General features: G+C 47.5%; 92 protein-coding genes and 4 tRNA genes. 49 read left to right on the forward strand and 47 right to left on the reverse strand.

What is annotated here, in order from left to right:
* Positions 1 to 119: 119 nt before the first annotated feature.
* The 3 genes from CUS_RS08555 to CUS_RS08560 are packed head-to-tail and all read right to left on the reverse strand — an operon-like array spanning position 120 to position 955.
* A complete protein-coding gene (locus CUS_RS08555) occupies positions 120 to 560 on the reverse strand; it encodes a hypothetical protein (protein ID WP_157769512.1) in 441 nt (146 codons plus the stop codon).
* 2 nt (positions 561 to 562) lie between these two features.
* Entirely contained in the window at positions 563 to 712 is a 150-nt protein-coding gene (locus tag CUS_RS19775; RefSeq protein WP_157769513.1) for a hypothetical protein, read from the reverse strand.
* 3 nt (positions 713 to 715) lie between these two features.
* Positions 716 to 955, reverse strand: coding sequence for a toprim domain-containing protein (locus tag CUS_RS08560; protein ID WP_002849614.1), 240 nt, complete (start codon positions 953 to 955; stop codon positions 716 to 718).
* Positions 956 to 1,192: 237 nt separating this feature from the next.
* Between CUS_RS08560 and CUS_RS08565 the strand changes: the two genes are divergently transcribed.
* From CUS_RS08565 to CUS_RS19785, 3 genes are read left to right on the forward strand one after another with little or no spacing between them, the layout of a single operon-like run.
* Entirely contained in the window at positions 1,193 to 2,014 is an 822-nt protein-coding gene (locus tag CUS_RS08565; protein ID WP_002849629.1) for a PD-(D/E)XK nuclease family transposase, read from the forward strand.
* A gap of 24 nt (positions 2,015 to 2,038) precedes the next feature.
* Complete coding sequence (locus tag CUS_RS19780; protein WP_002849684.1) at positions 2,039 to 2,191, forward strand: hypothetical protein; 153 nt, start codon at positions 2,039 to 2,041, stop codon at positions 2,189 to 2,191.
* A 15-nt stretch (positions 2,192 to 2,206) separates the two neighbouring features.
* Complete coding sequence (locus tag CUS_RS19785) at positions 2,207 to 2,404, forward strand: hypothetical protein (protein WP_002849703.1); 198 nt, start codon at positions 2,207 to 2,209, stop codon at positions 2,402 to 2,404.
* A gap of 50 nt (positions 2,405 to 2,454) precedes the next feature.
* On the opposite strand, the gene CUS_RS08570 is transcribed toward CUS_RS19785, so the two are convergent.
* The 4 genes from CUS_RS08570 to CUS_RS08580 form a co-directional block, all read right to left on the reverse strand.
* Positions 2,455 to 2,649 (reverse strand): hypothetical protein, encoded by a 195-nt coding sequence (locus CUS_RS08570; protein ID WP_002849622.1) that lies wholly within the window; start codon positions 2,647 to 2,649, stop codon positions 2,455 to 2,457.
* 329 nt (positions 2,650 to 2,978) lie between these two features.
* The gene (locus CUS_RS20640) at positions 2,979 to 3,101 is read right to left on the reverse strand and encodes a hypothetical protein (protein ID WP_002849645.1); all 123 of its coding nucleotides are present in this window, start codon (positions 3,099 to 3,101) and stop codon (positions 2,979 to 2,981) included.
* A gap of 39 nt (positions 3,102 to 3,140) precedes the next feature.
* Positions 3,141 to 4,571 (reverse strand): hypothetical protein, encoded by a 1,431-nt coding sequence (locus tag CUS_RS08575; protein ID WP_002849639.1) that lies wholly within the window; start codon positions 4,569 to 4,571, stop codon positions 3,141 to 3,143.
* Between the two features lie 17 nt (positions 4,572 to 4,588).
* The gene (locus tag CUS_RS08580) at positions 4,589 to 4,849 is read right to left on the reverse strand and encodes a hypothetical protein (RefSeq protein WP_227945454.1); all 261 of its coding nucleotides are present in this window, start codon (positions 4,847 to 4,849) and stop codon (positions 4,589 to 4,591) included.
* Positions 4,850 to 5,582: 733 nt separating this feature from the next.
* Here CUS_RS08580 and CUS_RS08585 point away from each other — a divergent pair.
* The 4 genes from CUS_RS08585 (at position 5,583) to CUS_RS08600 (ending at position 11,121) form a co-directional block, all read left to right on the forward strand.
* A complete protein-coding gene (locus CUS_RS08585; protein WP_002849741.1) occupies positions 5,583 to 6,272 on the forward strand; it encodes an ABC transporter ATP-binding protein in 690 nt (229 codons plus the stop codon).
* A gap of 17 nt (positions 6,273 to 6,289) precedes the next feature.
* The gene (locus tag CUS_RS08590; RefSeq protein WP_037276956.1) at positions 6,290 to 9,064 is read left to right on the forward strand and encodes an ABC transporter permease; all 2,775 of its coding nucleotides are present in this window, start codon (positions 6,290 to 6,292) and stop codon (positions 9,062 to 9,064) included.
* A gap of 414 nt (positions 9,065 to 9,478) precedes the next feature.
* Positions 9,479 to 10,141 carry a response regulator transcription factor gene (locus CUS_RS08595; protein WP_002849797.1) on the forward strand — a complete coding sequence of 221 codons (663 nt, stop codon included), beginning with the start codon at positions 9,479 to 9,481 and terminating at the stop codon, positions 10,139 to 10,141.
* Positions 10,138 to 11,121: a sensor histidine kinase gene (locus CUS_RS08600; RefSeq protein WP_002849804.1), complete on the forward strand. Its 984-nt coding sequence runs from the start codon at positions 10,138 to 10,140 to the stop codon at positions 11,119 to 11,121. The genes CUS_RS08595 and CUS_RS08600 overlap by 4 nt, the downstream gene beginning before the upstream one ends.
* Before the next feature lie 66 nt (positions 11,122 to 11,187).
* On the opposite strand, the gene CUS_RS08605 is transcribed toward CUS_RS08600, so the two are convergent.
* The 4 genes from CUS_RS08605 to CUS_RS08620 form a co-directional block, all read right to left on the reverse strand.
* Positions 11,188 to 12,630, reverse strand: coding sequence for a vWA domain-containing protein (locus tag CUS_RS08605; RefSeq protein WP_002849788.1), 1,443 nt, complete (start codon positions 12,628 to 12,630; stop codon positions 11,188 to 11,190).
* Positions 12,631 to 12,921: 291 nt separating this feature from the next.
* Complete coding sequence (locus CUS_RS08610) at positions 12,922 to 13,596, reverse strand: response regulator transcription factor (RefSeq protein WP_002849627.1); 675 nt, start codon at positions 13,594 to 13,596, stop codon at positions 12,922 to 12,924.
* 132 nt (positions 13,597 to 13,728) lie between these two features.
* On the reverse strand, positions 13,729 to 14,586 hold the full coding sequence (locus CUS_RS08615) for a hypothetical protein (protein ID WP_002849657.1): 858 nt from the start codon (positions 14,584 to 14,586) through the stop codon (positions 13,729 to 13,731).
* Positions 14,587 to 14,887: 301 nt separating this feature from the next.
* Complete coding sequence (locus CUS_RS08620) at positions 14,888 to 16,453, reverse strand: cellulase family glycosylhydrolase (protein ID WP_002849801.1); 1,566 nt, start codon at positions 16,451 to 16,453, stop codon at positions 14,888 to 14,890.
* Between the two features lie 756 nt (positions 16,454 to 17,209).
* Between CUS_RS08620 and CUS_RS08625 the strand changes: the two genes are divergently transcribed.
* The 4 genes from CUS_RS08625 to CUS_RS08640 are packed head-to-tail and all read left to right on the forward strand — an operon-like array spanning position 17,210 to position 20,073.
* The gene (locus CUS_RS08625) at positions 17,210 to 18,070 is read left to right on the forward strand and encodes a PSP1 domain-containing protein (RefSeq protein ID WP_002849792.1); all 861 of its coding nucleotides are present in this window, start codon (positions 17,210 to 17,212) and stop codon (positions 18,068 to 18,070) included.
* Complete coding sequence (locus tag CUS_RS08630) at positions 18,071 to 18,700, forward strand: hypothetical protein (protein WP_002849789.1); 630 nt, start codon at positions 18,071 to 18,073, stop codon at positions 18,698 to 18,700.
* Between the two features lie 50 nt (positions 18,701 to 18,750).
* Entirely contained in the window at positions 18,751 to 19,110 is a 360-nt protein-coding gene (locus CUS_RS08635) for a hypothetical protein (protein WP_002849742.1), read from the forward strand.
* 3 nt (positions 19,111 to 19,113) lie between these two features.
* Positions 19,114 to 20,073 (forward strand): D-2-hydroxyacid dehydrogenase, encoded by a 960-nt coding sequence (locus CUS_RS08640; protein WP_002849733.1) that lies wholly within the window; start codon positions 19,114 to 19,116, stop codon positions 20,071 to 20,073.
* Between the two features lie 42 nt (positions 20,074 to 20,115).
* On the opposite strand, the gene CUS_RS08645 is transcribed toward CUS_RS08640, so the two are convergent.
* The 4 genes from CUS_RS08645 to CUS_RS08660 form a co-directional block, all read right to left on the reverse strand.
* Positions 20,116 to 21,087 carry an ATP-binding protein gene (locus CUS_RS08645; protein ID WP_002849771.1) on the reverse strand — a complete coding sequence of 324 codons (972 nt, stop codon included), beginning with the start codon at positions 21,085 to 21,087 and terminating at the stop codon, positions 20,116 to 20,118.
* Positions 21,088 to 21,090: 3 nt separating this feature from the next.
* Positions 21,091 to 21,414 carry a cyclic-di-AMP receptor gene (locus tag CUS_RS08650; RefSeq protein WP_002849772.1) on the reverse strand — a complete coding sequence of 108 codons (324 nt, stop codon included), beginning with the start codon at positions 21,412 to 21,414 and terminating at the stop codon, positions 21,091 to 21,093.
* Positions 21,415 to 21,603: 189 nt separating this feature from the next.
* Positions 21,604 to 22,944, reverse strand: coding sequence for an aminotransferase class I/II-fold pyridoxal phosphate-dependent enzyme (locus CUS_RS08655; protein ID WP_002849770.1), 1,341 nt, complete (start codon positions 22,942 to 22,944; stop codon positions 21,604 to 21,606).
* A gap of 36 nt (positions 22,945 to 22,980) precedes the next feature.
* On the reverse strand, positions 22,981 to 23,316 hold the full coding sequence (locus tag CUS_RS08660; protein ID WP_002849667.1) for a sigma-70 family RNA polymerase sigma factor: 336 nt from the start codon (positions 23,314 to 23,316) through the stop codon (positions 22,981 to 22,983).
* 494 nt (positions 23,317 to 23,810) lie between these two features.
* Between CUS_RS08660 and CUS_RS08665 the strand changes: the two genes are divergently transcribed.
* From CUS_RS08665 to CUS_RS08675, 3 genes are all read left to right on the forward strand, one after another.
* Positions 23,811 to 24,032 (forward strand): DUF896 domain-containing protein, encoded by a 222-nt coding sequence (locus CUS_RS08665; protein WP_002849685.1) that lies wholly within the window; start codon positions 23,811 to 23,813, stop codon positions 24,030 to 24,032.
* 1 nt (position 24,033) lies between these two features.
* Complete coding sequence (locus CUS_RS08670; RefSeq protein WP_002849662.1) at positions 24,034 to 25,017, forward strand: helix-turn-helix transcriptional regulator; 984 nt, start codon at positions 24,034 to 24,036, stop codon at positions 25,015 to 25,017.
* 178 nt (positions 25,018 to 25,195) lie between these two features.
* Complete coding sequence (locus CUS_RS08675) at positions 25,196 to 25,627, forward strand: phage holin family protein (protein WP_002849791.1); 432 nt, start codon at positions 25,196 to 25,198, stop codon at positions 25,625 to 25,627.
* Between the two features lie 47 nt (positions 25,628 to 25,674).
* Here CUS_RS08675 and CUS_RS08680 read toward each other — a convergent pair whose 3' ends face one another.
* On the reverse strand, positions 25,675 to 26,397 hold the full coding sequence (locus CUS_RS08680; protein ID WP_002849794.1) for a hypothetical protein: 723 nt from the start codon (positions 26,395 to 26,397) through the stop codon (positions 25,675 to 25,677).
* Positions 26,398 to 27,094: 697 nt separating this feature from the next.
* On the opposite strand from CUS_RS08680, the gene CUS_RS08685 reads away from it, so the two are divergent.
* The 15 genes from CUS_RS08685 (at position 27,095) to CUS_RS08755 (ending at position 41,904) form a co-directional block, all read left to right on the forward strand.
* The gene (locus CUS_RS08685; protein ID WP_002849748.1) at positions 27,095 to 28,726 is read left to right on the forward strand and encodes an FTR1 family protein; all 1,632 of its coding nucleotides are present in this window, start codon (positions 27,095 to 27,097) and stop codon (positions 28,724 to 28,726) included.
* 69 nt (positions 28,727 to 28,795) lie between these two features.
* Positions 28,796 to 29,473 (forward strand): iron transporter, encoded by a 678-nt coding sequence (locus CUS_RS08690; RefSeq protein WP_002849616.1) that lies wholly within the window; start codon positions 28,796 to 28,798, stop codon positions 29,471 to 29,473.
* A 137-nt stretch (positions 29,474 to 29,610) separates the two neighbouring features.
* Positions 29,611 to 30,885: a Fe-S-containing protein gene (locus CUS_RS08695; RefSeq protein ID WP_002849712.1), complete on the forward strand. Its 1,275-nt coding sequence runs from the start codon at positions 29,611 to 29,613 to the stop codon at positions 30,883 to 30,885.
* 11 nt (positions 30,886 to 30,896) lie between these two features.
* Positions 30,897 to 32,189: an ABC transporter permease gene (locus tag CUS_RS08700; RefSeq protein WP_002849795.1), complete on the forward strand. Its 1,293-nt coding sequence runs from the start codon at positions 30,897 to 30,899 to the stop codon at positions 32,187 to 32,189.
* A gap of 18 nt (positions 32,190 to 32,207) precedes the next feature.
* A complete protein-coding gene (locus tag CUS_RS08705; RefSeq protein ID WP_002849746.1) occupies positions 32,208 to 33,377 on the forward strand; it encodes an ABC transporter permease in 1,170 nt (389 codons plus the stop codon).
* 394 nt (positions 33,378 to 33,771) lie between these two features.
* Positions 33,772 to 34,461: an ABC transporter ATP-binding protein gene (locus CUS_RS08710; protein WP_002849689.1), complete on the forward strand. Its 690-nt coding sequence runs from the start codon at positions 33,772 to 33,774 to the stop codon at positions 34,459 to 34,461.
* Positions 34,462 to 34,477: 16 nt separating this feature from the next.
* Positions 34,478 to 34,915: an FMN-binding protein gene (locus CUS_RS08715; RefSeq protein WP_002849724.1), complete on the forward strand. Its 438-nt coding sequence runs from the start codon at positions 34,478 to 34,480 to the stop codon at positions 34,913 to 34,915.
* Positions 34,915 to 35,433 (forward strand): hypothetical protein, encoded by a 519-nt coding sequence (locus CUS_RS08720; RefSeq protein WP_002849669.1) that lies wholly within the window; start codon positions 34,915 to 34,917, stop codon positions 35,431 to 35,433. The genes CUS_RS08715 and CUS_RS08720 overlap by 1 nt, the downstream gene beginning before the upstream one ends.
* Positions 35,430 to 35,978 (forward strand): hypothetical protein, encoded by a 549-nt coding sequence (locus tag CUS_RS08725; protein ID WP_002849728.1) that lies wholly within the window; start codon positions 35,430 to 35,432, stop codon positions 35,976 to 35,978. The genes CUS_RS08720 and CUS_RS08725 overlap by 4 nt, the downstream gene beginning before the upstream one ends.
* A gap of 203 nt (positions 35,979 to 36,181) precedes the next feature.
* Positions 36,182 to 37,729: an FAD-binding protein gene (locus CUS_RS08730; RefSeq protein ID WP_002849659.1), complete on the forward strand. Its 1,548-nt coding sequence runs from the start codon at positions 36,182 to 36,184 to the stop codon at positions 37,727 to 37,729.
* 152 nt (positions 37,730 to 37,881) lie between these two features.
* A complete protein-coding gene (locus CUS_RS08735; RefSeq protein WP_050792215.1) occupies positions 37,882 to 38,631 on the forward strand; it encodes a 2Fe-2S iron-sulfur cluster-binding protein in 750 nt (249 codons plus the stop codon).
* Complete coding sequence (locus tag CUS_RS18590; protein ID WP_002849735.1) at positions 38,616 to 39,527, forward strand: transglutaminase domain-containing protein; 912 nt, start codon at positions 38,616 to 38,618, stop codon at positions 39,525 to 39,527. The genes CUS_RS08735 and CUS_RS18590 overlap by 16 nt, the downstream gene beginning before the upstream one ends.
* A 6-nt stretch (positions 39,528 to 39,533) precedes the next feature.
* Entirely contained in the window at positions 39,534 to 39,938 is a 405-nt protein-coding gene (locus CUS_RS08745) for a DUF4418 family protein (RefSeq protein ID WP_002849716.1), read from the forward strand.
* A gap of 98 nt (positions 39,939 to 40,036) precedes the next feature.
* Entirely contained in the window at positions 40,037 to 41,233 is a 1,197-nt protein-coding gene (locus tag CUS_RS08750; protein ID WP_002849726.1) for an ABC transporter permease, read from the forward strand.
* Positions 41,233 to 41,904 (forward strand): ABC transporter ATP-binding protein, encoded by a 672-nt coding sequence (locus CUS_RS08755; RefSeq protein ID WP_002849672.1) that lies wholly within the window; start codon positions 41,233 to 41,235, stop codon positions 41,902 to 41,904. The genes CUS_RS08750 and CUS_RS08755 overlap by 1 nt, the downstream gene beginning before the upstream one ends.
* Positions 41,905 to 42,115: 211 nt before the next feature.
* Here the strand turns inward: CUS_RS08755 and CUS_RS08760 are convergent, their stop codons facing one another.
* From CUS_RS08760 to CUS_RS08780, 5 genes are all read right to left on the reverse strand, one after another.
* The gene (locus CUS_RS08760) at positions 42,116 to 43,129 is read right to left on the reverse strand and encodes an NAD-dependent epimerase/dehydratase family protein (protein ID WP_002849677.1); all 1,014 of its coding nucleotides are present in this window, start codon (positions 43,127 to 43,129) and stop codon (positions 42,116 to 42,118) included.
* 12 nt (positions 43,130 to 43,141) lie between these two features.
* Complete coding sequence (locus CUS_RS08765; protein ID WP_002849730.1) at positions 43,142 to 44,320, reverse strand: iron-containing alcohol dehydrogenase; 1,179 nt, start codon at positions 44,318 to 44,320, stop codon at positions 43,142 to 43,144.
* Between the two features lie 249 nt (positions 44,321 to 44,569).
* Positions 44,570 to 48,214, reverse strand: a complete 3,645-nt coding sequence (locus CUS_RS08770) for a clostripain-related cysteine peptidase (protein WP_002849744.1) — start codon at positions 48,212 to 48,214, stop codon at positions 44,570 to 44,572.
* Between the two features lie 211 nt (positions 48,215 to 48,425).
* A complete protein-coding gene (locus CUS_RS08775) occupies positions 48,426 to 49,427 on the reverse strand; it encodes a hypothetical protein (protein WP_100084565.1) in 1,002 nt (333 codons plus the stop codon).
* Complete coding sequence (locus tag CUS_RS08780) at positions 49,424 to 50,464, reverse strand: hypothetical protein (protein WP_037276957.1); 1,041 nt, start codon at positions 50,462 to 50,464, stop codon at positions 49,424 to 49,426. The genes CUS_RS08775 and CUS_RS08780 overlap by 4 nt, the downstream gene beginning before the upstream one ends.
* A gap of 302 nt (positions 50,465 to 50,766) precedes the next feature.
* Here CUS_RS08780 and CUS_RS08785 point away from each other — a divergent pair, with 302 nt between their 5' ends.
* Positions 50,767 to 51,054: a DUF4491 family protein gene (locus CUS_RS08785; RefSeq protein WP_002849775.1), complete on the forward strand. Its 288-nt coding sequence runs from the start codon at positions 50,767 to 50,769 to the stop codon at positions 51,052 to 51,054.
* 76 nt (positions 51,055 to 51,130) lie between these two features.
* Here the strand turns inward: CUS_RS08785 and CUS_RS08790 are convergent, their stop codons facing one another.
* From CUS_RS08790 to CUS_RS08800, 3 genes are all read right to left on the reverse strand, one after another.
* The gene (locus CUS_RS08790) at positions 51,131 to 52,102 is read right to left on the reverse strand and encodes a carbohydrate ABC transporter permease (protein ID WP_002849682.1); all 972 of its coding nucleotides are present in this window, start codon (positions 52,100 to 52,102) and stop codon (positions 51,131 to 51,133) included.
* A gap of 15 nt (positions 52,103 to 52,117) precedes the next feature.
* Positions 52,118 to 53,038, reverse strand: coding sequence for an ABC transporter permease (locus CUS_RS08795; RefSeq protein ID WP_002849654.1), 921 nt, complete (start codon positions 53,036 to 53,038; stop codon positions 52,118 to 52,120).
* Positions 53,039 to 53,300: 262 nt separating this feature from the next.
* Positions 53,301 to 54,992, reverse strand: a complete 1,692-nt coding sequence (locus CUS_RS08800; RefSeq protein ID WP_002849798.1) for an extracellular solute-binding protein — start codon at positions 54,990 to 54,992, stop codon at positions 53,301 to 53,303.
* A 442-nt stretch (positions 54,993 to 55,434) separates the two neighbouring features.
* Between CUS_RS08800 and CUS_RS08805 the strand changes: the two genes are divergently transcribed.
* Positions 55,435 to 56,136, forward strand: a complete 702-nt coding sequence (locus tag CUS_RS08805; protein WP_002849750.1) for a metallophosphoesterase — start codon at positions 55,435 to 55,437, stop codon at positions 56,134 to 56,136.
* A 33-nt stretch (positions 56,137 to 56,169) separates the two neighbouring features.
* Here CUS_RS08805 and CUS_RS08810 read toward each other — a convergent pair whose 3' ends face one another.
* From CUS_RS08810 to CUS_RS08830, 6 genes are all read right to left on the reverse strand, one after another.
* Positions 56,170 to 56,568, reverse strand: a complete 399-nt coding sequence (locus tag CUS_RS08810; RefSeq protein WP_002849660.1) for a hypothetical protein — start codon at positions 56,566 to 56,568, stop codon at positions 56,170 to 56,172.
* A 19-nt stretch (positions 56,569 to 56,587) separates the two neighbouring features.
* Positions 56,588 to 57,007 carry a hypothetical protein gene (locus CUS_RS08815; RefSeq protein ID WP_002849785.1) on the reverse strand — a complete coding sequence of 140 codons (420 nt, stop codon included), beginning with the start codon at positions 57,005 to 57,007 and terminating at the stop codon, positions 56,588 to 56,590.
* 24 nt (positions 57,008 to 57,031) lie between these two features.
* A complete protein-coding gene (locus tag CUS_RS08820; RefSeq protein ID WP_002849805.1) occupies positions 57,032 to 57,274 on the reverse strand; it encodes a hypothetical protein in 243 nt (80 codons plus the stop codon).
* Positions 57,275 to 57,321: 47 nt separating this feature from the next.
* Positions 57,322 to 58,956, reverse strand: a complete 1,635-nt coding sequence (locus CUS_RS08825; protein WP_037276958.1) for a recombinase family protein — start codon at positions 58,954 to 58,956, stop codon at positions 57,322 to 57,324.
* Positions 58,957 to 59,036: 80 nt separating this feature from the next.
* Positions 59,037 to 59,210, reverse strand: a complete 174-nt coding sequence (locus CUS_RS19180; RefSeq protein WP_002849687.1) for a transposon-encoded TnpW family protein — start codon at positions 59,208 to 59,210, stop codon at positions 59,037 to 59,039.
* Between the two features lie 205 nt (positions 59,211 to 59,415).
* Positions 59,416 to 59,802, reverse strand: a complete 387-nt coding sequence (locus tag CUS_RS08830; protein WP_002849664.1) for a hypothetical protein — start codon at positions 59,800 to 59,802, stop codon at positions 59,416 to 59,418.
* A 437-nt stretch (positions 59,803 to 60,239) separates the two neighbouring features.
* Here CUS_RS08830 and CUS_RS19790 point away from each other — a divergent pair, with 437 nt between their 5' ends.
* The 5 genes from CUS_RS19790 to CUS_RS08850 all read left to right on the forward strand — a co-directional run bounded on the left by CUS_RS19790 (position 60,240) and on the right by CUS_RS08850 (position 63,785).
* Positions 60,240 to 60,389, forward strand: coding sequence for a hypothetical protein (locus tag CUS_RS19790; protein ID WP_002849787.1), 150 nt, complete (start codon positions 60,240 to 60,242; stop codon positions 60,387 to 60,389).
* Between the two features lie 149 nt (positions 60,390 to 60,538).
* A complete protein-coding gene (locus CUS_RS20395) occupies positions 60,539 to 61,210 on the forward strand; it encodes a plasmid mobilization protein (RefSeq protein ID WP_002849806.1) in 672 nt (223 codons plus the stop codon).
* Complete coding sequence (locus CUS_RS08840; RefSeq protein WP_242831549.1) at positions 61,099 to 62,700, forward strand: relaxase/mobilization nuclease domain-containing protein; 1,602 nt, start codon at positions 61,099 to 61,101, stop codon at positions 62,698 to 62,700. Before CUS_RS20395 ends, CUS_RS08840 begins: the two co-directional genes overlap by 112 nt.
* 255 nt (positions 62,701 to 62,955) lie before the next feature.
* On the forward strand, positions 62,956 to 63,168 hold the full coding sequence (locus CUS_RS08845) for a hypothetical protein (RefSeq protein WP_002849681.1): 213 nt from the start codon (positions 62,956 to 62,958) through the stop codon (positions 63,166 to 63,168).
* Positions 63,169 to 63,470: 302 nt separating this feature from the next.
* Positions 63,471 to 63,785: a hypothetical protein gene (locus CUS_RS08850; RefSeq protein WP_002849658.1), complete on the forward strand. Its 315-nt coding sequence runs from the start codon at positions 63,471 to 63,473 to the stop codon at positions 63,783 to 63,785.
* 61 nt (positions 63,786 to 63,846) lie between these two features.
* On the opposite strand, the gene CUS_RS08855 is transcribed toward CUS_RS08850, so the two are convergent.
* From CUS_RS08855 to CUS_RS08900, 10 genes are all read right to left on the reverse strand, one after another.
* Positions 63,847 to 64,344, reverse strand: a complete 498-nt coding sequence (locus CUS_RS08855) for a hypothetical protein (protein WP_037276960.1) — start codon at positions 64,342 to 64,344, stop codon at positions 63,847 to 63,849.
* Positions 64,334 to 65,206: a hypothetical protein gene (locus tag CUS_RS08860; protein ID WP_002849686.1), complete on the reverse strand. Its 873-nt coding sequence runs from the start codon at positions 65,204 to 65,206 to the stop codon at positions 64,334 to 64,336. Before CUS_RS08860 ends, CUS_RS08855 begins: the two co-directional genes overlap by 11 nt.
* Positions 65,203 to 67,329 carry a DNA (cytosine-5-)-methyltransferase gene (gene dcm, locus CUS_RS08865; protein WP_002849803.1) on the reverse strand — a complete coding sequence of 709 codons (2,127 nt, stop codon included), beginning with the start codon at positions 67,327 to 67,329 and terminating at the stop codon, positions 65,203 to 65,205. The genes CUS_RS08860 and dcm overlap by 4 nt, the downstream gene beginning before the upstream one ends.
* A 35-nt stretch (positions 67,330 to 67,364) precedes the next feature.
* Positions 67,365 to 67,553, reverse strand: coding sequence for a helix-turn-helix domain-containing protein (locus tag CUS_RS08870; protein ID WP_002849718.1), 189 nt, complete (start codon positions 67,551 to 67,553; stop codon positions 67,365 to 67,367).
* 260 nt (positions 67,554 to 67,813) lie between these two features.
* Positions 67,814 to 68,497: a CPBP family intramembrane glutamic endopeptidase gene (locus CUS_RS08880; protein WP_002849679.1), complete on the reverse strand. Its 684-nt coding sequence runs from the start codon at positions 68,495 to 68,497 to the stop codon at positions 67,814 to 67,816.
* 4 nt (positions 68,498 to 68,501) lie between these two features.
* Positions 68,502 to 68,630 (reverse strand): hypothetical protein, encoded by a 129-nt coding sequence (locus tag CUS_RS20645; protein WP_002849705.1) that lies wholly within the window; start codon positions 68,628 to 68,630, stop codon positions 68,502 to 68,504.
* Entirely contained in the window at positions 68,620 to 69,366 is a 747-nt protein-coding gene (locus tag CUS_RS08885; RefSeq protein WP_002849753.1) for an ABC-2 transporter permease, read from the reverse strand. The genes CUS_RS20645 and CUS_RS08885 overlap by 11 nt, the downstream gene beginning before the upstream one ends.
* Before the next feature lies 1 nt (position 69,367).
* A complete protein-coding gene (locus tag CUS_RS08890) occupies positions 69,368 to 70,135 on the reverse strand; it encodes an ABC-2 transporter permease (protein WP_002849655.1) in 768 nt (255 codons plus the stop codon).
* Complete coding sequence (locus CUS_RS08895) at positions 70,135 to 71,013, reverse strand: ABC transporter ATP-binding protein (protein WP_002849624.1); 879 nt, start codon at positions 71,011 to 71,013, stop codon at positions 70,135 to 70,137. The genes CUS_RS08890 and CUS_RS08895 overlap by 1 nt, the downstream gene beginning before the upstream one ends.
* 1 nt (position 71,014) lies before the next feature.
* Complete coding sequence (locus CUS_RS08900; protein WP_002849732.1) at positions 71,015 to 71,389, reverse strand: GntR family transcriptional regulator; 375 nt, start codon at positions 71,387 to 71,389, stop codon at positions 71,015 to 71,017.
* A gap of 504 nt (positions 71,390 to 71,893) precedes the next feature.
* On the opposite strand from CUS_RS08900, the gene CUS_RS08905 reads away from it, so the two are divergent.
* Positions 71,894 to 71,982: transfer RNA gene (locus CUS_RS08905), tRNA-Ser, on the forward strand.
* A 54-nt stretch (positions 71,983 to 72,036) separates the two neighbouring features.
* Positions 72,037 to 72,123, forward strand: a tRNA-Ser gene (locus CUS_RS08910).
* Positions 72,124 to 72,421: 298 nt separating this feature from the next.
* Here the strand turns inward: CUS_RS08910 and CUS_RS08915 are convergent.
* Genes CUS_RS08915 through CUS_RS08925 form a run of 3 tightly spaced genes read right to left on the reverse strand, consistent with a single transcriptional unit; the run spans position 72,422 to position 73,507 of the window.
* Positions 72,422 to 73,012, reverse strand: coding sequence for a hypothetical protein (locus CUS_RS08915; protein ID WP_002849786.1), 591 nt, complete (start codon positions 73,010 to 73,012; stop codon positions 72,422 to 72,424).
* Positions 72,981 to 73,223, reverse strand: coding sequence for a hypothetical protein (locus CUS_RS08920; protein WP_002849790.1), 243 nt, complete (start codon positions 73,221 to 73,223; stop codon positions 72,981 to 72,983). The genes CUS_RS08915 and CUS_RS08920 overlap by 32 nt, the downstream gene beginning before the upstream one ends.
* Before the next feature lie 44 nt (positions 73,224 to 73,267).
* A complete protein-coding gene (locus CUS_RS08925; protein ID WP_227945458.1) occupies positions 73,268 to 73,507 on the reverse strand; it encodes a helix-turn-helix domain-containing protein in 240 nt (79 codons plus the stop codon).
* A 146-nt stretch (positions 73,508 to 73,653) separates the two neighbouring features.
* Here CUS_RS08925 and CUS_RS08930 point away from each other — a divergent pair, with 146 nt between their 5' ends.
* The 3 genes from CUS_RS08930 to CUS_RS08940 are packed head-to-tail and all read left to right on the forward strand — an operon-like array spanning position 73,654 to position 76,088.
* Complete coding sequence (locus tag CUS_RS08930; RefSeq protein ID WP_002849773.1) at positions 73,654 to 74,340, forward strand: helix-turn-helix domain-containing protein; 687 nt, start codon at positions 73,654 to 73,656, stop codon at positions 74,338 to 74,340.
* A 38-nt stretch (positions 74,341 to 74,378) separates the two neighbouring features.
* Positions 74,379 to 74,999, forward strand: a complete 621-nt coding sequence (locus tag CUS_RS08935; RefSeq protein WP_002849721.1) for an SH3 domain-containing protein — start codon at positions 74,379 to 74,381, stop codon at positions 74,997 to 74,999.
* 33 nt (positions 75,000 to 75,032) lie between these two features.
* Complete coding sequence (locus CUS_RS08940; RefSeq protein ID WP_002849710.1) at positions 75,033 to 76,088, forward strand: site-specific integrase; 1,056 nt, start codon at positions 75,033 to 75,035, stop codon at positions 76,086 to 76,088.
* Positions 76,089 to 76,440: 352 nt separating this feature from the next.
* Here CUS_RS08940 and CUS_RS08945 read toward each other — a convergent pair whose 3' ends face one another.
* The 4 genes from CUS_RS08945 to CUS_RS08960 form a co-directional block, all read right to left on the reverse strand.
* Positions 76,441 to 77,328 carry a glycoside hydrolase family 25 protein gene (locus CUS_RS08945; protein ID WP_002849706.1) on the reverse strand — a complete coding sequence of 296 codons (888 nt, stop codon included), beginning with the start codon at positions 77,326 to 77,328 and terminating at the stop codon, positions 76,441 to 76,443.
* A gap of 217 nt (positions 77,329 to 77,545) precedes the next feature.
* Positions 77,546 to 79,564: a class I tRNA ligase family protein gene (locus tag CUS_RS08950; RefSeq protein ID WP_002849796.1), complete on the reverse strand. Its 2,019-nt coding sequence runs from the start codon at positions 79,562 to 79,564 to the stop codon at positions 77,546 to 77,548.
* Between the two features lie 24 nt (positions 79,565 to 79,588).
* Positions 79,589 to 80,377, reverse strand: a complete 789-nt coding sequence (locus CUS_RS20195; protein ID WP_050792216.1) for a DUF308 domain-containing protein — start codon at positions 80,375 to 80,377, stop codon at positions 79,589 to 79,591.
* 56 nt (positions 80,378 to 80,433) lie between these two features.
* Entirely contained in the window at positions 80,434 to 82,104 is a 1,671-nt protein-coding gene (locus CUS_RS08960) for a glutamate--tRNA ligase (RefSeq protein ID WP_002849783.1), read from the reverse strand.
* A 243-nt stretch (positions 82,105 to 82,347) separates the two neighbouring features.
* On the opposite strand from CUS_RS08960, the gene trhA reads away from it, so the two are divergent.
* From trhA to CUS_RS19800, 8 genes are all read left to right on the forward strand, one after another.
* Positions 82,348 to 83,013, forward strand: a complete 666-nt coding sequence (gene trhA / locus CUS_RS08965; RefSeq protein ID WP_002849708.1) for a PAQR family membrane homeostasis protein TrhA — start codon at positions 82,348 to 82,350, stop codon at positions 83,011 to 83,013.
* A 284-nt stretch (positions 83,014 to 83,297) separates the two neighbouring features.
* Positions 83,298 to 83,954 (forward strand): HAD family hydrolase, encoded by a 657-nt coding sequence (locus tag CUS_RS08970; RefSeq protein WP_002849799.1) that lies wholly within the window; start codon positions 83,298 to 83,300, stop codon positions 83,952 to 83,954.
* 15 nt (positions 83,955 to 83,969) lie between these two features.
* Entirely contained in the window at positions 83,970 to 85,652 is a 1,683-nt protein-coding gene (locus tag CUS_RS08975; RefSeq protein WP_002849633.1) for an AMP-binding protein, read from the forward strand.
* A 284-nt stretch (positions 85,653 to 85,936) separates the two neighbouring features.
* Positions 85,937 to 86,009, forward strand: a tRNA-Ala gene (locus CUS_RS08980).
* 7 nt (positions 86,010 to 86,016) lie between these two features.
* Positions 86,017 to 86,089, forward strand: a tRNA-Ala gene (locus CUS_RS08985).
* Between the two features lie 483 nt (positions 86,090 to 86,572).
* A complete protein-coding gene (locus CUS_RS08990) occupies positions 86,573 to 87,331 on the forward strand; it encodes an AraC family transcriptional regulator (protein ID WP_002849793.1) in 759 nt (252 codons plus the stop codon).
* 396 nt (positions 87,332 to 87,727) lie between these two features.
* Positions 87,728 to 89,065 (forward strand): NADP-specific glutamate dehydrogenase, encoded by a 1,338-nt coding sequence (gdhA, locus tag CUS_RS08995; RefSeq protein WP_002849739.1) that lies wholly within the window; start codon positions 87,728 to 87,730, stop codon positions 89,063 to 89,065.
* Positions 89,066 to 89,080: 15 nt separating this feature from the next.
* Entirely contained in the window at positions 89,081 to 89,224 is a 144-nt protein-coding gene (locus CUS_RS19800) for a hypothetical protein (protein WP_002849714.1), read from the forward strand.
* Positions 89,225 to 89,356 lie beyond the last annotated feature (132 nt).

Consider the following 89,356-nt stretch of genomic DNA (forward strand, 5'->3'; position numbering starts at 1 on the left):
AAGTATGAAACTTTTGGACTTTTTTTATTATACAACCGTTGTTTTACCGAGCATAAACGGCAGACCTCTTGTCGAAATCTGCCGTATGCGGACTTTGATTCCGGTGGAGTCAAAGTTGTTTATTCGATTCCTTGCTTTTTGCTCCTACCCTTTGTCTGGTTCTTTGGCGTTCTCGGCTTCTTGGCGAGCCTTGCGGCATCTCGCTTCATCTTCGCCCTCTCAAAGTAGCAAGTTTTTTCACGCTTCGGAGCATTCTTCTTAGCTTCGATAGCCGCCTGATTCAGCTCATCAGTTACGACTTTTAGCCTTTGCTCCTTAGTATCAAGCTCATCCTGCTGGGGGAACGGCTCTGCAACGATCTTCTGTGCTTCTGCGTGATCAAGCCTGAGCTTTGCAAGGTTGTCCTGCGTTCTCTCAATTCTGCCGTCAATGTTGTAGAGGGCAGCTTCAAGACGGTTCAGGTTATGTGCAAAACTCTCGATCAGCTTGGTTGTATGCGAAGCGGCACCTTGCAGACAAGCCGACATACCGCCGCCCATCATGTTGCTGTTTACCGTCACACTCAGCTCAAAGCCCTGGAACGAGCCGATTTTAATGGGAGTATGATAGCCAGTACCGCTTCTTCAAAAGCCTTAGCCGCTTCTTTCTTGTCCGTGTACTCCACATCACCGACCTTCATTTTGAATACCATGTCATTGTAGTCTGTATCCACATTTTATTGTCTTTGAAAGTGTCTGATAGCCGATTCTTCCAGAGAAGAAACCCACAAACGCTTGACGGGCTTTCTGTACCGAGCCATTTGATAGACATAGCGGAAAATACATTCTCCCTCACGGTCAGCGTCCGTGGCACAGATGATCTCGGTCACGTCATCACGCCCCATAAGCTCCTTGACAATGCCGAACTGTTCCTTTGTGCTTTCCGTGACCTTGAACTGCCATGCTTCGGGTATCATGGGAAGCTGAGAAAAGCTCCATTTCTGTTCCCAGCCACAGCTGTATTCGTTGGGATTTTTAAGTTCGACCGAGGGTTTCTCGGCAAGAATAAGGATCTTTATTTATCACGACCTTTCTGCAAGATGTTCAAATATGCCGTAAATAACCGAATTTACCGCATTTGGCTATTGATTTTTTGGTTTTGATGTGGTATAATATAAGTGAAAAGAAACATAGTATATAAGAGGTGCATACCATTGGCTAAACTGAAACCGGATATTACACCCGAAGAAGAACGTAAACAAAACCTTGAACAGCTTGCAAATTACCGTCCTCTCGATGATGATTTCATGCGTGAGCTTTTCAGGAATGATCTGGAACTTGCTCAGTTCGTACTTCGTATCATAATTGACAAGCCAGATCTCACACTGATAAAAGAAGAATCACAGTATGATTTACAGCACCTTTTCGGTGAGCGCTCTATCTGTCTTGATGTGTTCGGTGTTGACAGCGAGGGTCAGCAGTATGACTTCGAGGTACAGCGACAGGATAAGGGTGCTACTCCTAAAAGGGCGAGATACCATTCAAGTGCTATGGACGTTGACAATCTCAAAGAGAAGCAGAAATTTGACGCTCTGCCCAACACTTATGTTATCTTCATTACTGAAAATGATTTCTTCGGAAAAGGAAAAGCAGTTTATCCGATAGAACGTATGAATCTTGCAACAGGTGAGCCGTTTGGTGACGGAGAGCATATTCTCTACATAAACGGCGCATACGAAAACAAGGACGATAACTCCGATCTCGCCAAGCTGATACACGATTTCAGATGCAGCAAGGCAGACGAAATGTTATTGCAGCCGTTAGCAGACCGTACCAGATATTTTAAGGAAACACCGGAAGGAGTGGAGTATATGTGCAAAGCTATGGAAGATAGGATAACTGATGAGAAAATCAGGATTGCTTATAATTTATTGCTTTTAGGTACTATTTCAAAGGAAGACATTGCTAAAGCCACTAAACTTCCTCTTGAAACTATAATTGAACTTGAAGCAGAGATTAAATCCGTATCAGTTTAAGTGGTGTAGCTTATGAGTAAAGCTATGGAAGATAGGATCAACGAAAGAGTTAAGATCATCGTGCTGAAAATGCTCGCAGACGGAAATCTTTCCAAAGAGCAGATCGCAGCATTTACTGATCTTACCGCCCAACAGGTTGAAAGCATTGAAACAGAATTCAAGTCTGTTTCTGCATAAGTCGAAGAATAAAATATGATGAATGATAATGTTCCACATTGTAAAATGATCGATGATATGCTTGAAGAAGTAAGGCAAGAGGTAAAGATACGATGTGCCTTACGAATGATCCGCAACAGCAAGCTGTCTGATGAAGAAATATCTAAAGTAACGGAACTGACACTTGAAGAAGTCAAGGAACTTAAAGCTCAGGCATCAGCCGTTACCGCATAAACCACATCAACCTAAGCACATTCCCCACATCGGGGAGTGTGCTTTTCTTTTTAGAACAGGTCTACAAGTGTCATATTCTTGATATAGACCTTTCTGCTGTATCTGTCACCTCTTGCAGAAACATAGCCTACTCCTTCAAAGATATTCAGCAGATTTTCTGCTTCTGAAAAAGAAATGCCAAGCTCCTCTCTCAGCTTCTTATTGGAAACAAGGTCATTCCCGATAATAGCAAAAACAGCCTTCATTACATCTTTAGTCGAGAAACTGCATGAGTCGATATTGCGAAGTCAGGTGAAAAAGTGATCACTGTTGTCACGGTTTTAATCATCTTCCTCAGTATCGAACTTATCAGCTTACCACAACATATAATCTTCATGAGGCGCAAGTAACAGCCATGTCCGAGGAATTATCGCCGCTGTTCACTCTGCCGTTGACTTTCTCAGCTGCCTGAGCCGCTTCTTCGAGAGTGTACTTCGGATTTCCGTCCTTATCCTCTTCGCCAGCATAGAGAAGTGAATAGAGATCATAATCGTCAACTTTTGCAAGCGGTCAAAGTCCGGCATATAGCGTAGTCTTATGCCAACATAGTGTCTATGATACGCTTATCCGTCTTTTCTGCGATCATATCCATGACAATAGCTTCAAACTCGCTGTGGAAAGAATAAAACAGCTCGTCTACTGCCTTGTATTCGGGCATAGTGTCACCTCACAATCATACGCACCACCTCCTTTGCGGTCAGTCATCGAAGTCTTCATGGAGAACATTCTTCCGAACATCGTAGTCAATGCTCATATCCTCATAGCTCTGAGTGAAGTCAATATTGTTCGCCAGATTGATAAGACAGCTCATCAAATAACTCATAGGGTTATGGATACCCATAGTTTTCTTCATCACGTCATAGCCCCTGTCCAGGCAAGCCCTGTTCACTCTCAGCAGAGAGTCCTGAACTTCCTGAGCAGAATAAACTATGTCATCAATGACTCGCCCTCGCCGTGATACAGCCGTCCTCACCATATTGCTGACGATCTGATCCAGCCCACTGACGGTCATAGTGTCACTTCCGAAAAGCTCTATCCACTCGACATACTCGTCGTATTCGATATTCTCCTTGATGATATTTTTTATCTTTTCTTTGTCTGTGATATATCCATCCATCAATCTTGGGGCAGAGTTTTCAACAAAACGCTCTGCTTTTGTGCCTGAAACAGCCGATTGATTGATAGATCCTTCATCACACAGTATTTTATTTTCTTTATTTTGTTCTTTAGTATTATATTGGGGGCGATTTTCTGTCGGTAGAACTTCAAGCGGTAGATCATCAAGATATAGGTTTTCTACCCCTTGTTTTTCACCCTCTTGCGGAGCTGAAAAATCAGCGGTTTTCAACATCTCTGTTGAAAGTTCCGCACCCGATACCTTTGCTTTTGCTTCTGCCTTGACCTTTTCTCTGTGCTTGTCTGCTTCGTCCTCGCTTATGGGGTTTTCAAAGAAGTCATAGACATACTCAATGCCCTTGCTTGCCGTCAAATTGGCATACAGCTTGGTGACTACCAGATAGCCTATGTTTTTCAGTTCTTTCAGTGCTGAGTCGATAGCTGTCTTGCCCTCTTTGCAGATGAACACAAGCCCTGCAACGGAGTAATCCCAATCATCGGGAAAGGAAAGAACTCTCAGGAGCAGACCGAGGGATTTTAGGCTGATCTCCTTAGAACGGAGAAGCAGACTGCTTACTATGGTAAAGTTGTCGGTCTTATTGACACGGCAGCGCTTGGACTTGTTGGAAGGCATATTGCCCTCAGCCATAACAGTGCAGGAAAGAGTCTTGTCCTTCTCCGAACTTTCATAGAAGTCATAGACATAATGTATCCTGCCGTCCTCAGTTTCGTTCGGGTAGAGCTTTGATATTTTAAGATAGCCCCACTCCTGCAAGTCTTTCAGGACGGTCTCAATAGCCGTTTCTCCTTCTTTGCAGATAGAAGAAAGACCCTTGATCGAGTAGTCCCATTCTTCGGGAAGTCCCATAACACGGCCCAGCAGACCGACAGAAGCCAGACTGAGGTTTGATGACCGCAGGAAGGAATTACTCAGCAGAGTAAAGTTTTTCGATTTATGTACACGGCAGACTGATGATGAAACGGTCTTGCTCTTTTTTATTTTCTTGCCCATTTGTATCACCCTGTCAGTTATCTCAGCTTCATATTCGGTATACGCAGCTTATTCACTGCATAGGTGTTGCCGTGAATGATGATAACGTACTTTTCGTCTTTAAGCTCTGTCAGAGCATTTCTGACCGTTGAAGGCTCGTCTTTCGGAAAGAAAGAACACAACTCCTCAAACGTGCGGTAGTCCCTCTCGGGAACATTGAGCATATTGTCGAGGATCGCATAAGCCGGCAGGGTGAGTACACCGTGGTCGTTCGGAACAATTCGCATAGGAATTGGCATGGATAGTTTCCCCCTCACAAGATAAAAAGTTTACAAAAAGTTCAAAATTCATCTTGACGAATCTGATATACTGTGATATAATAACTGAGTCAAGATATTTGACAAATAATTAAATATATTAAGGGCGAAGAATGTGCTGTTGGCAGGCCCTTTGAACATATTTTGAGTATGAAACAAAAAAGCTCCCCATTTCTGAGGAGCGATACAGTATTCGGTTTTTAGGCATAAAAATAGCGTATAGCGCTCCAGATTATTCATCATAGAGCGATATACGCTAATCCAATGTTTCCCATTTTTCAACCGTGGTAAACCTCTTTTGGCTTCTACCACGTTTCTACCAACTTTTTCTTTCTACCAGCCTTATTCTCATTACTTTCTACCACACGTCTACCAAATCACCTAATTTTTCGTTTTTTCGGTTTTCCCGATTTTCCGTATGTTTGCATTCTTGAGGCTTGAAAAGCCCTGAAAATAGGGGATAATCTGCCGTATACTGCTACGCTTTGCAACGATTTGCAAAGTTGCCTACAATTCTCAAAATCTGCCGGTAGCAATACCGTACCGGTTCAAGTCCGGTCAGCGGCATAAGGCGCAGTTTCTTTTAAAGAAGCTGCGTTTTTTCTTTTGCCGTATTTTCTGACACAAATATGACAGAATTGTCACTTTCAAATTCACTGTAAAGTCATTCTGGGAGTATATAATAAACTAAACAAAAGAAACGGAGGACAACAAAATGGAAATACTCAGAGTTGAAAATTTAGTCAAGGAATATGGTGACGGCGACACAAAGATAATGGCGCTGGACGGTGTTTCCTTTTCGGTGGAGAAAGGCGAGTTCGTATCGGTAATAGGACCTTCCGGCAGCGGCAAGTCAACACTGCTTCACATACTGGGAGGTGTTGACAAGCCAACTTCGGGCAAAGTCATCATTGACGGCACAGATATCTGTGAGTTGGGCGAAGACAAGCTGGCAGTGTTCAGAAGGCGTCAGATAGGGCTTGTTTACCAGTTTTACAACCTTATGCCTGTGTTGAATGTCGATGAGAACATAGCGCTTCCACACCTGCTTGACGGCAGGAAGCTGGACAAGGAGAGGCTTGACAACATAGTAAGTCATCTGGGACTTGAGGACAGGCGAGAAAATCTTCCCAGTCAGCTTTCGGGCGGACAGCAGCAGCGAGTTTCGATAGGGCGTGCGCTGTACAGCAGACCTGCTATACTGCTGGCAGACGAACCCACAGGCAACCTTGACAGAAAAACAGGCGAAGAGATAACAGCTTTGCTGAAAGAGTCTAACAGAATGCAGAAACAGACTCTTATACTCATAACCCACGATGAACGTCTTGCAATGCAGGCAGACAGGGTCTTCTACCTTGAAGACGGCAAACTGATAAAGAACGAAACAGTGAGAACAAGAAGATAATACATGGAGAAAAAATGATGAACAATATAGTATTCAGGGTGACAAGGAAGTATATGAGTCTGAATCGCCGCCGCACAGCCATCGCGTTTATGGGCATAGTGCTGATGGTGGTGATGATGACCTGCGTTTTTGTGGGCAAGCAGACTGTCATGGCTTATCTTGACAAGGTGGCTTCCCTTGACAAGGGCAGCTGGCATCTTATAGCTTATGACCTGACACCCGAAGAAGCCAAAAGTATAATGCAGATGGAAGATGTGAAAAAGACAGGCATATCCGAACAACTCTACAATATGGAGTTTCAGGCGACCGGCGACCCTGATGAAAGACCTTTTATAGATGTCAAGGCATACTCTGCCGAATGCTTTGAGATGAACAACATAACTCTTGCTGAGGGCAGATTTCCTGAAAACAGCCGCGAGTTGATAATAAGCAAAACAGCCATCGAAGACGGCAGCAGCATAAAGATAGGTGACAGGATAACAGGTGATTTTTTCAAACGCTCAATAACAAACATAAACGATAAAGGCACGCTGGAGTTTCCGTTCATGGGTATCGAGGTTGAACACGGCAAGACCGCAGAAGTGCCTGTGAACTTCATGTCTTACATCGAAAACGATGATTATGTTGAAAACCACACCCCTACAGGCGTTAAGGGTGATTTCACCGTAGTGGGCATAATGGAAAGACCAACGTTTGAAAAGATCAGCGGTGCAAGCATTTCTGCGCTTTGCGGGCTTGAAGAAGCAACAGGCGATAATGTCAACCTTATGATATATCTTGACACCGAAAAGGCTGTCGGCGCATACGACCTTGAGAGCAGGATAAACTCGATGACGGGCAGAGATAACCGCTTTGAAACCAATGAAATGCTGTTGGCTTTCTCGGCAATGTCGGGCGACAGCAACATAAACACCATAGTCATTTTTGTAGAGATATTCTTCACGGTGTTTATCATGGCGGCATCAGTCATACTGATCTATAATGTGTTCAACATGTCATTTGCGGAAAGAACAAAGTATTTGGGTATGCTTTCTTCAGTCGGTGCAACACGCAGGCAGAAAAGGCAGAGCATCTATTTCGAGAGTTTTGCGCTTCTTTTACCCGCACTTCCGTCAGGCATACTGCTGGGTATGGGGCTTGTGTACGGAGCATCACAGGTGTTAAAGCCGCGTTTTGATACTATGCTCTCCATCATAAAGAGCTCACTGCCTAAGGATATACCGCTGACGCTTTCATTCGGTGTTTCAGAGATACTGGTGATAATCGTCATGTGTGTCGTTACGGTGCTTGTATCGGCGCTGATACCTGCCATAAAGATAGGCAGGATAGCACCTGTCGAAAGTGCAAAGGGTGCGGCTGAAACTGTCAGCAAAAAGCACTACCGCACAAGCGTGAAAGCGCTTGAAAAAGGCAGACCCGAACTGCTGCTTGCTGTCAATTCCACTTCGCGTTCGGGTCACCTGACAAAGAGCATAATCCGCAGCATCGCAGTATTCACCACACTTATAATGGTCACTCTTTACGGCGCACAGTCGCTTATAAAGATAGTTGAAACAAAGACCGAAGAAGACGGCTGGATGCCCGATTTTGATGATTACGAATATGTGATAGTTGATGAACATGCAAAAAACTCCTACAGCAACGTTAAAGAGATACTGGAAAAAGATGAAAATGTAGGTGAGATAAAAGAGATAGTCACAACATCGTTTGATGTCACAGTGCCGATAAATAAACTGACAGATGAAGTATTTGACGCTCGTAAGGCTGTATACATGCAGTTTGACGGCAACACCGAAGAAGACTGGGAGAAAAATAGAGAAATTTTCATGGACAGCATGTTTGTCAACACCATAGAGGTAGATGATGAGGAGTTTGCTCTGCTGGCATCAAAGGGCAATGCTGACATGGATATCGCAGAAGATACTTCAAAGCCCGCAGTACTGCTTTACAATGAGAGTGCGTTCTCGACTGACTTCTACATTTCAGGTGATAATTGCAGCGGCTACAAGTATATTCTGGTAGACAATGTATTCAATGTGAAAAAGGGTGATGAATTCATCTTAAACGGCATGAACAGCGTAAAAGGCGAAGTTGAGATGAAGCTGGCAACAGCAGGCTTCGTCGATGCAGATTCTGTCAAGGGCAGGTTCAGGATAGTGCCAAACGGCTTTTACATCTTTATAAACCGCGCCGCAGGTGAACTGATATACGACAGCGTTGACAGCATACCCTACAGCTGTATGTTCTTCAATGATGACAACGAAGAGTCCGTAAAAAGACTGAGTCAGGAGTTCTCCCGCGATAATGAGAGTGCAATGAACTCGGCAGTCATGGCAAGGGTATCGGAACTTAATGCAGCGAAAAGCATCAAGCAGGTGATATCTGAGATTGTTAAGATACTTGCTTACTGCTTCACAGCGATGATATCACTGGTTTGCCTGCTGAACCTTTATAACTCGATACGCGGCAGGGCGGCTGAACGCACAAAGGAAACAGCATCACTGCGCTCGATAGGCATGACCGACAAGCAGTTCACCAAGATGCACAATATCGAGAACATTATACTGCTAAGCAAGGGTCTGCTGATATCAGCTGTATTATGCACTGTGCTTTGTCTGATACTGAGATATGTTATGGTCAGATTTTTCGGCAATGTGCGCATGACTTCGCCTCTGCTGCCGGCACTGGGCATATCCGCAGCCGCAGCAGTTATATCTTCAGTAATGACCGGATATTGCAGCCGAAGAAGCAAGGTAGATATAATCAGCGAGATACGCCGCGAAACTGTCTGAACTTGACAAGCTGATGAAAATATAGTAGAATATGTATATCTATTTTGTGCATCAAATGATATGGTTATTTTTTAGACTCCACTAAAATAAAGGTATGATATTGTTAATGTCCGCTGAAAGGCTGTTTATAGCAATCCGCCTTAAAATTCAGACAAAATCCGGTCACAAAACCCATAAATCCCAGCTTTTGCGACTGAATCTTGTGAATTTAAAAAGTTGGATTGCTATAGTACAGTGGGGCAGCGTGATGACCGAATCATATAATTCACCAAGACCCCGCAGTGCTGATGTGCTGCGGGGTCGGGGGTGTTTATGGCTTTTATAGCGATACAACTATTATAATTCGCAAAAGCCGTGAGCTATGGGTCTTGTGGCGGAGCGCTATAGTTAACAGGAAGGAAGATGGTGACAGCAATGAAGATACTACTGGTAGAGGACGACCCCATCATACAAGAGGGGCTGAAACTTGCACTGACTTCTGAGGGCTGCGGCTTTGCGGCGGCATCTTCGGTGGCTGAGGCTAAGGCTTTGCTTGGCGGTGAATACGATATCTGCATACTTGATGTCATGCTGCCCGATGGTACCGGGTATGATGTATGTGCCGAGATACGCCGAAAAGGCGATACGCCCGTTATCTTCCTGACTGCATGCGATGACGAACTCCACACGGTACTGGCACTGGAAAACGGCGCTGATGACTATATCGCAAAGCCTTTCCGCATGCGTGAACTTATGGCGAGGATAAAAGCTGTTCTGCGCAGGATGGGCAGAAAGACTGACAGCGAAGAACCGGTAAAGGTCGGCAGCAACGATGTGAACGTTCGCACAGGCAAGGTATTCCGTGACGGCAGCGAAGTGATACTCACTGCGATGGAATACAAGCTGCTGCTGATATTCATAAATAATCGCGGCGCTGTGCTTTCGCGTCAACAACTGCTGCACAATATCTGGGATGTTGCGGGCGACTATGTCACCGACAACACGCTTACTGTATATGTCAAGCGCCTGCGCGAAAAGCTGGAGAACGGCGATGAAGTCATACAGACAGTTCGCGGTCTGGGGTACAGGCTGATATGAACACAAGGACTTATATCAGACTTTTTGCTGCTGCGGCGGCAGTAATCACGTGTCTGATGCTGCGTACTGCTGCGGGCTGCTGCGCGGCACTGGGCGTGCTGGCGGCATTCCTGCTGGTTGAGGGCATCGTGACCGATATGCGCCGCAAGCGCAGGCTTACCGAACTGACAGACTACATCACCCGCGTACAGGACGACCTTTCGCTGGCAGCGCCCGAATGTTCGGACGAGGGGCTTACGGGGATACTGCAAAGCGAGATATACAAGGTAGTGGCACTTCTGCGCGAACAGTATTCGGCAGAAAAAGACCGTAAAGAGTATATGTCTGATATGCTGTCGGATATCTCTCACCAGATAAAGACACCGCTGACTGCCATACAGCTTATGACCGAACTGCTTGAACAGTCCGACCTTGACGCTGAGAAGAGAATGCAGTATGCTGAGAAGATAGACTCGCAAGTGGGGCGGATAACGTGGCTTATACGAAATCTGCTGACCCTTTCACAGCTGGAGGCTGGTGTGCTGAAAATGAAGCCTACAGCTGTCGGGCTGAGTGAACTTATGGGCGATATACGCACATCGCTGGAGATAATGGCTGAGGTCAGGGGCGTGACGCTTGAGTTTGAGATGCCCGATGCCGAGATAGATGCAGACCGTCACTGGCTGAGAGAAGCGCTGATGAACATCATCAAAAACTGCATCGAGCACACTGACGAGGGCGGATATGTCAGGGTGAACGGCACACAGAACAACATCTGCACCGAGTTGACCATCGAAGACAACGGAAGCGGCATCAGTGAAAAAGACCTGCCGCACATATTTGAAAGGTTTTACAAGGCGGATAATTCATCGCCGCAGAGTGTCGGGATAGGTCTTGCGCTGGCAAAGAATATTATCAATGCGCACAGCGGCATTATAGCAGTCAGCAGTACAAAGGGTAAAGGCACAGTCTTCACAGTGAAATTATACACGGTGTTCTGAGATGAAAATACAAAAATGCGCCGCAGGAGAAGTTTGTTCCTGCGGCGCTTGATATATGGCAGTATATTATCCCATTATCTCGTTTATGTTCCTCACGATTATGTCGTGCAGAAGTTCAACATCATAGTCGCCTATTATCGGCTCAAGGTGAGAACCGCCAACACCCGAATCATCGGTAAGGAAAACATAATTGCTGTTGGTGCATATCGCGACAGCCCTGCCGAAAAGTTCGGTCGCGCGGTCACTGTTAGATGCTACTACAGGCACAAGATGGATACCCTTTTCAGCGGCGCTCTTTACAGCGCCGAGTATCATTTCTTCTTTATCTTCGTGGGGAGGCGCATCGAATATAAGGAATGCTATCTTGTTGCTGTCCTCGCTCCAGCTGTTGCCTGTCATCGTTTCGTCAAGTATCTCAGCGACTGCTTCGGGCGTATCTCCGCCGCCGTCAGCATACTCGGCATTCAGCAGACCGCGCAGTTCCTTGATGTCAGAAGTGAAAGGATTGCATCTGGTAACATAGTCATCACCTTCATCGCGGTAGAAATTCACTGAGAAAGTCACATTTTCATTGCCGAACTCTTCTGCGATGGAAGAAAAATCCTTTTGCAGATAGGATATCTCGTCACCCATCGAACCTGTGGTATCAAGTATGAACATTACCTCAGTCTTGTCGTATTTTACAGCTTTGCTCTCAGCCTTGAATTCCACCGACTTCGTAGCTTCATCGTCAGAATGACCCTGACCCTCAGCGGCATTTTCGCCGCCGTCTGATACGGTCACCTGTGAAGTCTGCTCGCCGTATCTGACATTTTCGGGCTTGTCATCACCGCTGTAGAAAAGATATGCCTTGCCGTTCTTATCAGTCTTTGCAGACCAGATAATATCGCCCTTGCCTGAAAGCAGTTCGACCTTTTCGTTGGGCAGAACGCCGTCATCGCCTGTTATGGTGACCTCTATCCTGTTTCTTGGGTCAACGCCGTATGCTGGGAATTCCACAGTGCCGTTCTTTACAAGGTTGGTGAAGAAGCCCCAGTTCTCGTTGTCGTTCCACTCGCCCGCAGTCAGCACAAAAGGCATTGAGTCATCTTCGGGCAATTCGGGTTCTGCGATGTCGGATACATCTGCTTCACCATCACCTGTATCAGCAGTACCGCCGATCTCAGTTATGCCCATAGCCGCTTCCGCTGCGGCGTAATCAGCCACATCTCCTTTTGCCGTTTCGCCGTCAGCAGACCTTTCTGCCATATCAAAAGTGATATCATCGGAAAACATATTCACTTCTGCTTCGCCTGCTGTTTCGGCAGATGCGCCTGCTTTGGCTTCGGCATCGGCGGCAGGTGTTTCGGGTGATACTGCATCGGCTTTGTTGACCTCAGCATGGTCAGCCGCGTTGTCATCGGGGATCGCGTTGCTCAACCCGTTGTTTCCGCAGGATGCAAATGAACCTGCGACTATCGCCATTGTAAGCATGAGTATGATGTTCTTTCTGAAATTTGTCTTTTTCATAATGGTTTCCTCCCTGTTATTTCACTGCCGTGACAGTGTGTGATTTTTGTCTGCTGAACTATAGCGATCCGCCTTAAAATTTGGATCTGATATATATACGTTTTGGGAGTGGGATTTTTATGGCTTTTTTTGCATGTAATAGTAAACATATTTTTGATGCTGTTTTTGTGCTTTTTAACAAAAACAGCGTGCTTTTCGGAGGTATCACAGAAAACTGTGACTGACGCAGTGTGAAAAAGAAAGAATAAACGCAAAAACGGCAGGACAGCGCTTATACCGTCCTGCCGTTTTCTATTTTCTCAGCCTGTAGCCTATACCCCATACAGTTTCGATATAATCTTCATCCGGAGAACATTCTTTCAGCTTTTTTCGTAATTTGCTTATGTGAACGTTCAGCGTGTTGTCATCGGCGGAATTTTCATAATCCCACACGGTATCGTATATGCGGCTCTTGGTGCAGGTGCGTTTCGGACTTTCCATAAAAAGTTCCAGCAAGGCAAATTCGTGCTTTGACAGTTCGACCGCTGTGCCGTGACAGCTGACGGTGTGTTCGCTTTTATTCAGTATGATGTCTTTATAGGTCAGCACATCACCTTTTGTCTGTTCGGGCAGAACATTTCTCAGTCTGGCACTGATGCGTGCCAGCAGTTCCTCATTGTGGAACGGTTTGGTCACATAGTCATCTGCGCCGAGTGCGAACAAGTCCACTTTTTTACTTACATCATGTATGGCGCTGGTGACTATCACAGGCACGTTTTTCTTCTCTTTAAGCCCTTTTATGACAGCCTCACCGCTGAGTCCCGGAAGCATAAGGTCGAGAAGTATCAGCGATACCTCTTCCCCGTGAGCAAGCAGACCCTCAGTACCCGAATAGGCGCTTATGGTATCGTAGCCGTTTTGTCTGAGAAGTACGCGAAGCATATCATTGATGCCCGCATCGTCCTCGATTATAAGAATAGTCTGCACTGTTATCACCTCAAATCCAACCTGAATGGGAAAAATACCCCGACATTTATAATAGCACATTCGCGTAAAAATTGCAAGATGTTCCTATAAAACCGAAAAGCCGCCGCAAAAAACTGCGGCGGCAAGATATCGCTATTTCATCGGGACAAAGTCGCCCCAGTCAAGTTCGTTATAGGGTGCTTCTTTTTCGCCTGTGAGAACAGGCTCGTCCTTTTTATTATCACGTTTGGTCTCGCTCTTGGTTTCAGTCTTTGACTGAGTTTCGGGTGAACTTTCAGGCACATTGGTAACAGTCGGCTTCTTTGTCACCGACTCGGTGGGCTTTTGTGTGACAGCCCCGCCGTTACCTTCATTACCGCCGTTCCCTTGCTCCGAAGGCTTTTCGGTAACAGCAGCTTTGCCCGAAGTTGTCGGTTTCTGTGAGCCATCAGACTTCTTCGTCACCTTGCCTGTGGATCTGCCTGTAGACTTGCCTGTACCTGTAAACAGGTCGGTGAACTGGTTGGGCTTTGTTGTTGCTTTTGGCGCAGCACTGTTTGTTTTAGTTTCGGTCTTTGAAGTCGTCGCTGCCGTTGTTGTTGTGACAGCTGCGGCAGTGACCGTTGTCGTTGACTCAGTTACGGAAGTCACAGGTGCAGTGGTGGTAGTAGTGGTTTTTTTGGTGCTTTCAGGCGGAAGTGTAAATGCTATCACATCATTTTCGTCAGCCGTAACACTGCTGTTTACTGATTTTTTTGTAGTCGAAGAAGTTTCGGCAGAAGTTTCCGTCTTTGTGGTCACCGCAGTGGCTTCGGTCGTCTGCTCTGTCACATCACCGATAACGCCCTCAGTGGGCTCTTCGGTAACGGAAGTCAGTTTAGATGACTCGCGTTCAGCCCTGCGGGAAACTATGTCATTCGCCATACTTTCATCTCTTGAAATGACACTTCCGCAGCTTGTCATTACCAGAGCCGCCATAAGTACCACAGCAGCCGCAATTGATCTATTCAAGTCTATCCTCCTATCATAAATATGACTATCCCTTTAGCACACAAACTAAAAATGCGGTAAACAAAATGATAATTGAGCGCCTCATATCTTAAAGATATGTGCCAGGAACCCTATAGCAATCCGCCTTAAAATTCAGACAAAATCCAGTCACAAAACCCATAAATCCCAGCTTTTGCGACTGGATTTTGTGAATTTAAAAAGTTGGATTGCTATAAGTTCTGTATAGCCGCTGTTTTTGTGGTGTGTCAGCGGGATAACCACGATCATAAATGGTCATATCGGCACAAACGGTTTTGACCGCTCAGACAAGTTCGATGTCTGTAATGGTCAGATCTTCTGCTGCTTCTTCGGGTATTCCCGATATTACCGCTGCCACGAAGACATATCCGTCATCAGGGTCGATAATCTCGCCCTGCTGAGATACCGCGCGGTAGAATTTTCCCGAACTTACGCTTGCAGACTGACCGCTCAGGTCAAAAGTGAATTTTACCGATACGGCATCTTCCACATCTTCTTCCTTTACCATCATCACTGCACGCGCGTAGCATTTTCCGTTTTCATCAGGCTCGGTGAATTGCAGATACTTTGTGTAAGGTTCAAGCACCTTATCGGCTGCAAGCACCTCATAATAAACCCTGCCCCACGAACTTTCAGAAGTTATCTTTATCGAATCGCCTTTAAGTTCATCGGCGGTCAGCACACGTTTAAGACTGTCCTTACCTTTTTCACTGCCCAGTCTGAAACCGCAGCTTCCGGTGAACCTGACCGCAGTGACTTTTTCAGCATCAGCATCACCGAAAAGTTCTTCCATTGTCAGGTCATATGTGATCTTGCCGCCGCTTTTCAACTTAAGGTCAACATAGCCGCTGTTAACGACTTTTGTACCCTTTTCGGCATCAAAACTCTCCAGAACTGTACCTGTTACCGTACCGTTCTTGTATGTATCAATGAGTTTTACGGCTGCCTTGTCGTACTTGCCGCCGATGTTTTCAAACACTGCGGGAACGCCCAGCTGCTTTGCCAGAGTGCCGAAACTTTCAGCCCACTTGACATTTTCATCGGCTTTTGCAAAACTGCTCTCGGAAGCGCCACTGATAACAACGGGTATCCCCGCGTCCAGCCAGTCGAGTTCGTACCTGCCCAGCTGAGTTTTTATCATGTCGGTATCTTCTTCTGTAAAAGCAGTACCCGTGACATCGAGGCTTTCGCCGCTTACCGACACCATCATGTCAGCATCGGCAGCCACATCATACCAGTCTGCCGAATTTAACAGCAGTACCCTGTGTTCATTGCCCTTGACTGAGCGAATGGTCTGTATGACACTCTTTTTCTCTGTCTTGTCAGATGTGTTATTTTTCCCCGAAGTATCATTCTCAGCCGTTACAGGCTCGGTAAGATCGCCCGCAAAGATCAGCTTTCTGTCATATTTTGCAAAATTTTCAGCCAGCTGTTCCCAGACAGCTGACCTGCCATCGTCAGATTTGCTCTCTGCTTCAAGGATAATGTACATATCCTGCGAAACAGCAGCGTCAACAGTTTTTTTCAGACCTGCCAGCCAGTCGGCATCAATGGTGTATTCGCCGTCAGCCGAAACATGCTCAGACCAGTCCGCCGAAACCTTGACAGTATTAAGACCGCGATCTTTAGCGGATCTTGCCTGCGCCGTATCAAAGCCCTCGTTCGCCGCCAGACCAAGTCCCATATCAGCGTTTAGCTGAGCGGCTGTATATTTTGAAACATCTTTAGCTGTAACTTTTGTAACCGCTGTGTCACCTGTTGATGCCGCATCAGCACAGACGACGGCTGTTGCGCCAAAACAAAGCAGACAAGCGGCAACTCGTTCAGTCAGACGCTCTTTGATTTTCATTTTATCACTCCTAAGGGTCGAAAAAACATATAATATACCATTTTTATTATAACCGATTGTAACCATTTTGTCAACTATCTGACTGTGCATTTCACAAAGTTGTCATATTATGGTATAATACTGCTTTACTGAATACTTTTGCAGTGAATTATTGCAAACGATATTTGATCTCAGACATATCCCGCTCACAGAAACAATTATCGAAGTATCTGCGAAAGGGATATGTGAAATTTTTTATGTGGTTATCCCGCTGACACACCACACAAAACAGCGGCTATACAGAACTTAAGGTTCTTGGCGTATATTTTTGTTTACCGCATTTTTAGTTGGTGTGCTAAATGGATAGTCATAATTTTTTATGTCGTTTACCATATCGATTTGGAAACAGGTAATTCGTTCTTGATAAAATAAGGCTGTATTTTTGTGTATTCTTCTCAGCAGCAGGCAGGGAAGAATATACTTGACGCAATGATCTGCGTAATTCGGGAAACTCACCCCTTTACTTTTGCAGAAAAATGTGTTATAATAACAAAGTGTGGCTATCCCTTTAGTGCATTATCTGAAAATGCTGTGCTCAAAATGGTGTTTGAGCGTTATATATCTTTACGTCACTTGCAGTGGTCGGAATAGATGTGTTAACAGCTTTATGCTCAGGCAGACCGCGTTTGTTGGGGTGCTTTTAGTGTGGTGACCACATAGTTTTATATGTATGTGGACCGAAAGGTCCGATCCCGATAAATAAAGAAAGGAACGCATATGAAGATAATCGGAGTGCGCTTTAAGAGCGTTGGAAAAATATACTATTTCGACCCGCAGGACACTCAGCTGACAGAGGGCGATAAGGTCATCGTTGAAACAGCCAGAGGTGTTGAGTGCGGTGATGTCGTGATGACTGACCGCGAGATAGATGAGAAGAATTTCAAGAACCCCATCAAGCCAATTATCAGAAAGGCTGATGAGCGTGACCTGAAATCCATCGAGAAAAGCAAGCAGAAAGAAGCGGAAGCATTCGAGATATGCCGCAAAAAGATCGAAGAGCATAAGCTGAAAATGGATCTTATCGATGTTGAATGCACTTTTAACAACAATAAGATGCTCTTTTACTTCACTGCTGAGAACAGGGTGGATTTCCGCGAACTGGTAAAGGATCTGGCGGGCATATTCAGGACAAGGATAGAACTCAGACAGATAGGTGTGCGCGATGAAGCAAAAATGCTGGGCGGTCTGGGCATCTGCGGTCAGCCGTTCTGCTGTTCGAGGTTTCTGGGCGACTTCCAGCCTGTTTCCATCAAAATGGCTAAGGAACAGGGTCTTAGCCTTAATCCCACAAAGATCAGCGGTTGCTGCGGCAGACTTATGTGCTGTCTGAAATACGAGCAGGACAGCTATGAAGATCTGCTGAAACACACCCCGAAAGTCGGCGCGATAGTAAAGACCGCTGACGGCAAGGGCGTGGTGCAGGAGGTAAATCTGCTTACGGGCAAGCTGAGGGTCAAGATGGATCGTTCGGACAATGTGGTGACCGTCAAAAAGGAAGATGTTGAAGTCATCAAGGACGGCAATATCAGAGTCGATAAGAATGAACTTCGTGCGCTTAAAGGACTGGAGGGGAAGTAAATGCCATCATCACCTGTACATCTTCTGCTTGCTTATGATATGGCTGAAAGTCTGGGCGTTGAGGATAAGGCTGACTTCCTGCTGGGCGCGATAGCCCCCGACTGTGTCAACTACGGCATGGAACAGGCAAGCGAGAAAGTCCGCTATACCGCTCATATCCGCGATAAGGACTATGACAAGTGGAAGGCTCAGCTTAAGGCTTTTGCAAAGGATAACGCTGAACAGTTCGCGGACAGCAGAGATTTCCTGCGCGGGTATCTGTTCCACTGCTGGTCGGATATTGCGTGGGACGAAGCAGTTCAGCCGAAGATATTTGAGTTTCTGGGGACGCTGGGCTTCGGTTATGATGATATGACCGCCCAGAAGTGGAAAGAACTATACAAGTTCAACAGCCTTGTGACAAAGCAGGCTGACTATGCTGAGTGCGTAAAGCTGGTAAAAGCGGGCAGACCACGAGATATAGCGGGCTGTTCTGCTGAACTGATAGGGAAGTTTGCGGCTTATGTTGCTGATGACTACAGTGACAAGATAATCGATGAAGCCCCGCTTTTCCTGACCGAAAAGCATATCGCTGACACGATCTTGCAGATGGATAACTGCGGATACAGCGATGAACTGAGAAATATTTAGATAAAAATACGCCGAAAGGCGGACAAAGACATAAAACGGAGATGTTTAAAATGTTCACAATACTGTCAAATGACGCTATAACTACGATGCAGAACGTGTATACACCGTTCCCGATGGGTATGCACCTTGTTTTCTGCGTGATCGCAACTGTCGTGTACGGCTTGCAGTTTTTGAATAAGAAGTCGCTTCACTACTTGCTGCTGCTGTTTGCCTGCGATGCGACTTTCGTTACGCAGATAAACACATCAAAGCCTGTTATCACAGGGCTTTTCGTGGCTGAGGTGCTTCTGCTGGCGGGCGCGGCTGTATTCTCGTTCAAGTACAGCAAAAAGCTGAAAGCTGCTGAGGCTGAGAAGAAGAAAGCGCCGAAAGAGAACGGCGATGCTGTCGATAACGCATTTGAGGACTGAGCCATGAAAATAGTTATCCTTGACAGCGAAACTGTTTCGCGCGGGGGCGATGTCAGTCTTGATGGCATAACTTCGCTGGGCGAAGCGCAGGTATACGGCTATACGCCCAATGAGGAAGTCGCGGATAAGATAGGCGATGCTGACGCGGTCATCTGCAACAAGTGCCTTGTGACCGAAGAGGTCTTTGAAAAGTGCAAAAACCTGAAATATGTTGGTCTGTTTGCGACAGGCTATAACAATGTTGATCTGAAAGCCGCTGACAGACACGGCGCTGTTGTCTGCAATGTACCTGCTTATTCTACCGATTCGGTGGCACAGCACACATTTGCGCTGATACTCAACCACTTCAACAAAATTCGCGCTTATGCAGATACGGTAGATAACGGCGACTGGGTAAACTACAAGCTGTTCACCTACTTTTATATACCGACTTACGAACTCAAAGGCATGACCATCGGCATTGTCGGCTACGGCAGTATAGGCAGGAGAGTGGCTGAGATAGCGCGTGTCTTCGGCATGAAAGTGCTGACTTTCACACGTTCCCCCGAAAAGGTTGGGGACGGCGCTGAAGCTGTCAGCCTTGACAGGTTACTGCGGGAGAGCGATGTGGTGACGATGCACTGTCCGCTGACCGATACTACCAGAGAGATGATAAACAAAGATGCACTGGCGAAGATGAAGCCTACAGCTTACTTCGTGAACACCGCACGCGGCGGCGTGGTGAACGAGCAGGAACTCGCAGATGCGCTGAATGAAGGCGTTATAGCAGGTGCAGGCATCGACACGCTGACATTTGAGCCGATGCGTGAGGACTGCCCTCTGAGAAATGCAAAGAACATCACCATCACCCCGCACATCGCGTGGGCACCCAAGCAGACAAGAGAGCGGCTGCTTGAAACGGTTGCTGAGAACCTGCGCAAGTGGCGTGACGGTCAACCGCAGAACGTGGTAAATAACAGGTAATAATAAAAGGCGAAGAAACTGCTTCTTCGCCTTGTTTTTATGTTAAAAAAGGTCTGCGCACAGACTGTTGCAGACTAGCCCCAGACTACAGTTTGCATCTATCCGTCTGATGTATTTTGTTATCTTGTCATAGATCTCAGTGCCTGCCGAGAGGGTCAGCCTGCGGGAAAGTGCATCTGCCAGCGCGGTATCACAGCCTACAGCATCGCCGTTTGCAAGGCGCACACAGGCATCACGCAAAAGTTCCGAAAAAAGGTAGAGCGCCTCGCGCAGAAGGGATTTCTTGCCGTCAGCACCCGCCAGCGCTTTAAGAAATCCGTATTCCGAACCGCCTGCATAAGCCTGCGCTATCTGCCGCGCAAGACCTACCGCGTTGTAGAACTGCTCCTGCTCGATGTACGCTTTGCATCTGCCGATGTTGCCTTTTCCTGCTTCGAGGGCTTCGCGTATCTCTTCCATCGAGCGGTCGGGATAGTTTGCCTGCAAGAACTCGCCGCTTTCCTGCATGGTGACAGGTGTCACAGAAAGACTTACACATCGGGAGATTATGGTGGTCAGGAAAGCCTCCTTACTGCGTGCTGTCAGTATCAGCGCAGTGTGGTCGGGCGGCTCTTCTATCAGTTTCAGCAGAATGTTCTGCACCTGAATTGAAGTCTGTATCGATAGGTCAAAATCTGGTATGACATACACCTTTATGTCACCCTCATTTGGCGCAACAGGTGCATCACCGACTATGCTGTCACGGATATCCTCAACAAGATAGTTGCCCTTGTCGTTGGACTGTGCAAAAATAAGGTCGGGGTGAGCGCCGCGCTCTATCAGCTGACACGCCCTGCATCTGCCGCATGGGACACCGCTGTGTTCTTCACACATCAGCTGTGCGGCGATGTACTTAGCCATCGTCTTTTTGCCCAGCCCCTTTTCGCCGTGTATTATTATCGAATGGGGTTCGCGCCCCGCCGACACCATTCTCGCAGTCTGTGCAAGCAGAGCCTTGTTGCCGTATATCTTCATCATTTACACCTGTTCAAAGCGCTCAATGTCGGTGACGAAGATAGTCGCGCCGCCGATAGCTACCTCAACAGGGTATGACTGCCCGCCGTCGGGACCTGTGACAGTTGAAGATGGCACGAACTGCTTGCGCTTGCGGGAATGTTCTTTCAGTACCGCAATGACTTCATCGACCTGTTCATTCTGACAGCATATCATGAAAGTGGTGTTGCCCGCCATCAGAAAACCGCCTGTTGACGAGAGTTTTGTGGCGCGTATGCCCGCCTTCTGCAAGCCCTTGTTGACTGCGTATGTGTCATCGTTGTTGACTATTGCATATACAAGTTTCATATAGGTTTCCTCCGAGATATCATATGTGCGGTCTGATGCCGCATCACATTATATATTATGACTATCCATTTAGCACACCGGCTGAAAATGCTGTAAACAAAAGGATAATTGAGCACCATACGCCAGCCACCTTAAGTTCTGTAAAACCGCCGTTTTTGCGGTGTGTCAGCGGGATAACCACATTATATATTATAGCACACTTACACTGAAAACGCCATACCTTTTGAGAATTTTTATTATATCGGCGGTCATTTCTTCACCGCTGACTGCTATGGGCACTGACGGCTGACAGCTTGTGACGGTCATGCCGCAGATACAGCCCTCAGCTTCATCGACGGGGACAGTTCTCGCAGGTGACAGCGCCGCCTGTCTGATGGGCATGCGCACCACCGCAGAGGGTATCTCGTCAAATTCAGCCGCTCTGCCGCCGCTGACGGGTATCTCGGAAAGGGCGTGTTCCAGTTTGGTGTAATCTTCTTCGCTGTTGAAAGGGGTGGTCATCAGCACAACGAAATCGGGGTCGGTGTACTCAGGTTCAATGCTGTAACTGCGGAGTTTGTCGCCCAGTTCGTCACCGCTTATGCCGCATTCCCCCGCCGCGACAGTCAGTTTGCACTTTTCTTCACCGACAGTCTTCCAGCCCATGTCATTCAGCCGCTTTTTGCAAAGAGCGGTGCGCTTTACGCATACTGCAAGGTCAGAACTGTAGCCGTTCAGCAGATAGTCACTGCAAAGGTCAAGGCTTTCCATGATAAGGTAAGAAGGGCTTGTAGATGCGAAAAGCGACATCATCAGTTTTGCGCATTCGGCATAGCCTGCGGGAGCGTCCTTTGAGATGTGCAGAAAAGCCCCGCCCGTATAGCAGGGAAGTGTCTTGTGCGCCGAATCACAGCAGAGGTCAGCGCCCAGTGTCATGGGGTGAGTGTCATTTTCGAGAAATTTCAGATAAGCGCCGTGTGCATCATCGACTATCAGCGGAACGCCCGCGCCCTTGCAGACCTTTGATATCTCCCTGATATCAGCGATAAAACCGAGATAGTCGGGAGATGTTATATAAACGGCATCAGCCTTGCGGGTACATTTCTCCATAGCCCGCGCGATATCATCAGCCGTCACCCCCGATGAACACAGCGAACGGCTTCTGACCGCAGGATAGACCCAGCACACCTCTATATCCAGAAGTATGCAGGCATTAATAAACGCCTTGTGGACATTACGCGGGGCGATGACCAGCATTCTTTTGCTGTGGTCAGCGCGGCATCTGTCTGCAATGGCGAGCATAGTTTTTATACAAAGGCTTGAACCCTCAGTGGAATAAAGGGTCTTCTGCGCCCCGAACAGCTTTGCGGTCTGCGCCTCACTCTCTGCGATAACGCCCGATGCTTCAAAAAGATAATCCGCACCGCGTATCTCTGTAAGGTCAAGCGCTTCCATACCGTGAAAGTGCCTGCCCTTGTGACCCGGCATATGGAAACGCGATATGCCGCTTTGTGAATATGTTTTGGCAAATTCGTATATTGGTGCCGACATGACTACACTCCTATCCGAAACGAGGGCGATGACCCATCACTTATCGAATAGCCTGCGCATGGCATTACGGGTCAGACCGCTTGCGATGCGCTGACGTCCGCGATTTATGGTGCGCGAAACGGTGGACTTATCCACCCCGAATTTCTGCGCTATCTGCTTGACTGTCAGACCGTCCCTATAATATAATAGTATATAGCATTTCTGTTTTTGGGTAAGACTGTCCTGCAAAAGCATCTGCAATGCTCTGCCCTCACGGGTGAGGTCGGGCTTGTTTTCTTCTTCGGCGGGGTCATCGAACAGGTCTTTGTCAAAACTGTCATCTCTTACAAGATACTCCTCGCCCTTTTCAAAAGAGAGTCTTTTTTTGGTCAAGTTCTGCGAAACCTCCTGTATTTACTCTGAAATAGAAATGTAACCAAATTGTAAATTTTAGAAATGCGAATGTTCGTTTTGCGTTTTTAGTATACCATATATTGTGGTCAAAGTCAAGGCAAAACGCAATTTTCATTTTTTTTGGTCAAATTGAGTGAAAAATATCGGACTGTTTGTGCAATTTGTTCTTGATTTTTGTTGAAAGATGTGCTATAATAGGTCTTGCGATAACGGTTCGGGGAGTTAAAACGGACATCTTACATATAACAGAAAGATAAAAACGCATACATATGTTCGCAATAATTCGATGGACTGTGCATCTGAAAGTCAGGGTATTGTGTAAGCCTTGACGGGTGACGGGTATTGTGTAAGCCTGTCAGCACCTTAATAAGAGTGGGCGGCTCTTGCTTTGTCAGGTTACAGAGATATTACAAAAAGTTACAGAACCAAGTAATGAGTCTGCCGCATTTTAAAAGGAAGCAGTGTGAAAATTTATGGAGAAAAAAAAGCTGGAAAGAATATCTGAGCTGACAGCCATTTCCCGACAGAGGGAGCTGACCGAAGCGGAGAAGTCCGAAAGGGAAGCGCTGAGGTCGGAATACAGGCGGAGTGTCATGGCGAATTTCACAGATACTCTTGAGCACACCTCGATACTTGAGCCTGACGGTTCAAAGATAAAGGTGAAGGATATGAAGCGCAGCGGGGAGGATAAATAAAGTGGCAGCTGAAACAAGACAGAAGTTAAAGCTTCTGACCATGAAGAAGTTTTTTGAAACGGAAACAGATGAAAAGCACACCATTACAGGCGCGAAGCTGATCGAATGGCTCGGTTCAAGGGGCATAAAGGCTGAGCGCAAGACCATCTATGATGATATCAGGACGCTATGTGAGAGCGGAATGGACATCGTGACTGTTAAAGATGGTCATTCAAACGCTTATTATCTGGGCGAGAGGACATTTCAGCAGGAGGAACTGCTGGTGCTGGCAAACATCGTTGCATCGAGCAGATTTCTGACCAAGAAGAAGTCCAGAGAACTTATCAAGAAACTACAGACACTTACCAACAGATTTGAGGCTGAGAAGCTCTACGGACAGATATATGTAGACAACCGTGTCAAGAGTTTCAATGAAGTCATCTACTATTCTGTAAACAAGATACAGGAAGGTATAAGCGTTGGCAAGGAGATAAGGTTCAAGTATACCGAGTTCAACCCTGACAAAAAACAGGTGCTAAAGCATGGCGGTGAGTTCTACACGGTAACTCCGTACACTCTGGTGTGGGAGAACGAGAACTACTACATGGTGTGCTACTGCAACAAGCATGAAAAGATCTGCCGTTACAGGGTAGACAGAATGCTGAGCGTTGAACTTACCGAAAACGATGCGAGAAAACTCACCGATGAGGAAAAGGCTGAGGTCGCTAACTTACAGTCGGTGTACGGCATGTACGGCGGCAGAACGGAGAGCGTGACCATGCAGTTCGACAACTCGCTGGCAAATGTCGTTATAGACAGATTCGGGCTTGACTGCCACCCCAGCAGAAATTCTGAGAGCACTTTTGAACTGACCGTCGATGTTCAGATCGCGCCGACTTTCTGGGGCTGGTTCTTCCAGTTCGGCAAGAAGGCAAAGATAGTTGCACCGCAGAACGTGGTGGAAGAGGGCAAGGCATATATCGAAGATATAATGCAGAATTTCTGACAAGCGCAGAAAAGGCGGCGCATTGGAGAGGCGCATGCTTTTGGAGAGGAAAGGGAAGAGTATTCCCGGAGAAACGAGAAAAGATCACATATGATAAGCAGATCGGCCTCCCGGCGAAAGGTCAAGCCTTACGGGAGGTCGAATTGTATGCAGACGGATCATCGAAAGGAGAATTTATATGTTGTTGGGTCTGGCGGGACTGGTTGTGGCGTTGGCTGTTGGAATAGCGCTGTTCTTTTCAGTCGGTCTGGCGGCTGCACTGATAGGCGGGCTTTTTTTGGGGATATCCATGACTGTAATCAAAATATTCATCGTGCCGCGTTTTGAACAGCGTGACAAAATGCGCCTTGCGACCGATAATGTGCGCATTATCCCCGAAAAGCTGGAAGTGAGGTTCGACAATTACAAGAACGGCTATGTGATCGACTGCTATTACCATTCCCCCGAAACAGGCAGACAGTTCGTGTTCACCACACAGCCCATGCCCAAAGACCCCACTCCATACCTGATGGACACTAAAATAACTGTGGTCACCAACCGCATCGACTACTCGAATTATTATGTAGATCTCGGTGGATTGGGCGGCTGCCTGCCCGATAACAGACAATAGTATTAATGCCGCACCGTCCTGCGTGACGATGCGGCATTTTTCTTGTGTCAGTTGCCCGACCAGTGCTTGAATTGTCTGGTCTTGATGTAGTATTCATCGGGGTCGCTTTGTTTTGCTTTGCGGTAGCGGTAGTCGTAGTACTGTCGTTCGCTTTCCTTGCGCCTGCGCTCGTCCTCCTCAGCCATCTGCTTTTTTCTGGCATTTTCAGCATCAAGCTGCTGCTGGCGTATTTGAGCGGAATTGTCATAATGCGGTTCATAACTGCTCATGTTGATGGAAGTGTCGGGCGGCGAGAAAGCATCATCAAGGAAAGTCGCAAAAGCGGCTCTGCCGAGCAATCCCAGTGTACTCGGCTGTTTGACAGCGCCTCGCTGAGGTGTTTCGGGTTCCTTAGCATCTGTGCCGCCTGAGAAAAGAAACAGCGCCAGAAGCACAGCCGCGATCGTTATGCCGACAGACCAGCCTGTCCCGATATTTGAAGCTATGCCCTCACCCCATAAAATGTAAAGCCCGTATACTATCAAGCCTACTATGACAAATCTGGTAAAACTAAAAAGAAGGTGTGCTATCCAGAGGACTTCATCGCCGTTTTCCAGTTTTATTTTTATAAATGAAATAATGAAAGCTGCCGCGCCGATCACGCAGGCAGTAAGACCGTCACTGCTGCCGCCAATGAAATACTGATATATTCCCCAGAGAGCCGCACCTGCGCCGCCGACTTTCAGTACTATATTTAATATGAATGATGATCCTTTAAGTATATACTTCATGTTTGACACCCCTGTTTTATTATCTGACCGACTTCCCCCATGTTTATTTAAAATGATTATAAACCATTTGTTTTTAAATTTCAATACAAGTTAAGGTAAGTTTACACATTGTTAATAAAGAAACGCATATTTTTATATTTTTGTGACTGAAACGATAAAAAATAACATTTTCTATCTGACAGATATTTGCTTGAAAACACCGAAGTTCTGCAATTCGCGACCAAAACTCTGCAATTCACGACAAAAACGTGCAAGTTGCGAAAATTGTGGTATAATGTGTACAATAAAAGAATGCGGAAAAGACAAATAAAACTATGCCGCGAAAGAAATGGATACACCTTTAACCTATTTTTCCTAAATTATTACAATGTTAAGATCATCATGGCTGTGCTGTGGTGGTCTTTTCATTTGTGTCCGGTAGTTAGAAATATCTAATGTGTACAAAATCATCAGCTGTGAAAATAATTTTTTGGCTTTGCAAACGAATTATTGTAAACTAAAAATGAAATCTCTTGACTTGATGGTTAGGTTGTGCTAATATTAATGACGGTTAGTGAGAACAAATAAAATTCAGAAAAAGTTGGCTTTGTGCCGACTTTTTGTATTTTATGGCAAAGTTAGCTTAGGTAAACTAAGTTAAACATGCCAAACACTAACAGACAGAAGGCATTCAGCCTCAGTGGGAGGAAAAAGGATAATGTATCATAAAAAGACGGCATTTGGCAGGTTGCTGCCGTTACTGACGGCATTGATGCTGGCACTTTTCAGCACAGGTATCATCGCTTTTGCGTCAACTGATTACTACCCCTCTTGGGAGGAATACAAGGCGGCGGGTCAGCCTGCCAATACATGGAACGATGTGGCGGATTCCATCGATAAGCTGATGGAAGCATCATATCAGCTGTATTCGCGGGGCAATACCGAAGAAGCATACACGCCTATACTCAACGCCTACAATTTCTATTATGAAACATCGGGCTTTGAAAGAAATGTCAACGGTTATTCGGGTTCGGAAGTCAGCAAGGCTGAACTTGCTTTCAAGACGGCGCGAAAGGCTGTCAAAAAAGGCGAGGATATCGAAAAGATAAAATCGAACTTCAATGACCTCAGCGCGATACTTCACGGTCAGGCTAATCACCTTGATGGTCTGGGTGACAGCGGTGGGTCAAAGCTGACATTCGGTGAGGGCGGTGCTGCTTCAGAAACGGCATCGACTACAGAGAATGCTGCACAGACTGCTTCGGCTGAAACACCTGCGGCAAACAGCGGCTCATCACCGCTCGGCAGCGGCGGCACGAATGTCTGGGTGACTTTTGCGAGCTGCTTCGCGATAATCCTGCGTGAGGGTCTTGAAGCGATACTTGTTGTCGGCGCGATAATCGCATATCTTGTGAAATCGGGCAACAAGGATAAGCTGAAACACGTTTATATCGGCTGTGTTGCGGCTATCGGCGCAAGTTTCCTGTGTGCATGGCTGCTTAGTCTGCTTAAGCTGGCAAACACCGCAAATCAGGAAATAATCGAGGGTGTTACCGCGCTGACTGCTGTGCTGGTGCTGTTCTATGTTAGCAACTGGATGGTTTCCAAAGCGGAAGCTGATACATGGAACAAGTACATAGATGAACAGGTGAAAGTATCTGCTGAAACAGGCAGTGTGTTCACTCTGGCATTTACTGCGTTCCTTGCGGTGTTCCGTGAAGGTGCTGAGGTAATACTCTTCTACCAGCCTTTGCTCAACGATGCTAAGAGCATGAGTTATGTCTGGGGCGGCTTCGGCGTGGGTGTCGTGGTACTGGCTGTCGTGTTCCTGTGCATCAGATTCTTAAGTGTGAAACTGCCTATAAGACCATTCTTTCTCGGTACCAGCATACTGATGTTCATTATGTCCATATCTTTCTTGGGCGCGGGCATCAAGGAACTTATCGAGGGCGATGTCATCGACATGACTTCACCCGAATGGCTACAGGCTATCATACCGTTCAACGATGTGCTGAACGTACTTGGTATCTATCCTGTGCTTGAAACGCTGATACCTCAGCTGATACTGATATTTGTAACGCTGATGATATTCGTTATGCAGAAGTTTGGTACCAAAAACAAGAACGAAGCCGGCATACTCGCAATTGTCTTCGGCGGTGTTGGCGGACATAAGTTCTATCTGGGCAAATACGGTCAGGGACTTGTCTGCGTGGCATTCTGCTGGAGTGGTATACCCGAACTGCTGGGCATCATACAGGGCATACATTACCTGACTGAAACGACCGAACAGTTTGAAGCGGAGATCGCACCCAAAAAGAAAACGCCTAAGAAAAAGGCGGCAAAGAAATAGTCTACTATATCCCGCATACAGGGTAAATATAATAGAGCAACCAAGTCATATCTTAAGGAGGAATTTTTCATGACTAAGAAGAAGTTAGTCGGCATCGCACTGGCATCTATGATGGCAATAAGCCTCGCAGCATGCGGCGACACCGATACAAGCAGCACTGCTGAGAGCAAGGCTGCTGCAAGCAATGCTGAAACAACTGCTGCTGAGAGCGAAAAGAGCGAGGGCACAGATGCAGTCGTTGAGGACACCCCTGCTGCTGATGACGGCGCTGCAGGCTTCACCGAGTATCCTATCTTTGAGGACGAGGAAGTTGGTTTCCTGAACGTTTCTGCTGTTTACTTCCAGCCTGTTCCGATGTCTAACGGCAACGAGAAGGTAGACGGTTTCAACATTCACCTTGAGGCTGACGTTTCCGCACTGGAGAACGATCTGGGCTTCGGTGTTGGTGACTGGGTACCTTACATGACCGTTGACTACAAGATCACCGGTTCTGACGGAAATGTTGCTGCTGAGGGTACTTTCATGGTAATGTCCGCTTCTGACGGTCCTCACTACGGTGCTAACGTAGCTCTGCCTGATGCAGATACCTACAGCATCGAGTTCCAGTTCCACAATCCTGAAGAGAACGGTTACCTGCTGCACACCGATGCAGAAACAGGTCCCGGTGGTAATTTCGATGAGTACTTCAAGGACGGCAACCTGAAGGTTACATTTGATGGTTGGGATTACGTCCCTCAGGAGTGGTAATTTTACATCGGTAAATTTCCTTCAAACAAAAATACTCTATGCGCTGCAGAAAATGTCTACAGCGCATATTGTGCGTTTGTGAAGTTAACAATGGTTAATCCAGGTTAACGAAAATATCCTCTGAAAGGAGAAACTCTGTGTTAAAATATTTTGTGATGACCGTAGAAACGCTGGTGCTGGCGGCTGTGCTGACAGGCGCTCTGCGGGGCTTCATCAAACTGATAAAAGAGCGTTTCGGCGCTTATGCAGGCGGGATAGGCGCAGGTGTCGGTTTCGTGGCGGCGGCAGTCATGGCTTTCATGAAAAATGCCACCACCAAAATAGATACCTCGCTGTGGAACCTGCGCATATTCACTGTGACGATAATACTTTCGCTGCTGCTGATAATAATTTCCATATTCCGCAAAAACAAGGTCATGGGGGCGATAAGCTGTGTGTTTGGCGGAGTTGTCGCGGCACTGCTGATATTTTATGCACTGCCCGATGTGCTGGCGTACCCGTACATTATCCTGCTGACAGAAAAATCGGTGCTGTCAACTGGCTTTTTGTTCAAGTGCATCGGCATAATCTTCGGTCTGATACTTATGGTCGTGGCACAGATGGCTGTACATAACGGCATGCTGAGGCTTTCGGGCTGGCAGGCTTATGCCGTTACAGCGGCGTTACTCCTTATCAACGCCGCAAGACAGTTCTGCGCAAGTCTGGGCATAATGCTCAACAAGCGCATGCTTGAAAACTTCGACCCTGACACCAAGCACAGTATTTTTGAACTGGTCAAATTTTCCTCCAATAACAGCAATATATTCGTTTATGCGGCAATTATCTCGGCTCTGGTGATGCCTGTACTGCTCTGGATAAAGAGTCTGCGTGCTGACGAACCTTACGACAATCCCGCGCAGAAGCGCAAACTGCGCAAAAAGTGGCGCGTTACCAGAACATGGGCTAACCTCGCGATATTCTGCCTTGTTTTTGGAATGGTGACATTCACCACCCTCGATGCGGTGGCTAACAGGGAAGTTCCTCTGTCGCCTGTAGAAGATGCCAAGATCGAGAACGGCTATGTGATAGTACCGTTTGAACAGGTCGATGACGGTCACCTGCACCGCTTTGCTTATGTGACCGAGAACGATATACAGATACGCTTTATAGTCATAAAAAAGCCGAATTCTTCGGCTTACGGCATCGGTCTTGATGCCTGTGATGTCTGCGGTGAAACAGGCTATTTTGAGAAAGACGGTCAGGTGGTGTGCAAGCTGTGCGATGTTGTCATGAATATTCAGACCATCGGCTTCAAGGGCGGCTGCAACCCGATTGTCATACCTTATGAGATACGTGACGGACAGATATTCGTGCCGCTGGACGGTCTGACCGAGCACGAAAAGATGTTCAAGAACAACCGAATGAGAAGCTGAGGAGGGGCAGTATGTTCTTTAGAATGATACGCGGGACACTGTTCCGCCAGTGGAAAAAAATGCTGATGATAGCCTTTACCATAGCGCTGGGCGCATCGCTCGCATCGGCTATGCTGAGCGTTATGCTCGATGTGGGCGACAAGGTAAATCAGGAACTTAAAACTTACGGTGCTAACATAACCGTTGTACCGAAGGAAAATTCGGTGCTGACAAACCTATATGAGGTCGAGGACGGCGGCGTGAGCGGCGCTTATTTGCAGGAAGATGAACTGGGCAAGATAAAGACCATCTTCTGGGCATTCAATATCGTGGATTTTGCGCCGTTCGTCAATGTTGATGCGACACTTGACGACGGCACTGAAGTGCAGTGTGTGGGAAGCTGGTTCGACCACCACATGGACTTGCCCACAGGTGAAACTCTTGATGCAGGCGTTGTCAGTCTGCGAAGCTGGTGGGAACTGACAGAAGGTTCGTGGTTAGATGAACAGCTTTCTGCCAACTGCGCCGATGAAGTGATGGTCGGTAAAGACCTTGCCGAAAAGCTGGGCGTTAAGGCGGGCGACACGCTCCATCTGAACGGTCCCGCATCTGACAAAAATATGAAAGTTGCGGGCATATACGATGCGGGCGGCACTGAGGATATGCAGATATACATGCAGCTCGACACAGCGCAGGCGCTTGCCGACCTTGAGGGCAGGGTAGACAAGATAGAAGTCAGCGCACTGACAACTCCCGAAAACGAACTTTCGGAGCGTGCGGCAAAAGACCCGTCATCGCTGACAGTGGCGCAGATGGAAACATGGACATGCACCGCTTATGCAAGTTCGATATGCTATCAGATACAGCAGGTCATCACCGATTCGGTAGCCGCCCCCGTAAGGCAGGTAGCTGACTCGGAGGGTGCTATACTCAGCAAGACACAGCTTTTGATGATACTGATAACCATACTCAGCCTGATAGGTGCGGCGCTGGGTATATGCAATCTGGTAACGGCAAGCGTTATGGAGAGAAGTCAGGAGATAGGTCTGATGAAAGCGATAGGTGCGCATAACCTGTCGGTGGCACTGCTGGTGCTGTGCGAGATATTCATAACAGCGATAATCGGCGGTGTTGCGGGCTTCTTTGCGGGATTTGGCTTTGCACAGCTGATAGGTCACACGGTATTCGGTTCAGCGATAGAGATGCGACCGATGGTAGTGCCGATAGTTGCGGTGCTGGTGGTGCTGGTGACGCTGATAGGCTCGATACCCGCCATAAGAATGCTGCTGGGTCTGCGCCCGACAGAAGTTCTTCACGGCAGATAAGAGCGGAGGCAAAGTAAAATGAAAAAGAGAAAAATGTTCATACGCATGATAACAGCCTCGCTTATGCGGCGGCGTTCGCGAATGGTCGTGGCGCTTCTGTCCATAGCCATCGGCGCGACCATACTTTCGGGGCTGGTGTCGATATATTACGATGTACCAAGACAGATGGGCGCTGAGTTCAGAAACTACGGCGCTAACATGATATTCACTGCGGGCGATGATGCTTTCACCTTAGACGATGTGCGTGCGGGGCAGTCGAAGATTGACAGCACGCAGATAGTGGGCGTTGCGCCTTACCGCTACGAGAACGTGAGGATAAACGATATCCCTGTCGTTGCGGCAGGCACCGACCCTGAGGGCGCTAAAAAAGCAAGCCCTTACTGGAGGGTCGAGGGCGAGTGGTTCACTGGTGACAGTCAGCTTCTTATCGGTGCTTCGGTAGCAGAGTCGTTCAGGCTGAAAGCGGGCGACACCATAGAGGTTTCTTACAGCCCCGTGTCAGAGAACGATGAAACGACTTCTGACGGCGAGGACGAGTTCGTTCTTGACACCTACAAGCCTTTCACGGTAATGGGCGTTTTGCAGACAGGCGGCTCGGAAGAGAACTACATCTACATGAGCCTTGATGCACTGACTGAACTTACGGGCGAAGAGGGTACTCTCGATGTGGCAGAACTGAGCGTTTCTGCCGATGCCGAACAGCTGGCGGGGTATATCAGCGAGATAAACGGCAGTGTTAAGAACGTGCATGCAAGTCTTGTAAAGCGCGTGACCGCATCGGAAGCTACAGTGCTTACCAAATTGCAGGCTTTGGTGCTTCTGGTCACTATAGTCGTGCTGGCGCTGACGATGATATGCGTTGCTACGACCATGACAGCAGTCGTGGCAGAGCGCCGCAAGGAGATAGGTCTGCGCAAGGCGATAGGCGCATCTGACAAGAGCATAATACAGGAATTTATGGGCGAGAGCATGCTTCTGGGTCTGCTGGGCGGACTTCTCGGCGCGGTGCTGGGCTTTGTGTTCGCACAACAGGTCAGCATCAATGTGTTCAGCAGTTCGATATCGTTCAGACCGCTTCTTCTGCCGATAACAGTGCTGGCTTCCATAGCGGTAACAGGCATATCGAGCCTTATGCCCATAAGAAGCGCAACAGATGTTGATCCCGCAATTGTCCTCAAAGGAGAGTAGTGGTTAATTCATAATCGTGGTTATCCCGCTGACACACCGCCAAAACGGCGGTTTTACAGAACTTAAGGCGGTTGGCGTATATCTTTCCCCCGCCGCAGGCGGGGGAAAGATATGGGGCGCTCAATTATCCTTTTGTTTACAGCATTTTCAGCCGGTGTGCTAAAGGGATAGTCATATTCATAATTTAAAATTCATAATTGTTGACATGGGCGAAAGTTCTGCGTTTTGTCGGCAGGGTGGGGGCACTCACCTATTGATACTTGCGAACGTGCGGACAAAGTGTCAAGCCTAACGTGCAAAATGTCCAGCATTACATCAGCAAAGCTGAAGTTTGGGGTGTGGGGGAGCATTGACTGTGTTGAATGCGTGTCCCCATTTAAGATAGGAGTTTAAAATGAGTTTATTGGAACTTAAGAATGTTTATAAGATCTATGGTGATCTTCATGCGCTCGATGATGTGAGCCTGAAGGTCGAAAAGGGCGAGTGGGTGTCTATAATGGGACCATCAGGCTCTGGCAAAAGTACGATGATGAATATTATCGGGTGCATGGATAAGCCCAGCAAGGGCGAAGTTCTGCTGGACGGTGTGGATATATCAAAGGAGTCGAAGAAGAACCTGACCAATATCCGCAGGGACAAGATAGGGCTTATCTTCCAGCAGTTCCATCTGGTAAATTACCTGACAGCGGTTGAGAATGTCATGCTGGCACAGTATTATCACAGCATACCTGATGAAAAGGAAGCACTCGAAGCGCTGGACAGAGTTGGTCTGGCAGACAGGGCAAAGCATCTGCCCAGTCAGCTTTCGGGCGGTGAACAGCAGCGTGTGTGCGTGGCAAGGGCGCTGATAAATTATCCTGAGATAGTCCTGGCTGACGAGCCGACAGGCAACCTCGATGAAGCTAACGAAGAGGTCGTTGTTGACCTGTTCCACAAACTGCATGACGATGGTACGACGCTGATAGTAGTCACCCATGACCCTGAGGTCGCTGAGGTCGCACAGCGCACGCTGGTGCTGAGAAGCGGCAAACTCAGCAAAGAGGTGGTCAACGAGAACTTCACAGGAAAGATAAGATTCGACTAGAGCGGAGGGATTTCTTATGAAAAAGCTGATGATAGCAGTTTCGGTGCTGGTGCTGACAGCGGGTCTGACCGCATGCGGTAGCAAGTCTTACAAGGACGGCACATACAAGGCTAAAAGTGCCGAATATCACAGCGATGACGGTACAGAAGAGGGCAACGGCTACGGAGAGGTCGAGCTGACCATATCGGGCGGAAAAATAACAGAATGCACTTTCAAGACCTACGAACTTGACGGAACTTACAAAGACGAGAACTACGGCAAGGAAGACGGCGAGATAAAGAACAAGGACTATTACAGCAAGGCACAGCGTGCGAGGGCGGCTTGCGAGAATTATTCTTCTCAGCTGGTGTCAAAAGGCGATATAGACGAGGTCGATGGCGTGAGCGGTGCTACTGTCAACTACAATGAGTTCAAGGAGGCTGTTACTGCGGCTTTGAAGCAGGCAGAGGAATAATGCGGGTACTGCGTCATGTCATCGTTACAGCGGCGGCGCTGTTTCTGATGCTCGGTCTGCCGTTTCTTAACAGTGACTATTACAAGCGTCTGCGCGGCGGCACTGACGCTGTGTCAAGTGCGTCCACTGCGCTTGACAAGCCGTCTGGTGAGTATGTGGTGTTCATAAACCGAAGCCTGCATACCAACAGCGCAAATCTCGCGGCGTGGGAGGGTTTCTTTGCTGAGGGCAGGGACGAAGAACTTTACACCGTCTTTGAGGACTTAAGCTGTACCGTAGCCGATAATGACGCGGCGGGGCTTGAAATGGCAAAGAGTTTCCAGTCGATACTTCCCGAAAATCAGATGAAAGTCAGCACCGAAAATGTGATGCTGATGCTTTCAAAAGCAGAAAACGGGCGGTTCGATGTGATAGTGATGTCAAAGGAGATAGCTGACATGTTCGGTGCAGAACGCATAGCGGCGATGACTGACGCAGATATGCTGACCGTAAAACAGGCTGAGGAGGAAGAAGCGTGAGAAGAGCAAACGCAGTAATAAGCATGCTGATACTGGCGCTTTTCCTTTTTCATGGAGTAGTGGGCGGATTTCAGCTGGCGGGCGTTATGGAGGGCGGCAATGTTGTGATGCAGGTACTCGCATACGTAATGACGGCGCTGATAGTTATTCACCTTATCATCGGCACAAAGCTGACTGTTGACACGGTAACAGCCATGAAAAAGTCGGGGACGCACTATTATAAGGAGAACAGGCTGTTCTGGCTGAGAAGAGTCAGCGGATTTGCGGTAATGATATTCATAGCGTTCCACATACTGCTTTTTCTGGGGAAAAATGACGGTGTTTATCGCCTGAGTTTTTTCGGCGGCTTACAGCTGGCGACACAGATACTTATGGTCATCTCTATCGCGGTGCATGTGATAAGCAACGCAAAGCCGATGCTGCTCAGCTTCGGCACGAAGTCGTATAAAGAACTGGGTATCGACCTTGCAATGATATTATCGGGCATACTGCTGTTCACAGGGGTGTGCTTTGTGATATATTATTTCAGGTGGAAGATGATATAATGGCGCTTTTTTAATTCATAATTCATAATTCACAATTCATAATTGTTGGCATGGGCGATAGTTTGCCGTTCTGCCGCAAGCGGGTAAGAACGGCAATTATCGCGGTGGGCGGTCATCGCTTAACCGCGTAAACAGGCGTTTGTGACGAATTTTGACGGGTTGACGAAATGTACTGTCAGTTATTGGAGAAGGTTGAACGGCTTATGGAAAAGACTATCATTATCGGTGCGGGGCTTTCGGGGCTGACGGCGGCCATCACCCTTGCGAGGGGCGGGCGGCACTGTTTGCTGGTGTCACTGCAAGCCTCAGAAAGGGCGCAGTCGGTGCTTGCTGAGGGCGGCATCAATGCGGCGCTGGACGTTATGGGCGAGGGCGACAGTCCGCAGTACCATTTTGAAGATACCATGAAAGGCGGGGTTTACCTCGCTGATGAAAACGCTGTCAGGCGGCTGACTAAGGGTGCGCCCGAAGTCGTGAGGTGGCTGGCGGGGCTTGGTGTGCCTTTCAACATGGCTGAGGGTCATCTCGTTCAGCGAAATTTCGGCGGGCAGAAGAAGAAGCGAACCGCTTACGCCAAAAGCAGTACAGGCAAGATGATAATGTCGGCGCTGATAGATGAAGCGCGAAAGTACGAAGCATCGGGGCTTATCGAGCGTTTCCCGCACCACGAGTTCATTGAAGCCGTTATTGAGGACGGCGTATGTAAAGGGGCGGTGGTGCGCGACTGCTACACCGACAAGTCTGCGGTGATGCGGGGGAAAGTGATAATGTGCTGCGGCGGAATGGCGGGGCTTTTCCCTAATATGACCACAGGCACGACACAAAACAGCGGATATGCGGCGGCAAAGCTGTTTGAACAGGGGGTCATCTTCGGCAACACGGAGATGCTCCAGTACCACCCGACTACCATCGGCATACCCGACAAGCGCTGTCTTGTCACCGAAGCGGCACGCGGCGAGGGCGGCAGGCTGTACATCGAGAGAAATGGCGAGAAGTGGTATTTCATGGAAGAAAAATATCCCGAACTGAAAAACCTGATGCCCCGCGATGTTGTGTCGCGTGAGATGTATTTTGTAAGGCGGCGGGAGGACTGCGGCGACACGGTATATCTGGATATGACAGGGCTTTCTGCCGAGATATGGCAAAAGCGTCTGCCCGACCTGCGCGCCGAGATAATACACTATCTCGCCATCGACCCCGCTGAAAAGCCTGTGCCTGTCCATGAGGGGATACACTATTTCATGGGCGGCATCTACACCGATATTAATCACCGCACCAATATCAGCGGGCTGTATGCGGCGGGCGAGTGTACCTGCCAGTATCACGGTGCTAACCGTCTGGGCGGAAATTCGATGCTTGGCGCGGTCTTCGGCGGAAAGACTGCCGCTGAGGATATACTTGCGAGGGGCGAGAACGGTAATTCGGGCGAAACAGAGTTTTCAGGGGAATGCCATGCCGATGAACCGAGCGAAGCAGTCAGAAAAGAACTGGGCGAAATATTGTACTCAGGGCTGGGCATAGTCAGGAGCGAAGCGGGTATCGACTCAGCCATAGCAAGGCTTGATGCACTTGAAAAGCGCGAGGGCATCTACCCGCGAACAAGGCTGGGACGGTCGATGCTTATGTCTGCAAAAGCCCGAAAAGAGAGTCGAGGTGCCCATTACCGCGAGGATCACCCCGACAAGGACGAAAGCCTGCGTGCGCCTACTTTATCGTGGTGCGAGGACGGCGAAGTCAGGGTGAGGATATAGTTTTTCTTTATGACCTGAATGAACTGTCAAAAAATTACTTTAGACTTTGAAAAATGTCGGCAGTGATGTACATTGACTTTATTGCCTTGCTGTGATATAATTCCTATAAAGCAGAGTAGAATTATATGATATTTTCAGCGAGGACGGTAAAAATGCCTGAAACAGGAAGAAAGGGAGTGAATGCGATGACCACCGAACTGAAAATTCTCAGGCGTGAAAGCGCACAGTCGGAAGCGTACCGGCAGAGTTTCATATTTGAAACTGAGGACGAAAACGCCGCTGTTTCCACTGCGCTGACTGCCTTAAATGCACGCGATGACCTTAAAGATAAGGACGGCAAGCCTGCAAAGCCCATAAGATGGGAGTGCAGCTGCCTGCAAAAGAAGTGCGGAGCATGCGCGATGGTCATTAACGGCAGTCCGCGACTTGCCTGTGACAGCAAGCTGAAAGAACTCGGCAGTGTTGTGACGGTCGAGCCGCTGAGGAAATTCCCTGTGGTGGCTGACCTTATCGTTGACCGCAAGGTGATGTTCGACAGCCTGCGAGAGATGTCGGTATGGCTGAAAAGTGAACTTACACCCGATGAAAATACGCAGGATATCGCTTACGAAGCATCGGGCTGTTTGCAGTGCGGGTGCTGTCTGGATGTCTGCCCGAACTTCTATGCGGGCGGCAAATTTGTCGGCATGGCGGGCGGTGTGCCCGTTTCGCGGCTGATAGAACAGCTTCCGAAAGATGAGAAGAGCGAGATCCTCAAAGAATACCGCAAAAGGGTCTATGAGGGGTGCGGCAAATCGCTGGCGTGCAGAAAGATCTGTCCTGCGGGGCTTGATATCGAGAAACTGCTGGTAAATTCAAACGCCGCTTCTGTATGGAAGTCGCTGTTTTGGCGGAAAAAGTGAACAGGCTGGGGCTTTGGCTGTTCGCGGCGGTCTATGTTGGGGTGACTGCCTGCGGGCTGACGCTGGCGGTGAGGGCAACTCAGCCGCGTTATCACTACGAGGTCAGGCAAGACCTTAGCGTACATTTTGACAACGCCGATAAGGTCATTGAGAAAGTGCGCTCACGCCTGAAAGAGCGGCAGAAAGTCATTCGCATAACCTACAGTGCCAAAAACAGCAGTCTTGATGATACTGACAAGCTGGTGCGTGAACTGATGCAGTTCGCCTGCGCCGAAACTGACTGTCCTGATGAGGGCGATTATATAGGCTGTCAGTTAGGTGGTTATAATTCTGCTTTCACCGAAGAAAGATCCGATGATGGGCATAAGAATGTCATCGAGATAACGCCGATATATTTTACCGATGCCGCGCAGGAGTTTGAAACCGATGATGCTGTCAGAGAGGTCATAGAAAGTCTGGGGCTTTCTGATGATGCGGCTGATGAAGAGAAAGTCAGCGCAGTATATGAATGGGTCTGCGATAACGTGCAGTATGACCATATCCACCGCCGAAATGACAGCTACCGACTGCGGTCGGCGGCTTACGGGGCACTGGTCTACAGGCGAGCGACCTGCATGGGCTATGCGGTGACGGTATACCGTCTTTTGCGGGAACTGGGTGTAGGCTGTCGGGTCATAACAGGTGATGCAGCGGGTGAGTACCACGCATGGAACATCGTCTGTATTGACGGTGAGTGGTACAACGCTGATGCCACATGGGATTCTATGGGCGGCGGAAGAGCGAACTATCTGAAAAGTGACAGTGACTTCGGTGACCACGTAAGGGAAGAGAAGTTTGAAACAGCCGAGTTTCGGGCGCAGTACCCGATGGCTGTCACAAGTCTGAAAGGAAAGTAATGTAAAATGAAGAGAAAAGCTATTGAATGGATATTGGGAGTTCTGCTTCTGGGGTGCAGTCTTTGCCTCAGCGTTGGTGTAAAGCTGGTGTTCCACGCCTGCGGACCGATGGAGGACGGCAAGTGGATGACCTGCCACTGGGCTGAACAGGCTGTACTGGTCATCGGCGGTGTTATGACTGTCATATCTTTGCTGGTACTGTTTGTGACCAGCGGCGGCATGCGCAGGGGTCTGGCGCTTGCACTGGCACCTCTTGGGATAGGCGCGGCACTTATACCCAACATTATGATAAAACTCTGCATGATGTCTGACATGAGATGTCATTCAGTGATGAAGCCCGCAGTTATCATATTCGGCTTAGCGGCGGCAGTACTGGGTGCTGTTTACGCACTGGTCGGCAAAAAAGACTGACTTCGGCTGACGGCAAGGCATTCCCCGAAAAATGGAAAGCCCCACCCGCCCGCCCCTCAACGCAGTCTGCTTACAAATGACAACATGGAGAATGAAAAATGAAAAGTCTGGCAATAAAAAATCTTAAGGGCAGACCTGTGCGCACCGCTGTGCTGATGGTGCTTGCGGCACTGCTGAGTTTCACGGCGCTGGGCGGCACACTGGTGGTCGCAAGTCTTGGCAAGGGTCTTGATTCACTGAAAGCGCGGCTTGGTGCAGATGTGATGGTCGTGCCGAGAGAAGCCACCATGAAAAAGAAGTTCGAGGATATCGTATTGCAGGGAAGCACAGGCTATTTTTATATGAGTTCTGCACTTGCCGATGAAGTGATACAGCGTGAGGGCGTTGGGCAGGTGTCGCCGCAGTTTTTTCTGGCTTCAACAGGTTCAAGCTGTTGTTCGATACCTGTACAGATAATCGGATTTGACCCCGATACCGACTTCACTGTAAGTCCCTGGATAAAGCGTACTTACGGCGGTGAACTGGGCAAATACGACATCGTGGCAGGCAGTGACCTAAATGCTTTTGTGGGCGATAAGCTGAGTTTCTACGGCGTTGAATGCACCGTTGCCGCAAAGCTGGAAAAGACAGGCACTACCTACGATACAACGGTCTTCACCAATAAGGATACCATAACTGCGCTGATACAGTCGTCACTGGACAAGGGCATGAACGATTTCAACGACACTGACCCTGAACATTCTGTTTCCTGCCTGATGATAAATGCGGCTGATGGCACTTCACCCGAAGAACTGGTAAACGACATAAATATCCACTGCAAAAAGGTCAGGGCTTTTAGGTCGGGCGACATGATAAGCGGTATCGCCGGAAGCCTTAGCGGTGTTTCGCAGATGATACGACTGCTTATCGCGGCGGTATGGGTGCTGGGCATAGTGATACTTCTGCTGGCATTCACCATGAGCGTAAACGAGCGCAAAAAGGAGTTCGCGGTACTTCGGGTAATGGGTGCATCGCGGGCAAAGCTGGCGGGGCTGGTGCTTAAAGAAGCACTCTGCACCTGTCTGGGCGGCAGTCTTATAGGCGCTGTTGTCGGACTGCTGGTGCTTCTGCCTTTCAACGGCGTTATCGAAAAGACACTTGCTCTGCCGTTTCTTCTGCCGAATGCGGGAAGCATAACGGGCTTTGCCATAGCAGCTGTTGCCCTTTCGGTAATATCGGGTGCAGCGGCGGCGGCAGTCAGTGCATGGCGGGTCAGCCGCATCGACACGGGGCTTATTCTTAGGGGGGACAACTGATGGAACTGATAGCTGAAAAAGTCACGCGGGAATTTGTTCGCCCAAGCGGTAAGACCAACCGCTTTTTCGCGGTAAAGGAAACTGACTTCGCGCTTCAGTCGGGCAGGCTGACGGTGCTGATGGGGCGTTCGGGAAGCGGCAAGACCACTCTGCTGAACATGCTTTCGGGTCTGCTGATGCCGTCATCGGGCAGGATAACTGCTGACGGCAAAGACCTCTACGCCATGCCCGATAAAGAACTTTCGCGGTTCAGGTGTGAGCATTTCGGCGTTATACCGCAGGGGCAGACTGCTATTCACAGCCTGACTGTCACTGAGAATATCCTTTTGCCGTTTGCACTTTACGGTGATGCCCCAGATGAAGCCCGCGCCCGTCAGCTAATGGAACGGCTGGATATTGCTGACCTTGCAAACGCCCGTCCCGCCGAACTTTCGGGCGGGGAACTCAGGCGAGTGGCGATAGCAAGGGCGCTGGTGCGCAAGCCCTCGCTGATATTTGCCGATGAACCAACAGGCGACCTCGATGACGAGAACACCGCAGAAGTGTTCCGCTTTCTGAAAGAGTGCGCATCTGAGGGCGCGACGGTGCTGGTAGTCACCCACGAGAACGATGCTAAGGGCTACGCCGACATAATGCTCAAAATGTCGGCAGGCGTGCTTACACAGGAATAAAAATACGGCGCTGAAACTGTCAGAGTTCAGCGCCGTTATTTTTTATTATGGCTATCCCTTTAGCACACCAGCTGAAAATGCTGTAAACAAAAGGATAATTGAGCACCCCATATCTTTCCCCCGCCTGCGGCGGGGGAAAGAATACCGTCAGCTATTGTTGCCCCATCACAAGGCTGTTTAGTGCAGTGTGTCAGCGGGATGATCTTATTTTTTATTTGAATGCTTTTTTCATGCCCTCGACTGCTTCTATGACCCTGTCGCACCATGCGTCAAATTCGGGGTCATCATGCTGATATTCGGGGTGTGCCAGCACGTATTCGACAGTGCGGCGTATACCCTCGCGGGCGGTGACGGTACATTTGAAGTCAGGCACGAGCGCCTTGACTTTTGAGTTGTCGAACACGACCGAGTTCGACTTGTCACCGATAAGACTGCCCACAAAATCGTAGCCGCTCATATCGGCAAGCGTCTGCGATGCAACGTGGTACGCTTTCAGCTGAACGCCCAGCGCCTCAGCGATATAGCCGTATATCTCGTTCCAGCTGACGCTTTCATCACTTGTTATGTGGAAGACCTCACCTATCGCTTTTGGGTTGCCGACCAGACCCGCATAAGCCTTAGCAAAGTCGCTGTTGTGGGTTATCGTCCACAGGGAAGTGCCGTCACCGTGTATTATGACGGGCTTGCCCTCTTTTATGCGCTTGACCACCTGCCAGCTCCCGCCGTCACCGTGTACCCCCAGCGGAACGCTTCGCTCGTCATAAGTGTGGCTGGGTCTGACTATCGTTACAGGGAAGCCCTTGTCCCTGTACAGACCCATCAGGTATTCTTCGCAGGCTTTCTTGTTGCGCGAGTACTCCCAGTAAGGGTTCTCCAGCGGCGTTTCCTCAGTTATCACATAGCCTTTCGGGGGCTTTTGGTAGGCTGATGCCGAACTGATGTAGATGAACTGCTTTGTCCTGCCGCCGAAAAGCCGATAGTCGCGTTCAAGCTGTTGTGGCACAAATCCGATGAACTCACCCACGCAGTCAAATTCAAGCCCGTCCAGCAGTTTTGCGGTCTTTTCCTCGTCGTTTATGTCGGTGGTGATGTACTTTATGTTCCCCGAAAGACCCTCGTTGCGCGAACCCCTGTTGAGCAGATAAAGTTCGTGACCCTCTTCGGCAAGGCGCTTTGTTATCGCCATGCTGATAGTGCCTGTGCCGCCGATAAACAGTATTTTCATGGCGTTTCCTCCTTAAAGTTCAGCCTTGACAGCTATGCGGTATATCTCGGCAGCATCTTCAGATGACAGGTGAACGAAACCGCCTGTCCTGCCGTCGTCAACGCCCAGCTTTTCCACCAGTACGGGGATATCCTCTTCCTTAGCGCCCAGTTCAGCGAAGTTTATCGGCATGCCGATGCTGTGCAGGAAAGTCCTGAAACGGCGGATACCCTCGCGGGCAGTCTTTTCGGGGTCAGTGAAATCCATATCCACCCCGAACACCCTTGTCGCCATCTGACAGAAGCGCATTACATCGTGCTTGCAGACAAACTCCATCCACGCGGGCATTATCACAGCCAGTCCTGCACCGTGAGCGCAGTCATAAAGACCCGAAAGTTCGTGTTCCAGCCCGTGACTGTTCCAGTCCTGTTCTCTGCCAACGCCGACTATATTGTTGTGTGCCACCATGCCTGCCCACATTATATTTGCGCGTGCATCATAGTTTTTGGGGTCAGCGATGACGCGGGGAGTTTCCCTCAGCATGGTCATCAGCACCGCTTCGCAAAGGCGGTCGGTTATCTCGACTTCCTTTGTGTTGGTGAAGTATCTCTCAAAAACGTGCGCCATTATGTCGGTAGCACCGCAGGCTGTCTGGTATGCGGGCAGTGTCATCGTAAGTTCGGGGTCAAGCACCGAAAATCTCGGTCTGAGTGCATCTGAGCCTGTCGCCCTTTTCAGCATACCCTCTTCTTTAGTGATGACCGAGTCGCCCGAACCCTCACTGCCTGCCGCAGATATGGTAACTACTACGCCGACAGGGAGCGCTTTCACGACTTTCTTGCCGCAGTAAAAGTCCCAGAAATCACCCTCATAAACAACGCCTGCCGCAATGCCTTTAGCCGAGTCGATGACCGAGCCGCCGCCCACAGCAAGGATAAAGTCGATGCCCTCGCGCCTGCAAAGTTCGATGCCCTCATACACCAGCGTGTCACGGGGATTTGGCTTTACGCCGCCAAGTTCAAAGTAAGCCACGCCCTCTTCTTCCAGTGACTTTTTCACCTTGTCCAGCAGACCGCTTTTAACTGCTGAGCCGCCGCCGAAATGTATCAGCACCCTGCTTCCGCCGTATTTCTTGACATACCTGCCTGTTTCGCATTCACGACCCCTGCCGAAAACGAACTCGGTAGGGCTGTAAAAGTTAAAATCATTCATTTTTATAACTCCTTTCAGTATGGGAAATGTTAAACACCTTATAGAAAATATCAGCCTGTCGGTGAACTTGTTTATCGCTTATAAAATGCCTGTTTCCGCATTTATCTCAAAGCCTGACGACCGCCGTATTTTAGATGATTATAACACACACTTTCGGAAAAGTCAAGTACAAAAGCAAACATATATTTAGCAGATAACAGCATTATGCAAAAAGACCCGCTCTGTCGGAACGGGTCTTTGATATAGCTTTTATTTCTCAGCAAAAACAGTTATCTCGGTCGAACCGTCGATACTTGTCAGCTTTTTGCCGTCGGTCTTGAAGTAGCTGTTCTTAGAGTCAACGACCAGCTTCTTTACCTTGTATCCTGTGAACGCATAGCCGCGTACACGCTTGACGTTTGCACCTATCTTCAGCTCAGGCAGTTCAACGGTCGCCTTGTGGAGAAGTCCCGCGCCGAATGCGCTTGTGCCGATATATTCCAGAGCGTCAGGCAGTGTCAGTTCGCTGAAACCGATGCAGTCCCGGAATGCGAAATCGCCTATCTTCTTGACAGACTTTGCAAAGGTTATCTTAGTCAGACCCTTGCCCTCATCATCTAATCCAAGACCAAGACCCGGATCAAAGCTGCCCACGAAAGCGTAAGCGCCTATTTCCTCAACGCCGTCGGGTATTGTGAACTCAGTTCTGCTCTGACCTGTGAATGCTATCAGCTTCTTCATGTCAGCGGTATACAGAACGTTGTCCTTAGCGGTGTATACCTTGTTATCCTTTGAAACTGTCAGCTTGTCGAGTTTTGCGCAGTTGGAGAATGCCGCAGGGTCGATGACAGTCACGCTTGCAGGTATCTCTATCTCCTTTATCGCTGTTGAACTGAATGCGAAACTGCCGATGCTCTCCAGCTTTTCAGGCAGAACTACGGTTTCCAGTGCTGAAGCGTAGCTGAACATGTTTTCGGGGATAAATCTGAGGTTCTTTGGAAGTGTGACCTTAGTCAGTCTGCGCTGTCCCTGATTTGAGAGCCTGCCCATAGTTTCAACGCTGTCGGGGAAGATCAGTTCAGTCGGGTCGGAATCGTCAAATGCGTTGGTGCGTACTACAGTCACAGCCTTGCCGCCGACTTTTGCAGGTACTTCGATCTTGCCGTCTTTATCCTTATTCTTGCTCTCATACTTCACCAGTTCGGCATGGTCGCCTACTATCGCGAATTTCAGTACGCCGTTATCGGTCTTTTCTTCGGTCAGCTTGTCGAGTGTGCTGTCCTTGAACTCGAAAGAGCCGATATTTGAGCAGTACTCCTTGCCGTCAAGGGTGAATATGCTCATCTGTACCGCATATTCTGCGGGCATCTCGGAGAAGTGGAAAGCCTTGACATCAAAACTCTCGCCAACCGCCATGAACTCGCCGCCGTAAACAGTAGCTTCAAGTTCGCTGTAGTGCTTGCGAGGTGTCTTTTCATTGGGTTCAAATCCGCTGAACGGGCTGGAGAAACTCATCCACTCGCTCAGGTCTATCTCGTCCTTAGAAGCCACAGGCAGACCGCCCGAAGTGGTGTTGTTGCTTGTAAGACCTGTGATGGAAGCAGTGCCCTTGCTGTCAACACTGCTCTCTATCACGACATTCATTCTTTCGTCAGAAAGTTCCTGATCTGCGCAGAGCACACCTGCTGAACGGTAATTGCCGTTACCCATGAACTTTGTCAGACAGCTTATGGGTTCAGCCTGCTTGTCGGAAACTACGCCGATGCTCACGGGGTCGAGATCCATCTTGACTATGCCGTTCTTGTCCACCTCAGCGGGAACATAGAGCAGTCTTGGCGCCCATGCCTTTTCCTTGCCCTCAAAGCCGACATTTGTCAGGATAGTGAAGTAAACGCCGCGCATTTCCTTCATCTGTTCGTCGGTCAGCTGTGCGTAAGCATAGCCGTCGTCCTTGTACTTCTTGTTTGAGGATTTGCCGCCTTTTGGTACGACCTCGATATCCAGTTCATCATAAATGCTCTTTTCGGTCGGCTTGCTGCTGTCGGGCTTGCTTGAATCATCAGCCTTAGAACTGCTGTCTTCCTTTTTGCTTGAAGACTCAGCCTTAGAACTGCTCTCTTCCTTCTTGCTCGAAGACTCAGCCTTAGAACTGCTCTCTTCCTTTTTGCTCGAAGACTCAGCCTTAGAACTGCTCTCTTCCTTCTTGCTCGAAGACTCAGCCTTAGAACTGCTCTCTTCCTTCTTGCTTGAAGACTCAGCCTTAGAACTGTTCTCTTCTTTTTTGCTTGAAGATTCAGCCTTAGAACTGCTCTCCTCAGGCTTGCTTGAAGAACTGTCGGGCTTGCTACCGCCCTCAGCGGGATAGAGTGCTTCCATCAGCGCTTTATAATCGTTGTCGATAGGGTCGGTGGTTATAAGGTCATAGCCGCCTATACTGTATAGTATCTTGGAAGCATTATAATCAGCCGCGCTGTTAGTCAGCGGAAAGTATACAGAAAGACCGCAGGTGCCCTTAATGGTAGTCGAACCCTCGACCAGCATATCTCCCAGCGCCGACTTCAGCTTCTTTGTTTCGCCCGAATATGCGCCCGAAAGTGAGTCTGCCATAGTTGCGAGGTCGGCAAGGTCGTAGCCGCTGTAGCTGTATGCGCCGTCAAGGAACTTCTTGTAGTTTGCAGCATCGCCATTATCTATCTCAGCTTTCATAGCCTTGCACACGCCGCCCATAGCCGATTTAACGCTGTCGGTCTTTGAAAGGTCGAACACGCCCAGTGTTGCAGACTTTATATAAGGGCTTATGCTTGGGTCGGAGAGGAAATCGAAGTAAGTCTTGACTATGCTGCTGCCGATATCCTTAGCCTTGCTGGTGCCCTTGACACCGCCGAGAAACTCATAGTTCCAGCCGCAGCCGGGTTCCGTGTCAGCCGAAGCCACAAGATAATCTGCGTATGGCTGACACATGTCAGCTATCTCCAGCGATGACATCAGGCAGGCATCAAAGCCGATGAATGCCAGCTTCTTGCTCTTGAACGGGCTTGCTTCAAGCGCCTTTTTCATTTCAGACATAGTCAGCGAGTCACCGCCGCCTGTCTTTGCATCGGTATTGAGTTCGTCACTGCCGTAGCCTATTACAGGTCCGCCGCCGTGATCCCAGCAGATCAGCGCGTAGTCATCAGCGGGGTACTTTTCGGGAACATCTTTGAGGAATGCGCTGAAAGTATCCGATTCGCCCATGTTCTTCCTGTCAGTTTCGTAGATGTTTATACCTTTCTTGCCGTCAGCAGTCAGGTCAGCGCCGTTAGTCTTATATTCGATATAAGCGTTCTTGCCTGTAGGGAAGCCGTTTAGCCACCATGTTTTTGCGCCGCCGCAGTACAGCACCAGGTTTACGTCCTTGTCATCGAGTCCGCTTTTTATCATTTCGAGGATATCCTGTGTGCCCGCCATGCTGTTCTGTTTGCTTTCAAGGTCAGAACCGACCATGTATACCATCAGGGTCAGCTTCTTCTTGTCCTCAGCCTTTTTGTCAGACCATTTTCTCGCCTTGACTTCTGCCGAAGCGCTTACGCGGGAATTTTCGCTGTTTTTGCTGTTAGCCGAAGACCTTGAGATATCTTTGAGCGATACCAGCTTCATGTTGTCTACCATGCCGTCCTGACCGCCTGTCAGTTCAATGAACTGTGCAGTGGTGGTTTCATCATCGGTGACATCATCATCAGAAGATGTGGTATCTTCATCGGCAGGTTTTTCCTCCGCGCTGTCGTCAGACTTTTCCTCTTTGGCAGTCGTGGTGTTTGCAGTACTGCTGTCCGCTTCGGAAGTCTTGTCGTCAGCAGGCTTTTCACCGCATCCTGCCATCATCGATGCTGTCAGCATAAGTGCTGTCAGCGCACTGATAATTTTCTTTGTTTTCATTTTGCTCCTCCATGTTTGATTTGTGTAAAGATAAAATTAATTTACCGATTAATATTTTACCACATCATGAAGTATTTGTAAAGGTGTAAACTGACGCATTTTACCACCATTATACTGAGATTATTAAGCACTTTGATAAATTAAAAAACGAAAGCGCCCCCTGATATGGGAGCGCTGTGAAAGCTGTGTGAAAGTTTGATATTGCGGCGTTTCAGTGCAGTATTATCATTCCTTTCCTGTCACTGTCCACCAGTCCCGCAGATGTGCAGAGAGTGTCTGCGCTCACCGCTGTCAGGCTTCTGCCGTTCTGCCCGTAGAAGGGGTCACAGCAGTAGAATATATTACCATATTCATCATCGGTATCATATCCGCAGACCAGCACGTACTGCGTATTTGTGGTGATGCCGTAGTAGTCGCTGTAGTCGTAATCAGCCACGCCCTCATAGTACCTCACAGCCAGCATGACCCTTTTGCCGCTGTCTATCTGAGCCCTCAGCATTTCTTCGCTGACATCTTCCACCCTTTCAGCCACAAGGTCGCCGCCCGAATAGTCGTTTATCAGCTTGACGGGGTCATTCACAGCATCAAGGACTTCTTCCGCGCTGATAAGGTCAGCCTTGTCCCACTGACGAAGTTTCTGGCTGTTGACCAGTGCCGCCGCCGTTATGGGAGCGCTCTCCTTGCTTGAACAGGGGTAGGTGCCGCTGTACTCATCTTTCATAAGACAGTCACCTGCTGACGGCAGAATGGTCGCAGTCAGCACCTCAGTCAGGTCGTCTGCGGGTATATAGCCTGTCTGTGAAAGGTAGGATACTTCTATCTGCTTGTCCATGCCGAATTCCGAGATATCCAGCGCATCGTAAGATGTAAACAGTTCGCCTTCGGTAGCCGCCCCGATGTATCCGCCGTCCTTGTCAGTGACACCTGTGTCGGTGCTTACGCGGTAAAGATGCCCCTGCGGTATCTCTAAAGGCTCTTCTTCGACAGGAACTTCCGTCTGTGGGGGAGGGGACTGCGTTTGTTTCTGTGCGGCAGGCGCAGACTGTGTATTTTGTTTTGTATCATCTTTTTTGCGTGTCTTTGGTGCTATGCCGTAAAAGATAACGCCTATCAGTATCACCGCACCGAGAATTATGCCCAGCGCAAATCTGGAAGCCTTAGCGATGTCGTTGCGGTTGTCGTTCATTATTTTTTTCAGTTCGTTCTTCATCATTCTCCGACTTTCTGTTGTACCGCCTTGCCCAGCATCAGCGTACAGCCGTAATTATCACGCCAATACGGGTCGTGGAGTTCATATGCGTCCAGATACTTGTTGTAGCTTATATATGTAGACATGCTGTCGCCGCCGTCAGGCAGTTCAAGGTCGATGCCTGTGTCGGTCAGGGTATATTTCAGCCGCAGACCGCTTTTCAGCAGACCCTCGCCCTCAGTTTCATTGCCGTCATAGTCGTACCACTGTATGCTGACATAACCGTTCTCAAAGTCGAACACGGGGTAGTCGAGGTCGGTACGCAGTCTTTCATAGCTTGCCATGCCTTTGAGCATCACACGAGGTATCAGCCTTTCGCCTTCAGGTGAAGCCGCTCTCAGCGAATACAGTTCACTGTAGTCGAGCAGTTTTTTCCAGTCACACTGGGAAAGCAGGGTCACATCATAGTTCATGCCCATGATACACAGCGCGAGGTCATCACCGTCAAAATACATGCGCATGTGTGCATATTCTTCAAAAGGCGGTGACTGTGTGTTTATCGGATAAAAGGCTTCACAATAGCTGTCACAGTGCTGAACGCTGTTTATTACTCCTTTTTGGTCTGTGACTATTGCATGGAGATAGTATTTGTCCGCAGACATGTCATACGGCTTTTCTTCAACGCCGTATTCTGCCAGCACAGCTTCCTTGTTGTCATTGCCGTACATGCGTGCCCAGAAAGAGGGATATCTGTACCATTCACCGTCATCGTTATAGCTGTTCCAGAAAAAATATCCGTAAAGATAAGATTTTTCGCCCAGCATTTTTTCAAAAAAGTCAAAATCGCTGCCCACGCAGAAATCTTTGTATACCAACGGTTTGCCGAGATCGGGTTCGGTGTCATCGTATTCGGTCTTTGGTTCTGAATAGACCACCTCAGCCACACTGTCATCATATTCTCTCGGTATCGGTTTCAGCTTCTCTTCGGCGGTAGGTTTGATGGTACACCCGCCAAGCATCAACGCCGCCATTACAGCTGACAAAACTCTGTATTTGCGCAAAAAGCACTCCCCCTTTCACAAAAAGTTCAGACTTACAGTTATTATACCATATTTTCATAAAAAGGTCAATCCCCGAACAGCGGTCAGGCGGTGAACGTATCTTCATAAAATGCAGTTTAAGTTCTGAAATTGACAATTGCTGGCATTTTTTTGCTTTTGCATCTACAGAAAAAATCGTTAAAGAGATGGTCATAAATACGTTTTTTATGCGTTTTGCGGCGTGACATGCAGTTGACAGGGACTTTGTGTTATGTTATAATGGTTAGTGAACGCTAGTGGCAATAAATGGAGGAAGTAAAACAATGAATTTTAAAGGCATAATTCTCGGTGTCATCACTTTTCTGATAATCGGGCTGTTCCACCCGATAGTCATAAAGGCAGAATACTATTTCTCTAAAAAAAGCCGGTATGTTTTTGCGGCAGCAGGGGGGATATCCCTGCTGATATCACTGCTTGCAGACAGCGATTTCCTCAGCTGTATTTTTGCTGTGTTGTCAACGACCTGTTTCTGGAGCATACATGAACTCTACGAGCAGGAGGAGCGTGTACGCAAGGGGTGGTTCCCGAAAAATCCGAACAGAAGATACTGACGAAAAAAAGCACTGCCCGCGCGGACAGTGCTTTTTCTTATACTGTTATGGTATCTGATATACTATAAATATAGCTTTATTCCTTGACACCGCCTATTGTCAGACCTGCCACAAAGTATCTCTGTAAGAAAGGATAGAGTATGATTATCGGCAGGGAAGTGATGACAGTTGCCGCCGCTCTTATCGAGGTAGGTGTTACAGTTGCGGTGGAATGCTGAGCGGATTCAGCGGTCGCTTTCTGGTTGGTCACCGAGCTTAACAGCTTCATCAGCTCATACTGGAGGGTGGTCAGGTCATCATCCATCTTGTTGTACAGCATCGCATCGAACCAGCTGTTCCACTGACCCACAGCGGTGAACAGTGCAACGGTCGCGATAACGGGCATGCAAAGCGGGAAGATTATCTTGATGAAGATAGTCATGTGACCTGCTCCGTCTATCATTGCAGACTCGGCAAGGCTGTCGGGCAGACCGTTCATGTAAGTTCTCAGCACCAGCATGCTGAATGCGGGTACCATGCCGGGCAGTATGTAAACGAGGAAGTTGTTGGTCAGACCGAGATTTTTGTAAACGATGAATATAGGGATAAGACCGCCCGAAACGTACATAGTTACAACATACAGCAGTGACAGCTGTTTCTTGAAAAGGAATTCCTTGCGGCTGAGAATGTAAGCCAGCAGTGCAGTCACCATAGTGGAGGTAACGGTGCCTATAACTGTTCTCAGCACACTTGTTCTTGCGGCGGCAAACATGCTCTGCTTGCCGAGAACTGTCTGATAGTTTTTAAGCGTGAACACGCGGGGCACAAGGGTTATGCCGCCTTTCAGCGCATCAAGACCGTCATTGAACGACACAGCCACCATGTTAAGAAGAGGGTAGAGTATCACGATGGAGAATATTATCATAAAGATAGTATTCAGTGTATCGAATACCATATCGCCTTTTGAGCGGCGGCTCATTATGCCGTGTTTGGTGTTGGCGCCGATGTCCTCAGACTTGCGCTGTTTGCCCGTCTGGGGGGCGGGAAGTGTTTTTGTAAGTTCTGCCATTTTCTGCGCCCTCCTTTAGTACAGACTTTCTTCGCCCATCGCTTTAGCGCTGGTGTTTGCTATGACTATAAGTATGATGCTGACAAGGCTCTTGAAGATACCTGCCGCAGTACCGATAGCGTAGTTGCCCTTGCCGATACCGTAGTTCAGCACGTATATGTCGATAGTTTCGGATACTGACTTTACAAGGTCGTTGCCCAGCAGATATTGCAGTTCAAAGCCTACATTCAGTACGTTGCCGACATTCATTATCAGCAGTATCAGTATGGTGGGCTTGAGTCCCGGCAGAGTTATGTGCCAGATGCGCCTCATTCTTCCTGCGCCGTCTATCGAAGCCGCCTCATACAGGTCGGGGTTGATGGAAGTTATCGCCGCCAGATAGATTATGCTGTCCCAGCCTGTTTCTTTCCAGCGTGTCGCGAACGCCACTATCCACCAGAAGTATTTCGGTTCTGCAAGCCACTGAACAGGCTTGTCTATCAGACCTGTAGCCATCAGAACCTTGTTTATAGTGCCGTTCTCCATCGAAAGGACATCGAACACGATGCCCGTCAGTATTATCATCGACAGAAAGTGCGGCAGATAGGAAATGGTCTGCACGAACTTTTTGCCCATATTGAAGCGGAACTCGCTCAGCAGTATGGCGAAGATTATCGGGCAGACAGTGCCCAGAAACAGATTTATAATGCCCATAGCAAGGGTGTTTCTGACGCAGAGTATGAAGTCTTCGTTCCTAAACAGGAACCTGAAATTTTCAAGTCCGATGAATTCCGAGTGGAACAGACCATCGCGGGGTTTGTATCGCTGGAAAGCCATCAGCCAGCCTACCAGCGGCGCGTAGTTGAATATTATGACATACACCACGAAGGGTATGCTAAGCAGAAGAAGCGACTTCTGATTTTTCAGCTTTTTGGCAAAATCAGGGTCTTTGAACATTTGTTGCACCTCCGAGAAAATATATCCCAAATTTCCCAAGACAAAGATATTTGCCAAAGGCGGCAGGGGACAGATCGCCGTGTTTACAAAAGCTGTCATGATACAGCCCCCTTTTCGGGGGCTATATATGACAATATTTTATAGCAATCCGCCTTAAAATTTAGACAAAATCCAGTCACAAAACCCATAAATCCCAGCTTTTGCGACTGGATTTTGTGAATTTAAAAAGTTGGATTGCTATAGGAAGAGTTGAAAGCGTTGATTATTTGCCGTTGGCAACATCGATCCTTCTCTGGATCTCAGCATCGAATGCGGGGAGAAGTATGCCGTCAACATCGCACTTCTTGTGGTAAACGTCCAGATACTCCTTCCAAGCGGAGTCGAAGTCTTCGGCTATGCAGACCTTAGGCAGGTACTCATGCTTAACGGAAGCCATATCAGCCCATACCTGACCTTCGGGAGTGTCGGTAGTAAGTGCGTTGGAGTAAGACCACATTGGGAACCAAGCCTCGTTCTCCTGTGCGGGGTCGCAAAGTTCAACATAAGTCTTTACGCCGTAAGCATCGAAGCATTCCTTTACCTCGTCACTCAGCGAATCATAGAACTCTGTAGCCTGGTGCTGAGGGTCACAGCCGTTGATGCCGTCGTGATCCATGCCGCTGTAGTTGGGAAAGTATGCGTATGGGCAGAGATTAGCGTTCATGTAAGCCTGATCTTCGGAGTTTCTTCTCATCTCATCAGTACGTGTGAACACGCCGTCTTCGCCCTTGTTGTAGTTTACGCCCTCAAGACCCCAGTTCCTCATGGTCAGTATCTCAGGGTCGAGCAGGTCGTTCATGAACTGCATAGCGCCTTCGGGATCTTTGCAGGATACGGTTATGCCGACACCGTTGGAAACGTCCAGTGCTGAGTTGGAGTGCCAGTGCTCGTCCATGCCCTTGTCGATGGTGATGCCTACAGGAACGTAAGTGCAGTCATCAAGACCTGCTGCCTTGATAGCGTTCTCAGCATCGTTGAAATCCCAGTGCTGGTCAACCATGCCGCAAACTCTGCCTGTTGACAGCTTGGAGATGTAAGCATCGTAGTTCATGGTGAATGTTTCGGGGTCGATGATGCCCTTCTTGTATTCCTCATTCAGCTTTCTGAAATATCTCTCAGCTGTGGGAGTGGTGTTGTAGTCGATAGCCTTGTGTGTTTCTCTGTCAACGATGCAGCAGCCGTCGTTCGGATAACCGTCGAGGAAGAAAGGTGCATTTTCAAGGCAGAAATATCTCCAGTCATCGCAGAGTATCTCGTAGCCGATATTAGGTGTGCCGTCTTCCATAGTGGGGTTGGCTTCAACGTACCTTTCTATCAGGTCAAAGTATTCATCGAGAGTTTCTATCTTGGGATAGCCTGCCCATTTCAGAACTCTTGTCTGTATCCAGAATGCTTCATCGTTGTGTACGCAGGTGGTGTCGTGATCCCAGATGTTGCCGAACTGAGGGATTATGTAAATATGACCGTCATCAGCCCTGATGGAGTTCCACTGTGCTTCTGTGTAGAAGTTCTTTATGTTGGGATAGTTGTCCCAGAGTTCATCTATTGCGATGAAAGCACCTGCTTCGACCATTCTTGCCATGCCTGACGAAGCGTCAACGAAATCGGGGTAGTCGCCGCCTGCTATCATAACACCGATAGCTTCCTCAGCGGTCTGACCTGTCAGCCATTTCATATCGCACTTTGCGCCTATCTTTTCAGCGATAGCGTCCTGAACTACGTTGTTGTCGTCGAGTTCGTTGCCGGGTACTGCAAAAAATGCGCTGAATACCTTTACCTCAACTTCTTCACCGTTTGAATTGGTGACTTTTTCAGTCTTCTGTTCGCCCTTGCTGCCTACATTGCCGCATGCTGCCATGCCGATTGCCATTGCGAGTGCCAGTGTGAAAGCGGCTGCTCTTTTGATCTGTTTCATAAATAAAACCTCCATAAAAACGTTTAGTTTAGCTTTGAACATATTAGCTAAATTTTGTTTTCTTTTACTGAGATTATTATAGCAGATAAATCGTAATTTGTGAATAGTTATAACGAAATTAAGCAATAATTGCAAATATTTTTGACCAAATCAGCAAAATTTGCTTAATTGAAGTTAATGCTAGGAAAAAGTAAACAAAAATTGTTAAGTAATGCGCAATTTTTGACTAGAATAATTATTGCTGAATGTGCTATATTAATATATTTATGTGAACGGTATAATATATCGGACTGCTTTTGTGTGCATTGAACATATATACAGCATGCGCGTAAAGCGGCTTTGTGTGATTGAAACAAGAGAATTGTGATATTGACATTGATTTGTTATTGTGTTATAATTATATGTGTAATTTATGACCGTTTCTTATTAAGGAGAACCTCACATGGCTACTTATGTTATGAGCGATATTCACGGTGAATATGAAAAGTATCTGCTGATGCTGGAGAAGATACAGTTTAAAAGCGATGATACTTTGTTTATACTGGGCGATGTGGTCGATCGCGGTGCAAGACCCGTCGATGTGCTGAAAGATATGATGAAGCGCCCGAACGTCTACCCGCTGATGGGCAACCATGACCTGCTGGCGATAGACATTCTGCACAAGCTGAATGTAGAGATAACCGAAGAGAATTATTCCGATCACCTCAGCACCGAAACGATGACCGAACTTATCGACTGGCTGAAAGACGGCGGCAGTCCGACGCTGGCACAGTTCCGCGAACTGAGTGTGGCTGACAGGCGGGATGTGCTGGATTATATGGAAGAGTTCAGCTTGTGCGAAGCGGTAGATGTCAATGACAAGACTTATGTGATGGTGCATGCGGGTCTTGGCAATTTCCGCAAGGGCAAAAAGCTGAGGGAATACACCTTGCAGGAACTTCTGATGGACAGGCACGACCCCGAAAAAGACTACTTTGAGGACGACGATATCTACGTTATAACAGGACACACCCCCACCGTTCTGATCTGCGGCAAGCCCGAAATATATCAGAGCCACCACAATATCTTTATCGACTGCGGCGCGTGCATGGGCGGCAGGCTGGCGTGTCTTTGCCTTGATACTATGGAAGAATTTTATATCTGAACCGTGACCCGCAGTGCGCTGTGCCTGCGGGCTTTATTTTTTGCAGATGAGCCTGTTGTGTTCACGGAGTTTTGCGGCTTCCACAGGGTCGGTAACGGCGGTGATGAGCGCGTAGCCGCTGAGAGTCCGATACAGTTCAAACCCGCTTTTCAGTTCGTCTGTGCGCCCGCAGGTATCTTCGGCGGAAGGGAAGTGTTCGGGCGGAAGATATGCGTTCATCGTCAGGCGCACGCCGCCGCCCTGTCTGCTGACACGTATCCCGCCCTGCACTTCTCCCTCGCCGTCTGCCGAAAGATGTCCCCGCACTGCCGCCAGAAACAGCAGCGCACCCACTCTCTTCTCGCGAAAGTCCTCAAAACTCAGCCCCAGTTCCGAAAGTTCACCCGCGTCCACCAGCACCGAAACTCTTCTGCCGCGCCTGCGTATCTTCATATTACCACCCCCGAATATGCTATGCGGTCTTGCAGTAATGTGTTACAGTACACAAAAAAGGACACCTGTGTGAGATGCCCTTATCTGTTTTATTCGGCAGAATGCAGTTCGGCAGAGTGGGGATAAGCCCCATGAATGCGCTGTCTGCTGAAAGTGTTTCAGTCCGCAAAAAAGGACACTTGCGTGAGGTATCCTTATCTGTTTTATTCGGCAGAATGCAGGTCGTCAGAGTGGGGACAAGCCCCCATGAATGCGCTGCCTGCTGAATGTGTTGCAGTACGCAAAAAAGGACACCTGCGTGAGGTGTCCTTATCTGTTTTATTCGGCTGTTTTTCTCGCGGTGAGCCTTGCCGTCAGAAGTATGCAGGTCAACAGAGTGGGGATAAGCCTCGTGAATGCGCTGTCTGCTGAATGTGTTGCAGTGCGCAAAAAAGGACACCTGCGTGAGGTGTCCTTATCTGTTTTATTCGGCTGTTTTTCTCGCGGTGAGCCTTGCCGTCAGAAGTATGCAGGTCAGCAGAGTGGGGACAAGCCCCATTAATATAATGCCGACCCAAAGAGAATTGTCGGTGAGGGCATCACGGCTGACCGCCGCTGTCACGGGGATATTCATAACGCTGTCTATCGCTGTGTGGCAGATGGCGGCGGGGAAGACCGACTTTGTCTTTTCGGTCATATATGTCAGCAGATAAAGGCGAGTACACATAAAGAACTATCTCAGGTTTTAATTGAAAGGTTGTGCAGAGTTTGGCTCTACACAGCCTTTCTTCTTACATAATACTGCTTGAAATCAGCCGTTGCGGTTGCTGTCACGACGTTGAAGCGGAAGTGAATATCCACCTGCTGAGTGCGGTTTGCTCTGCCGCCTTTGGGAGCATGAACTATGATCCTGTCGATCAGTTCGTGCATGATCTCAGGGGTAAGCTCAGTGAACTCCTCATACTTCTTGACGATACCTACAAAGTTCATCACATCGTTTTTCTTCTGCTCCTTGCGGCTGATCGTTTCGGAGAGCTTTGCGGCATCGTCTTTCAGCTTGCTCTGCTCTGTTTCATATCTTGCCGACATCGTAGCGAAACGCTCATCGGAGATCTTACCCGACACATTGTCCTCATACAAACGCTCGAACAGGTCATCAAGCTCATTGATACGCTTTTCTGCGATCCTCAGTGCTTTTCTGGCGGTCTGCATCTCACTGTCCTGTGTCGCTGCGGAGTTTTCCATTGCCCTGCGTACAAACTCGTCCTCATTGTCCCTTACAAACTGCGAGAGCTTGTTCAGTTCACCGAGGATAATTTCGGTCAGTACGCAAGTTCTGATGTAATGGGCAGTGCATTCGTCCGAATCGTGTGCATAGGTGGAACACATCATATGCTCCTGATTTGGCGATAAGGTCTGCGCCCTGCCGACATAAAGCGTATTTCCGCAGTCTGCACAATAGACAATTCCTGCAAACGGACTTACCGTACCGCTTTTCTGCCTTCTTTTCTTGTGGCTGCGTATTTCCTGCACAAGGTCAAAATCGTGCTGAGAAATAATAGGCTCATGGGTGTTTTCGATGATAAGCCAGTTCTCTTTCGGATTTTCATACAGCTTCTTGTTTTTGTAGGACTTGCGGTAAGTCTTGAAGTTGACCGTGTGACCGAGGTAATCCATACGCTCAAGAATATGAATGACCGTTGCCATACCCCAGCGTTTTGTTTTGGCGTTCTGATTGCATACGTTCATACCTTTGGAACGGTAATATGCTGTCGGTGTTGGTATACCGTCCGCTGTCAAGATATTAGCGATCACAGTCGGACCGTTGCCCTCAATGCAGAGCTGAAATATTCTCCTTACCACAGCGGCAGCTTCTTCGTCAATGACCCATTGGTTCTTATCCGTTTCGGACTTCTTGTAGCCGTAAGGCGGGTGCGTGGCAAGCGGCTTGCCTGCCTGAGCCTTTGCTTTCTGGACGGCACGAATTTTCTTGCTTGTATCACGAGCGTACCAGTCATTAAAAATATTCTTGAAAGCCATCAGCTCATTTTCGGATTTTAAGGTATCCACGCCGTCATTGATCGCAATATAGCGGACATCATAATCAGGGAACACCATTTCGATCAACTCACCAGTTTTCAGGTAGTCACGACCGAGTCGTGAAAGGTCTTTCGTAATCACGATACCGACCTTGCCGTCCTCAATGTCAGCCATCATTGCTTTGAAGCCGTCACGCTCAAATGTAGTTCCCGAAATGCCGTCGTCCACATAGAACTTGGTGTTGCGGAAACCGTTGTCAGCGGCGAACTTTGAAAGGATCGCCTTCTGGTTAGTAATACTATTGCTCTCCCCGTGAAGCATATCTTCCTGCGAGAGACGGCAATAGAGTGCTGTAATTTTGTCTGTCATTATTTCCTCACTTTCCGACAAAAAACAGCAGGCTATGATATACTCAGAAAGTCAGGAGTATCAAGCCTGCCGTTATCTGTTCACGCAGACTTTTCTATCTCACGGGCGATAAGCCGGTTGATAATATCTTCCAGACTTTCATCTGTATCAGAATTGAAACTGATCTTGACACGATAGGTTGTCAGACCGATACGATACTCCGAGTAGGAGCAGTCTACCTTCTCTTTCTCTGCGGTAGTTGTTGTCTCTTTCAATTGTCTCCTTTCCGCCTGCGATCATCTATCTCTACACGCATAGGCTTTTTGTTGCAGGGCGTTACTCCTGCACAGTAATATTATAGCGCGCACCGTCGAGACTTGTCCATAGATATTGCGCCCAAAGTTTCTGTATCTGATTTGTGCGCGTCGGACATTGTTTCGGACGGTACGGCTATAATCGTTTTGTTGTCGGTTTTATATCTTAAACCGCATAGGGGTTAGGCTTCTCACCGAAGAACGAAGTCTGTCCGTCAGCAACATCGTCCGACTTGTTGTCGGCATCGGCAGAGTAATCGACCAGCCCCTCAATGTCAGCATAGGACATTCCACTGTCGGTCAGCTTGCCGATCAGTGTATGCTCCGCAGTGACAGCATCGAGAAGTGCCTGCCCCTCAGCACCGCCGTAAAGCTGTGAGAGCTTATCGTAGGTGTAGAGCTTGCTATCAATGATGACCTTGCGCCTGCGCTCTTGCACAGCCTTGATAGCCTTTTCGTAGCTGTCGAGCTTTGCCTGATTCTCGGCAAGCACAGCATCCGTAATGATAACGGCGGACTCGTCAGCAATCTCAGCTTTTGCTTTCTTACTCATTCACATCACCTCACTTCATCTGATATTGCAGGATACTCACATACCCCACGATAATATTATAGCGCGCAATAAAGCCGTTTGTCTACTGGTATTGCGCTCAAACTTTCTGCTTCATTAGAGTTTTGCGTTCGACAGAATGTTATGGGGAATTTCAAAAAGCTCCAGTGTGTTCGGCTTCACTTTTACCACTAATGATACAGAGAAACTATGACCTTCTACATATCAATACCAAATTATTCTGCCATTCGCTAAGTACCGCCGAGATATTCTCCGTTATGCACAAACAGACTATAAAAATTTCAGTAAAAGATTTTGCAGACTATGCTTAACGAAGCCGTGATTATTATGGTAATAACTATTGAGAAGGATTTTCACCAGATTGCCGCACTCCCAGCACGATAACTGCGCCGTACCAGATTACAATTTCAAGAGTGATGATGAATGAGAGCATCACGCTGGAGCGTGAGCGAGATACCGCCGACCGAAGCGGCGGTGAGAGATGTCGCATTCGCTCCACGAATTCGCTGACGGAGCATCGAAAGCCTGAGCAGAGCGATAAGCTCAGGCGAAAAAAATATGCGCCATAGCGCAACAAAAATAACAAGCATTGTATTTTGCGCCGCACAGCGAGCGAAAATACCAAATGCTTGTTGGGGACACCCCAAGCCCCGAAATGACCGCACAGCGGTCAGAAAAAATCGGCTTACGCCGAAATAAATACAAAGGAGACACCACTATGGAAACCGAGAAAAAGAAGCGTGGCAGACCGCCCAAGCGCAAGGCTATGGAGTTCGAGGGTATGACCTACGAGGGAGCTATCAATAATGCTCTGGACAAAGAGGTTGCTGCCGAGCTTGACGATACCCTTGCAAACAAGTCCGAGGACGAGCTTTCCGATGATGAACGCAAGTACCTGAAACGCAAGAGGGAGAAGAAGTCTTACACACTGAATGTCAGGTTCACCGAATCGGAAATGCAGGACATCATAGCGAAGTGTGAGCAGTACGGTTACAAGAACAAGACCGAGTATATCCGTGATTGTGTTCGTGCGAGGGTTGACTTCACTCCCGACCGCAACGCTTATGCCGAGGTCAACAAAGTTATGAAACGCATCGGGAGCAATGTGAATCAGATACTACTTCTTATGCGCAGGACAGGACATATTTACGACCAAGATATTCAGCAGATCAAAGAGGGGGTAAACGAAATTTGGCATACACTTCTATCCATACGATCAGGGCAACAGTCAGCGCAGCGATCGCTTACATCACAAACGGAGATAAGACCGTCAACGGTATATATGTCAACTCTTATGCTTGCCGAAGCGACAGTGCAGGAGCAAGCGAGGACTTCCGAGCCGTCCGAGGAACAGGCACAGGGCGAACACAGATCCTTGCCTATCACATGATTCAGAGTTTTGCCCCCAGTGAAGTTACGCCCGAACAAGCTATGCAGATCGGTGAGGAGCTTTGTGACCGCTATCTGAAAGGCGATTATCAGTATGTTATCGCAGTTCATAACGATAAAGACCACCTGCATTGCCACATCATTTTCAACAACACAAATCTGTATAACGGTCTGAGCTTTACCACCGAGCATAATCAAGGCAGGAAGTCTGAAAGAGCGTGGGCAGAGTTGCGTGAGATTTCGGACGAGATTTGCAAGGAACACGGGCTATCGCTGATTGACCCGAAGGGCAAGGGCGTTTCGTATCTTGAACTGTTGAAGCAAGAAGAGGGCAAGTCGTGGAAAGAAAAGCTCCACGTTCGTATTGCAGAGGTCATGCTTTACAGCCGTGATTTTGCGGACTTCCTCAAAAACTGCACCTCCGCTGGAATAGAGTATGTTTACACTCCGAAGAACAAGTACAAGTTGAAATTCAAGCTGTCTGGTGACGGTCAGCAACGCTTTACAAGAGCCGAAACGCTGGGCGAGGGATTCACCGTCGAAAGCATCACCGAGCAGATAGCCGAGATACAGGAAAAGCTGTTGGCGGCGAATGTCACTCCCGATATGCTTATCGAACCGCCGAAGCCTGTTGTTCCCAAGACCGAGCCTAAGCCAACACAGGCAGTCACCGCACCGACAACACCGAAACAATCAGCCGAGCCTGAAAATACCACCGAAACGAGTGAAACCGCAAAGAGAAAAGCTGCGGCGGAACAGGTTGAGAAGTTCTTTGCAGCCCGACGAGCAAGACGGCAGGCACAGCTTGATATGCTTAACGCATCTGCTTCCAAGCCCGCCGAGCCGAAGCCTGAACCGTCTGCCCCGACACCACAGCCCACACCTACGGAGAGTAAAGCACCTGAAAAGAAAGAAGATGTATGGGCAGAGATTAGGGGTATGCGTGATTGCGACAAGATGATCGCTGACCTTGAAGCTGGCGGAATCACATCGCTTGACGATCTCAAGGGCTTCTTCTGGAATTTCAAGCACCCTGATGACCACACGGACGAGCTTGCCAAGCTGAGAGCAAAGATAGAGCCGATAGACAAGCTCATTGCGATGATGGAACAGCATTCTCAGAACTATGATATATACAAGGAGTATCAGGAGCGTTCTGCTTTTACACAAAAGAGTTTCCGCAAGAAGAATGCTGCCGCTATCGACGCATTTGAAGAAGCCGACAAGTATATTGCCGAGCATATCAAGCCTTACTACATCAAAGGGAAAATGCCTAAGCAGAACGATTTGCAGGCGAAGTCCACCAAGCTGAAAGAGAAATACAATGCTCTGTTGCCTGAGCATAATGCATTTGTCACTAAGCGTGACACGGCACACAAGTACACCCGACAGGTGCGTAACTATCTCCAAAACAAGGAACAGCAGGAGCGTAACAGACAGTACCAGGAGAGAAAACGCTCTCAGCAGAAAAAGAAAGACACACTTGAATAACGGCAGGCTCTCTGCCGAACGGAATAGCCCCTCTGAGCCGTCTGTAACGGTTATGGGGAAAGTTGTACTCCTGAAACTACAAACGCTCCCTGAGCGTTTAGAGAGCGTTTTGCAACATAAGGCATATTGCACCGAGGAAAAATGTGATATTGCTGCGCCCTGCACAATTTTTATTACAATTTCTCTCCAATGCTGGACTCCTGTCTTTTCATGGGATATAATTTATCTACACTAAATCACAGGAGGGATACCACTATGTTAAAGATACCCGAATTGGCAATGCCGAGGTCACGTAAGGTCACGACCGTCTGCAACGGCAGGCGTGAGTTCTGGACGGACTATGAAGAAGCTAAGGCGTATTTCCTTGAACTCATGATGACTACCGAGGGCGAGGAACATGACCGTGTAGAGTGCATATATATTCAGCTTATTCACGGGCTTGACGAGTGCAGCGACGAGGACGAATAATCAGCAGGGCGAGTTGTTTCGGCAGCTCGCCCTTGCTATGTCCTGTGACGAACTGAAATCCTCATTAGCACACTTGATGTGTACTCAGAATATAAATGCCCTTATACAAAATAAGCGCCGTAGGATAGTTTCTACGGCGTTTATTGCTTTTAGTCAGTTTGCTGTATACTTATGAAAGCATTAGTTCATTAATTATGAGTAATTATAAAGCGGTGTAAAACACCTTGACATTAGATTCTTTGCCATGTTAAAATTATATAGTGTATCCATACACGCAATATCTAAAGAAAGGAGGGAAAAGTATGAGTAGGCTCACTGATTTTCTGGATACCCAAAGTGACTTCTTCATAGAGGTTGAGGGAACTCTGGATAAAATCCGCAGAAAACTGGGGGATGATTTGGATAGAGATGATGACGGTGTTTGCGCACTTGCCGATGGCTCTAACAAATGGGGTCTTGAATATCGTCTCTATACCCATGAGCGTCCTGATCCGCCTTTGGGTAACCAGTTCCACAGCAATACCGAAATCCGTCACTCTGATTATGAGTACCGTCTGAGTGATAATGATTTGGTATCGGATCTGCTTGATAGCGGCTACTATCTTGGCAGAAACTAACCGTTCGCTTTTCTAAGTACCTGGCACCTTGATTATCGTTTGTGATAATCAAGGTGCCTTTTTATATTTTGGGTACGAGTGTCTTTGAATCAATGGAATTAGTATTGAGATCCCATTTCCCAACTTGCATTTTTTTAATCTTCTTTCCGTCTCCAAAATCAAGTAAATCGGTTCTTGACAAGTTATTCAGAATCTTATTTAAACTCCCAAGACCAACGGAAGATAGTAAGAATGCTTCGGCTGGATCGCACAACTTGCAATATGCCCATAATTGCCCTAAATCGTGTAGATTTAGCTGAGTTTTCTTTGCTTCTATAAAAGCCAAACTGGTAGATTTACCACGGCATATAATACCTAACACATCAATTTGTATATCAAGTCCTACAGTTTGAGGGTATCTATCAACAATACCGAATTCTTCTAAATATAGGTATAAATCACGAGAATGAGAATCAATAGTAATTATCTTTGAAGTCTTATATTTTTCCTCAAGATAAGTTTGTAGCCATTTTCTCATTGGCTCATAGAGTTCATATTCGTATTTAACGTTACTTGCCATATCCTAAAAACCTTGCTAAATCTGTCCATGAATCAAAGTGCTTTCCTCTTATCTCAGCAGGCAAAGATGGATCATCTTCTCCCGGATGATGTGGACGATTACTTCTCCTTACAGTCTTTTCCCAGTAAAACTTATGCGTTTTTACTGGATCGATGAATTCCAATAGTTCTTCAGTGTATTTTTCAAGAGCATCTTGCTTGTGCTGAATATTGAATCCAATAGGTAGAAATTCGTTTGCAAAAACCTTTACCTGATGTTCTTTCTTCCAAAAATTTGGTTTACCCTCATTATATTTCTTCAGATTTCCATCCCTGAAATTAGGATGACCAAAATCAATCGTCTGAACAGGAACATCAACTTCTTTCAACATATTTGCTATATCAATAACTAAGTACCAATTTCCGGGGATTTCAATGTATACCCTATGCGCACCATCCTGCCCAAAGGCAATGTTACTCTTTCTTATATATCCTGTTACATCAGCTATTCCTTTGAGTAACGACTTCTTCTCATCTGTACTAATGTTGAATAAATCAGGATTCATACGCATAGTTGAGTGATGTGCGCCATTTTCAGTCAGCCTAACAATTTCACGAACTACATATTCGCTGTTAGGCTTTGAAAATGTCATTTTAGTAGAATGCTTGGACTGAGTAACTATAAGATTGTTGCCAATCAACGGTTCTACAATCGAACGCATATCAACTGTACTCGCTTTTACATATATAGAAACATCTTTCAGATCATCTGTATAAAGGTTTTTGTATGGTATATCAATAGTAATCGTAGTTTCTCTTTCAGTACGCTGTATTTCTCCGTTACCAAGAACCATTCCGATCAAATATGCCATTTCGGTATTCATAAAACCACTCCCTTCTTAGATTTAACAATCACATCATATATTTTATCGGCAAGAGCTTTTGCCATTAACGGCGGCACTGCATTACCTATTTGTTGCCTTATATACAGCTTTGGACCGATAAAAACAAATTTATCATCAAACGATTGTAATCGAGCTGCTTCTCTTGGGGTAATAGCTCTGTTCAAAAACGGATGATTATTAGTTCCGTTAGATGAAGCGTCAAATCTTGTATCTATCGTCGGAGAAGGCTCGTCCCATTTAAGTCGCCCCCAAGTTCCTGAAAACTGTTGTTTGCCTATCATATCTTCTGGAAGATACTCTTTGCCACACTCAGGTGGTATCAGCGACAGCTTTTTAATTGCTATTTCAGCGTGATTTGAAGCTTTGTGATTATACAGCTTCTTAGCTCCTTTTCTCATTTTGGTCTGGTAATCACTTGACGGCTGTGTGGTATAGTCCTGTTCAAATGCACCTTCCCCTGAGTTAAGGTATGCTAAATCGAAAATAGCATCACGAACTGTCGTTACTTTCTTAGCAGTAGGTTTAGGTAATTCAATGGGTATATCCTTAGAGCAAATAAATATTGCTCGTTGCCGTAACTGAGGTACACCATAATCTGCTGAATTTAATACACCATAACGGACGGTATAACCCATTTCTTCTACCCTTTGAACAATCTGATCCTTAAACCACCCAGCAGATGTTGATAACAGAGCTTTCACATTTTCAATAATAAAAACCTGCGGATTGATTTCTGATACAATATTCAGGTATTCCAAAAATAGAAAGTTTCTTGGATCGTTTAGTCCAAGTTTTTTTCCTTTGAGAGAGAATCCTTGACACGGCGGCCCGCCGATTACCATATTTACTTTCTTTTCCTTGCTCAAAGATATAATTCTTTCTTTTACAGCGGAATCAGTGATGTCCCCGTGAACTATTTCCGTATCGGGCATATTATGCTTAAATGTTTGTAGTGCTTGCTCATTGAAGTCCAAGGCGATTGCTGTCCTAAAGTGTTCGTTTTTCTCTATGCCATAAGAAAAACCGCCAGCGCCGCTAAATAAATCAAGCACTATAAAATCAGTCGTTTCTGTTTTCATAAACTTTTTGTTCCTAATCAGTATTTTTTTGAATAGCAATTTACCGTTAATAGTAGGCTTAAATAAATCATATTCATTATCCGAGCCATGATTAGCTTCACCGACTATTTCAAATTGATCGCTATTGTATTTGTCAATAATGGTAATCGGCACACCCATTATCCCCGGATAATCATAAGGAATGTCAGCGACTCTCTTAACATTTATAGCATCATATAAATCGTATTTAGGATATTCTTCTGGAGTGTATTTTTTAGTAAGTTTTAACAGCTTATGCCTTCTGTCATTATCTAAATTTGTGAGCCACATAGCATTGCCTAAGCTACGCCATTTTTGTCCAGTTTCATCAATCCAAAACCTTGTTTCCCTTGGTTCTGATGTATCGGGAACACGGAATTTCATTTCACCAAAACGATACCCTGTCCAAGCTTCATTATTCTGAATCAAAGGAAAGATTTCTTTATATGTTAGTGCATTCTGATTTCCGATCAACAAGAAGCTTTTATGGTATTTCATCAATAAAGAAACAAGTTCTTTAAATAAGGAAAAAGGTGGATTTGTAACTATGATGTCTGATTGCGATAAATATTTGATACACTCGGGGCTACGGAAATCCCCATCGCCTTTAAGTGCTTGGATAACACCTGGCGTGGAAAGATGTTCTGAAATAATATCATCTGAAATATCTTCTTCTTCGCAAAATTTCTCAGTATCCAGTACATATCCGCAGCCGTTTGTTGAACAGATACGACCATTAGCTATTAGTGGCATCTGTGTAGATGCTATTTTTGAAGCATAGTATGATGTGCAAATAAGCCTTTTAATTTTGAGCTTATTAAAGTTTCTCAGGAAGAACTTACAAAAATTGGATTCAAACGGATCGTCACAGTTGCAAAGTACGACTCTATTGCAGAAATGCTTTGTGTAATGTGACAGTTCACTTTCAATAGTATCATATGTTGTATAAAACTCATCGTCTTTACTATTTTTAGCGCTTTGAAGATTAATATTATTATTACCCACATTACTCACTTCCTCTACATATAGACAATCTCAAATCACTCAAGGGCGCTCTTTCCGCTTTTTATCCATTTTTCCAGTTCGCTTTTTTGGAACTTCCATAGTTTGCCAATTTTATGAGCTGGAATATCAGTTTTCTTAATCCAGTTTCTAATAGTTTCCTTGGTTACTCCCATATACTTGGCAGCTTCCTCTATTCCTATCCAATTATCATTAATGGTTTCCATAATCTCACCTCGATACAAAAAGTCCACTTTAATCATTATACCATACCTCAAATCGAATTTCAAGTGGTTTTGTGATATTTCGTGGTATTTGATAGAAATTGAACTCATCTAACTCGTATTGTATTATATGCTCTGTAAATGAAATAAGGCTACCAGACTCTATTTCACATACATTAGCCTTGGTTTTCAACTTTGTGACATTGCAAAGGTGATAAAAAAGAGGAACAGCCAACTTTGACTGTTCCTTTACCATAGCCTGCCTATTTGTCTTGGTTTAGAGATACTTCTTTATGGAGCATCGCCGAACTGAGCGGCATGCACACCACGCACATCGCGATGACCCCAACATACGGGAAACCCGCGTAGCTGCGCCCGAAGTCGTAGCCGTACCATATCAGCGGCGCGTGCCAGAGTCCCCAGATGATGCCTGTGATACAGCATGCGGGCAGTCGCGGCATGAACTTTTCCAGCTTTGGTGTGAGGTATGCCCGCCAGCCGAATTCTTCACCGAAGCCCAGTATCAGCAGGGGAATGTCCTGCAAATATGTCAGGCACAGCAGTGCGAGCGCAAAACTAAGCCCCTTGCCGTTGGTGTTTTTGTCGAACAGTTCAGCCATATCGGTGCCTGCATCAAACAGAAAATGTATCACGAGCATGTTCACAAGCCCCATCACAAGCGGAAGGACTGCCGCCGCGATATAGGTGCCCTTGTGCGCTTTGAGATGGGCTTTGAGGTAATATTCGCCCTTGCCCTCTTTGGTGATGATGCGGGTGAGGATATTCGCGACAGCGGGGTACAGCATGATAGTCTGTCCTGCCGCCGCTGAGGTCAGCCCGCCGTTGTGGTCTGAAAAGGCTATCTCCAGTATGTAGTTTGGTATGAAGCAAAGCACTGTGAATATGACTATTCGTCTTAATGTCAGCTTTTTTTCTTCCGGTGTCATAGCTTTATGCCCCCATTCTCAGTATAGTCAGTATGACTTTTTCGATGTAATATTCGCCTGTCGATACCCGCGTGATGTGTATATCCGCCGCTGTTCCATTTATGGCGAGGGTGTGTGTCCCGTCACTTGTCATACTGCTCTGCTCCTTTCAGATAGAGTTTGCATGACAGTTTGTACGAAAAAATGTACAGCACTGTCACTCCGCCGAAGAATATCACCTGCGCCCACAACAGCTTTACGCTCTCGTTCAGGTCGGTCAGCAGTTTTATCAGCTTTTCCCAGACCCTATCCATGTTTATCCAGCTGAGGTCACCGAACAGCCCGTAAATGATCCCCGCCGTAATGACTATTGACACTGCCGCCAGTCTGACGGTGTTGCCGTACTTTGAGGAAAATGCGAATATGAAAGGCGCATTTATCGCCCTTATCATCAGCTGTACAAAAAACAGTATCAATATCAGCCCCGAAGCAGGCGGCACGTTTTTGCCTATAATATCGGCAGTCAGCGAGTTCATGAACATACATACGAAAGCCGTTATGACTGAATATATCACCATCAGCGCGTATTTGCCCGCGACCTGTTTCTTTATGCCGTCCGGTGCGGCAGACATCAGGTACGCCCACTTCCTGCGCTCGTCAGATGATATGATGGTCTCCTGGAGCATTCCCCCGACATAGAAAGAGATGAGCGCTGTAAAAATGCACAGCATTCCCAACAGCGGGTCAGAGCCGTCTGTGCTATCACTGTATACTTTTCTGTCTGCGAGATACGGTATCAGCACCAAGCTGTTTGTGATGATAAGCATTATCGCCTGACCGATGAATGTGCCCCTGCACAGTTTCAGGTCTTTATACAGAATTCCCGGCATATCAGCACACCCTCTTTTCCAGTAATTTTTTCATGCAGATATATGAAACGGCAGTCACCGCCGCCATTATGACGGGAATGCCCACAGCAACATAAGGCAGGTATCCCGAAAGCATATCGATCATATCATTCACGCTGAGAACGCCGCCTTTTGCTTTTGCCATAGCGTCCAGTTTGTCCCCGATGTCACGCCCCTTGATGAATGCGGGCAAGAGTATGACGATAAGCACGACCAGCGAGGACATGCCCGCTTTGTCATTGTCCTTGAATAACGCTGTCAGCGGGAGCATAACTACTGAAGTGATATAGCCGTAGCTTATCGTGCAGAGCATCATTATCCACTCCATCTTATTAAGCCCATGACCGTTCAGCAGGACTATCACACCTGCCTCAACAGCGCTCGGTATCAGCGAGAGCAAAAGCCCGATGACTTTTGCACCGTACCTGTAATTCAGCTGTTCTCTGACCGTCAGCGGGGTGGTGTATCTGAACTTCTGCCAGCCGCATTTCATGTCTGACAGAAATACCTTGTCATTGTAATTGACGAACCACATCACCGATACAAGTACAGAAAAACTCAGCATAGTGACCCGTATCGTCAACATCAGTTCGTCCTTGTTGGTGACTTTTGCAAGGTTGCCGTACTTTGCGCTGAGAAACACCAGTATCGTTATGATAAGGCAGACCAGCCATGCCACACCTGTTAAGATGAGCGTCTTTCTGCCAAGCACAAGGTCGTGCTTTAACATGGCGAAATATCTTCTGCTCATTATCTCCACTCCTTTTTATCGCGGTTGACATAGAACAGCATTATCTCTTCAAGCGTGGTCTTGTCGGCAGTCAGCCCCGAATATTTCCTCAGCGCCAAAGCCTTGTCAGCCACCATGACCTCAGCCCCGAAATCCGTCAGGCGGGCGCTTACGAAGTCGGACTTTTCTATTTCGGCAAAATCGCTTTTGGTGCATTTCAGTACCGCATGGCTGTCAAGTATGTCGTCTTTATAGCCCGTCAGCAGAAGCCTGCCCTTGTCGATGAAAGTCACGCTGTCGGCTATCTTTTCAAGGTCAGATGTTATGTGCGATGACATGAGTATCGAGTTGTTCTCGTCCTGCAAATATTCGAGAAATATATCAAGTATCTCGCTGCGCACCACAGGGTCAAGACCTGTAGTTGCTTCGTCCATTATGAGCAGTTTTGCCCCGTGTGACAGCGCGGAAGCTATCTGCAATTTCATCTTCATGCCTTTTGAGAACTGCCCGAACTTCTTTTTGCGCGGCAGAGCAAAGCGCTCCAGATACCCGAAGAATGTTTTGCTGTCCCATTTCTCGAACAGGTCTGCAAAAATAAAGTCGATGTCGTTTGCGTTCAGCTGTTCGTTAAAAGGCAGTTCATCAAAGACCGCCGCGATGTTCCGCTTTACCTCCTGCTCGTCCTTTATGTGGTCAAGCCCCATGACTTTTATCTCGCCTTCATCGGGCTTGACTATGTTGAGTATCGTGTTTATGGTGGTGGACTTGCCTGCGCCGTTCTGCCCGATAAAGCCCATTATACTGCCTTTCGGCACATTGAAGCTCAGCTTGTCCAGCGTGAAGCCGTCATACCTTTTGGTAAGCCCTTTTATCTCGATAGCGTTTTCACAGCCGTTCATGTCAGTTACCTCCCCATATCATTTCCAGTACGCTTTTCAGTTCGTCCAGTTCCATGCCGCACCGCTTTGCGTTCTCGCAGGCATCAGTCAGCGAAGCCTCCACCTTTTTGAGGTATTCCTCTTTGAGAAGTTCGGCGTTCTGTCCCTTTACGAAACTGCCCTTGCCCGTGTAGCTTTCTATGAAGCCGTCGCGTTCAAGTTCCTCATACGCGCGTTTTGTGGTTATGACGCTTATCCTGAGCGCCTGAGCGAGTGCGCGCATAGAAGGCAGAGCGTCCCCTGCTTTCAGTTCGCCTGTCATTATCTGCGATTTGACCTGTTTGACTATCTGCTCGTAGATAGGCTCGCCCGCCCCGTTTGAAATAATGATATCCATATATGCCATCACCTATATTGTATATATTCGGTATATACATTATAACAGACATGCACAATGCTGTCAAGAGGATAAATGCGAATTGATGCACAAAAAATGCGCGTTGTACTGTCAATGTTACAGCATAGTATACAAAACGACTGCTTTTTACGGGGGAGTTGTGTATCAGGGTATATACAATAGTGCATAGCGTTCGGGCTGACAGACTGCGCAATGTGCGCCGCGACTTTGGGTCAGCTGACCTCCGCGTTAAGATGAAGCGGTTGTACAGCAGGGAAGTCCCGACAATGACTGTTTAAGGGCAGTCTGAAAAGTCGGGTATGCGCTGCTTTTTTGGGGGGGCGGCTGATGCTGAGGATCCGGCGGAAAAAAATTTTTCTCTTTTTCAAATTTTTTTTCAAAAAACTCTTGACAAAATGAAAAAAGTGTGCTAAAATAATTAAGTCGTCAGGTGAGAGTAATGAACGAGAGTAATTAATGAGTTCACTGAACGACAGATAAAATGGACAGGTGTCCGAGTGGTTTAAGGAGCTGGTCTTGAAAACCGGTGATACGGCAACGTACCGTGGGTTCGAATCCCACCCTGTCCGCCACTTTTTTTCAAGGCAGTGACTTCCGAATTTACGGAACTGCGCCACATAACTTTTGCGGATTTACCCAAGTGGTGAAGGGGCTCCCCTGCTAAGGGAGTAGGTCTCGAAAGGGGCGCGAGAGTTCAAATCTCTCAATCCGCGTACAATATCAAAACCGTTTATTTACGTTAGACAACGTAGATAAGCGGTTTTTTCATTGTTTGGCATTTTCACGAAATGTGCAGAAAATGCACGTTAAGTTCGGCGCTTTCACAAAAACTGGACACGAAAACTGGACACAAAAAGAGAGCCGGATAACTCCGACTCTCAGTTCTATAGTCTTTCTTCATATTCGTCATATTGTGTGTGGCTATACCGCAGCACTAGCCGTACTGCTCGATAGCTCTTGCAGCTTCTTCAAGTGTTGAATAATGTTCTACGCTCACCCTGTTGTGTACTTCTACGTCACCGGGAAGAACCGACACCCAAGCCCCTCATACCCACGTTTCAAATCGGCATAGCTTACTTTTGGTTGCTTTTTCGGTGCCAGCTTGCGATAGTCCACATCACCGACCGAACCGAACTCATAATCGAATCCGAATTTTGCAAGTTCCTTTTCCGGCTCTCTCGGCTGATCCTCTTCCAAAGCCACTTTAAGTTCCTGCATTCGTTTGTCACCAATGCCAAACTCGGCGCGGGTCTGTATAAGTGCCAATTTGACATTGTTCACAAGAACTAAGATGTTCTGCGAAGATCTGATGCTCGGTGAGTTACGCTTCACGAACTCGGTGCACCACTCGGTATCAATGTCGTATTCCTCGCACCACTGTTCTAACTTGTAGTCGTAAGCATCTATTGCATCAAGTTTGTTGGTCTCCGTGCAGTTCTCTTTGTAGGCTGATAACCATTCGGTTATGCGCTTCGGATAGAACTGCTTCGGAAAGGTCTTGTTAAGCGCTAGCATTATGCGGCAGAGGTTACGCACGTTCTCAGTCATGCAGTTGTAAAGGATGCGATTCTTATGAAAATCTTTTATTTTCCGATTCGTCATCGTCCTCGCCCTCCGCATACAGGAGATCGCAAAGTATCGCGATTCGTTCATTGAGTGTTGCTTCTCCACCGACTTTCTTCGGAAATTTCACTGAGCCTAACACTCCGACACAAAGTGCTTTCAGTTCCAGGAGCAGGTCTTTTGTTGTACCTTTAAGCGAAAGCTGTACAGAAGTACCCCCGTTGAACTGCTCTGTTTTTGCCTTTATCATGGTTTAATTCTCCTTTCGGTTTTATATCAGTTGCAGAATGCAACTCACTGAGCAAAAAAATATAAGCCGAAGTCGCCCGCCTCGATGTTGAGCAGCTCTGCCAGTTTTTCCGCTTCGTTCAGATCAAACGGTCTCACGTTGTTGATCTTCTGATTAGCTGTAGGCTGCGCAATTTCGAGACATTTAGCAACATCTGCTTGCGTAATTTCCAACTCTTTCATTCTGCCTTTGATCTTGTTTGTGTTTACCACTTTTACCACCTGCCTTTCTGTTTTACGTTGCATTTTGCAACTTTCTATGCTCCTAATATACCACACATTTTTCGATTTGTCAATAGCGTTTTGCAACTTTTTTTTTATTTTTTCAAAAAAGATATTGCGTTTTGCAATTTTTTGTGATATAATGCTTATAATGAAAGGGGGTGAACCTAGTGGAAAAGAACGTTGAAATAGGCAAAAGAATAAAGAAACGCCGTGAAGAACTCGGCATGACACAAGAAGCACTTGGCAGTCCTTTAGGCTTCAACAAATCTACTATCCAGAGATATGAAGCAGGGAAAGTTGCTAAGATCAAGCTACCCATTATTGAAGCAATGGCACAGCGGCTTAATGTCAGCCCTGAGTGGCTAGCCTTGAAGTCAGATGATATGGGAGAGTACCACGGAGCTCCTGATAGTCTGCTCGAATCGAAAGTCAGCTCTAACGTTGCTGCCGTTCTTCCGCAAGAGAAGATCCACATGATACCCGTTTTCGGCAGTGTGGCGGCAGGGTTCGGGGCGTATGCGAGCAGTGATGTTATCGGGTATATCCCGCTTTATATAGAGAATGATTTCGATGTGGTAGACACGATCTGCATCATCGTCAAGGGTCAATCGATGTACCCGAAGATCGAGGATGGAGACCGAATAGTTGTCCGTAGACAGGACAGCGTGGACAATGGCAGGGTCGCTGTTGTGATGATCGGTGATGAAGCGGTAGTCAAGCGGGTGAACTTTGACGGCGAGCGTCTGGAACTGACCTCTTTTAACCCTGAGTATCCACCCCGCATCATCGAGGGTGAGGAGCTTGCAAACTGCCACATAGTCGGGCTTGTTCAGCAAGTCATAAAAGCATTGTAATTCGGAAAATCTAAATAAAAGAATTGGAGGTAATCTCTATGAAAAGATACTTAGCACTCATCGTTTTAGCGTGCTGCCTTTCGGCGTGCGGTTCAGAAACTGGTGCTGATGATAAGCAGCAAGGTAGCATCGAAGAGGGAACGACTACCACAACAACGACAACAGTGACAACGACAACAACTGCTGTTGAATCAAGACCGGAATCCAAACCAGAGGAAACCACAACGACAACGGCTGCAGTTGAATCAGAGCCTGAGAAAGCAACGACAACGACCACAACGACCACAACGACAGCTTCAGCGGAGGATGAGCCCGCTGCTACATACACGCTCAACACAGTGTGGCATCAGCAGGAAACCTTACACTCCATCATTGATGTTGATACTCACGTATATGCAGCTCCTGCGCGCGATGCCGAGCAAATAGGCGATCTCAATGCGGGCGATGTGGTTTTGAACATCGGGTATTCGGAGGTTCCTGACTGGGTAGTTGTTGAGTGGAACGGAGGCATCGGTTTTGTCAGCGGATTTGATATAAACGGTTCAGTGGAAGCAAATGACGCAAACTCGACTGAAGCCCCATACGTTGAAGAACCTTTCGGGGACACAGCGACGATGACCGAGGAAGCAGTTGACGATGACGTATTCCTCTTAGCCTGAACAGAAAGAGAATCGCAAAGGGCGGGTGATAGTATGGCAAAGGTTGAGAAACTTCCGAGCGGGAATTACCGCATTAGGGTTTATGATAAAACTACAAACAGCAGAAAGAGTTTTACCGCGCCTACAAAAGCTGAGGTAAAGCTATTAGCCGCCGAATGGGAAAACGGCATAAAGAAAAAAGCCGCACCGAAAGATCTTACTCTCGATGCAGCTGTTGCAGAGTATATAGCGTCTAAGGAAAATATTTTAAGTCCATCATCAATAAGAGGCTATGAGGTCATACGGAAAAATGCTTTAGGCGATTTAGCAAAAATGCACATAAGGAATATCACGGAAAAGGATCTGCAAATGTGGGTCAATACTAATTTTGCGAGATATAAACCCAAGACCATAAAATCACAATTCGGGCTCGTTACGGCCACACTACGGCAGAACAAAGTAAATCTAGAGTTTGATACTGTGCGGCTGCCTGAAATACAGAAATATGAGCCTAAGATACCTACCGAAAAAGAAATAGCAAAGATCTTGACTATTGTTGAGGGTACGTCTGTCGAATTGCCTGTTACTATCGCAGTTACAACAGGTATGCGGCAATCTGAGATAGCCGCTCTCAAATGGTCCGACTATGACGGCACATTTCTTTATGTCCATGCGGCAAAAGTTCCAAATCGGGATAACAAGTATATCATCAAAGATACAACCAAGTCAAGAGCAAGTACAAGAGCAATAGAGGTAGATGCTGTCTTAAAACAACGTTTGGATCGCGCGGATCGAAAAGGGGAGTATATCAGCCCTATGCTGCCATCCTCCGTTCTGCGAAAGTTTCAGCAGCTCTGCGATAAGAACGGCTTGCCACATTTCACTATGCACGGACAGAGGCATGGTAACGCCTCTCTTATGCTTGCGCAGGGAGTGCCTGATAAATATGCTATGGAGCGCTTGGGGCAAAGTTCACCAAACATGATAAAAAATATCTATCAGCACCTTTATGACGAGAAGAAAAAGGAAGTTTCCAAGACTATGTCTGATAAATTTTCAGCAATACTGGACACAAAACTGGACATGGAAAATGAAACACCGCATAAATAAAGAATTAAGCGGATATGCGATAATTTTCAAATCTCTCAATCCGCGTACAATATCAAACCTCTGAAATTGCGCAGATGCGTGGTTTTGGAGGTTTTTTTTCTTGTCGGCTGTCATCTTCTATGGCGGCTGATTTTTTTAGCTGAACTGTTTCAGCACTGTATCTCAGCGATTTTCTTCGGTGCAGGGAGTGTCCGAAACAGGCACACCGTTCCATACAATTCGGGTGATATTCCTCACAAGGGTGTGCATAGCAAAAAAAGGAGAGGGGAGTAACGCCGACGCACCCGCGAACGCCGACACACCCGCGATAAACGGCTCACTTTCGGTCATGCCAACAATTATGAATTATGAATTATGAATTATGAATTAAAAAAACCTCTTCGCCCAAACGCTTGATGAAATTTTCGCCTGCGATGCCGTTCGGGGTGTAACCCCAGCGGGTGAGTATCTCGTTGACTGCTTTTTCTGTGCCGTCGTAGAAACCGTCATGCGATACATCGAAGTTCGCAGAAGTCAGACCTTTTTCGCGGAATAAGTGAAGCAGTTGCTTTAACGCAAGCACGCCTAAAGACTTGTCGCCCTTTTTGAAACCCGATATATCAAGGAAATGTTCGGTCGGTTTGGCAAAGCCGTTGAATCCGCCGTTTTTTATTATGGAGGGGTAGTCGGTATATGCGTAGTCGCAGTCACAGGCACCGTTTACGCCGCTGACTTTTCCTGTGCTTGTATACTGCCACATACCGTAAGCGCCGCTGTAATTGCACCTAGAACCGTACTCAGCCACCCACAGCGCATAGCGTTCTGCAACTTCTGCTGTGATATATGTTTGAAGTGGTGAGCGGCTGATGTACAGCCCCGCGAAATACCCCGCCTTTTCCATCTCACCGCAGAAAGCTGTCACCAGCGCCGAACAGAACGCCTTTCCGCGCGAGAACTGCGACTGCTCTTCGAGGTCGAAGTATATCGGGTACTCAAACTGCTTGCCCCTGATGGCTTCCATGCAGACCGCCGCTTCTGCGCGGGCATCGGCTTCACTGGCGGCGTAGCTGTACCAGTACGCGCCCACATTCAGACCCGCCGACTTAGCCTTGCGGTAGTTGTCTTCAAAAGTGGGGTCTTTCTGGCTGATATATCTGCCGTACCCCGCGCGGATAATTACAAAATCCACTCCCGCCGATCTGACTTTGCCAAAGTCTATATCTCCCTGCCACTGAGAAACATCAATGCCTTTTATTTTCATAAAATACCTCTTTTCTGTATTTGTATGAATTATTCTATGCTTTGTGTTCGGGGAGTGTCACTGCAAAAACAGAACGCCCGCTCTGTCGGTCAGAATGGTACAGCGCTTACCGTACACGTTCTGAATAAGGGCATAAAAAAACTCCTGTGCGTTTGCGCAGGAGTTCTTTGTGTTATCCGTGAGTGAATAAATATCATTCTCGCGGTCGTGTCACTGATTATTTGTCGTTCTGCTCTTTGCTCTCAAACTGGCTCTCATGCCTTGTGAAGAAGTCTGTTCTCGGCGGCAGGAATTTCAGCTTGTGACCCTCACCGACATAGTGCGTCAGCGGCTCAAAGACGGTGTCCCAGCTCCACATCTCTTCACCCACCTGCAAATACTCTCTCACCTTTTCAGTGCCGAAAGGTGCCATCGGGTGAAGCAGTACAGCGGCTATCTTTATCATGTAGAACAGGTCGGCAAGCGCCTGAGAAAGTTCCTCAGCGGGGGTGTCCTCCTTAATGGTCTTAGCCATCAGCTTACTGCCGTTTCTGATGTAGCTGTCCAGCACGTAAGTACACTGGTGGAAAGCGAATTTCGACATGTGGCGCTCGTAATCAAGCACCGCCTTTTTGCCGTCGGCAAGCACCTGTTCGCTTGGTGTATTTGAGGGCATAACGCCGTCAAAGTGCTTCTGTGTGGTGTAGAAAGCAGTTCTCACCATGCGGTTGTACACGTTTGAAAGCAGAAGACCGTCCTTTATAACGGGGTCTGCATCATCTGGCTTAGCGTCGGGATTGTAGGGCTTCGGCATGAAGCTGACAGATCTCTGACCCAGACCCAGACCCAGCCAGTGCATTCTCAGCTGTTCGGGGGTGTAGTAGTTCAGCAGGTCATCAGCCATCGGCGGCTTTACCGCACCCGAACTTGATGCCTTCTTATCAAGGAACAGTATGTGGTGGTTAGCTATGATGACAGGAAGCTGCATCTCGCCCTCAGCGGGGTCGGCAGTCTTTTCAGCCGCCGCCTGCTGTGCTATCCACATGGCAGGCTCGGCAATGCCGTAGAAATAGATGTTGTCCTGTCCGATGAACTGGTAAACGCCGCTTTCCTTACTGCACCAGTAGTTCTTCCACTCGTCACGGCTCCTGCCCTGCTGTTCAAGGTAGGTCTGTGTGAAAGATACAGGTGCCCACAGCGACTCAGGCCATACCCACACGGTCAGACCGTCAACACCGTCCATCACAGGTGCAGGCACGCCCCACTCGATGTTGCCTGTAAGTCTGAAAGGCACGAGAGTCTTGCCTGTACGGTAGCGTATGCCGTTATTTGCCAGCACCTTGCAGGCTTCATCGCAGTCGCTAAGGGTCTTGAACTCAATGGTGAAAGAGGGCTTTTTCTTCTCTTCCAGATACTCGTGTGCGGGCATGCTGTCTTTCAGCGAGAGATACTTCTCCTCGAACTCACGCTTGATGTAGATAACAGGGGGCTTCAGGAACTCCTCTATGGTCTTCCAGACCACAGGGCGAACGTCCTTGCGCTTTTTCAGCATCTCTATCCAGTTTTTCAGCAGTTCTTCGTAGTCCCTCAGCTTGAAATACCAGTTGGTGACAGGGCGCATGGTGGGCTTTTCACCTGTCAGGGTGCTTACAGGGTCTATGAGGTTCTCAGGCATATACTGGTGACCCAAGTCGCACTCGTCCGCATAGCCCTTTTCGGAAGTACAGCCCTCAACGGGACACTTGCCGATGACCTGTCTGCCGTTAAGGAAACAGCCAGCTTTCTCGTCATAGAACTGCATGGTGCTTATCTGTTCCAGCTGACCCTTTTCGTGCAGTGAACGAATGAACCAGTCGGTGACATCAGCGTGTATCTCCTTGCTTCTGCCCAGACCCGAAGCCGCAAATATGTCGGGTGAGATGCCGTAGTCATCAAGGGTCTTCTGCTGTTTGTCGTGGTTGCGCTGAACGAAATCTTCCAGCGAACCCTCAAACTCGCCCGCTTCGACTTTCTTGCGCCAGCCCTCAGCGATAGGCGAGCCGTAGCAGTCGGTACCGCCCACGAACACAACGTTCTCCTTGCCTATCCTGTCACGCAGAAATCTTGCGAACGTATCAGCAAACACGAACATTCCGCCCACATGACCGAAATGCAGTTCCTTGTTGCCGTAAGGCATACCGCCCGTAATTACCGCCCTCTTTGGAAATTCGGGGCGAGGTATCTCAAAAGGCTTGCCGCCCTCTTTGTTTTTTGCCATTTTTATTCATCTCTTTCGTAAAAATTATTGCCAATCTTCAAATTTAGGAAGTTGGTCTTTGTATTTTTTTGCACATATACCACAAGCCCAATATTCATTCTTGTAATATATTATCTCGTTTTCAGGAATATCAACCTCAGCATAATTTTCAGGCAGTATTTGTTTAGCTGCATTACAAGTGTCATTCATGTGAACGCAATTTGTATCTGTGTTCAGGATAAAGTGAACTGTCTGAACTTCCGGAATATACTCCGTTGTAGTTTTGATTTCTGTGGTTGTTGTTTCAACTGTAGTTGTTGTAGTAGTGGTGGTTTGTGATGTGGTAGTAGTTGCTGTTGTGGTAGTTGTAGTAGGTGTAGTAGTTGTTGTCGTTGTAGGGGTCGCAGTAGTGGTTGTTGTCAGTGTTGGAGTGGGAGTCGTAACTTCTGTGGTTGAAGCGGTTGTCGTATCTGATATAGATGAATTTTCATCATCAACTACCATTACTCTTTCTAAAGCCTCAATACTGCTTGTGTTCCCGTCAGAGGTTTCAACATTGTCACTGCTTTTTGGGGCAAAAATGATTACTGCTGAAAATAGTGTCAATATTCCACAGACTATAACCCAAAGACTTTTGTGAGTGCTTTCTTTAAAATGTCTAAAAAACTTTCTGTTCGGTATAAGCGTTATTAATGCCATTATTAACATGGATACTCCCAAAAAGGTCGTATGTTCTGTAAAGAAATATATTGAAAATGTCATGAATAAAGCAAATGCTATGATACCAAACAGATACAGAATTGAGGTTAAATGATGTTTATTTGATTGTTTCATAGTTTTTCTTTCTTTATTATGCCACAAACATATAATGTCATGCCAATAATTATGAATTATGAATTATGAATTATGAATTGAGAAATTCTTGCCCTTACGATGTCCTCGCCCAGTACATGGCTGACTTCGTGTATGTCGGGAGCGTTTGCTCTGCCTGTCAGCGCAATTCTCAGCATGTTGGTGATGTGTACGATACTGCCCTTGTACTTCTCAGGTTCTTTCTTGAAATCTTTCGGCTTTACCGCAAAGCCTAACTCTTCGGTTATGGCTTTTACCTTGTCGAACCATGCCGCACTGTCGTCAGCGTGGTCGTAGCTTGCCAGATATTTTTCAAAGAACGCCTTCTGCACCGCTTCATCAGCCTGCTCGTTCATATCGTCCTCAGGCTTGAAAGTTTCATCGTAGTAGAAACTCATGAAATCACATGCCTGTTTCCATGTTTCGATGTCCTTGCGGGGCTTCTTGCCGCTCTTGCCCACGTTCAGCGCCGCAAGAGTCCTGTCCTTGTACTTTTTGAGAAGTTCTGCAAAGTCCTTGTTGTATTCCTCGCACCATGCCAGCCAGTTATCGTAGACGGTCTGTGCGTCCATGCGTGCTATGGTGTCTTTAGCTATGTCGCGCAGCTTGTCCATATCCACCAGTGCGCCCGATATAGACATCTTCTCGATGGAATAGGGGAATTCCATGTAAGACTTATCGGGGTTTGCCGCACGCCATTCTTCATAGTTCGAGTTCAGCACTGTTAGCAGGAACTCCCATACCACATCACGGCTGATGCCCTCCTGCTGGTAGTAAGCCAGTGCCAGTTCAGGGTCTTTTCTTTTGGACAGCTTGCGCTTCTTCTGCTTAGTGGGGTCTTCCTCGTCCTGCTCTATCTTCATAAGTGTGGCAGTGTGGCAGTAGATCGGCTGTTCCCAGCCCAGTTTGCCGAACAGTTCCACGTGCATCGGCAGTGAACTTATCCATTCCTCACCGCGTATAACGTGCGTTGAACGCATCAGATGGTCGTCAACAACATGCGCAAAGTGATATGTGGGTATGCCGTCACTTTTGAGCAGTACGAAATCCGCAAAGTTGCGCGGCATCTCTATCTTTCCGCGAATAGCGTCCTCAACGACTATCCTCTCGCTGTTCATCTCACCGCGATATCTCAGCACCCATGTCTTGCCCGCTTCGATGTTCGCCTTTATCTCGTCCAGTGTCAGCGAGCGGCTCTTCTCGGCGTACTTGCCGTATATGCCCGGATCTTCCTTTTCTGCGGTCTGCTTGTCACGTATAGCCTGTATCTCCTCTTCCGTCAGGAAACATGGGTAAGCAAGCCCCTGCTCGACCAGCCATTTAGCGAACACATGGTATATGCCCGCACGCTGACGCTGTCTGTAAGGACCGTAAGCGCCGTTGTCACCCTCAGCTGTAGCACCCTCATCAAAGTGTACGCCAAAGTATTCCATAGCGTTTATCAGTGTTTCCACCGCACCCTCGACCTCACGCTTCTGGTCGGTATCTTCTATTCTCAGGTAGAAAACGCCGCCCGACTGATGAGCCAGCCTTTCAGCGATTATCGCGTTGTAAAGATTGCCCAGATGAACAAATCCTGTCGGTGAGGGACCTATCCTCGTCACACAAGCGCCCTCAGGAAGCTGTCTTGGCGGGAACTTAGCCTCCATATCGGCAGGCTGTGCGTCAACATCAGGGAAAAGCAGCTTTGCAAGTGCATTGAAGTCCATGTTATCATATCCTTTTCTAAATATATAGTCGGTCTGCCGCTGGGCAGATAAATACTTTATTATTATAGCACATCTGCCATTGATTTTCAATAGGCAATTTATTAAATCATCAGCGCACCAAAGAAAATGGTAAAATTCGGCAGATTTTTGCGACATTACACAAAAATTATGACACCTGTATAAAAAATGCTTGACTTTTATCGGTGTCAGTGCTATCATGTAGTTACGGAGGGAAGTGTTTGAATGAGTACTGAAATAAACAAAAGCCATAAGCGCTATACTCTCGGTGAGGAGATATTCAACTCGGTCAGTCACGGTATAGGCGGCGGGCTTTCCATAGCAGGCACAGTTGTGCTGATAGTTTCTGCGGCTGTTTATTCAGATGTGTGGGGCGTGGTCAGCAGTGCGGTGTACGGTGCATCGCTGATAATACTGTATACCATGTCAACTCTCTATCACGCACTTACTAATGATGCCGCAAAGCATTTTTTCAGGATAATGGATCATAACACCATATTTTTCCTGATAGCGGGCACATATACGCCCCTGACCCTTGTGCCGCTGAGGGGCGCGTTCGGCTGGGTGCTTTTCGGGGTGATATGGGCGGCGGCTGTGACGGGGATAGTGCTGAACTCCATAGACCTCGAAAAATTCCGCAGACCGTCAGTTGTCTGCTACCTGATGATGGGCTGGGCGGTGCTCTTCGCAGTCAAGCCCATGCTGAGGACTGTCAACAGCATGTCACTTGTATTTTTGCTTGTCGGCGGGCTGTTCTACACGGTGGGCATAATTTTCTATGTGATGAAGAACAAGCGCTATTTTCATTCGATATGGCACCTGTTCACTATCGGCGGAAGTATTTTTCACTGGTTCGCGATACTTTTTATAATGGTAAAGAACGGGCGCTGATACCCGTATCTGCAAGCTGTCTTCTGCCTGTATCGGCAGAAGACTCTTTTTTGCGTCATGGCTGAACGGCATAACTTTCTGATGATAAGTTATGCTTGTGAACATATTAATAACTTTATGCGTTTTTTAACGTGCAATACGTTATATAAGTTAATAGATGGATAATATTTTAAACACAAAATTTTCATCGAGAAATAGTATAATGAACCATGTTAATTTGGACAGCTGTATAAATTTCGTATCAATGTATAAAAATACGATGGTTGTAAAAAAGGAAAGTTCATATGAAAAAGCTATATATATTCGATCTTGACGGTACACTGGTAAATTCGCTGTACGATCTGGGCGAGGCGGTGAACACTGTGCTGGCTCGTCACGGCTGGGCTGTGCATGATATGGAGAAGTACAGGTATTTTGTCGGCAACGGCACACTCAAGCTGATAGAGCGGGCGCTCCCCGACGGCGAAAAGACCCCCGAACGCATCGCTGAGATACACGAAGAGTTTGCGGCAGAGTATGCGGAGAATCTTGTGAAGCATACAGCGCCTTATGACGGCATAAAAGAACTGGTAACGGAACTTAAAAAGCGCGGCGCTCTGCTGGCGGTGGCTTCAAACAAGCCCGACAGGTTCTCAAAAAAGATAGTTGAAACGCTGTTCGGCAAGGGATTTTTTGACAAGGTGTACGGCAAGCGCGAGGGTGTTCCCACAAAGCCCGAACCTCAGATAATGCTGGATATAATGAATGAACTGGGCATAAAAGCTGAGGACTGTATCCATTCGGGTGACTCGAATGTAGATGTTGCCACCGCGCATAATGCAGGTGTGAAGTGTATAGGCTGTACATGGGGCTTCCGCACTGAGGAAGAACTTCTTGAAGCGGGGGCTGACTATATAGCAGACAGCGCTGAGGACATACTCGCCCTCACAGAAGCGCTTTGAACGGAGGAGAACAAAATGGTATCGATGAAGGATTTCTACAAGCAGTTCGTAAATGAAGAGGTGGACGAAAACGGCACTCTCAAAAAGTTTGAACTGGTGCTTAAGGACGATTTTAATTTCGGCTACGATGTTATAGATGAACTTGCAAGGCTTTATCCGCAGAAGAAAATGCTCCACTGGATAAACGATCACGGCGGTGAGCGGGAGTTCACTTATGAGGAGATGAGCAGGCTTTCAAATCAGTGCGCCAACATGATGCTGGCACACGGTGTCAAAAAGGGTGATATGCTTCTGGCAGTGCTGAAAAGGCACTACGAGTTCTGGATACTGGCTTACGGTCTTATAAAGATAGGCTGTGTGCTGATACCTGCCACCAGCCAGCTTATGCCGAAAGATTATATCTACCGCTTCAATGCGGCGAACGTAAAGTATGTTTGCGCCACTTATTTTGATGAGGTCGCAGACCGTATAGACGAAGCATGCAAAAAGTATGACGGCATAAAAGAGAAATTCATCTGTCGCGGCGAGAAAGAGGGCTGGACTGACTTCATGGCTGAACTGTCCAAATATCCCGACACTCTCGAAAAACAGCCCATGTCTAAAGATGACTATATGCTGGCTTATTTCAGTTCGGGCACAACAGGTCAGCCCAAGATGGCTATACATGCAAACGCTTACGCGGCAGGCTCTATCTCAACTGCAAAGCACTGGCATCATGTTGATGATACCAGCATACACCTGACTGTCAGCGAGTCGGGCTGGGCTAAGTGCGCATGGGGCAAGATGTTCGGTCAGATCATATGCGGCGCTGAAGAATTCATCTATGATATGGACAGATTTCACCCCGATAAACTGCTGACTGTTTTGCAGGATTACAATATCACATCATTCTGCGCACCGCCCACCATGTACCGCTTCTTTATAAAGGAAGGTCTGGGCAATTATGACCTGTCCAAAATAAAGTATAGCTGTATCGCAGGCGAAGCGCTGAACGCAGAAGTCTTCAACCGCTGGAAGGAGTACACGGGTCTTGAACTGATGGAAGGTTTCGGTCAGACCGAGAGCGTGGTCATAGTTGCGAATTTCTTTGGCATGAAGCCGAAGCCCGGCTCAATGGGCAAGCCCTCGCCGCTGTATGACGTTGACATTATCCGCAAGGACGGCACAAGCTGTGACACGGGCGAAACAGGCGAGATAATCATTCGCGCCGAGCGCGGCAAGCACCCCGCACTTTTTAAGGAATACTACGGCAACAAGGAACTTACCGACAACGCATGGCGCGGCGGGGTATACCACACAGGCGATACCGCCTACCGCGATGAGGACGGCTATTTCTGGTATGTGGGACGCACCGATGACCTCATAAAAGCATCGGGCTACCGCATCGGACCTTTTGAGATAGAGAGCATACTGATGGAACACCCCGCTGTTATGGAAGTCGCTGTAACTGCCGCTGATGATGAGATACGCGGCAAGGTGGTAAAGGCAACTATCGTCCTGTCAAGGGGCTATACAGGTTCGCCCGAACTGGTCAAGGAATTGCAGACTTATGTCAAGAAGTCCACAGCGCCCTATAAATACCCCCGTATCATCGAGTTCGTTGATGAACTCCCCAAGACCGACAGCGGCAAGATACGCCGTGTCGAGATAAGGGACAACGACCACAAGAAGTATGAGGAAGAACATTCGGGCAAGTGAGAAAAGAATAATATCGCATGGCGGGAACTCACAACAGCGTGAGTCCCCGCTTTTTGTCATGCTTTACTGCGGCAAATTGCTGATGATAACGATCCTGACAAAATATGGTCGTGCTTTTTGGTATTTCTCCCCGCCGCATGCAGGGAGAAAAATACACTTAAAACAATGCTCTGTCATTGTTATGTTTATGGGTATCTCTGCATTTTACGAAAATCGTATCACAGGCAAATTATGAAAAAACTATTGACAAGAAGGTGGGTTTGTGCTATAATATCAATGTTGACGGGCTCGTAGCTCAGTTGGGAGAGCGCTGCGTTCGCAACGCAGAGGTCGGGAGTTCGACCCTCCTCGGGTCCACTAAAAAGGGGTATTAGCGCAGCTGGGAGCGCGCCACACTGGCAGTGTGGAGGTCACGGGTTCGAGCCCCGTATACTCCATGAGTCGTTATTAATGCCATCTCACATCGGTGAGGTGGTTTTTTGATATTAAAATATTGATAGATTTCCGCAGCTTCGGGCGGGTGTGCTGAAAGGTTGATGCTCTGACAAGATACAGCTGTACCTTTCCGACCTGCCGAAAGTCTGCTGAACGGCTTTTTATTTTTTTAAAAAGTCGGAATTGTGGGGTAAAAAGTCTGTTATATTATGTTGTGTTAATGAGTTCAATGCAGTAAACTTTATTGTATGCAAGGGCGCAGAAAGTCATTTTGAAAGGCTTTCTGCGCTTGATTTTTTGTCTTGCGGTTTTGGGGGACGCACTCGATTATTCCGATAAAACCCTATAAATTTCCTACAAGTTGGGGTCGTGAAGTATTTTTTCTATTGACAAATCACTTTTTTGTATGGTAATATATGTATGAAAGGCAAGGGCGCTGTAAATTCTTACGGCGTCTTTTTTTATTTTTGCGGGAGGTGAATGATATGAAACGACTGTACAGGGCGATGATCTGCGATGCGGGCAACGGTTCGTATGACAAACTTAAAAAAATGACCGTATGGCAGGAATGCGGCTTTGAACCTGCGGGCAGGATATCAGATATAAAAGAACTGAAAAAGATCTGTGCCTCGCGTGGTGCTGAACTGATAGTCTGTTTCAACAGACCGCCGCTGATAAACGCCGAAACCGTCATAACAGCGGTAAAGTCCGCCTGCGCAGATACAGTCTGTATAGCCGCCAGTCCGCGTGACGATTATGAGAATATGCGTAAATGCTTCATTGCAGGTGCTATAGACTATCTGACAGAACCGATAAGCGAGAGCAGGCTGAAAGAAGCGCTTGCCCGCGCTGCCGAGCAGATAGGCAGCAGCTTCATGACAGGTGAGTACACCCTTGCTTTGCAGGAATATATCGACAGCATAAAATGTACCGACGAGAAGTTCCTGACAAGGCTCAGTGACTTCCTTATGGGCTGTGAGAATATCACCGTCACTACCGAATATGCGGCAGACCACTTCGGCTTCAACAAAGACTACTTCGGCAGAATGTTCAAGCAGAAAACAGGTCAGACTTTCGGTGATTTCTATAAGCGCTTCCGCATGATATACGCTGAAAAACTTCTGTCTTCGGGGCGGTATAAGGTCTATGAAGTCAGCGGTCTGCTGGGATTTTCTTCAGTGGATTATTTTACAACGGTCTTCAAGAAAGTCACAGGGCATACTCCGTCAGAACTGAAAAGATGATCGTCGGATATGTTAAATAAAAAGTCGGTTCTGTGAGGTATCATTTTCTTTTTAAGTGTGATAATATATCAGATATACCGCAGTACACCAAAGACGGCGCTCGACTGTTGGTAAGACTTAAAAATCGCGTAAGACCCATCTTTAATAAACGGGCATTAAGGGGAAGGCTGACACCGAGCCGACCCCTTTTGTTCGTTGTTATATTTTATTGGGCAAAAAAACGTACATCTGAACCATGCGGCAAAAAGTCTGTTTTTTATAGGATATAATAAATTGACTTTTTGCCTGCAATATTGTACAATAGATACCAGTGAAGGCAATGACGCCGATACGTTCTCTTAGGGGGAGTGTACGTCATTGCTTTTTATTTTGCAAATTTTTTAGGAGGTCATTAAAATGTCATCTTATGTAGACGAAATAATCGAACAGGTCATCAAGCAGAATCCCAGCGAGCCTGAGTTCCATCAGGCAGTACGCGAGGTGCTGGAGTCGATCAGAGTTGTGATCGAGGCAAACGAGGAGAAATTCCGCAGAGATGCACTTCTCGAAAGACTTGTAAACCCTGAAAGACAGATCAAGTTCCGCGTGCCCTGGATCGATGATAACGGCGATGTTCACGTAAATACAGGCTACCGCGTACAGTTCAACTCCGCTATCGGTCCTTATAAGGGCGGTCTTAGACTTCACCCATCTGTAAATCTGGGCATCATCAAGTTTCTGGGCTTTGAGCAGATCTTCAAGAACAGCCTGACAGGTCTGCCTATCGGCGGCGGCAAGGGCGGTTCTGACTTTGATCCTAAGGGCAAGTCCGACAGAGAAGTTATGCGTTTCTGTCAGGCATTCATGACTGAACTGTGCAAGTACATCGGCGCAGACACAGACGTTCCCGCCGGTGATATCGGTACAGGCGGACGCGAGATCGGCTATATGTTCGGTCAGTACAAGAAGATCAGAGGTCTGTTCGAGGGCGTTCTGACAGGCAAGGGTCTTACTTACGGCGGTTCTCTCGCAAGAACTGAGGCTACAGGTTACGGTCTGCTGTACATCGTTGAGGAACTGTTCAAGTCACACGGCGCTGACATCGCAGGCAAGACTGTAGTAGTTTCAGGTGCGGGCAACGTTGCTATCTACGCTATCCAGAAGGCTCAGCAGCTGGGTGCTAAGGTAGTTACCTGCTCTGACTCCACAGGCTGGGTATACGATCCTGAGGGCATCGATGTTGCGGCTCTCAAGCAGATCAAGGAAGTTGACAGAGCAAGACTTACCGAGTACAAGAAGTACAGACCCAATTCCGAGTACCACGAGGGTAGAGGCGTTTGGGCTGTTAAGTGCGACATCGCACTGCCTTGCGCAACTCAGAACGAACTTGATGTTGAAGATGCAGTTCTGCTGGTAGAGAATGGCGTAACAGCTGTATGCGAGGGTGCTAATATGCCTACCACTGAAGAAGCTACAAAGTACCTCCAAAATAACGGTGTTTGGTTCATTCCCGGTAAGGCAGCAAACGCAGGCGGCGTTGCAACTTCCGCACTGGAGATGTCCCAGAACAGCGAGCGTCTTAGCTGGACATTTGAAGAGGTCGATGCTAAGCTGAAGAACATCATGGTCAACCTTTATCACAACATAGACGATGCGGCTAAGAAGTACGGCTTCGAGGGCAATTATGTTGTAGGCGCTAACATTGCAGGCTTCGAGAAGGTACTGGATGCAATGAATGCACAGGGCATCGTATAATAAGGAGATATTAGTATGAAAATCACCGAAAATATGGGTTTTCTGCCGATCGTCCCATTTGTGGGCGACCACCCCGATATGTTGATCGGCTGGCACACTTCGGCAGAAGAAAAGGCGAATGACAGCGTTTACGCTGTGAATACCGAAAGTTGGGATTAGCCTCCACAAGCGGCAGAGATATGGATATTTCAGATATCTTATCGATCTGCCGCAGGCATGGCAGCACCGTTTTTGCGATGCTGCCTAGTGCCGTTTTTGGGTGATTTTTTGTACTTGAAAGGAGTAGGGAAA

Source organism: Hominimerdicola alba 8 (genome assembly GCF_000178155.2).
GTDB lineage: Bacteria > Bacillota > Clostridia > Oscillospirales > Ruminococcaceae > Hominimerdicola > Hominimerdicola alba_C.

Bases quoted from the DNA above. Each gene is read 5' to 3' on its own strand.
- CUS_RS08560 (WP_002849614.1), bottom strand. From the start codon at position 955: ATGATACCCGAAGCATGGCAGTTCAAGGTCACGGAAAGCACAAAGGAA.
- CUS_RS19780 (WP_002849684.1), top strand. From the start codon at position 2,039: ATGGAAGATAGGATCAACGAAAGAGTTAAGATCATCGTGCTGAAAATG.
- CUS_RS19785 (WP_002849703.1), top strand. From the start codon at position 2,207: ATGATGAATGATAATGTTCCACATTGTAAAATGATCGATGATATGCTT.
- CUS_RS08570 (WP_002849622.1), bottom strand. From the start codon at position 2,649: ATGAAGGCTGTTTTTGCTATTATCGGGAATGACCTTGTTTCCAATAAG.
- CUS_RS20640 (WP_002849645.1), bottom strand. From the start codon at position 3,101: ATGCCCGAATACAAGGCAGTAGACGAGCTGTTTTATTCTTTCCACAGC.
- CUS_RS08575 (WP_002849639.1), bottom strand. From the start codon at position 4,571: ATGGGCAAGAAAATAAAAAAGAGCAAGACCGTTTCATCATCAGTCTGC.
- CUS_RS08580 (WP_227945454.1), bottom strand. From the start codon at position 4,849: ATGCCAATTCCTATGCGAATTGTTCCGAACGACCACGGTGTACTCACC.
- CUS_RS08585 (WP_002849741.1), top strand. From the start codon at position 5,583: ATGGAAATACTCAGAGTTGAAAATTTAGTCAAGGAATATGGTGACGGC.
- CUS_RS08590 (WP_037276956.1), top strand. From the start codon at position 6,290: ATGAACAATATAGTATTCAGGGTGACAAGGAAGTATATGAGTCTGAAT.
- CUS_RS08595 (WP_002849797.1), top strand. From the start codon at position 9,479: ATGAAGATACTACTGGTAGAGGACGACCCCATCATACAAGAGGGGCTG.
- CUS_RS08600 (WP_002849804.1), top strand. From the start codon at position 10,138: ATGAACACAAGGACTTATATCAGACTTTTTGCTGCTGCGGCGGCAGTA.
- CUS_RS08605 (WP_002849788.1), bottom strand. From the start codon at position 12,630: ATGAAAAAGACAAATTTCAGAAAGAACATCATACTCATGCTTACAATG.
- CUS_RS08620 (WP_002849801.1), bottom strand. From the start codon at position 16,453: ATGAAAATCAAAGAGCGTCTGACTGAACGAGTTGCCGCTTGTCTGCTT.
- CUS_RS08625 (WP_002849792.1), top strand. From the start codon at position 17,210: ATGAAGATAATCGGAGTGCGCTTTAAGAGCGTTGGAAAAATATACTAT.
- CUS_RS08630 (WP_002849789.1), top strand. From the start codon at position 18,071: ATGCCATCATCACCTGTACATCTTCTGCTTGCTTATGATATGGCTGAA.
- CUS_RS08635 (WP_002849742.1), top strand. From the start codon at position 18,751: ATGTTCACAATACTGTCAAATGACGCTATAACTACGATGCAGAACGTG.
- CUS_RS08640 (WP_002849733.1), top strand. From the start codon at position 19,114: ATGAAAATAGTTATCCTTGACAGCGAAACTGTTTCGCGCGGGGGCGAT.
- CUS_RS08645 (WP_002849771.1), bottom strand. From the start codon at position 21,087: ATGAAGATATACGGCAACAAGGCTCTGCTTGCACAGACTGCGAGAATG.
- CUS_RS08650 (WP_002849772.1), bottom strand. From the start codon at position 21,414: ATGAAACTTGTATATGCAATAGTCAACAACGATGACACATACGCAGTC.
- CUS_RS08655 (WP_002849770.1), bottom strand. From the start codon at position 22,944: ATGTCGGCACCAATATACGAATTTGCCAAAACATATTCACAAAGCGGC.
- CUS_RS08665 (WP_002849685.1), top strand. From the start codon at position 23,811: ATGGAGAAAAAAAAGCTGGAAAGAATATCTGAGCTGACAGCCATTTCC.
- CUS_RS08675 (WP_002849791.1), top strand. From the start codon at position 25,196: ATGTTGTTGGGTCTGGCGGGACTGGTTGTGGCGTTGGCTGTTGGAATA.
- CUS_RS08680 (WP_002849794.1), bottom strand. From the start codon at position 26,397: ATGAAGTATATACTTAAAGGATCATCATTCATATTAAATATAGTACTG.
- CUS_RS08685 (WP_002849748.1), top strand. From the start codon at position 27,095: ATGTATCATAAAAAGACGGCATTTGGCAGGTTGCTGCCGTTACTGACG.
- CUS_RS08690 (WP_002849616.1), top strand. From the start codon at position 28,796: ATGACTAAGAAGAAGTTAGTCGGCATCGCACTGGCATCTATGATGGCA.
- CUS_RS08700 (WP_002849795.1), top strand. From the start codon at position 30,897: ATGTTCTTTAGAATGATACGCGGGACACTGTTCCGCCAGTGGAAAAAA.
- CUS_RS08705 (WP_002849746.1), top strand. From the start codon at position 32,208: ATGAAAAAGAGAAAAATGTTCATACGCATGATAACAGCCTCGCTTATG.
- CUS_RS08710 (WP_002849689.1), top strand. From the start codon at position 33,772: ATGAGTTTATTGGAACTTAAGAATGTTTATAAGATCTATGGTGATCTT.
- CUS_RS08715 (WP_002849724.1), top strand. From the start codon at position 34,478: ATGAAAAAGCTGATGATAGCAGTTTCGGTGCTGGTGCTGACAGCGGGT.
- CUS_RS08720 (WP_002849669.1), top strand. From the start codon at position 34,915: ATGCGGGTACTGCGTCATGTCATCGTTACAGCGGCGGCGCTGTTTCTG.
- CUS_RS08730 (WP_002849659.1), top strand. From the start codon at position 36,182: ATGGAAAAGACTATCATTATCGGTGCGGGGCTTTCGGGGCTGACGGCG.
- CUS_RS08735 (WP_050792215.1), top strand. From the start codon at position 37,882: ATGCCTGAAACAGGAAGAAAGGGAGTGAATGCGATGACCACCGAACTG.
- CUS_RS08745 (WP_002849716.1), top strand. From the start codon at position 39,534: ATGAAGAGAAAAGCTATTGAATGGATATTGGGAGTTCTGCTTCTGGGG.
- CUS_RS08750 (WP_002849726.1), top strand. From the start codon at position 40,037: ATGAAAAGTCTGGCAATAAAAAATCTTAAGGGCAGACCTGTGCGCACC.
- CUS_RS08755 (WP_002849672.1), top strand. From the start codon at position 41,233: ATGGAACTGATAGCTGAAAAAGTCACGCGGGAATTTGTTCGCCCAAGC.
- CUS_RS08760 (WP_002849677.1), bottom strand. From the start codon at position 43,129: ATGAAAATACTGTTTATCGGCGGCACAGGCACTATCAGCATGGCGATA.
- CUS_RS08765 (WP_002849730.1), bottom strand. From the start codon at position 44,320: ATGAATGATTTTAACTTTTACAGCCCTACCGAGTTCGTTTTCGGCAGG.
- CUS_RS08770 (WP_002849744.1), bottom strand. From the start codon at position 48,214: ATGAAAACAAAGAAAATTATCAGTGCGCTGACAGCACTTATGCTGACA.
- CUS_RS08775 (WP_100084565.1), bottom strand. From the start codon at position 49,427: ATGATGAAGAACGAACTGAAAAAAATAATGAACGACAACCGCAACGAC.
- CUS_RS08785 (WP_002849775.1), top strand. From the start codon at position 50,767: ATGAATTTTAAAGGCATAATTCTCGGTGTCATCACTTTTCTGATAATC.
- CUS_RS08790 (WP_002849682.1), bottom strand. From the start codon at position 52,102: ATGGCAGAACTTACAAAAACACTTCCCGCCCCCCAGACGGGCAAACAG.
- CUS_RS08795 (WP_002849654.1), bottom strand. From the start codon at position 53,038: ATGTTCAAAGACCCTGATTTTGCCAAAAAGCTGAAAAATCAGAAGTCG.
- CUS_RS08800 (WP_002849798.1), bottom strand. From the start codon at position 54,992: ATGAAACAGATCAAAAGAGCAGCCGCTTTCACACTGGCACTCGCAATG.
- CUS_RS08805 (WP_002849750.1), top strand. From the start codon at position 55,435: ATGGCTACTTATGTTATGAGCGATATTCACGGTGAATATGAAAAGTAT.
- CUS_RS08810 (WP_002849660.1), bottom strand. From the start codon at position 56,568: ATGAAGATACGCAGGCGCGGCAGAAGAGTTTCGGTGCTGGTGGACGCG.
- CUS_RS08820 (WP_002849805.1), bottom strand. From the start codon at position 57,274: ATGTGTACTCGCCTTTATCTGCTGACATATATGACCGAAAAGACAAAG.
- CUS_RS08825 (WP_037276958.1), bottom strand. From the start codon at position 58,956: ATGACAGACAAAATTACAGCACTCTATTGCCGTCTCTCGCAGGAAGAT.
- CUS_RS08830 (WP_002849664.1), bottom strand. From the start codon at position 59,802: ATGAGTAAGAAAGCAAAAGCTGAGATTGCTGACGAGTCCGCCGTTATC.
- CUS_RS19790 (WP_002849787.1), top strand. From the start codon at position 60,240: ATGAATGAGAGCATCACGCTGGAGCGTGAGCGAGATACCGCCGACCGA.
- CUS_RS20395 (WP_002849806.1), top strand. From the start codon at position 60,539: ATGGAAACCGAGAAAAAGAAGCGTGGCAGACCGCCCAAGCGCAAGGCT.
- CUS_RS08845 (WP_002849681.1), top strand. From the start codon at position 62,956: ATGTTAAAGATACCCGAATTGGCAATGCCGAGGTCACGTAAGGTCACG.
- CUS_RS08850 (WP_002849658.1), top strand. From the start codon at position 63,471: ATGAGTAGGCTCACTGATTTTCTGGATACCCAAAGTGACTTCTTCATA.
- CUS_RS08855 (WP_037276960.1), bottom strand. From the start codon at position 64,344: ATGGCAAGTAACGTTAAATACGAATATGAACTCTATGAGCCAATGAGA.
- CUS_RS08860 (WP_002849686.1), bottom strand. From the start codon at position 65,206: ATGAATACCGAAATGGCATATTTGATCGGAATGGTTCTTGGTAACGGA.
- CUS_RS08870 (WP_002849718.1), bottom strand. From the start codon at position 67,553: ATGGAAACCATTAATGATAATTGGATAGGAATAGAGGAAGCTGCCAAG.
- CUS_RS08880 (WP_002849679.1), bottom strand. From the start codon at position 68,497: ATGACACCGGAAGAAAAAAAGCTGACATTAAGACGAATAGTCATATTC.
- CUS_RS20645 (WP_002849705.1), bottom strand. From the start codon at position 68,630: ATGACAAGTGACGGGACACACACCCTCGCCATAAATGGAACAGCGGCG.
- CUS_RS08885 (WP_002849753.1), bottom strand. From the start codon at position 69,366: ATGCCGGGAATTCTGTATAAAGACCTGAAACTGTGCAGGGGCACATTC.
- CUS_RS08890 (WP_002849655.1), bottom strand. From the start codon at position 70,135: ATGAGCAGAAGATATTTCGCCATGTTAAAGCACGACCTTGTGCTTGGC.
- CUS_RS08895 (WP_002849624.1), bottom strand. From the start codon at position 71,013: ATGAACGGCTGTGAAAACGCTATCGAGATAAAAGGGCTTACCAAAAGG.
- CUS_RS08900 (WP_002849732.1), bottom strand. From the start codon at position 71,389: ATGGATATCATTATTTCAAACGGGGCGGGCGAGCCTATCTACGAGCAG.
- CUS_RS08915 (WP_002849786.1), bottom strand. From the start codon at position 73,012: ATGACGAATCGGAAAATAAAAGATTTTCATAAGAATCGCATCCTTTAC.
- CUS_RS08920 (WP_002849790.1), bottom strand. From the start codon at position 73,223: ATGATAAAGGCAAAAACAGAGCAGTTCAACGGGGGTACTTCTGTACAG.
- CUS_RS08925 (WP_227945458.1), bottom strand. From the start codon at position 73,507: ATGCAACGTAAAACAGAAAGGCAGGTGGTAAAAGTGGTAAACACAAAC.
- CUS_RS08935 (WP_002849721.1), top strand. From the start codon at position 74,379: ATGAAAAGATACTTAGCACTCATCGTTTTAGCGTGCTGCCTTTCGGCG.
- CUS_RS08940 (WP_002849710.1), top strand. From the start codon at position 75,033: ATGGCAAAGGTTGAGAAACTTCCGAGCGGGAATTACCGCATTAGGGTT.
- CUS_RS08945 (WP_002849706.1), bottom strand. From the start codon at position 77,328: ATGAAAATAAAAGGCATTGATGTTTCTCAGTGGCAGGGAGATATAGAC.
- CUS_RS08950 (WP_002849796.1), bottom strand. From the start codon at position 79,564: ATGGCAAAAAACAAAGAGGGCGGCAAGCCTTTTGAGATACCTCGCCCC.
- CUS_RS20195 (WP_050792216.1), bottom strand. From the start codon at position 80,377: ATGAAACAATCAAATAAACATCATTTAACCTCAATTCTGTATCTGTTT.
- CUS_RS08960 (WP_002849783.1), bottom strand. From the start codon at position 82,104: ATGGACTTCAATGCACTTGCAAAGCTGCTTTTCCCTGATGTTGACGCA.
- trhA (WP_002849708.1), top strand. From the start codon at position 82,348: ATGAGTACTGAAATAAACAAAAGCCATAAGCGCTATACTCTCGGTGAG.
- CUS_RS08970 (WP_002849799.1), top strand. From the start codon at position 83,298: ATGAAAAAGCTATATATATTCGATCTTGACGGTACACTGGTAAATTCG.
- CUS_RS08975 (WP_002849633.1), top strand. From the start codon at position 83,970: ATGGTATCGATGAAGGATTTCTACAAGCAGTTCGTAAATGAAGAGGTG.
- CUS_RS08990 (WP_002849793.1), top strand. From the start codon at position 86,573: ATGAAACGACTGTACAGGGCGATGATCTGCGATGCGGGCAACGGTTCG.
- gdhA (WP_002849739.1), top strand. From the start codon at position 87,728: ATGTCATCTTATGTAGACGAAATAATCGAACAGGTCATCAAGCAGAAT.
- CUS_RS19800 (WP_002849714.1), top strand. From the start codon at position 89,081: ATGAAAATCACCGAAAATATGGGTTTTCTGCCGATCGTCCCATTTGTG.